General features: G+C 42.5%; 110 protein-coding genes, 6 tRNA genes, 1 other RNA gene and 1 other annotated feature. Of the genes, 102 read left to right on the forward strand and 15 right to left on the reverse strand.

The genetic code is table 11. The features are described 5' to 3' along the window. Window positions 1-291 precede the first annotated feature (291 nt). From CES82_RS08610 to CES82_RS08655, 10 genes are all read left to right on the forward strand, one after another. On the forward strand, window positions 292-606 hold the full coding sequence (locus tag CES82_RS08610; RefSeq protein WP_180245710.1) for a PTS sugar transporter subunit IIB: 315 nt from the start codon (window positions 292-294) through the stop codon (window positions 604-606). A 309-nt stretch (window positions 607-915) separates the two neighbouring features. Continuing rightward, complete coding sequence (locus CES82_RS08615) at window positions 916-2,334, forward strand: peptide MFS transporter (RefSeq protein ID WP_439959060.1); 1,419 nt, start codon at window positions 916-918, stop codon at window positions 2,332-2,334. Between the two features lie 66 nt (window positions 2,335-2,400). Further along, window positions 2,401-3,234, forward strand: a complete 834-nt coding sequence (locus CES82_RS08620) for a metallophosphoesterase (RefSeq protein ID WP_225364879.1) — start codon at window positions 2,401-2,403, stop codon at window positions 3,232-3,234. Window positions 3,235-3,329: 95 nt separating this feature from the next. Then, a tRNA-Tyr gene (locus CES82_RS08625) sits at window positions 3,330-3,412 on the forward strand. Window positions 3,413-3,420: 8 nt separating this feature from the next. Further along, window positions 3,421-3,492, forward strand: a tRNA-Gln gene (locus tag CES82_RS08630). A gap of 72 nt (window positions 3,493-3,564) precedes the next feature. Further along, window positions 3,565-3,647 (forward strand) — tRNA-Tyr (locus CES82_RS08635). Between the two features lie 10 nt (window positions 3,648-3,657). After that, window positions 3,658-3,729: transfer RNA gene (locus CES82_RS08640), tRNA-Gln, on the forward strand. A 163-nt stretch (window positions 3,730-3,892) separates the two neighbouring features. Next, window positions 3,893-4,690 (forward strand): pyrroline-5-carboxylate reductase, encoded by a 798-nt coding sequence (gene proC, locus CES82_RS08645; protein ID WP_098825448.1) that lies wholly within the window; start codon window positions 3,893-3,895, stop codon window positions 4,688-4,690. Window positions 4,691-4,834: 144 nt separating this feature from the next. Then, the gene (nagA, locus tag CES82_RS08650; protein WP_098825450.1) at window positions 4,835-5,980 is read left to right on the forward strand and encodes an N-acetylglucosamine-6-phosphate deacetylase; all 1,146 of its coding nucleotides are present in this window, start codon (window positions 4,835-4,837) and stop codon (window positions 5,978-5,980) included. Window positions 5,981-6,005: 25 nt separating this feature from the next. Beyond that, window positions 6,006-6,707, forward strand: a complete 702-nt coding sequence (locus tag CES82_RS08655) for a GntR family transcriptional regulator (protein WP_098825452.1) — start codon at window positions 6,006-6,008, stop codon at window positions 6,705-6,707. Between the two features lie 57 nt (window positions 6,708-6,764). Here CES82_RS08655 and CES82_RS08660 read toward each other — a convergent pair whose 3' ends face one another. Then, window positions 6,765-7,499, reverse strand: coding sequence for a WecB/TagA/CpsF family glycosyltransferase (locus CES82_RS08660; RefSeq protein ID WP_098825454.1), 735 nt, complete (start codon window positions 7,497-7,499; stop codon window positions 6,765-6,767). Window positions 7,500-7,619: 120 nt separating this feature from the next. On the opposite strand from CES82_RS08660, the gene CES82_RS08665 reads away from it, so the two are divergent. The 11 genes from CES82_RS08665 (at window position 7,620) to CES82_RS08715 (ending at window position 18,798) form a co-directional block, all read left to right on the forward strand. Next, window positions 7,620-9,092: a nicotinate phosphoribosyltransferase gene (locus tag CES82_RS08665; protein ID WP_098825456.1), complete on the forward strand. Its 1,473-nt coding sequence runs from the start codon at window positions 7,620-7,622 to the stop codon at window positions 9,090-9,092. Window positions 9,093-9,104: 12 nt separating this feature from the next. After that, window positions 9,105-9,929 carry an NAD(+) synthase gene (nadE, locus tag CES82_RS08670; RefSeq protein ID WP_098825457.1) on the forward strand — a complete coding sequence of 275 codons (825 nt, stop codon included), beginning with the start codon at window positions 9,105-9,107 and terminating at the stop codon, window positions 9,927-9,929. Between the two features lie 152 nt (window positions 9,930-10,081). Continuing rightward, on the forward strand, window positions 10,082-12,733 hold the full coding sequence (locus CES82_RS08675) for a cation-translocating P-type ATPase (protein WP_098825459.1): 2,652 nt from the start codon (window positions 10,082-10,084) through the stop codon (window positions 12,731-12,733). 11 nt (window positions 12,734-12,744) lie between these two features. Continuing rightward, the gene (locus tag CES82_RS08680; RefSeq protein WP_098825460.1) at window positions 12,745-13,179 is read left to right on the forward strand and encodes a hypothetical protein; all 435 of its coding nucleotides are present in this window, start codon (window positions 12,745-12,747) and stop codon (window positions 13,177-13,179) included. A gap of 116 nt (window positions 13,180-13,295) precedes the next feature. After that, window positions 13,296-15,461, forward strand: coding sequence for a Tex family protein (locus tag CES82_RS08685; RefSeq protein ID WP_098825462.1), 2,166 nt, complete (start codon window positions 13,296-13,298; stop codon window positions 15,459-15,461). Next, the gene (locus CES82_RS08690; protein ID WP_098825464.1) at window positions 15,454-15,915 is read left to right on the forward strand and encodes a SprT family protein; all 462 of its coding nucleotides are present in this window, start codon (window positions 15,454-15,456) and stop codon (window positions 15,913-15,915) included. Before CES82_RS08685 ends, CES82_RS08690 begins: the two co-directional genes overlap by 8 nt. Window positions 15,916-16,027: 112 nt before the next feature. Continuing rightward, window positions 16,028-16,909: a homoserine kinase gene (thrB, locus tag CES82_RS08695; protein WP_098825466.1), complete on the forward strand. Its 882-nt coding sequence runs from the start codon at window positions 16,028-16,030 to the stop codon at window positions 16,907-16,909. Window positions 16,910-16,975: 66 nt separating this feature from the next. Next, window positions 16,976-17,060 (forward strand) — tRNA-Leu (locus CES82_RS08700). Between the two features lie 82 nt (window positions 17,061-17,142). Further along, the gene (locus tag CES82_RS08705; protein WP_098825468.1) at window positions 17,143-17,769 is read left to right on the forward strand and encodes an HAD family hydrolase; all 627 of its coding nucleotides are present in this window, start codon (window positions 17,143-17,145) and stop codon (window positions 17,767-17,769) included. Window positions 17,770-17,878: 109 nt separating this feature from the next. Then, the gene (locus CES82_RS08710; protein WP_098825470.1) at window positions 17,879-18,289 is read left to right on the forward strand and encodes a PTS sugar transporter subunit IIA; all 411 of its coding nucleotides are present in this window, start codon (window positions 17,879-17,881) and stop codon (window positions 18,287-18,289) included. A gap of 5 nt (window positions 18,290-18,294) precedes the next feature. After that, complete coding sequence (locus CES82_RS08715; protein WP_098825472.1) at window positions 18,295-18,798, forward strand: PTS sugar transporter subunit IIB; 504 nt, start codon at window positions 18,295-18,297, stop codon at window positions 18,796-18,798. Between the two features lie 88 nt (window positions 18,799-18,886). On the opposite strand, the gene CES82_RS08720 is transcribed toward CES82_RS08715, so the two are convergent. Beyond that, window positions 18,887-19,966 carry an LCP family glycopolymer transferase gene (locus tag CES82_RS08720; protein WP_098825474.1) on the reverse strand — a complete coding sequence of 360 codons (1,080 nt, stop codon included), beginning with the start codon at window positions 19,964-19,966 and terminating at the stop codon, window positions 18,887-18,889. Between the two features lie 353 nt (window positions 19,967-20,319). Here CES82_RS08720 and CES82_RS08725 point away from each other — a divergent pair, with 353 nt between their 5' ends. Then, on the forward strand, window positions 20,320-21,273 hold the full coding sequence (locus tag CES82_RS08725) for an AEC family transporter (RefSeq protein ID WP_098825475.1): 954 nt from the start codon (window positions 20,320-20,322) through the stop codon (window positions 21,271-21,273). Between the two features lie 107 nt (window positions 21,274-21,380). Continuing rightward, window positions 21,381-22,055 carry a 2,3-bisphosphoglycerate-dependent phosphoglycerate mutase gene (locus CES82_RS08730; protein WP_098825477.1) on the forward strand — a complete coding sequence of 225 codons (675 nt, stop codon included), beginning with the start codon at window positions 21,381-21,383 and terminating at the stop codon, window positions 22,053-22,055. Window positions 22,056-22,276: 221 nt separating this feature from the next. Here the strand turns inward: CES82_RS08730 and CES82_RS08735 are convergent, their stop codons facing one another. After that, window positions 22,277-23,596: a C1 family peptidase gene (locus tag CES82_RS08735; RefSeq protein WP_263850130.1), complete on the reverse strand. Its 1,320-nt coding sequence runs from the start codon at window positions 23,594-23,596 to the stop codon at window positions 22,277-22,279. Window positions 23,597-23,765: 169 nt separating this feature from the next. On the opposite strand from CES82_RS08735, the gene CES82_RS08740 reads away from it, so the two are divergent. The 16 genes from CES82_RS08740 (at window position 23,766) to rplL (ending at window position 36,336) form a co-directional block, all read left to right on the forward strand. Further along, window positions 23,766-24,302 carry a dCTP deaminase/dUTPase family protein gene (locus CES82_RS08740; RefSeq protein WP_098825480.1) on the forward strand — a complete coding sequence of 179 codons (537 nt, stop codon included), beginning with the start codon at window positions 23,766-23,768 and terminating at the stop codon, window positions 24,300-24,302. 107 nt (window positions 24,303-24,409) lie between these two features. Then, complete coding sequence (radA, locus tag CES82_RS08745; RefSeq protein ID WP_098825482.1) at window positions 24,410-25,780, forward strand: DNA repair protein RadA; 1,371 nt, start codon at window positions 24,410-24,412, stop codon at window positions 25,778-25,780. Window positions 25,781-25,800: 20 nt separating this feature from the next. Further along, window positions 25,801-26,985, forward strand: a complete 1,185-nt coding sequence (locus tag CES82_RS08750; RefSeq protein WP_098825484.1) for a PIN/TRAM domain-containing protein — start codon at window positions 25,801-25,803, stop codon at window positions 26,983-26,985. Window positions 26,986-27,159: 174 nt separating this feature from the next. Then, entirely contained in the window at window positions 27,160-28,653 is a 1,494-nt protein-coding gene (gltX, locus tag CES82_RS08755) for a glutamate--tRNA ligase (protein ID WP_098825486.1), read from the forward strand. Between the two features lie 188 nt (window positions 28,654-28,841). Further along, entirely contained in the window at window positions 28,842-30,266 is a 1,425-nt protein-coding gene (gene cysS / locus CES82_RS08760; protein ID WP_098825487.1) for a cysteine--tRNA ligase, read from the forward strand. Continuing rightward, a complete protein-coding gene (locus tag CES82_RS08765) occupies window positions 30,263-30,685 on the forward strand; it encodes a Mini-ribonuclease 3 (RefSeq protein ID WP_098825489.1) in 423 nt (140 codons plus the stop codon). The genes cysS and CES82_RS08765 overlap by 4 nt, the downstream gene beginning before the upstream one ends. Next, the gene (rlmB, locus tag CES82_RS08770; RefSeq protein WP_098825491.1) at window positions 30,675-31,442 is read left to right on the forward strand and encodes a 23S rRNA (guanosine(2251)-2'-O)-methyltransferase RlmB; all 768 of its coding nucleotides are present in this window, start codon (window positions 30,675-30,677) and stop codon (window positions 31,440-31,442) included. The genes CES82_RS08765 and rlmB overlap by 11 nt, the downstream gene beginning before the upstream one ends. Window positions 31,443-31,460: 18 nt before the next feature. Beyond that, window positions 31,461-32,003 carry an NYN domain-containing protein gene (locus CES82_RS08775; protein WP_098825493.1) on the forward strand — a complete coding sequence of 181 codons (543 nt, stop codon included), beginning with the start codon at window positions 31,461-31,463 and terminating at the stop codon, window positions 32,001-32,003. A 193-nt stretch (window positions 32,004-32,196) separates the two neighbouring features. Further along, window positions 32,197-32,778, forward strand: coding sequence for a sigma-70 family RNA polymerase sigma factor (locus tag CES82_RS08780; RefSeq protein WP_098825495.1), 582 nt, complete (start codon window positions 32,197-32,199; stop codon window positions 32,776-32,778). 71 nt (window positions 32,779-32,849) lie between these two features. Then, window positions 32,850-32,999, forward strand: a complete 150-nt coding sequence (rpmG, locus tag CES82_RS08785; RefSeq protein WP_089088234.1) for a 50S ribosomal protein L33 — start codon at window positions 32,850-32,852, stop codon at window positions 32,997-32,999. A gap of 30 nt (window positions 33,000-33,029) precedes the next feature. Beyond that, window positions 33,030-33,206: a preprotein translocase subunit SecE gene (gene secE, locus CES82_RS08790; protein ID WP_098825496.1), complete on the forward strand. Its 177-nt coding sequence runs from the start codon at window positions 33,030-33,032 to the stop codon at window positions 33,204-33,206. Window positions 33,207-33,327: 121 nt separating this feature from the next. Continuing rightward, complete coding sequence (gene nusG / locus CES82_RS08795) at window positions 33,328-33,876, forward strand: transcription termination/antitermination protein NusG (RefSeq protein ID WP_089088232.1); 549 nt, start codon at window positions 33,328-33,330, stop codon at window positions 33,874-33,876. A 129-nt stretch (window positions 33,877-34,005) separates the two neighbouring features. Next, a complete protein-coding gene (gene rplK, locus CES82_RS08800; protein WP_089136453.1) occupies window positions 34,006-34,431 on the forward strand; it encodes a 50S ribosomal protein L11 in 426 nt (141 codons plus the stop codon). A gap of 96 nt (window positions 34,432-34,527) precedes the next feature. After that, complete coding sequence (gene rplA / locus CES82_RS08805; protein WP_098825498.1) at window positions 34,528-35,220, forward strand: 50S ribosomal protein L1; 693 nt, start codon at window positions 34,528-34,530, stop codon at window positions 35,218-35,220. A 52-nt stretch (window positions 35,221-35,272) separates the two neighbouring features. Next, window positions 35,273-35,398, forward strand: a sequence feature (ribosomal protein L10 leader region). Window positions 35,399-35,419: 21 nt separating this feature from the next. Next, entirely contained in the window at window positions 35,420-35,923 is a 504-nt protein-coding gene (gene rplJ / locus CES82_RS08810; protein WP_098825500.1) for a 50S ribosomal protein L10, read from the forward strand. A gap of 47 nt (window positions 35,924-35,970) precedes the next feature. Then, window positions 35,971-36,336 (forward strand): 50S ribosomal protein L7/L12, encoded by a 366-nt coding sequence (gene rplL, locus CES82_RS08815; protein WP_098825501.1) that lies wholly within the window; start codon window positions 35,971-35,973, stop codon window positions 36,334-36,336. 447 nt (window positions 36,337-36,783) lie between these two features. Here rplL and nrdF read toward each other — a convergent pair whose 3' ends face one another. The 3 genes from nrdF to nrdH all read right to left on the reverse strand — a co-directional run bounded on the left by nrdF (window position 36,784) and on the right by nrdH (window position 40,287). Continuing rightward, window positions 36,784-37,740: a class 1b ribonucleoside-diphosphate reductase subunit beta gene (gene nrdF, locus CES82_RS08820; protein WP_098825503.1), complete on the reverse strand. Its 957-nt coding sequence runs from the start codon at window positions 37,738-37,740 to the stop codon at window positions 36,784-36,786. A gap of 50 nt (window positions 37,741-37,790) precedes the next feature. Then, window positions 37,791-39,962: a class 1b ribonucleoside-diphosphate reductase subunit alpha gene (gene nrdE / locus CES82_RS08825; protein WP_098825505.1), complete on the reverse strand. Its 2,172-nt coding sequence runs from the start codon at window positions 39,960-39,962 to the stop codon at window positions 37,791-37,793. Between the two features lie 97 nt (window positions 39,963-40,059). Next, entirely contained in the window at window positions 40,060-40,287 is a 228-nt protein-coding gene (nrdH, locus tag CES82_RS08830) for a glutaredoxin-like protein NrdH (protein WP_098825507.1), read from the reverse strand. 200 nt (window positions 40,288-40,487) lie between these two features. Here nrdH and tadA point away from each other — a divergent pair, with 200 nt between their 5' ends. From tadA to tsaD, 16 genes are all read left to right on the forward strand, one after another. Next, window positions 40,488-40,982: a tRNA adenosine(34) deaminase TadA gene (gene tadA / locus CES82_RS08835; protein ID WP_098825508.1), complete on the forward strand. Its 495-nt coding sequence runs from the start codon at window positions 40,488-40,490 to the stop codon at window positions 40,980-40,982. A gap of 62 nt (window positions 40,983-41,044) precedes the next feature. After that, window positions 41,045-41,131: signal recognition particle sRNA small type (gene ffs, locus CES82_RS08840), an RNA gene on the forward strand. 160 nt (window positions 41,132-41,291) lie between these two features. After that, entirely contained in the window at window positions 41,292-43,034 is a 1,743-nt protein-coding gene (gene dnaX / locus CES82_RS08845; RefSeq protein WP_098825510.1) for a DNA polymerase III subunit gamma/tau, read from the forward strand. A gap of 28 nt (window positions 43,035-43,062) precedes the next feature. Beyond that, on the forward strand, window positions 43,063-43,377 hold the full coding sequence (locus tag CES82_RS08850) for a YbaB/EbfC family nucleoid-associated protein (protein ID WP_098825512.1): 315 nt from the start codon (window positions 43,063-43,065) through the stop codon (window positions 43,375-43,377). Between the two features lie 26 nt (window positions 43,378-43,403). After that, on the forward strand, window positions 43,404-44,003 hold the full coding sequence (recR, locus tag CES82_RS08855) for a recombination mediator RecR (RefSeq protein ID WP_098825514.1): 600 nt from the start codon (window positions 43,404-43,406) through the stop codon (window positions 44,001-44,003). 12 nt (window positions 44,004-44,015) lie between these two features. After that, window positions 44,016-44,258: a YaaL family protein gene (locus tag CES82_RS08860; RefSeq protein WP_098825515.1), complete on the forward strand. Its 243-nt coding sequence runs from the start codon at window positions 44,016-44,018 to the stop codon at window positions 44,256-44,258. Between the two features lie 290 nt (window positions 44,259-44,548). Continuing rightward, window positions 44,549-45,181 (forward strand): dTMP kinase, encoded by a 633-nt coding sequence (gene tmk, locus CES82_RS08865; protein ID WP_098825517.1) that lies wholly within the window; start codon window positions 44,549-44,551, stop codon window positions 45,179-45,181. 23 nt (window positions 45,182-45,204) lie between these two features. Next, entirely contained in the window at window positions 45,205-45,534 is a 330-nt protein-coding gene (darA, locus tag CES82_RS08870; RefSeq protein ID WP_098825519.1) for a cyclic di-AMP receptor DarA, read from the forward strand. A 19-nt stretch (window positions 45,535-45,553) separates the two neighbouring features. Beyond that, window positions 45,554-46,573: a DNA polymerase III subunit delta' gene (gene holB, locus CES82_RS08875; protein ID WP_098825520.1), complete on the forward strand. Its 1,020-nt coding sequence runs from the start codon at window positions 45,554-45,556 to the stop codon at window positions 46,571-46,573. Window positions 46,574-46,636: 63 nt separating this feature from the next. Next, the gene (locus CES82_RS08880) at window positions 46,637-46,975 is read left to right on the forward strand and encodes a DNA replication initiation control protein YabA (RefSeq protein WP_098825522.1); all 339 of its coding nucleotides are present in this window, start codon (window positions 46,637-46,639) and stop codon (window positions 46,973-46,975) included. A gap of 8 nt (window positions 46,976-46,983) precedes the next feature. After that, on the forward strand, window positions 46,984-47,877 hold the full coding sequence (rsmI, locus tag CES82_RS08885) for a 16S rRNA (cytidine(1402)-2'-O)-methyltransferase (protein WP_439959061.1): 894 nt from the start codon (window positions 46,984-46,986) through the stop codon (window positions 47,875-47,877). 21 nt (window positions 47,878-47,898) lie between these two features. Further along, a complete protein-coding gene (locus tag CES82_RS08890) occupies window positions 47,899-48,675 on the forward strand; it encodes an acyl-[acyl-carrier-protein] thioesterase (protein ID WP_098825526.1) in 777 nt (258 codons plus the stop codon). Window positions 48,676-48,744: 69 nt separating this feature from the next. After that, complete coding sequence (gene tsaB, locus CES82_RS08895; RefSeq protein ID WP_098825528.1) at window positions 48,745-49,467, forward strand: tRNA (adenosine(37)-N6)-threonylcarbamoyltransferase complex dimerization subunit type 1 TsaB; 723 nt, start codon at window positions 48,745-48,747, stop codon at window positions 49,465-49,467. Then, complete coding sequence (gene rimI / locus CES82_RS08900; protein ID WP_098825530.1) at window positions 49,451-50,035, forward strand: ribosomal protein S18-alanine N-acetyltransferase; 585 nt, start codon at window positions 49,451-49,453, stop codon at window positions 50,033-50,035. The genes tsaB and rimI (CES82_RS08900) overlap by 17 nt, the downstream gene beginning before the upstream one ends. Beyond that, window positions 50,022-50,477, forward strand: a complete 456-nt coding sequence (gene rimI / locus CES82_RS08905) for a ribosomal protein S18-alanine N-acetyltransferase (protein ID WP_098825532.1) — start codon at window positions 50,022-50,024, stop codon at window positions 50,475-50,477. Before rimI (CES82_RS08900) ends, rimI (CES82_RS08905) begins: the two co-directional genes overlap by 14 nt. Window positions 50,478-50,505: 28 nt before the next feature. After that, entirely contained in the window at window positions 50,506-51,528 is a 1,023-nt protein-coding gene (tsaD, locus tag CES82_RS08910) for a tRNA (adenosine(37)-N6)-threonylcarbamoyltransferase complex transferase subunit TsaD (RefSeq protein WP_098825533.1), read from the forward strand. Window positions 51,529-51,601: 73 nt separating this feature from the next. Here the strand turns inward: tsaD and CES82_RS08915 are convergent, their stop codons facing one another. After that, entirely contained in the window at window positions 51,602-53,560 is a 1,959-nt protein-coding gene (locus tag CES82_RS08915; RefSeq protein WP_098825535.1) for an ABC-F family ATP-binding cassette domain-containing protein, read from the reverse strand. 249 nt (window positions 53,561-53,809) lie between these two features. On the opposite strand from CES82_RS08915, the gene CES82_RS08920 reads away from it, so the two are divergent. The 9 genes from CES82_RS08920 (at window position 53,810) to CES82_RS08955 (ending at window position 64,004) form a co-directional block, all read left to right on the forward strand. Beyond that, window positions 53,810-54,448, forward strand: a complete 639-nt coding sequence (locus CES82_RS08920) for a redox-sensing transcriptional repressor Rex (protein ID WP_098825537.1) — start codon at window positions 53,810-53,812, stop codon at window positions 54,446-54,448. Window positions 54,449-54,732: 284 nt separating this feature from the next. After that, on the forward strand, window positions 54,733-55,017 hold the full coding sequence (groES, locus tag CES82_RS08925) for a co-chaperone GroES (protein WP_098825539.1): 285 nt from the start codon (window positions 54,733-54,735) through the stop codon (window positions 55,015-55,017). Window positions 55,018-55,077: 60 nt separating this feature from the next. After that, complete coding sequence (gene groL, locus CES82_RS08930; RefSeq protein WP_098825541.1) at window positions 55,078-56,709, forward strand: chaperonin GroEL; 1,632 nt, start codon at window positions 55,078-55,080, stop codon at window positions 56,707-56,709. Window positions 56,710-57,032: 323 nt separating this feature from the next. Further along, window positions 57,033-58,868 carry a potassium transporter KimA gene (kimA, locus tag CES82_RS08935; RefSeq protein ID WP_098825543.1) on the forward strand — a complete coding sequence of 612 codons (1,836 nt, stop codon included), beginning with the start codon at window positions 57,033-57,035 and terminating at the stop codon, window positions 58,866-58,868. Between the two features lie 394 nt (window positions 58,869-59,262). Next, window positions 59,263-61,038, forward strand: a complete 1,776-nt coding sequence (locus tag CES82_RS08940; RefSeq protein WP_098825545.1) for a CocE/NonD family hydrolase — start codon at window positions 59,263-59,265, stop codon at window positions 61,036-61,038. Window positions 61,039-61,117: 79 nt separating this feature from the next. Then, window positions 61,118-61,537, forward strand: coding sequence for a LysR family transcriptional regulator (locus CES82_RS12720; RefSeq protein ID WP_225364880.1), 420 nt, complete (start codon window positions 61,118-61,120; stop codon window positions 61,535-61,537). 25 nt (window positions 61,538-61,562) lie between these two features. After that, complete coding sequence (locus CES82_RS12725; protein ID WP_263850131.1) at window positions 61,563-62,030, forward strand: LysR substrate-binding domain-containing protein; 468 nt, start codon at window positions 61,563-61,565, stop codon at window positions 62,028-62,030. Window positions 62,031-62,273: 243 nt separating this feature from the next. Continuing rightward, on the forward strand, window positions 62,274-63,557 hold the full coding sequence (locus CES82_RS08950) for a thiolase family protein (RefSeq protein WP_098825547.1): 1,284 nt from the start codon (window positions 62,274-62,276) through the stop codon (window positions 63,555-63,557). Between the two features lie 12 nt (window positions 63,558-63,569). Then, window positions 63,570-64,004: a Zn-ribbon domain-containing OB-fold protein gene (locus tag CES82_RS08955; protein ID WP_098825549.1), complete on the forward strand. Its 435-nt coding sequence runs from the start codon at window positions 63,570-63,572 to the stop codon at window positions 64,002-64,004. A gap of 30 nt (window positions 64,005-64,034) precedes the next feature. Here the strand turns inward: CES82_RS08955 and CES82_RS08960 are convergent, their stop codons facing one another. Then, the gene (locus CES82_RS08960) at window positions 64,035-64,949 is read right to left on the reverse strand and encodes a LysR family transcriptional regulator (protein ID WP_098825551.1); all 915 of its coding nucleotides are present in this window, start codon (window positions 64,947-64,949) and stop codon (window positions 64,035-64,037) included. A gap of 118 nt (window positions 64,950-65,067) precedes the next feature. On the opposite strand from CES82_RS08960, the gene CES82_RS08965 reads away from it, so the two are divergent. Further along, complete coding sequence (locus CES82_RS08965; RefSeq protein ID WP_098825553.1) at window positions 65,068-65,814, forward strand: glucose 1-dehydrogenase; 747 nt, start codon at window positions 65,068-65,070, stop codon at window positions 65,812-65,814. A 303-nt stretch (window positions 65,815-66,117) separates the two neighbouring features. On the opposite strand, the gene lrgB is transcribed toward CES82_RS08965, so the two are convergent. Next, complete coding sequence (gene lrgB / locus CES82_RS08970) at window positions 66,118-66,882, reverse strand: antiholin-like protein LrgB (protein ID WP_098825555.1); 765 nt, start codon at window positions 66,880-66,882, stop codon at window positions 66,118-66,120. Between the two features lie 39 nt (window positions 66,883-66,921). Continuing rightward, window positions 66,922-67,365, reverse strand: a complete 444-nt coding sequence (locus CES82_RS08975; protein ID WP_098825557.1) for a CidA/LrgA family protein — start codon at window positions 67,363-67,365, stop codon at window positions 66,922-66,924. Window positions 67,366-67,642: 277 nt separating this feature from the next. Here CES82_RS08975 and CES82_RS08980 point away from each other — a divergent pair, with 277 nt between their 5' ends. Continuing rightward, window positions 67,643-68,737, forward strand: a complete 1,095-nt coding sequence (locus CES82_RS08980) for a glycosyltransferase family 4 protein (RefSeq protein ID WP_098825559.1) — start codon at window positions 67,643-67,645, stop codon at window positions 68,735-68,737. 190 nt (window positions 68,738-68,927) lie between these two features. Here CES82_RS08980 and CES82_RS08985 read toward each other — a convergent pair whose 3' ends face one another. Then, a complete protein-coding gene (locus tag CES82_RS08985) occupies window positions 68,928-69,584 on the reverse strand; it encodes a YigZ family protein (RefSeq protein ID WP_098825560.1) in 657 nt (218 codons plus the stop codon). 29 nt (window positions 69,585-69,613) lie between these two features. On the opposite strand from CES82_RS08985, the gene CES82_RS08990 reads away from it, so the two are divergent. The 23 genes from CES82_RS08990 to uvrA all read left to right on the forward strand — a co-directional run bounded on the left by CES82_RS08990 (window position 69,614) and on the right by uvrA (window position 95,563). Beyond that, window positions 69,614-70,987, forward strand: a complete 1,374-nt coding sequence (locus CES82_RS08990) for an ATP-dependent helicase ComFA (protein WP_501193750.1) — start codon at window positions 69,614-69,616, stop codon at window positions 70,985-70,987. Beyond that, window positions 70,980-71,660: a ComF family protein gene (locus tag CES82_RS08995; protein WP_098825562.1), complete on the forward strand. Its 681-nt coding sequence runs from the start codon at window positions 70,980-70,982 to the stop codon at window positions 71,658-71,660. Before CES82_RS08990 ends, CES82_RS08995 begins: the two co-directional genes overlap by 8 nt. 158 nt (window positions 71,661-71,818) lie before the next feature. Further along, complete coding sequence (hpf, locus tag CES82_RS09000; RefSeq protein WP_098825564.1) at window positions 71,819-72,373, forward strand: ribosome hibernation-promoting factor, HPF/YfiA family; 555 nt, start codon at window positions 71,819-71,821, stop codon at window positions 72,371-72,373. Window positions 72,374-72,585: 212 nt separating this feature from the next. Continuing rightward, the gene (secA, locus tag CES82_RS09005) at window positions 72,586-74,949 is read left to right on the forward strand and encodes a preprotein translocase subunit SecA (protein WP_098825566.1); all 2,364 of its coding nucleotides are present in this window, start codon (window positions 72,586-72,588) and stop codon (window positions 74,947-74,949) included. A gap of 147 nt (window positions 74,950-75,096) precedes the next feature. Beyond that, window positions 75,097-76,213, forward strand: a protein-coding gene (gene prfB, locus CES82_RS09010; RefSeq protein ID WP_180245712.1) for a peptide chain release factor 2 whose coding sequence is annotated in 2 segments (ribosomal slippage) — window positions 75,097-75,156 and window positions 75,158-76,213 — 1,116 coding nt in all. Because the reading frame shifts where the segments join, the coding sequence is not laid out codon by codon here. Window positions 76,214-76,400: 187 nt separating this feature from the next. Then, window positions 76,401-77,555, forward strand: a complete 1,155-nt coding sequence (locus tag CES82_RS09015) for a PDZ domain-containing protein (protein ID WP_180245713.1) — start codon at window positions 76,401-76,403, stop codon at window positions 77,553-77,555. A gap of 9 nt (window positions 77,556-77,564) precedes the next feature. Continuing rightward, complete coding sequence (locus tag CES82_RS09020) at window positions 77,565-78,275, forward strand: response regulator transcription factor (protein ID WP_098825570.1); 711 nt, start codon at window positions 77,565-77,567, stop codon at window positions 78,273-78,275. Further along, window positions 78,268-79,647 carry a two-component system histidine kinase PnpS gene (gene pnpS / locus CES82_RS09025; protein ID WP_098825572.1) on the forward strand — a complete coding sequence of 460 codons (1,380 nt, stop codon included), beginning with the start codon at window positions 78,268-78,270 and terminating at the stop codon, window positions 79,645-79,647. Before CES82_RS09020 ends, pnpS begins: the two co-directional genes overlap by 8 nt. 187 nt (window positions 79,648-79,834) lie before the next feature. Continuing rightward, entirely contained in the window at window positions 79,835-80,722 is an 888-nt protein-coding gene (locus tag CES82_RS09030) for a phosphate ABC transporter substrate-binding protein PstS family protein (RefSeq protein WP_098825574.1), read from the forward strand. Beyond that, entirely contained in the window at window positions 80,715-81,641 is a 927-nt protein-coding gene (pstC, locus tag CES82_RS09035; RefSeq protein ID WP_098825576.1) for a phosphate ABC transporter permease subunit PstC, read from the forward strand. Before CES82_RS09030 ends, pstC begins: the two co-directional genes overlap by 8 nt. Further along, window positions 81,638-82,522, forward strand: a complete 885-nt coding sequence (gene pstA, locus CES82_RS09040) for a phosphate ABC transporter permease PstA (RefSeq protein WP_098825577.1) — start codon at window positions 81,638-81,640, stop codon at window positions 82,520-82,522. The genes pstC and pstA overlap by 4 nt, the downstream gene beginning before the upstream one ends. Before the next feature lie 36 nt (window positions 82,523-82,558). Then, entirely contained in the window at window positions 82,559-83,389 is an 831-nt protein-coding gene (pstB, locus tag CES82_RS09045) for a phosphate ABC transporter ATP-binding protein PstB (protein ID WP_098825579.1), read from the forward strand. Between the two features lie 9 nt (window positions 83,390-83,398). Further along, on the forward strand, window positions 83,399-84,154 hold the full coding sequence (gene pstB / locus CES82_RS09050; protein ID WP_439959058.1) for a phosphate ABC transporter ATP-binding protein PstB: 756 nt from the start codon (window positions 83,399-83,401) through the stop codon (window positions 84,152-84,154). Between the two features lie 18 nt (window positions 84,155-84,172). Further along, on the forward strand, window positions 84,173-84,835 hold the full coding sequence (gene phoU / locus CES82_RS09055; protein ID WP_098825582.1) for a phosphate signaling complex protein PhoU: 663 nt from the start codon (window positions 84,173-84,175) through the stop codon (window positions 84,833-84,835). Window positions 84,836-85,036: 201 nt separating this feature from the next. Further along, window positions 85,037-85,330 (forward strand): PspC domain-containing protein, encoded by a 294-nt coding sequence (locus CES82_RS09060; RefSeq protein WP_098825584.1) that lies wholly within the window; start codon window positions 85,037-85,039, stop codon window positions 85,328-85,330. A 9-nt stretch (window positions 85,331-85,339) separates the two neighbouring features. Further along, window positions 85,340-85,699 (forward strand): phage holin family protein, encoded by a 360-nt coding sequence (locus CES82_RS09065; RefSeq protein WP_098825586.1) that lies wholly within the window; start codon window positions 85,340-85,342, stop codon window positions 85,697-85,699. Between the two features lie 214 nt (window positions 85,700-85,913). Continuing rightward, the gene (gene hprK / locus CES82_RS09070; RefSeq protein ID WP_098825588.1) at window positions 85,914-86,852 is read left to right on the forward strand and encodes an HPr(Ser) kinase/phosphatase; all 939 of its coding nucleotides are present in this window, start codon (window positions 85,914-85,916) and stop codon (window positions 86,850-86,852) included. A gap of 39 nt (window positions 86,853-86,891) precedes the next feature. Next, complete coding sequence (lgt, locus tag CES82_RS09075) at window positions 86,892-87,746, forward strand: prolipoprotein diacylglyceryl transferase (protein ID WP_098825589.1); 855 nt, start codon at window positions 86,892-86,894, stop codon at window positions 87,744-87,746. Between the two features lie 12 nt (window positions 87,747-87,758). Beyond that, on the forward strand, window positions 87,759-88,772 hold the full coding sequence (locus tag CES82_RS09080; protein ID WP_098825591.1) for an NAD(P)H-dependent glycerol-3-phosphate dehydrogenase: 1,014 nt from the start codon (window positions 87,759-87,761) through the stop codon (window positions 88,770-88,772). Window positions 88,773-88,908: 136 nt separating this feature from the next. Further along, a complete protein-coding gene (trxB, locus tag CES82_RS09085) occupies window positions 88,909-89,853 on the forward strand; it encodes a thioredoxin-disulfide reductase (protein ID WP_098825593.1) in 945 nt (314 codons plus the stop codon). 125 nt (window positions 89,854-89,978) lie between these two features. Beyond that, a complete protein-coding gene (locus CES82_RS09090; RefSeq protein ID WP_098825595.1) occupies window positions 89,979-90,503 on the forward strand; it encodes a GNAT family N-acetyltransferase in 525 nt (174 codons plus the stop codon). A 171-nt stretch (window positions 90,504-90,674) separates the two neighbouring features. After that, complete coding sequence (gene uvrB / locus CES82_RS09095; RefSeq protein ID WP_098825596.1) at window positions 90,675-92,681, forward strand: excinuclease ABC subunit UvrB; 2,007 nt, start codon at window positions 90,675-90,677, stop codon at window positions 92,679-92,681. Window positions 92,682-92,698: 17 nt separating this feature from the next. Continuing rightward, window positions 92,699-95,563, forward strand: coding sequence for an excinuclease ABC subunit UvrA (gene uvrA, locus CES82_RS09100; RefSeq protein WP_098825598.1), 2,865 nt, complete (start codon window positions 92,699-92,701; stop codon window positions 95,561-95,563). A 114-nt stretch (window positions 95,564-95,677) separates the two neighbouring features. On the opposite strand, the gene CES82_RS09105 is transcribed toward uvrA, so the two are convergent. After that, entirely contained in the window at window positions 95,678-96,682 is a 1,005-nt protein-coding gene (locus CES82_RS09105) for a YeiH family protein (protein WP_098825600.1), read from the reverse strand. A gap of 114 nt (window positions 96,683-96,796) precedes the next feature. Between CES82_RS09105 and CES82_RS09110 the strand changes: the two genes are divergently transcribed. The 5 genes from CES82_RS09110 to whiA all read left to right on the forward strand — a co-directional run bounded on the left by CES82_RS09110 (window position 96,797) and on the right by whiA (window position 101,214). After that, entirely contained in the window at window positions 96,797-97,615 is an 819-nt protein-coding gene (locus CES82_RS09110; protein ID WP_098825602.1) for a LysR family transcriptional regulator, read from the forward strand. Window positions 97,616-97,698: 83 nt separating this feature from the next. Then, entirely contained in the window at window positions 97,699-98,235 is a 537-nt protein-coding gene (locus tag CES82_RS09115; protein WP_098825603.1) for an HdeD family acid-resistance protein, read from the forward strand. Window positions 98,236-98,378: 143 nt separating this feature from the next. Then, a complete protein-coding gene (gene rapZ / locus CES82_RS09120; RefSeq protein ID WP_098825605.1) occupies window positions 98,379-99,257 on the forward strand; it encodes an RNase adapter RapZ in 879 nt (292 codons plus the stop codon). Window positions 99,258-99,259: 2 nt separating this feature from the next. Next, complete coding sequence (gene mgfK / locus CES82_RS09125; RefSeq protein ID WP_098825607.1) at window positions 99,260-100,270, forward strand: gluconeogenesis morphogenetic factor MgfK; 1,011 nt, start codon at window positions 99,260-99,262, stop codon at window positions 100,268-100,270. A gap of 5 nt (window positions 100,271-100,275) precedes the next feature. Beyond that, on the forward strand, window positions 100,276-101,214 hold the full coding sequence (whiA, locus tag CES82_RS09130; protein WP_098825609.1) for a DNA-binding protein WhiA: 939 nt from the start codon (window positions 100,276-100,278) through the stop codon (window positions 101,212-101,214). Between the two features lie 66 nt (window positions 101,215-101,280). Here whiA and CES82_RS09135 read toward each other — a convergent pair whose 3' ends face one another. Then, the gene (locus CES82_RS09135; protein ID WP_098825638.1) at window positions 101,281-102,678 is read right to left on the reverse strand and encodes an amino acid permease; all 1,398 of its coding nucleotides are present in this window, start codon (window positions 102,676-102,678) and stop codon (window positions 101,281-101,283) included. Between the two features lie 129 nt (window positions 102,679-102,807). On the opposite strand from CES82_RS09135, the gene mmuM reads away from it, so the two are divergent. Continuing rightward, entirely contained in the window at window positions 102,808-103,728 is a 921-nt protein-coding gene (gene mmuM / locus CES82_RS09140) for a homocysteine S-methyltransferase (RefSeq protein WP_098825611.1), read from the forward strand. Between the two features lie 46 nt (window positions 103,729-103,774). Here mmuM and CES82_RS09145 read toward each other — a convergent pair whose 3' ends face one another. After that, window positions 103,775-104,368 (reverse strand): ATP-dependent Clp protease proteolytic subunit, encoded by a 594-nt coding sequence (locus tag CES82_RS09145; protein WP_098825613.1) that lies wholly within the window; start codon window positions 104,366-104,368, stop codon window positions 103,775-103,777. Window positions 104,369-104,644: 276 nt separating this feature from the next. Between CES82_RS09145 and CES82_RS09150 the strand changes: the two genes are divergently transcribed. Then, a complete protein-coding gene (locus tag CES82_RS09150; protein WP_098825614.1) occupies window positions 104,645-105,361 on the forward strand; it encodes a sulfite exporter TauE/SafE family protein in 717 nt (238 codons plus the stop codon). A gap of 59 nt (window positions 105,362-105,420) precedes the next feature. Here CES82_RS09150 and CES82_RS09155 read toward each other — a convergent pair. Beyond that, window positions 105,421-105,492 (reverse strand) — tRNA-Arg (locus tag CES82_RS09155). 245 nt (window positions 105,493-105,737) lie between these two features. Here CES82_RS09155 and CES82_RS09160 point away from each other — a divergent pair. The 6 genes from CES82_RS09160 to CES82_RS12495 all read left to right on the forward strand — a co-directional run. After that, complete coding sequence (locus tag CES82_RS09160) at window positions 105,738-106,763, forward strand: sugar-binding transcriptional regulator (RefSeq protein ID WP_098825616.1); 1,026 nt, start codon at window positions 105,738-105,740, stop codon at window positions 106,761-106,763. 71 nt (window positions 106,764-106,834) lie between these two features. Beyond that, window positions 106,835-107,845, forward strand: a complete 1,011-nt coding sequence (gene gap, locus CES82_RS09165; protein ID WP_098825618.1) for a type I glyceraldehyde-3-phosphate dehydrogenase — start codon at window positions 106,835-106,837, stop codon at window positions 107,843-107,845. A 117-nt stretch (window positions 107,846-107,962) separates the two neighbouring features. Then, window positions 107,963-109,165 (forward strand): phosphoglycerate kinase, encoded by a 1,203-nt coding sequence (locus tag CES82_RS09170; RefSeq protein WP_098825620.1) that lies wholly within the window; start codon window positions 107,963-107,965, stop codon window positions 109,163-109,165. Window positions 109,166-109,320: 155 nt separating this feature from the next. Then, window positions 109,321-110,076, forward strand: coding sequence for a triose-phosphate isomerase (tpiA, locus tag CES82_RS09175; protein ID WP_098825622.1), 756 nt, complete (start codon window positions 109,321-109,323; stop codon window positions 110,074-110,076). Between the two features lie 96 nt (window positions 110,077-110,172). Continuing rightward, the gene (gene eno, locus CES82_RS09180; protein WP_098825623.1) at window positions 110,173-111,492 is read left to right on the forward strand and encodes a phosphopyruvate hydratase; all 1,320 of its coding nucleotides are present in this window, start codon (window positions 110,173-110,175) and stop codon (window positions 111,490-111,492) included. A gap of 147 nt (window positions 111,493-111,639) precedes the next feature. Further along, window positions 111,640-112,725, forward strand: a 1,086-nt coding sequence (locus tag CES82_RS12495) for a procyclic acidic repetitive family protein (RefSeq protein WP_225364881.1), incomplete at its 3' end; no start/stop codon positions are given.

Genomic DNA, 112,725 nt, shown 5'->3' on the forward strand with positions numbered 1-112,725 from the left:
ACCGCGGCCTTAGTTCCACTATCACTTTATCAAAAAAGTGATGTAATCATCTCCGTCGAGATTGATTACATCACTAATGTTAGTAAGTTTTTGTACACTTTTGTAACGATTGATGTTGACCGAAGACTAAAAAACCACAAATAATCTAGCTTATATAATTGGTATAGATGTTAAAACGGCTAAAATAAAAGGAAATCAATAACAATTTAACTTGTGGTATACATTTTTTGGTGGTAACCTATACACAATGAACGCGCTAATACATAAAGCAAAATTTGGAGGTAAATGATTATGACAACTGTATTAATTGTATGTGCTAGTGGAATTACGAGTCAATTATTGCAAGAAACTGCTCAACGATCTGCTGAGGCTTACCATGCTGATATTACGTTTGAATCAACAAGTGTTGCTGCCGCAAAAAATGATGGTTTAAAGACTGCAGATTTAATTTTAGTTGCGCCACAAGTCGGTTGTAATTACGCTGCTTTAAAGAATGTTAACTCACGATTGGAAAAAATCCCAGATGATATTTATGCTTGGGTCAATGGTGAAAGCTTGGTTAAATTTACTATGACAGAATTAGATAAGAATAAAGTCGTAGGTTAAATTAAAACACAAATAAGGTATAAAAATGAATTTTTTTTATTAGACACATTTCTCGCAAAATCAATGCTAGCTAGTGTTTTATACCCTAAATGCCATTGCGTTGAATCCCTTTCTGGCGTATAATATCCTATATGTTTCAATTAGAATACTATGAGGAGCGGGGTTCCCGCTCCTTTAATCATCACTTCGGTAAATAAATGGTATTGCTTGAGTGAGAGATGTCTGGAGGGCTTGAATTTGGATAACCAAGGAAACAAGCAATTAGACCGCTCATTCTTCGGTCAGCCACGTGGATTATCTACGTTATTCATGACTGAAATGTGGGAACGGTTCAGTTACTATGGTATGAAAGCAATTTTGATTTACTACATGTATTTCTCAATTGCAAAGGGTGGCCTTGGCATGGACAAGGGGCTTGCTGCCTCTATCATGTCGATTTACGGGTCATTGGTTTACTTATCCTCAGTGCTTGGTGGTTTTTTAAGTGACCGTATCTGGGGTAGCCGTAAGACCGTATTTTACGGCGGTGTTTTGATCATGTTTGGTCATATCTGTTTGTCATTACCAGCTGGTAAAATCGCGTTATTTATTTCGATTTGCTTAATCACCATTGGTACTGGTTTATTGAAGCCAAACGTTTCCGAAATGGTTGGGACGTTGTATTCACCAGAAGATACACGTCGTGATTCTGGTTTCACTATTTTCGTTTTCGGGATTAACTTAGGTTCCCTGATCGCGCCAATTGTTGTACCAGCAATGTGGACAGCGTTTAATTTCCATGCTGGTTTCTCACTGGCAGCTATTGGTATGTTCTTCGGATTAATTTCCTACTACTTTGGTGGTAAGAAGTATCTGAGTGCAGATTCATTGTATCCAGATGATCCGTTAGAGCCTGGCGATGCTAAGAAATTATCATTCCGTGTTACTTTGGGTGCGATTGCCTTTATTTTAGTATTGTTGATTATGTACGTCTTCGGTGCATTTAACATTGCTAACTTCATCACCTTGCTAAGTATCATCGCTGTGTTAACGCCAGTTGCTTATTTTGCAGTGATGCTGACCAGTAAGAAAGTCACAAAACACGAGCGTTCCCGTGTTTGGGCGTATGTGCCATTATTTATTGCCGCAGCTATTTTCTGGGCAATTGAGGAACAAGGTTCTGTTGTTCTGGCTCTGTTTGCACAGGATCAGACTAACAACACGATTCATCTTTTTAACTGGGTCATTCACATTAATCCAGCTAACTATCAATCACTGAACCCATTATTTATTTTAATTTACACACCAATCTTCGCCACGTTGTGGACTAAATTGGGTAAGAAACAGCCTTCATCACCAAGCAAGTTTTCAATGGGGATGCTAGTAACTGGTTTGTCTTACTTGCTGCTAGTGATTCCAATATCCATGTTTGGGGCCCATTCACTACTCAGTCCGCTATGGCTAGTTGGTAGCTGGGCAATCGTTGAAATTGGTGAATTATTAATTTCCCCAATTGGATTGTCAGTAACGACTAAGCTTGCACCAAGAGCGTTCCAGTCGTCAATGATGAGTATGTGGTTCTTAGCTGATTCAGCTGGGCAAGCCGTCAACTCACAAATCGTTAAATTCTACACACCTTCAAACGAAATTGCTTACTTCAGCATTATTGGAATTGTTTCCATTATTGCTGGTATCATTCTCTTCTTTATGATTAAGCCAATTAAGCGCTTAATGGAAGGTGTTCTATAAACGAGTCATTTTAAAGTTGTGTTACGATATTGTCGTAGCACAACTTTTTTAATTAGGAGAGAAACAATGGTTAACGTAGCAATGGTGAGTGATATCCATCTTGATATCAATAAAGTGAACGTTGAACAGACCCTGAAACAGCAAAGTGACTGGCTGAAGGAAAATCAAATAAGCGTCTATTTGATTGCGGGAGATCTTTTTAATCACTTTAAACGTTCTTTGTCATTTGCTGAAAAGTTGCAAAAGATGACCCCGCATACCGTTGTTCGGTTTATTGCGGGTAATCATGACATGGTTAATGATATTAGCTATGAGGACCTTCAAAAGCCCCTGGCTACGACCTACCTTCACCGTCAATACCTTGACGTGATGGGTACCGACTGGCGAATCATTGGTAATAATGGGTGGTATGACTATACCTTTTCAGCTGTCATGCACCGCCCCGAGGCTGATTTTTTGCACTGGAAGCGCGCCTATTGGATTGATGGGGCCATTAAACAACCAATAAGCGATCCAGAAAGAATGACTGAGGAATTACGGGTGATTGAGGAGCAATTGCAACAGGCACAGCAGGCACACAAGCGAGTGTTATTTATGACTCACTTTGTCCCACGAATTGAATATTTACGGATCACTTCTGACGATCGTTTTTGGAATATGGCTAACGCTATGTTGGGAAGTGTGCGTACAGGCAATTTATTAGCTAAATATCACGTAAAATACGTTTTGTTTGGTCATATGCATATCCATCCGATGCCACGTGAACTTGAAGGAACCGTTTATTTCAATCAATCAGTGGGGTATGGGACCGCGCGGAGACATGAATGGCTAACCAGTAATTTCCAGTCAGAGTGGTTAAAACGAGTACGGGTTATTAATTTGACCGATAAAAATGAATGAAATTCAATTTTTATGAGAAATAACGGCAAACCAGCTTGACGAGACTAACTGATTTTTGTTATTATAATTAAGTTGATTTATGGTAAATCAATTACGGATGGGTAGCGAAGTCTGGCTAAACGCGGCGGACTGTAAATCCGCTCCTTCGGGTTCGGTGGTTCGAATCCACTCCCATCCATTCTTTATTGGGCTATAGCCAAGTGGTAAGGCAACGGGTTTTGATCCCGTGATGCGCTGGTTCGAACCCAGCTAGCCCAATCAACCAATTTTGTGTTGACTGGATATACATTATGCTGTATAGTTATTGATGTTGTTTTTGTTTCTAATTATGGATGGGTAGCGAAGTCTGGCTAAACGCGGCGGACTGTAAATCCGCTCCTTCGGGTTCGGTGGTTCGAATCCACTCCCATCCATCTCTTTTATTGGGCTATAGCCAAGTGGTAAGGCAACGGGTTTTGATCCCGTGATGCGCTGGTTCGAACCCAGCTAGCCCAATTATTTATCTGAACTTTCCCATCAGTCTTTTGGCTGATGGGCTTTTTTTAAATTTTATGGTGATACATGATGGGCTTTTAGAAAGACTGTGGTACACGATAATCTCTGATATAATGTACTTAAAATCTCAACAGCAAAATCTAGACGTTTAGGAGTGATACTCATGAAAATTGGCTTCATTGGTGTCGGTGGCATGGCGCAAGCGATTATAACGGGACTTCTTAAGCAAACTAAACTTGCACCATCTGATATTTTGGTGCACAGTGCCCATGCTTCGACTTATGAGAGAGTCGCTAAGCAGACAGGTGTTACGGCAAAGGCAAGTAATGTTGAAGTTGCCAAAGATAGTGATTTTGTCGTGCTGGCCGTTACGCCTAACGTTGCAACTTCAGTCGTTCAGGAAATTCGTGACCAACTTGATCCTAAAAAGACAACGTTAATTTCCATCGTTGCAGGGTTAACACTAGAACGACTAGAAGAATTAGCGGGCTATGACTTACCGATTTTGCGGACGCTGCCTAACTTGAATGTCGCAATCGGTGCAGGTATGACAGCAGTTCATGCTAACGAAAATTTAACCGGTGAGACCAAGAAAAAGGCGGTTGGTTTGTTTGACCAGATTGGTAGTACGGTAACTTTACCTGAAAACGATTTTGCGACCTTCTCAGCTTTAGCCGGTTCAAGTCCCGCTTACGTTTATTTCTTTATCGATAGTTTAAGCCGAGCCGGTGTTAAGCACGGTTTGACTAAGACAGCTGCCACTAAGATTGCTGCACAGGCAGTGATGGGGTCTGCGGAAATGGTACTGAAATCTGATGAAAATCCCTTTGGCCTCATTGACCAAGTCTCCTCACCAGGTGGCAGTACGGTGGCAGGATTACTAGCTATGGAAGAGGCTGGTTTTATGACTGCCGTAGTTAAGGGTATTGATGCCACAATTGATCGTAATAATGCTGAATAAATTGTTGAAGCTGTAAAACAGCAATTCTCACGATTAAGCTTCAGTGAATACCAATGCAACAGGCTTGCAACATGGTCTATACCAGTATATAATAAATTCGTAAACTTAATCGAGTAGATGAGAGTTGATTAGGAGGAAGAGTTTATGAGTATCGTGTTGAAACACGCGACAATTTATACCGGTGAAGATGTTATTGCGGATGGCTACATTCGGTTCAACAAAACGATTGAGGCTGTGGGCCAGATGGGTGACTATCGTGCACAACCCGAAGATGAAGTTAAGTTTGTTAACGGTAAGGTAATCGTTCCTGGGTTTATTGATGTCCACACCCATGGTGGGTATGGTTTCGATTCCATGGATGGTGATGCTGATCAAATCAATCAAATGGTTAATCACATGATCAAAGAAGGAATCACCACCGTTTTTCCAACAACCATGACGCAATCCAACGATAATATTGCCCACGCAATGACTGGTATTAAAGAAGCAGCTAAGGTTAACCCAGTCATTAAAGGTGTTCATCTTGAGGGTCCCTTCATTGCGGCCATTTATAAAGGTGCTCAGCCTGAAAAGTACATTAAGGACCCTGACGTTTCTCTCTTAGATCACTGGAATGAACTTTCTGGTGGGTTAGTTAAACTCATTACTTATGCTCCCGAAGATCAAGGTGCTAGAGTTTTTGAAGATTACTGCTTAGCTCATCACATTGTGCCTTCAGTGGGTCACAGTAATGCTACCCGAGCACAAATGTTAGCAAGCCGTGCTACTCATGTCACTCACTTATATAACGCACAGCGTGAATTTAAGCACCGCGAACCTGGTGTTACTGGTCACGCTATGCTTGAAGATAATATGTATGCTGAATTGATCTGTGATGGTTTCCATATCGTACCAGATATGATTAAACTCGCTTACGAACAAAAGGGGCCTCACCGCATTGAACTAGTCACTGATTCAATGCGTGCTAAAGGTATGCCTGAAGGAATTAGTGAGCTTGGTGGTCAAAAGGTCATTGTTAAAGATAAGCAAGCCCGTCTTGAAACGGGAAACTTAGCCGGTTCTGTATTACGTTACGATGATGCCTTTCGAAACGTGATTTCCTTTACTGGCTGTGCAATTGAGGATGCGGTCCAAATGGCCTCGGTTAACCAAGCTGAAGAATTTGGCCTAACTCAAAAGGGTAAACTTTTGCCTGGGTTAGATGCTGATTTAAACATTTTTGATCGTGCACTTAATCTACAAACAACCTACAGTTATGGGCGCGAATTTGATGCGAGTCAAACTGATTAGTTAGGTAAGAAAGGTCGTAAATTTTATGGGATCACCTGTATATATTCAAATTCATAATGAGATCAAGAAAGCAATTGAGGCCGGCAAGTGGTCTGTTGGTGATCGTATTCCATCAGAACGTGAGCTAGCCGTTCAATTCCATGTCAGCCGAATGACACTTCGACAAGCCATTCAAACGTTAGTTGAGGAAGGAATCTTAGAGCGCTTTGTTGGATCGGGTACTTTTGTGGCTAATCAGAAAGTACAAGAAAAAATGTCAGGGGTCACTGGATTTACTGATCTAATGCTTGCCCAAGGTAAAAAACCGTCCAGTAAGACCATTTCTTACCATGTGATGAGTCCTTCTTTAAGCGAAAGTGAGAAGCTCAAGCTTAAAGATGATACGCAGGTTCTCCGAATGGAACGGGTTCGTTATGGCGATGACGTGCCAATCAGTTTTGAAGTGGCAACCATCCCGTTAGAGATTGTGGAAGGCCTCTCTAAACAAGAGGTTTCTGAATCCCTTTATCGAACTTTAGAGACCAAAAAGGGGCTAATTCCAGGACACGCTAAACAAATGGTTTCGGCCTCATCTGCGTCAGAAAGGATTGCCGAATACTTAGATATCAAACGTGGCGATGCGATTTTACGCTTACGTCAAATCTCGTATCTACAAGACGGTCGGCCGTTCGAATATGTTAGAACACAATATGTGGGTGAACGATTCGAATTTGTACTGGAAAAATAAAAAAGAACCTAGAAGCGATCAGTTTGATCAACTCCTAGGTTCTTTTCGTATACTGTTCTATTTATTAGTTCGGGCAGATTGTTTAACCGTCTTTAAGTACCTTGGAAGGACCATCATCCGTTTTAAGCGAGTTGGTTCACTAAGTAATCGATAAAACCACTCCAGGTGATGATTTTGAAAGAATTTTGGTGCTCGTTTAGTGTGACCGCTAAGAACATCAAAACTGCCACCGACTCCCATCCATAGACCGTTATTTTGATGACGATAATCGGCAATTAACTGTTCTTGTTTAGGAAAGCCAACTGCTAAGAATACCATGTCTGGCTGGGTTTTAGAAATGTCTTGCGCAATGGGTGCAAAATCATCGAAGTAGCCGTCATGTATGCCCGCAATATTGAGGTTAGGGTATCGGGTTGTTACAACATTTTTTACATCAGTGATGACTTCGGGTTTGGCACCGATTAAATAGACAGACTTGTGTTGATCGTTGCCCCATTTCAGTAAGTCGAGCATCGTATCATAGCCAGTAATACGCTCAGCCATTGGGGTTCCGAGAATTGCAGCGCCTTTTAGAATACCAATACCATCTGGAGTAATATAGTCGGCATTATTTAAAATTTGCTGATAATTAGGATTGTTTCTGGCGTACATGACAATTTCTGGATTAGCTGTGACGACAAACGTGTTTTCACGATTATTGATGTGTGATTCAATTGTGGTTAAAAAAGCTGCTTGGGTCGTGTTGATAAATGGAACGTTGAGAACACTGACCAGTGGAAATTCTTTTGACATAATAACCATCCATTCTAGAAATAATGTGTAAACTACTCGGTTTAACTGACGATAATTCGGATTAATGATAGAATAGTTCTCATAACCAGAAATATCAAACACTTAAAGGGGTTACAAACCATGGCAAAGCAGTATCCAGACGATAGCACAACGTTGCATACGGATGCGTATGAATTAAGCATGATTCAAACTTATTTTGAGGAAGGAATTCAAAATAAGCAAGCTATTTTCGAAGTTTACTTTCGCGATATGCCTTTTAAAAACGGGTTTGCCGTTTTTGCCGGATTGGAACATATCATCCATTATATCGAAAATTTACACTTTTCAAAAACAGATATCGAATACTTAAAAGAAGCAACAGATTATTCACCTGAATTAATCCAATATTTAACTGACTTCAAGTTTAAAGGAACGATTCGGTCCGTCGCAGAAGGTGAACTCGTTTATAGTAACGAACCCATGCTGCAAGTGGAAGGGCCATTGGCTGATTGCCAACTGATTGAAACTGCGGTGCTGAATATTGTCAACTACCAGACACTCATTGCCACTAAGGCTGCTAGAATTCGTTCAGTTGCCGGTAATGACGGTATCATGGAATTTGGTTCACGGCGGGCACAGGAATTTGACGCCGCCATTTGGGGAACTCGTGCAGCCTACATCGGTGGTTTTGATGCGACATCCAATGTTCGTGCCGGAAAGATATTTGGAATTCCGCTTAGTGGGACGCATGCACATTCGCTAGTACAAACCTATGGTAACGATTATGATGCCTTTCGGGCCTACGCTGAGACGCATGAAGACTGTGTGTTCTTAGTTGATACCTACGATACCATTAAAAGCGGGGTACCAAGTGCTATTCGAGTAGCTAATGAAATGGGCGATAAAATCAATTTCTTGGGTGTTCGGATTGATTCCGGTGATATGGCTTACCTGTCGAAACGGGTCCGCGAACAGTTAGATGAAGCTGGGTATCCGGATGCTAAGATTTATGCTTCCAACGATTTAGACGAAAAGACCATTATGTCGCTGAAGATGCAACGGGCCAAGATCGATGTTTGGGGTGTTGGCACGAAGTTGATCACGGCTTTTGATCAGCCAGCGCTAGGTGCCGTTTACAAAATGGTTTCCATTGAGAGAAATGGTAAGATGGAAGATACAATCAAGCTGTCTAACAATGTTGAGAAGGTTTCCACGCCTGGACCTAAACAAGTTTGGCGAATCACAAAAAAGGACAGTGGTAAGTCTGAAGGGGATTACATCGCACTTTCGAGTGAAGACCCCCGTCACCAAGACGAGCTGTACATGTTCCACCCTAACTACACGTACATTAATAAGACGGTCACTGACTTTGATGCTCGCCCAATCTTACAGACGATTTACGATCAGGGTCGATTAGTTTATCAGCAGCCAGAATTGGCCGATATTAAGAGTCGTTGTTCAGAGAACTTAGAAAACCTCTGGCCAGAATACAAGCGAGATCTGAATCCGCAAAAGTATCCCGTTGATTTGTCTCAAAAATTATGGGACAACAAGATGAATTTAATTAAAAAAGTTCACGAATATGTCAAAAAAATTGATTATGATAATAAGTAAGAGGATGAAGAGATGAGAGAATTACAGCAACAGATTATTTCAGCTTTAAAGGTGCAACCACAAATTGATCCGGAAACGGAAATCAGACGAAGCGTTGATTTTTTAAAGGCTTATCTACAAAAGACGGGTTTAAAGACATTGGTATTAGGTATCTCTGGTGGACAGGATTCAACTTTGGCGGGCAAGTTATCTGAGATGGCAGCCATGGAACTCCGTGAAGAGACGAAGAATGATCATTATCAATTCATTGCGGTTCGATTGCCATATGGTACTCAAGCGGATGAATCCGATGCAATGGATGCAATCGACTTTATGCAAGCTGACCGGGTCGACCGAGTTGATATTAAGCCTGCAACGGATGCAACAGTCGCTGCGGTTCAGGCAAATCAGGAACAAATTTCTGATTTTAATAAAGGCAATATTAAGGCGCGTCAACGGATGATCGCTCAATTTACGATTGCTGGCGCGAATCAGGGTGCCGTAGTGGGCACTGACCATGCCGCTGAAGCAGTAACGGGCTTCTACACTAAGTTTGGTGATGGTGCTGCTGATATTACCCCAATCTGGCGCTTAAATAAGCGTCAGGGTAAACAGTTACTTGAGGTGCTTCACGCACCTAAGCACCTGTATACCAAGGTTCCTACAGCGGATCTTGAAGAGAATCGACCATCATTACCCGATGAAGTCGCATTAGGTGTTCACTATGATGAGATTGATGATTATTTGGAAGGTAAAACCGTTTCAGATAAAGCTGCAGAAACGATTGAGAGCTGGTATTTAAAGACCCAGCACAAACGTCACTTACCTGTGACAGTTTTCGATACTTTTTGGAAATAAGCGACTTGTAACTGCGTGATACGATGAGGGAGTAATCGGCAGAATCTTCTGTGGTCAAACCGTCAGCAAGGGGCAACTGGCTCCCGGGAAGGCCTTAATCGATGAGACTTATAACGAAAATACAGGTTTCATAAATGACAGGAGGATTTTAGATGAAAAACAAACCCTGGTACCAGCAGACAACGGATGAATTGTTCGCAAATTTAGAGACACAAGAACAAGGACTCACTGAGGGCGTCGTTAAAGAGCGACGTGAAAAATACGGTGAAAATAAGTTAGCTGCCAAACGGCAAACAACAATTCTGCAAAAATTTATTGCTCAGTTTAAGGATTTCATGATCATTGTGCTGATTGTTGCTGCGTTAATTGCAGGCGCAACCGGCGAATTAGCTGATGCTTTAATTATTTTTGCGGTTGTCGTCCTAAACGCTGTTTTTGGTGTCTTTCAGGAAGCCAAAGCGGAAGATGCCATTAACTCGTTACGTGAAATGGCTGCACCAGTGGCACACGTGGAACGTCACGGAGAAGTCATTACCGTGAAAAGTGATGAGCTTGTTCCTGGTGATATTGTCCATCTCGAAGCTGGCGACATTGTGCCAGCCGATATTCGCTTAGTGACAGCTAACGTGATGAAAGTTGAAGAAGCAGCACTAACCGGTGAGTCCGTACCGGTGAACAAAACCAGCGATGTGCTGGATGAAGATGATCTGGCGCTAGGTGACCGTGACAACATGGTCTACATGACAGCTAATATTACTACTGGTCGAGGTACAGGAATCGTTGTGGCAACCGGTATGCAGACCGAAGTTGGTCAAATTGCTGGCATGATCGAAGAAACTAAAGAGACCAAAACACCGTTACAAGAAAACCTGAATCAGCTTGGAAAATGGCTGACAATATTAATTCTGGCAATTGCGGTGTTGGTGTTTGTGATTGGTATGGTACGTGGAGAAGAAACTCTGGTGAATATGCTGCTGACGGCCATTTCCTTGGCCGTAGCTGCAATTCCGGAGGGGATGCCAGCCATTGTGACAATCACCTTGGCGTTGGGCACACAGCGGATGGCAAAGCGTCATGCACTGATTCGTAAACTGCCAGCTGTTGAAACGCTTGGCAGCACGGATATTATTGCCTCGGATAAAACGGGTACCTTGACCCAAAATAAGATGACTGTTGAACAGTTGTATGAAAACGGTCAGCTGGTTGATGCTAAACAGCGGAAGGTTGATTTAACAGATCCTCTGGCGTTAGCGATGATGTTAAATAATGACAGTAAATTTACCGATGACGGTCTCGCAGGTGATCCAACAGAAACAGCTTTGATTCAGTATTATTTGGATCAAGATGAACCGGCTTCTGCGACTATTAGCAGCAATAAACGAGTTGCTGAGATTCCCTTTGATTCTGAACGAAAATTAATGTCGACGTTTAATGAAGATCAGGATGGCAAGGTGACGCAGTATACCAAGGGGGCTCCAGACCAGTTATTAAAGCGAGTTGATCGTATCTTATTGGATGGTAAGATTCGCAGCATTACTGATGCCGATAAGCAGCAGATCATGGCCATTAACCACCAATTAGCTACTCAAGCATTACGGGTGTTAGCTTTTGCTTACAATGAGGTTGACGAGGTTCCTTCTGACTTAACCAGTGAAACTGCTGAACAGCACTTAATTTTCATTGGTTTAATCGCCATGATTGACCCCGAGCGTCCAGAAGTAGCTCAGGCAGTTGTTGAAGCACATGAAGCCGGAATTCGGCCGATTATGATTACTGGTGACCATCGGGATACTGCCACGGCCATCGCAAAGCGGCTGGGAATTTTTGATGAAAGTAACGGTAATAATCAAGTGATTACCGGGGCCGAACTGGACAAGCTGAGTGATGATCAGTTCAATCAAACTGTTGACCAGTATTCGGTTTACGCACGAGTTGCACCAGAACATAAGGTGCGAATCGTGAATGCTTGGCAAAAGCGTGGTAAAGTGGTGGCGATGACGGGTGATGGCGTAAACGACGCGCCGGCTTTGAAGGCTGCCGACATTGGTGTTGGTATGGGAATTACTGGTACCGAAGTTTCTAAGGGTGCCAGTGACATGGTATTGGCAGATGATAACTTCTCCACCATTGTGGTTGCGGTAGAAGAGGGACGTAAGGTCTTCGCTAACATTCAAAAAGCGCTGCAGTATCTCTTATCTGCTAACATTGGTGAAGTGCTGACGCTGTTTGTGATGACACTGTTAGGCTGGCAAATTTTAGCACCAGTGCAGATTTTATGGATCAATCTGGTTACGGATACCTTTCCAGCCATTGCGCTTGGATTGGAACCAGCGGAACCTAATATTATGAAACGTAAACCGAGGGGCCGGTCATCGAATTTCTTTTCTGGCGGTGTGTTTGGCAACGTCATCTATCAAGGGTTGCTAGAAGGGCTGATTACACTTGGTGTATATGGGCTTTCCATAAAGTTCCCAGTTCATGCTAGCGCGCAGTTAGCTCATGCAGATGCGTTAACGATGGCGTTTGCGACACTTGGTATGATTCAGTTGTTCCACGCCTTTAACTCTAAGTCGATTCACGAGTCAATTTTTAAAGTTGGTCTGTTTAAGAATCGTTCACTGAACTGGGCGATTCTGACGGCGTTCTTATTATTAGCGGTCACAATTGTTGTCCCTGGTTTTAATACCATTTTCCATTTGACTGAGTTGAATGGATTGCAATGGGGAATCGTCTTGGGTGCCGGTCTTTTGATGATTGCGATTGTCGAAATCGTTAAATTGGTACAGCGGCGGTTTGGAAAATAGGAGGAATTTTTATGAAGCCAAAAACAATGGCAAGTTATTTACCTGCTTTAAGTAAAGTAATTGAAGATACTGAAAAAACTGGGTCGGAAATGAATCCGGATTTTGAAAAGTTGCGCAAAGCAATTGATGATGATGCAGTTGCTGATTTAGGAACGGAAACACTAACTTCGATTAAAGCAACCTTTCAAAAGGGAACGGATGCTTACACCGAAAACCTGAATCGGTTGCAGCAAGCTTCAGTACCGGTTAGAATTTTAGGTAAGCACAAGCAATTGGTAGCTGCCTATCGTAACTATTCACAGGCCTGCCAAGCAATGGTTGATGCCATTGACGCTGATGATCAGACGGTCAACGTTGAAGCTTTTAATGATTCTGAGCATGAACAAGAAAATATGATGGGAAAAATTACTTCAGCAGCGCAACGCATTATGTCGATGGTGATGTAATAATATGAAAATAGAGCGGGTAATCGTCAGCGGGATGGTTGCTTGCTCTATTTTTGTGCGTAGGTAAGGGTGCCTGCATGGTATAATAAACACACTACACGTAAGGATGTTGAAGAATGGAAACTGAAACCTTAACATTGATTAAACAGGCACTTCCAGCCTATAAAAGTCACCAAATTGACGTGACGTTAGATTTATTAAACGATCATAATACGGTACCGTTTATTGCGCGTTACCGTAAAGAAATGACGGGTAATCTCGATGAAGTTGAAATTCGAGAGATTCAGGATGAAGCTAATCGGATCAGTAAGTTACAGCAACGGAAGCAAGAAGTCCTGAACCAAATTTCTGAACAAGAAAAATTGACTCCCAAACTATCCGCTGCCATTAAAGCGGCTACGCAGATGCAGCAGGTTGAAGATTTGTATCTGCCTTATAAGCAAAAGCGTCGGACCAAGGCCACAATTGCCAAGGATGCCGGCTTGTATCCGCTGGCGCAGTGGGTACTGCAATTTAAACGCGACCCTATTGAGCCGGTGGCAAAGAGGTATATTAACGATCAGGTACCGGATATTAGCAGTGTACTAGAAGGCGTTAATGAGATTCTGGCAGAAGCCATTGGTGAGCGAGCTGAATTTCGCGAATGGGTTCGGCGCTATACGCAACGAAACGGTATTTTAACCAGTAAATTAAAGCGTAATGGACAGCAAAAGGATGAAGATCAAGTATATAAAATATACTATGATTTTCAATCTGCTTTAAAAAAGCTGAGTCCTTACCAGACTTTGGCCATCAATCGTGGCGAAAAAGCAAGCGTGCTGACCGTCAAGATTAACGTTGATGAACCAGCCATTGACCGCTATTTAAAATTTCAGTTGATTGGTCGTCATCAAGGACCATCGGTGACCATTGTTGAAGCAGCCTATCAAGATGCCTATAAACGGTTTATTGGCCCAGCCATTGAGCGGGAATTGAGACGATCATTGACCGAAACTGCTCAGACACACGCAATTCAGGTGTTCGGTAATAATCTGTACCACTTGTTGATGCAAGCACCACTAAAGAATCATGTTGTCATGGGGTTCGATCCAGCGTATAGAACCGGTTGTAAATTAGCTATCATGGATGGCAATGGGAAATATTTAGCTAAACAGGTCATTTATCCGCATAAACCTGCTTCAGCTACAAAGCGGCAGCAAGCAATGCCAGCTTTTATTAAATTATTGAATGACTACCAAGTTGATATGATTGCTATTGGTAACGGTACTGCAAGCCGGGAATCAGAACAGTTTGTGGCGGATGCTATTAAACAGGTTGATCGAGATGTCAGGTATACGATTGTCAATGAGGCGGGTGCTTCGGTTTATTCTGCCAGTGCAGTCGCTCGGGCGGAGTTTCCCGATTTTAATGTTGAAGAACGCTCGGCCGTTAGTATTGGCCGGCGTCTTCAGGATCCACTAGCCGAATTAGTTAAAATTGATCCTAAATCAATCGGCGTTGGTCAATATCAGCATGATGTTCCTGAAAGTGGCCTAGACGAGCAGCTTGCACGCGTGATTGAAACGGCCGTTAACCAGGTTGGTGTCGATTTAAATCGGGCTAGTATTGAGTTATTAGAGCATATTTCGGGACTTTCAAAGCAGACGGCAAGTAACATCGTTGCTTATCGGGAAGAAAATGGCAGTTTTAACAGCCGTCCAGAACTAAAGAAGGTTCCCCGTCTTGGACCCAAAGCTTACGAGCAGTCGGTTGGCTTTCTAAGAATCGTTAATGGTAAAAACGTGCTGGATAACACGGATATTCATCCTGAGAGTTACCCGATTGCCAAACGGGTGTTAACGCATTTAGGCTTAAAATTGAACCAGGTTGGTACACCAGCGGTTGCTGCTGCACTGGAAAATAGTGATGCCAATACTTTAAGTGATCAGCTAGGTGTGGGCAAAGAGACACTTCAGGATATTTTAAAAAGCTTGCAGCAGCCGGGACGGGATCGGCGTGATGAGATGCCAGCACCGATTTTGAGGACGGATGTTTTGCAAATGAGTGATTTAAAACCGGGTATGAAGCTGGAAGGTACCGTTAGAAATGTGGTGGATTTTGGTGTTTTTGTTGATATTGGCGTCAAACAAGATGGCTTGGTACACGTTTCACATCTGTCAAAATCCTATGTCAGCAGTCCAGCGAACGTTGCGTCCGTTGGGGATATTGTGACTGTTTGGGTATTAGAGGTTGATGAACAGCGACACCGGATTCAGCTAAGTATGGTGGCACCGAATGACTGATCAGGAATTGCAGCAGCTGGTTGAACGGATTTCGCTTCAATCATTTGGCAAACCATTTAGGCATCAGGCCGTTTTTAATCAGCGTCTAAAAACGACGGGTGGCCGGTATCATTTGCAGGATCATCACATTGATATCAATCCACGGATGCTGACGGTGTTCGGTGAAGCTACACTAGAGGGTGTTATCAAACATGAATTAGTGCATTATCATCTTCATTTGGCCGGTCAATCTGGTCAACATCGCACCAAAGCGTTTAAACAATTATTACAGGCGGTTGGTGGTTTACGTTATGCGCCTCGTCAACCACGCCAGAGTAAACCCACTAAATACCTTGTTTACCGTTGTGAAAAATGCGGTCAGCTCTATCAACGAAAACGGCGGATCAATACGCAAAAATTTGTTTGCGGTAAGTGTCGTGGTAGATTGATTTTTCAAAAGAGTGTGCTGCAATAGCCACCGGAAAATTATTAACAGGATTGAAATTTAAATTGATGTACTTGATAATAGTGAATGAGAACTGAAAGTGTTCTAATCGCGTTACATTTCAGCATTGGAGGATGAGTTTATGGGTAAAATTGTGATTCGGGTACCAGCGACATCGGCCAATTTAGGACCAGGATTTGATTCTATTGGGGTTGCACTGCATTTATACCTCACGGTGATCGTGGAAGAAAAAACTGAGCAGTGGCGGGTAAACCACGCTTTAGGTCCTGATGTCCCAACGGATGATCAAAATTTGATCGTTCAATCTGCGTTGAAGGTGAACCCCAACCTTCAACCGCATCAACTGACAGTGATGTCTGACATTCCAGTGGCTCGTGGCTTAGGCAGTTCTTCTACCGCAGTGGTTGCGGGAGTTAAAATTGCGAACGAATTAGGCAAAATGGATCTTTCACTAGCTGATCAAGTGACGATAGCTGCTAAAATAGAGGGACATCCAGACAATGCTGCACCAGCTTTATTAGGTGACGTAACCATTTCTGATTTTGACGGCGAAAGCGCAACTAGCGTTAAACTGGCAATGCCAGAGGGATTAAAAATGCTGGCCTTTATCAAAAACCAGCCGTTATTGACTTCTGACAGCCGAAATGTCTTATCGGATCAGTTACCTCGTAAACAGGCGGTAATCGGAAGTAGCGTTGCTAATGTGATGGTTGCTGGTTTAGCAACTAAAAATTGGGAATTAGTTAGTCACATGATGGAACGTGATCAATTTCATGAAGCTGCCCGGACCAAACTCGTCCCTGAACTACCAATGATTCGTGAAACGGCACACCAACTTGGTATTTACGGTACCTACTTAAGTGGCGCTGGGCCAACGATTGGGACCTTTGCTAAGGAACCGCAATTAATTGTTTTACGCCAAAAATTAATGGATAAAGATGTCAGGGGAAGTCTCCGTATTTTTGATATTGATCGTCAAGGCGCGACGGTAAATGCGGAGTAAATATAACTATTTTGCAAATAACCATTGAAAACAAGTTATAATTCTGGTATATTATTTCTTGTTGATGCGGCCATGGCGGAACTGGCAGACGCGCAAGATTAAGGATCTTGTCGGGGTTTTCCCGGTGGAGGTTCGAGTCCTCTTGGCCGCATACGTAAACTCGGAATGTTTGACCAGCTTTGGTTAAATATTTCGAGTTTTTTTGATTGAAATTTTTTCGGAGGTTAGGGTTAATGAAAAACTTTATTTTTGACGTAGATGGTACCTTGCTTGATACTGAAGCGATGTACATGAAGGCACTGGACAAGGTCCTTCGTCAGCACCAAATTAAGCACCCGTACAGTGAGTTAACACAAACGTTTGGAATTACTAGTCTAGACGCTTTAAAGCACCTTAAAGTGCCAGCAGACTTGATACAGCCAATCCTAAACGAATGGGCACAAGCCATTCCAGAATTTCAGCCACTGGTCCACGTCTATGATGGGATTGAGAAAATGCTGTCAGATTTGAACGAACAGCCCACGACGCAACTGGCAATTATGACTTCCAAACAAACATTTGAATTTAAGCGGGACGTCACACCGCTGGAATTAGACAAATATTTTAGTCAGTTTGTTTTCTTTGAAGATGCTAAACGGGGTAAACCGGCGCCAGATCCAATTTTAGTGGCGATGGATCGACTAAATGCCAATCCTGAAGAAACTATCTACATTGGTGATACCAAGTTTGATGGGCAAGCTGCCCACGCAGCCGGAATTAAGTTTGGTTTAGTGGCTTGGGGGAATGGTGGGGCATCAAAGGTTGAAGGTGCCGATTATACGTTTGCGACTCCCGAAGATTTACTTGCCCTGGTTCGTTAATTTGCCAATGTGTCGGGGCATGAATCGGGTCAGTGTGCTATGATAATAGCAACTGTAAGTAGTAATGGATGTAGGAATTAATTTTGTTTAATGATGAGGAGGCAATGTCGTGATTGCCATTGTGATTGCTAGCCACGGTAATTTGGCCAAGGGACTTTTACAGTCTGCAACGATGATTTTTGGAAAGCAGACTAACATTGCAACCGTGACTTTTGAGGAAAAAGAAACGCCAGATGACTTGATCATCAAATTTCAAACCGCGCTAAGTAAGTTTGACTCTGCCGATGCTGTGTTGTTTCTAGTTGATTTGTGGGGTGGCTCGCCATTCACTGTTGCCTCTCATTTCGTGAGTCAGCAGCCTGAACAGATGGCGATGATCACGGGGGTTAATCTGCCAATCGTGATGGATGCGTTTACCATTCGGGATCAACCGTTAGATAAAGTGGTTGACCATCTAGAGAAGAGCGGTCAGAAAGGTATTCGGCATTTTGAACCGGAGACAGGTCACAAAGGGGCTTAACCACTATGACAATGGACATCAAGTTTGCACGCATCGGTAGCCGTCTGTTACCTAGTCAGGTCGCAAGTGGCTGGGTGAAGGCCACCGCGCCTAACCGAATCTTAGTTGTCTCGAACCGGGTGGCTCAAAACCATTTACGACAGACGCTGATTTTACAGTCTGTGCCAGCAGGGGTTGAAGCTAATGTGCTGACGTTAAAAAAGATGCTGACCATTTATCAAGATTCTCGATTCAACGATTTTCGGCCAATACTCCTGACGGAAACTGCTAAGGACATGGCTAAGCTGGTTAAGGGCGGTATTGATCTAAGCGGGATTGGGATTAACTTAGGGATACTTGCCTATCAAGATGGTATGAAAATGCTAATGGATGGCGTGGCGGTCGATAAAAACGAGGCAAAGGCATTACGCTATTTAACCGATCACGCAAAGTTGAAAGTGGTCGTGCAGCAAAAACCCGATGATAACCCAATAGATATCAAGCCATTTTTAGATAAATTGACCTTTTAAGAATTGAACGGATTCCACACAAAAAAGCACTATTCAGTCGAATAGCGCTTTTTTGTGAATTCAATTTTAAAATCTAATCTAATTAGGCTTAATATCCGGAGCTACTGGTTGACGAGGTATAACTGCTGTCATCGCCTGTACCCGTAGAACTAGGCGTTAACTTAGTTGATTCGCTAAGACCCAAAGTATGTCTAATATTGTTAGAGACCTTTTGTAATTCTGAAAGTGGGGCCACTTGATAAGAAATACCGTTAATCATGGCGTCCTGACCTTGCAGTGTTTGAGATTTAATGTGGTGACTAGCATCGCCGTACTTGGTTCGAATTGCTAACATATCATTAAAAGTCATATCGGTTTTCATATTGCCGTTCAAAGAGGTCAAAATCTGTTTATATCGTGGAAGTGAGGTGATGCCCACACCCTTGACAACAAGCTTTTGAAGGACTTGTCGTTGCCGTTTTTGACGTCCGTAATCGCCTAATGGATCTTCTTCACGCATTCGTGAATAATCCAAGGCTGCTTTGCCGTCCAAGTGGATCTTTTGTCCCTTCACCACGTTAGCATTGCCATAGTGGAACGTCATTGGTGGGACAACATCGACACCGCCAACGGCATTGACCATCTTCTCCAAACCACCCATATTAACGATGGCGTAGAAGTCGATCGGAATATCGAGTAGGTTTTCGACGGTGGAAACAGAGCCGGCAGCGCCGCCAATCGTGTAAGCAGCGTTGATCTTTTCGTACGGCTGCGAATCACCCTTCACTTGAACGCGGGTATCACGAGGAATACTAGTCAGATAGGCGGTTTCCTTTTTAGGATTGATCGTTGCAACAATCAGGGTATCTGTTCGCCCAACATCGTTTCTACCAAGGGCACCGGTATCAGTTCCCATCAAAAGAATTGAGAAGGGTTTCCCTTGTTTAATCACGTTGTCCACGTTCCGTAGCTTATCTGTTTGTCCCGCTTGAAACGTGTTGTCGAAAGTTTGCTTCGCTTGGTTATAAGCATGATAACCATAGGCAATCCCACCAGTAATCAGAATTAAGACAATGATTAGGATGCTCCAAAGTAAGCCATGGTGTTTTTTATGTGATTTGAAGTGTGAATAATCACTTCGCCGTGTTGATTGATTATTTTGATCTGGATCGAAATTATTTGATGCCATAAGTTTCCCTCGCCTCTGTAAAATCTCTTTGCATTATAGGTCTATTTTCTCAGATAGTGTGGTTCTTTCATGAAGCTTAAGTCGATTTTAAGAAAAATATTAGACGCTTCTTCCCCTGCCTAACTGTACTATTACATCACAAATTGCGGGTCACGTAAACCGTTCAATGAGTAGAAGTTACATTGAATGACAGAATGTGAAGGGTTAAATTGGGTAACGAGGGCTTAAATAACGGTAATTGAACTCGTCTTTGAAGTTCTTCAAGTAGATATTTGTGAGGTTGTAAAGTCAACGTTATTGAATTATGCTATAATGAATATTAATTTTTGATGTGAAAGAAGGTATAACAAACAATGTTACTATTATTCGCCCGGAGTGTTGCGGGCGTGGTTGAGATTCTTCTAATGATTGCGCTAGGTTACCTTCTGACTAATCTAGGCTGGTTTAATGAATCAGCCAGCAAGTTGATTGCTCGGTTGGTTACTCAGGTGGCCTTACCCGCATATATGGCATATACCATTACCAGCAAGTTTACGTTTAAGCGATTAGTGGAGACGTTACCTGACTTGCGTTTCCCCGTGGTATCAATGATGATCCTGTTTGGTATTTCAATCATCGTTGCCAAAGTTCTACATATTAGGAAAAGTCATCGCGGACTTTTCGAATCCATGTTTTTTAATTCAAATACGGTGTTTGTCGGCCTGCCTGTTAACGTTGCGCTATTTGGTGCGGCTAAAAGTTTGCCTTACGTCTTGGTCTACTACATGGCCAACACGACGATTTTCTGGACTTTAGGCGTTTATCTGATCCAACGTGACGGCGAGGGCGATTATCACTTTAGTCTGGGTCAAACACTTAAAAAGGTTTTTTCACCGCCTTTGCTTGGTTTTATGGTTGGGGTCGTTTTGGTTTTGCTGAAAATTCAACTGCCGAACTTTATCATGGCGGATCTGAATTATATTGGTGGCTTAACGGTTCCACTCTCCATGATCTTTATTGGTATTGCAATTGCTAATGTTGATCTTCATGATTTGACGATCAATCGTGGCAGTCTGGGAATCCTGTTTGGTCGATTTATTTTAGCACCAGCGTTAATGGCGCTTTTGGTATTACCAACTGGGATGCCGATGATGATGAAACAAGTTTTCATCATCCAATCCGCAATGCCCGTTATGACCAATGCGCCCGTTGTATCGAAACTCTACGGTGCAGATTCTAGTTTTGCAGCGGTAATGGTGACTGAATCCACATTACTTAGCTTGCTGGTCATTCCAATTTTGATGTTACTATTAAATGCTTCTCATTAAATTCATTAAGGGGACTTCGACTTCATGCCGAGGTCCCTTTATTGAATTTAAAGCCGGTGATATACTGTTATGTGAATGAAAGAGCATGAGAAGAGAGGGTCAGTTTTATGGTTAAATTAGTCGTTTTGCGTCATGGTGAAAGTCAGGCTAATCGAGATGGTGTGTTTACTGGTTGGAGTGATGTACCACTGACGAAAAAGGGCATTGCACAAGCCCACCAGGCTGGAAAAGCCATTAAACAGGCGGGACTGCAGTTTGAACATTTGCATACGTCCATGTTAAAACGGGCAATTATGACAGCTAACATTGTGCTGGATGAGATCGATCAACTTTATCTGCCAGTGACGAAATCTTGGCGTCTCAATGAGCGTCATTATGGCGCGTTGCGGGGGAAGAAGAAAGCAGCGGTGAAAGCCGAAGTGGGTGAGAAACAGTTTAAGCTTTGGCGGCGTAGTTATCATGTAGTACCGCCACTGTTAGATCAGCCTGATCAAGACCCACGATATGAGCCGTTAGGGGTAACTGAACCTAGGGGTGAAAGCCTTGAAATGGCTTATGACCGTTTAATGCCATATTGGCAGGATGAAATCGCACCGCGGTTGCTGGATGGACATAATCAGTTGGTGGTTGCTCATGGCAGTACGTTAAGAGCACTGATTAAGTATATTGATCAGATCAGTGATGCAGATATCGACCATTTAGAAGTTCCAAACGGGGTGCCGATTGTTTATGAATTTGATACCCAATTGAACGTGATTAGTAAAAAGGAACTGAAAGCGTAAAGGGTGATTAAAATACCTTAACGTGAGTTTATATTGATTGATAGGGGCGTTATCTGGATTTTCGATAAGGTAGTATATGGTTTAAGATATTCTAAAACGTGTTCAGGTAGGCAAAGACTTGCACGTAAGCCCAAAAGGAACGGTGATCAGGCAAAAATCGCCTGACCACCGTTCCTTTTGGGTTTACGCTCCAGTCTCTAAGCGCCTACCTTCACACTCTATTATGCTAAAGCACCCATTGGATCCCAAGGGGCTAAAACAGTTGGTTCTGCTTCTTGAGCCTGACGCAGTTCAGGACTCAGGTACTTCTTGTTCACAACAACTTGGTAGCAGTACTCTGTCATCCAACTGTCACTCATCACAAAGTAGCCTTTGGTACCTACCTTGTCGCCCCAAGAATTTTCAACTTTCCACTTAGTTGGTTTACCGTCGACGAGATCAACACCGGTAATTACCATGGCGTGAGTCATTAGGCTTTCAGCGTAATCCAAACGTTCCGCCTTAGTCATGGAGAGATCCATATCCAGTAGTTCGTCTTTTTTGTAGGCGTTAGTATCCATGATGCCTTTTTGACGGTCAGAACTTTGACCAACGTCACAACCAAACCAAACACTTTGGCCATCCTTCAACTGAGCAATGGCGAGTTGTTTAAAATCATCCATAGTGACGTTTAAGTGCTTAACTTCACGGCCACCCACAACGTTACCCAACATTTCAACGGTATAAGTTTTATTATACGGTTTATCTGAAGTTGGCGAGTTGATGATGGAAACGTAATCGGCTAAGTTCCAGCCAACGTATTTGTCATAAAACGATTTTGGCGTTAAGTCACGATCAATGTGGTAGTTCTTATCGTCATCGCGATATTCAAAATCAAATTTTTGTGCTGGTTCACCTAACGTATAGCACAGCAGTCGGTAAACTTCACCTAGCATTTTGTCACGTGCAGCGGCAATTTCGTCATCACTGGCGCCCTTAGCAGTTAAGCCACGAAGAGTAACGGCATCTTTACGCAACTTTTTGTTTAACGTGCTATTTAGTTCACTGGATTTGGAACTGTTATAGGTTTCAGGCATCACTGATCTTGGTACGATACCGTATTTTTCAATGATAGCGCAAAGCATATCCCATTGGCCGCCATCCTGCTGTGGGGTTGCCATGAGAAAGGCGACCTTACGGCTGGTTAGCGGTTGGTCTGCCGTGTCCAGAACGTTTTGATAGAAGTAGTTTGCTTTTTCGAATTTATCCCAGAAATTAGTATAGTTTTGAGAAAGTTCGAAATCACTGAGGTTAAACAGGTCAGCTAAGTGATGACGCATGATGTTTAATGCCGCAAACATCCAGCAACGACCACTTTGTTTTTGATTGGCGACTTTCCCTGTATCCAACTCAATGGAAAAGACGGGTGTCATGTCAGTGTCGGAAGCAAAATCAGCACTGGTAGCCAGAATCCCTTGATGGCTAACTGCGCGTTCCACCACTTTGGCATCCTTACGGTCGTTAAATAAAGTCTGATAGCGGGTAATTTGATCACTGCTGATAGCAGCTGTTTTATCATTACTCAAATGGATCACACTCCTTCTCGTTTCATAGTCATTATTGTACAACATTTCGGTGGTAAAAGTGAGCTAAGTATAGACTGTTTTGGGGTGTTTTCCCACAACGTTATAGTGTAAGATATAAAACACATGCATGAAAGGAGTGAGAGAGATGACACGTGGATTTGAAATTGTTTCTTCCTACGCTAACGAGGGGTTACATTTGCCGTATCGCACCACAAAACGGGCAGCCGGATATGACTTTGAAAGTGCGGTTGATTTTAACGTGCCGAGTATTTGGAAACTTGATTTTTTGAAAGTGATCTGGGCAATTCGTCATGAGTCAAATGTGGATAACGAAACTTCAAAAAAGGCTAAAAAGATTCTCAAACCATTTTTAATTCCAACGGGGATCAAGGCATATATGGGTGATGACGAAGTGTTGATCTTGGCGAACCGCTCAAGCAACCCACTTAAGCGCAGCCTAGTCATTCCAAATGGGATTGGCGTGATTGATGCCGATTATTATAACAATGACAGCAACGAGGGAGAAATCTTTATGCAGGTGCTGAACTTTGGCCTGACGGATGCCAAGGTTGCCAAGGGTGATCGTATTGGGCAGGGCCTCTTTATGCACTATCTTACGGCGGATGATGAACAAAAGCCTCAGCAGGAACGCCAGGGTGGTTTTGGTTCTTCTGGTAAGTAGTTAAAAAGAAATAAAGCTTAAGAGTCTAAGCCTTCAACAGGCGGAGACTATGCTAAAATAAGTTTGGTTAGTATTAGTCAGAGTATCACCGGAAAGGATTGAAATGATTGGCGAAAGAAAAAACACAGTTTGTCTGTCAAGAATGTGGTTATCAGGCACCGAGATTTTTGGGGCGCTGTCCCAATTGCGGCAAGTGGAATACCTTCGTTGAAGAAGTGATTGCGCCAGCGACGACTGTTAAAACAGCAACTAGTTTAAGCGGTGGTACGGTGACTAAGCCGGAAAAGCTAGCCGCGGTTTCAATGCAAAAAGAACCTCGGGTCAAAACACAGCTAGGTGAACTTAACCGTGTTTTGGGTGGCGGTGTCGTTCCTGGGTCCTTGGTCTTAATTGGTGGTGATCCGGGAATTGGTAAATCCACCTTGTTGCTGCAGGTATCCGGCCAACTGAGTCAAACTGGTGGTACGGTACTCTACGTCTCTGGTGAAGAGAGTGCTAACCAAATTAAAATGCGTGCTAACCGTTTAGGCGTTGCAAGTGACAATCTTTATTTGTATCCTGAAACCGATATGAGTCGGATTCGGGCGAATATCAATGAGATGAAGCCAAATTACGTTGTGATCGATTCGGTTCAGACCATGTCAGAGCCTGAGATTACTTCAGCAATCGGGTCAGTTTCGCAAATTCGACAGGTTACTGCTGAACTCATGCGAATCGCTAAATCACAGGGTGTCACCATCTTTGTGGTGGGTCACGTGACCAAGGGCGGTGCCATTGCTGGTCCTAAAGTTTTGGAACATATGGTTGATACCGTTCTTTATTTTGAAGGGGATCTCCACCATACGTACCGTATTCTTCGAGCCGTGAAGAATCGGTTTGGATCCACTAATGAATTGGGTATTTTTGAGATGCAGGAAGACGGGTTAAAAGAAGTTAAAAATCCTTCAGAAATTTTTCTGGAGGAGCGTTTAAAAGACGCTACTGGTTCCGCAATCGTAGTTTCCATGGAAGGAACCAGGCCCATCCTCGTAGAAATTCAGGCTTTGTTAACGCCTTCTGTTTTTGGGAATGCTCAGCGGACTGCTTCCGGACTTGACCGAAACCGTGTATCATTGATCATGGCAGTGCTGGAAAAGCGGGCCAATCTCATGCTGCAAAATCAGGATGCTTATTTGAAGGCCGCTGGTGGCGTTAAGTTGGATGAACCGGCAATTGACCTGGCTCTAGCCATTAGCATTGCCAGTTCGTATCGAGATAAGGGGACTAATCCGAATGAGTGTTACGTGGGAGAAATTGGCTTAACTGGTGAAGTTCGCCGGGTCAACCGGATTGAAGACCGGGTAAAGGAAGCTTCGAAACTTGGTTTTAAACGAATCTACATTCCTAAAAATAATCTGAAGGATTGGACGGCGCCAACTGATATTGAGGTGATTGGCGTGGCTACGCTTGGGGAGGCACTGCATAAGATTTTAGCTTAACGGATTTGGAGGTGAATTAATTGAATAAAAAAAGAGCAATTATTCAAGCAATTTTTGCGTTTATTGGATTAGGACTTGGCGCTGCCTATATTCCACTTGTATGGGCAGGCTTTGGTTACTCAAACCGAACGTGGTTTAACAACGAAATCACGAATGGTATTATTGGTGCGCTAGTGTTATGGCTATTATCCCTTATTTTTTCAGGTTACATCGAGCGCCTGATCAATCGATTTGAGAAATCACTGACTTCAAAAAGCCCCGCATATTTACTGTTCGGAAGTGTTTCTACAATTGTTGGATTGATTCTGGCGATACTGATTTCGACACCGCTTTACCGGATCAATTCACCAATATTTAGCGGATTAATTCCCGTTATTTTAATGATTTTGTTTGGTTATCTTGGCTTTCGGCTCGGGACGACTAAACGAGAAGAATGGCGAAAACTATTTTCATTTCGAACCAAGAAAAGCACGGATGACGGTGAAAGCATCATTGATCGACCAATCGATGAAAACTATCATCACTATAAAATTCTGGATACCAATATTTTGATTGATGGTCGAATTTATGATTTGGTCAAAACGGGTTTCATTGAAGGTACGCTGTTAGTCCCGAATTTTGTGCTGTATGAATTACAGTACATTGCTGATTCCAGCGACAGTATTAAGCGCGTCCGTGGTCGCCGGGGACTTGATATTCTTAACAAGTTGCGTGAGGAAAATATCATTCCCGTTGAAATGTACGAAGGTGACTATGACGATATTTCAGAGGTTGACAGTAAGCTGATTCGGTTGGCAAAAGAAGTCGATGGTGTAATTGTCACCAATGACTATAACTTGAACAAGGTCATCGAATTTCAAAAGGTACAGGTACTTAACATCAATGCTTTGGCCAACGCTTTGAAGCCACGAGTGATTCCGGGTGAACACTTGGATGTCATGGTGGTTAAAAACGGAACCGAACGTCAGCAGGGGGTTGCTTACCTAGATGACGGGACCATGGTCGTGGTAGAAGATGGTCGTTACTATTTGAACGAACACTTGGACGTCATTGTGACCTCTGCCATTCAAACGGATGCTGGACGGATGATTTTTGCTAAACCGGCACATTCAACTCATGAAATTAAAGAAGAAACCGATAAAGGCGATAAATCAAACAAAAATAGCACAACTAACCAAAAAAATAATAAGAAGAAGTCGAACTAACTTTTCTTTTCGGAAGTTCCATTGTACACTTAAAAAGATGTCGATTGTTTGGTACACTGGAATACTGTATGAAGTGTGTTCGTTGACAAAAGGGATGCATCAAGCGATGTATCCCTTTGTTGGCGGACAAAGAGAGTTTCAAATCGAAATATTTTGAAAGAGGCGGAATAGATATTGGCAAATGATTCAATTCGCGTTCGGTATGCACCTAGTCCTACTGGACATCTGCATATTGGTAACGCACGGACAGCACTATTTAATTACTTGTTTGCGCGTCACTACAAGGGTAAGTTTATTATTCGAATCGAAGACACCGATACAAAACGAAACGTGGCTGACGGCGAAAAAAGCCAACTGGATAATTTACGTTGGTTAGGTCTTGATTGGGATGAAGGTCCTGACAAGCCGGGAGAATACGGTCCTTATCGTCAATCAGAACGTTTTGATATCTACAAGCCTTACATCCAACAATTGCTGGATGAAGGTAAAGCCTATAAATCTTACCGAACTGAAGAAGAACTTGAAGCTGACCGTGAAGCACAACGTGCCCGTCACGAGATGCCTCATTATGAATACGAATATGCTGGCATGTCAGATGATGAAATCAAGACTAAAATGGCTGAATCTGAAGCTAAGGGCTTGAAGCCTGTTATCCGTTTCCACGTTCCAGAACACAAGACTTATGCTTGGGATGACATGGTTAAGGGTAAGGTTTCCTTTGATTCTGACACCATTGGCGGTGACTTTGTCATTGTTAAGGCCGATGGTATTCCAACTTACAACTTTGCGGTTGTTTTGGATGATCATTTAATGAAGATCTCACACGTTTTCCGTGGTGATGATCACGTTGCCAACACGCCTAAGCAATTGATGATTTACGAAGCCTTTGGCTGGGATGCACCAAAGTTTGGCCACATGAGTCTGATCATTAGCAAGGATACTGGTAAGAAGTTGTCTAAGCGTGACGAAACTGTTTTGCAATTTATTGAACAGTACCGCAAGCTTGGCTACTTACCTGATGCGCTATTGAACTTCATCATCTTGCTTGGCTGGTCACCAGTGGGTGAAGACGAAATTTACTCATTGAAGGAATTCGTCAAGATGTACGATGAAAAGCGTTTGAGTAAATCACCAGCTACCTTCGATAAGAAGAAACTGGAATGGATCAATAACCAGTACGTTAAATCTTCTGATGAAGACGTTGTGGTGGACTTAGCTTTGCAACAATTGATTGAAGCAGGTAACGTTCCTGAAAATCCAGATGCTAAGACCCTTGAATGGGCTCGTCAGTTGATCAATTTATATAAGCAACAAATGAGTTATATGGCTCAGATCAACGACATGGCTAGCGTCTTCTTTGAAGAACCTGAAGAAGTCAGTGGTGATGCGTTAGAAGAAATTTCTAACGATACCGCACCAGTTGTTTTGAAGGAATTCTCTGAACGAATCAAGAAGTTACCAATTTTTGATAAAGTTCAGATTCTAGCAACCATCAAAGCTATTCAAAAGGACACTGGTATTAAGGGACGGAAGCTTTGGATGCCTATCCGAATTGCCGTTACCCACGAAATGCACGGACCAGAATTACCAGAATCAATTGAACTGGTTGGTCGTGACAAGACGTTGGAGCACGTTGCTCAAACCTTGGCACAACTGAATGAAAATTAGTTAAACGAGTTAGAGGGCTTGGTTGCAGGTAAGCGAATCTGCAGCTAGCCCTTTTCTTGTTTCTCATGTAAAAAAGATTATCGTAGCTCGTACAGCCTAATTAATTTGCAATGATGTCACTAAAAATGTCGGTATAGAGATTAATTATGATAAAATGTACTTACGATTAATCAGAGAGGAGCGAGTTAATGCTTAAAGTATTCAACACACTTACACGACAAAAAGAAGTGTTCACCCCGATTACTTCGGGAATCGTAAAAATGTACGTTTGTGGGCCAACTGTCTATAATTACATCCACATTGGTAACGCGCGCAGTGCCATTGCGTTTGATACCATTCGACGCTACTTCGAATATAAGGGTTACCACGTTAAATACGTTTCTAATTTTACGGATGTTGACGATAAGATGATCAAAGCTGCCAAAGAAGCTAACACTACCGTTCCTGCCATTGCAGACAAGTTTATTGCTGCGTTTATGGAAGACACTACAGCACTGAACATTGAACCTGCAACTAAACATCCCCGTGCAACTGAAAACATCAAGGACATTATTGAATTTGTTCAAGATTTGATTGCCAAGGGTTATGGGTATGAATCGGAAGGCGATGTGTATTATCGTGCCCGAAAATTTGCTCATTATGGTCAATTATCCCATCAAAACATTGATGATCTTGAGGTTGGCGCCAGTCAGCACACGGATCCCGAAGAAGTCAACCGAAAGGAAGATCCCGTGGACTTTGCACTGTGGAAAGCCGCTAAGCCGGGGGAAATCTCCTGGGATTCACCATGGGGTAAAGGCCGGCCTGGTTGGCACATTGAATGTTCTGTGATGTCGACGAAGTACTTAGGTGATACCTTTGATATTCATGGTGGTGGCCAAGATTTAACTTTTCCGCACCACGAGAACGAAATTGCGCAGAGTGAGGCTAAAACCGGGCAAAAATTTGCTAATTACTGGTTACATAACGGTTTTGTGACGGTTGGCGATGACAACGAGAAAATGAGTAAGTCACTAGGCAATTTTGTGACGGTTCATGATATCTTGAAGACTGTAAATCCACAAGTCTTGCGGTTCTTTATGGCAACTACGCAGTATCGTCGGCCAATTCAGTATACTCAAGGTAATCTGGATGATGCGGCTAACAACTTGAAGCGGCTGCAAACGGCTTTCAATAATCTCAATTACCGGCTCAAGGATGCTGAACCAGGTAATGATCCTAAGATTGAACAAGAAATTCGCCAAATTGAAGCGGATTTTGTTGATCAGATGGACGATGATTTTAACGTCCAAAATGGGATAGCTCAGGTCTATGAACTTGCTAAATTGGGTAATGTTTATGCAGAACGCCCGGTTGTCTTTAAGGATAGTTTGGCTTTCATTTTGAAAACCTTAACCGAATTAGTGAATATTTTTGGAATTGAATTTAAACAAGAAACGCTTAATGATGACGGTGTCGAGGCGCTGATCAATGAACGGTTGGACGCTCGCAAGAACCGTAATTTTGAGCGCAGTGACGAGATTCGTGAACAGTTGAAGGCTCAGGGGATTATTCTTGAGGATACACCGCAAGGGACCCGCTGGCACCGAGACGATGAGAAAGGAAACGCATGAGCGAACAAACGCAACAGGATTACCGGCAATTAAATGGGGTTGTGTTAGCCTACATGGGTGATGCTGCCTATGAAGTTTTTATCAGACGGCACTTAATTGAAATGGGACTAACCAAGCCCAATAAGTTACAACATACTGCAACAATGTACGTTTCCGCTAAGGCGCAGGCTGGATTGATCACGTTGATGGAAGAAGACGGTTTTTGGACGGAAGAAGAAGCGTATTACTTCAAACGTGGTCGCAACGCTAAGAGCTATACGCATGCCAAGAACACCAGCGTGATGACGTATCGTATTTCGACTGGGTTCGAAGCTATTTTTGGCTATTTAACTTTGAGTGACCAGAAGGATCGTTTAGCTGAAATGGCACAATGGTGCATCGAACAAGTCGAAGCAGGGAGATTACCAAATGAAAAATAACGAACAGACTCCGGAAGAACCTTCTGAATTTATTTTTGGGCGTCATCCAGCGATTAACGCTTTAAAAAGCGATCAGGAAATTAACAAGGTGTTCATTCAGGATGGCTTGAAGAACGAACTAATTGGTGAAATTATCAAACTAGCTAAAAAGCGCTCTTTGGTGATTCAGATGGTTCCAAAGTCAAAGTTAGAACGATTGGCGCCACGTGAGAATCACCAGGGTGTCGTGCTGGCTGTTTCGGCTTTTAAGTATGCTAGTATTGATGACTTGTTTGCGAAAGCGCAGGAGAAGGACGAACAGCCATTTTTCTTGATTTTGGATAACATCAATGATCCACATAATTTAGGGTCAATCATGCGAACAGCCGATGCAGTGGGTGCACATGGCATTATCATTCCCAAACGACGCTCAGTTGGATTGACTGGTGTGGTTGCGAAAACCTCTACGGGTGCAATTGAACACGTACCAGTTGCTCGTGTGACTAATTTAGTGAATACCGTAAAAGAACTGAAGGAGCGAGGCCTCTGGGTGTTTGGTACGGATATGGACGGAACTGATTACCGTCACTTTGACGCCAAAGGTCCAGTAGGCATTATCATTGGCAACGAAGGTAAAGGAATTTCACCACTATTGAAAAAAACGGTGGATGAGATGCTGACGATCCCAATGGTTGGTCATGTACAGAGCTTAAATGCCAGTGTGGCCGCTAGTCTATTGATGTACCAAGCCTTTTCTTCTCGTCACCCACTGAATTAAACGAATTGGGTGAATTTATTGAAAAAAGATATTTTAATTGTTGATGCTTATAATATGATTGGCAACTGGCCAGATTTGAACCGGTTAAAGTTAGCGGGACGGCTAGAAGAAGCGCGTGATAATTTACTGTCGATCCTATCGGAATATCATAAATACCAGCGAATCGAAATGATTGTGGTATTTGATGCGATGTACGTTCCGGGGATGTCCAAAAAATACGATCACTATGGTTTAGAGGTCGTTTGGACGGGGCAGGATCAGACTGCTGATGAATATATTGAAGCATTAACAAAGGAAAAACAGACCCGTTTTACGCAAGTTACCGTTGCAACGAGTGATCAAGCTGAGCAGTGGACTGTTTTTTCAGCTGGTGCATTGCGTATTCCGGCAGGCGAGCTTCTAACTAACATTAATCGAACCCGCAAAGAAGTTCATACTCAGGCAGTGAAGTTTGCGGATAAAGGGCAAGTTCGGCGTTCACCGTGGAGCGATGGTCAGTTATCAAAACTAGAAAAATTGCGTGATCATCTGGGTGATGACCATCATCCAGATGATCAGTAAAAATGATAATTAAAAACAACCGATTTGTATTTTGGACTAGTTCTATGAAATGTGGTGTCATTACACTTCTAGTTGAAAATTAAGAATCGGTTGTTTTTATTGTGTACAATTGGGATTTCTGTTTGGTATGCACTAGTGATGCTTCTTGTTATATTGGTTCCAATGTTGAACTAGTCATAATGGAGGAAACAAAATGCACGTCGAAAATGAAGCAGATTGGGTACTAGTTGAAAAGGCTCGTGACGGTAACGAACGTGCTTTACAGGAACTGATAGACCGTTATAAACCACTCATTTTAAGCATTCAGAACCGGTATTATTTACAGGAATTAGAATTGTCAGATTGGTTTCAAGAATCAGTGATCGTGCTCTGGGAAGTGGTGAACCGCTTTGATGTCACTCGGACACATGCATTTGGTTCCTATCTTAAGGCGGCTTTACTTAATCGTCGGCGTGATTATGCACGACGAGTCAACGCGAAGAAACGGAAAGCTACTGGTCCAGTTACTTCCATCGATGCTAATCCCACTTATTTTGCGGAAACGTTAGCAGACGAGCATTTGTTTTCATCCGAAAATCGAGTTATTTTTCAACAGCAACTAGTAGAAACGGTGAAAAAAGACATGTCAAAAATGGAAAGAGCAGTCCTAATTGCGTTGCTCTCGGGTGAAGCTGAAGAAAAAATCTGTGAACGTTTTGGACTTGATCATACTCAGTTTCATAACGCTAATGAGCGAATTAAACGAAAAATTAGACGACGTAAGCAGGCCGATTAGAAAACTAACATTGCTTGACACGTACTTAATGAAGATGCTATCATGAAGCTTGCTATAAGGAGGTGTTGAACGTGGCTCAAAAGAAGGTTGCGTTAGCATGTTCTGTCTGTGGATCTCGGAACTACACAGTTCCGGCTAGTCCTAATCGTAAGGTTCGACTTGAAGTAAAAAAATACTGTAAGTATTGTGGTAAGCATACGTTACATCGGGAGACCCGGTAACGCGCTGTTACCCGGTGTAAGGAGGAGCTCATGCGCTTTTTTAGATTTTTAGTTGCTGTTAAAGACGAAATGAAGCAGGTTTCTTGGCCCGATGCTAAACAGACGCGAAAGGATACAAGCAGTGTGATCTTTGTTGCTTTGTCCATGGCGATCTTTTTAGGAATTGTCGACTATCTGGTTCAAATGGGATTAAAGTTCTTGGCTTAATGCCACTAGACAGTAATCTATGCTATAATAGGTTTTGTTGAAAACTTCGCGCGGTCGGAGTTTTTTTATTTTGATTAAATTAAATGACTGTATTAGTCCCTTTAGGAAAGGATGGAACAAAATGGTTGAATCAGCTGAAAAGCAATGGTATGTCCTTCATACCTATTCTGGCTATGAAAATAAAGTAAAGATGAATTTGGAATCACGTGCCCAATCAATGGGAATGCAAGACTACATTTTTCGTGTAGTTGTCCCTGAGGAAGAGGAGCGTGAAGTAAAAAACGGTAAAGAAAAGATCAAGATGGACAAAACCTTCCCAGGTTACGTCTTGGTTGAAATGGTGATGACGGATGATGCCTGGTACATCGTACGTAACACACCTGGTGTTACCGGATTTATCGGTTCTCATGGTCAAGGTTCAAAGCCAACGCCATTGCTTCCTGATGAAGTTGAACTCATTTTGAAGCGTCTCGGCATGAGCAGCCGGCATGAAGATCTTGATGTAGACGTTGATGATACGGTCAAAATCGTTGATGGTGCCTTTTCAGGAATGGAAGGTAAGATTACCGAGATCGATCATGAAAAGGGCAAGCTTAAGGTTAATATTAATATGTTCGGTCGTGAAACCAGTGCTGAACTTAATTTTGATCAAGTTGATCCAGTTGCCTAAATAATCTAAAGAATTACTTGGCAAGTCGTTATAATTGTGGTAGTTTATATGAGTATGTTCTGCATACACGTGTGGGAGGAGAAATCTGCTCTCCATTTACCACAACACGGACTCAAGGAGGTATGTCTCGTGGCTAAAAAAGTAGCTAACATTGTTAAATTGCAAATTCCTGCGGGTAAAGCAACACCAGCTCCACCAGTTGGTCCAGCATTGGGCCAAGCCGGAATTAACATCATGGGCTTTACGAAGGATTTTAATGCTCGTACTGCCGATCAAGCTGGGATGATTATTCCAGTTGTTATTACGGTTTACGAAGATCGTTCATTCGATTTCGTAACTAAGACTCCGCCAGCAGCCGTTCTGTTAAAGAAGGCCGCCGGTGTTGAACACGGTTCAGGCGAACCTAACACGAAAAAGGTTGCTAAGGTAACCAAGGATCAGGTTAAGCAAATCGCTGAGACCAAAATGCAAGACCTAAACGCTGCTGACGTAGAAGCAGCTATGCGCATGGTTGAAGGTACTGCTCGTAGCATGGGCTTCACTGTAGAAGGTTAATCCCAGCTACTAACACTACGGATACTTTGTTAAAGCAAATGTATCAAGTGGGAGGCCAAGCCGTTATAACCACATTTGCAAGGAGGAATTCACAAGATGGCTCATAAAAGAGGTAAAAAGTATCAAGACGCTGTCAAGCAAGTAGAAGCTGAAAAGAACTACACACTTGATGAAGCTGTTGATTTAGTTAAGAAGATTGATTTTGCTAAGTTTGATGCAACGGTTGAAATTGCATTTAAGCTTAATGTAGATACTAAGCAAGCTGACCAACAGCTCCGTGGGGCAGTTGTTCTGCCTAACGGTACTGGTAAAGATCAGACTGTTATCGTATTTGCTAAGGGTGACAAGGCTAAGGAAGCTCAAGCCGCTGGTGCCGACTTTGTTGGTGAAGACGACTTAGTTGCCAAGATCCAAGATGGCTGGTTGGACTTTGATGTTGCAATCGCAACACCTGATATGATGGCCCAAGTTGGTCGTTTAGGTCGTGTCCTTGGACCTAAAGGCTTAATGCCTAACCCTAAGACTGGTACTGTTACCATGGACGTAACGAAGGCTGTTAACGATTCTAAGGCTGGTAAGGTTACTTATCGGACTGACCGTGACGGTAACGTTGCTGTTCCTGTTGGTAAGGTATCATTCGATGCTGACAAGTTAGTTGAAAACTTGAAGACAATTGCGAACGTGGTTGTTTCAGCCCGTCCTGCAGCTGTTAAAGGGACTTACGTACAACACGTATCAATCTCATCAACCTTTGGCCCAAGTGTCAATGTTGATGTTGCATCCCTTTAATTAAATAGAAAATCCCGTGTTGACTTTTACTCTAGCATTCTGTATGCTTAGTAAGTTGATATTTGTTCTGCCCAAGACTCAGGTGGCGAAAGCCTTAATTTACCTGCCGAGGAAGATGTGAATTTAGTTTTGCATTTCTCTCTATGCCTGGCGGACATAGGGATTTTTTATTCCTAAAAGAATTCAGGAGGTGAAACTAATGAGTAAGGAAAATGTTGCAATTAAAGCTAAGGCAGTTGAAGAAGCGACTGAACGTTTTAAAAACGCCCAATCAGCTATCGTCGTTGACTACCGTGGTTTAACGGTTGCTGAAGTCACTGACTTACGTAAGCAATTACGTGAAGCTGGTGTTTCAATGAGTGTTATCAAGAACAAGATTTTGACTCGTGCTGCTGAAAAAGCTGGCTACGAAGACCTAAACGACACGTTTGTTGGTCCTACTGCCGTTGCCTTTTCTGACGAAGATGCAATCGCACCTGCTAAAATCTTGAAGAAGTTTGCTGATAGCCATGATGCCCTGAGCCTTAAGGGTGGTATGGTTGAAGGTAAGGTTGCTTCTCTTGATGAAATCAACGAATATGCTACGATGCCAAGTCGTGAAGACTTGTTATCAATGCTTGCTAGTGCATTGTCTGATCCTATGCGTAAAATTGCGCGTGCGGTTAAGGCTATCGCTGACAAGGGTGAAGGCGAAGCTGCCTAACCCAGTAACTCAACTCACTATTTCAATATAAAATGGAGGAAACAAAAATGGCTTTTGATAAAGATGCTATCATCGCTTCATTAAAGGAAGCGTCAATCTCAGATTTAAACGACCTTGTTAAGGCAATCGAAGACGAATTCGATGTTTCAGCTGCTGCTCCTGTTGCTGTAGCTGCTGGCGGTGCCGATGCTGGTGCTACTAAGGATTCATACGATGTTGAATTAACTGAATCAGGTGACCAAAAGGTTAAGGCTATCAAGGCTGTCCGTGAGATCACTGGTCTTGGTTTAAAGGATGCTAAGGGTCTTGTTGACAACGTACCTTCAGTTATCAAGGAAGGCGTTACAGAAGACGAAGCTAACGATCTTAAAGCTAAGCTTGAAGAAGTTGGTGGCGTGGTTACCCTTAAGTAATTTAAGGTACCCGTTAAAAAAGCACTGTGCAATTTTGCACAGTGCTTTTTTGTATTCTCTAGGCGAAGTCGGCAAACCTCCAGATTTGACTGGTAATGGATGTTGTGTAAGATGCAATCATTTACCCAGAAGTAACGTTAAGTTAGCTAAACGAGTGGTTTTGGGGGTAGTAGCGTTTAACTGGTATAATTGTTCAAAAAACAGAGACTGTGCATAAGTCGGTATTGATAAGTATTGCAATCAATTATTAGCCATAAATAGTGATCACTGTCCTTTAGTTCTGTACGTCAATTGACCCTAATTACGCGCTAAAACTCAGGTTCCGGCCATTTAACGCAAAATAATGCCTACTCCGTAAAAAAAAAGCGGAATAGGCATTATTCATGTTAAATTCTGGCATCTACCAAGTTTAGTCGCAGCTTGTTTTTAAAGATAAAATTTTAGAAGCTAAATATCGTAATCGTCATCCTGCATCGCCTCCACGTTTCCTAAGAGATACCCGTTTCCAACCTGAGAGAAGAAATCATGGTTAGCAGTGGTGGTTGAAATACCGTTCATCACGATGGGATTCACATCATCAGCGGTATCTGGGAACAGCGGATCTTGACCAAGATTCATCAACGCTTTGTTGGCGTTATAGCGGATAAACGTCAAAACTTGATCAGTCCAGCCGACTTGATCATAGACTAAGTGGGTGTATTTTTCTTCATTCTCGTACAGTTCGTACAAAAAGTTAAACATCCAGTCTTTCAATTCTTGCTGTTCGTTCTCACCTAATTGATTGTAGCCAATTTGGAATTTATAACCAATATAAGTGCCATGGACAGATTCATCACGGAGAATGAGCTTAATAATTTCCGCCACGTTAGCTAGTTTATTATGACCAAGATAGTAAAGCGGGGTGAAGAAGCCAGAGTAGAAGAGGAAAGTTTCCAAGAAAACGTTAGCAATCTTTTTCTTCAATGGGTGGCCGTCATCGTGATACAAGTCGCGAATGCGTAACGCCTTATTTTGCAAAAATTCTTCGGTATCACTCCAATTAAAAATCTCATCGATTTCATCTGGCGTATTTAAGGTTGTAAAGATCGATGAATAACTCTTGGCATGGACGGATTCCATGAATTGGATGTTGTTCAAAACAGCCATTTCATGTTGGGTCTGAGTGTCTTTTCTGAGGGACGCCATTCCATCTTGTGACTGCAGAGTATCTAGAAGGGTCAGTCCGCCAAAGACGTGTCCAACGACCCATTTATGCTTGTCATCCAGTCCACGCCAATCATCTAAGTCATTTGAAAGTGGGATTCGGGTGTCTAGCCAGAACTGTTCTGTTAATTTTTCCCAAGTTGCTTTATCAATTTGATCATCCACTGCATTCCAGTTTATTGCATGATATGCTTCTGTCATTTGTTTCTCCTTTAACGTCTATTTGCAACGATTGTCATGAACAAGGTTCTTTAAATAACACAGCTTTCACATTGATTAGCACCGATTTCACCTTCATCGTCCGTAAACGTCCGGACGTAGTAAATCGATTTGAGCCCCTTTTTGTGGGCGTAATTACGTAAGATGCTGAGATCACGTGTGGTCATCTTATTGGTTCGACCGTTTTTCCATTCATACAGCCCTTCTGGAATGGTTGAACGCATGAAAAGAGTCATACTCATACCTTGATCGACGTGTTGCTGAGCAGCCGCATAAACGTCAATGACTTTTCGCATATCAGTATCGTAGGCGGATTTATAATAAGGCAACGTTTCGTTAGACAGATAAGGAGCAGGGTAGTAGATATTACCAATCTTCTTTTCTTGACGTTCCTCAATCCGGTTAATAATAGGGTGTAAACTGGCAGTTGTATCATTAATGTAAGAAATTGAGCCATTTGGAGCAACGGCTAAACGGTTTTGGTGATACAAACCATCCTTCATGACAGCTTGTTTAAGCTCATCCCAATCAGCTGCCGTTGGGATGAAGATGTCCTTGAACAGGGCCTTAACTTTATCAGATTGTGGCGTGAATTCGCCCTTTTGGGTAGTGTATTTATCAAAGTAGCTGCCATCTGCATAGGCGCTCTTTTCAAAGTTGTAGAAAGTCGTGTGACGTTCCCTGGCAATCTGATTAGAGGCAACTAGGGTCCAGTAATTAAGCAGCATGAAGTAGATATTGGTGAACTCTACGGTTTCAGGGTCGCCATACATCATTTGGTTTTTGGCAAAGAAACTATGAAGTCCCATGCCACCAAGACCAATAGTATGAGCGAGCTTATTACCGTTTTGGATAGAAGGGACAACGTCAATGTCAGAATGATCAGTAATGAAAGTGAGTGCTCGGACCATTGTTTCAACTGAGTGGCCGAAGTCAGGACTGGCCATTAAATTAACGATGTTGGTTGAACCTAAATTGCATGAAATATCACGGCCTAGTTGTTCGTAAGTCTGAGTATTATCGACCGTTGAAGGAGTTTGAACCTGAAGAATCTCAGAACAGAGGTTGCTCATAACGATGCGGCCATCAATAGGATTATCCCGGTTAGCCGTATCAATATTAATAATGTAGGGATAACCAGACTCTTGCTGTAGCTTGCCAATTTCAGTTTCTAGTTCACGGGCAGGCAGTTTCTTCTTACGGATCGAATCGTTAGCGACCATCTTGTCGTATTCTTTGGTAATATCAACGTAACTGAAAGGTACGCCGTATTCGCGTTCAACGTCATAGGGGCTGAAGAGGTACATATCCTGGTTATCGCGACAAAGTTCGTAAAACTTGTCAGGGACAGTAATACCTAACGAAAGTGTTTTAAGCCGAATTTTTTCATCTGCGTTTTCTTTTTTAGCCGAAAGAAATGCGATAATGTCAGGGTGAAAGACGCTAAGATAAACGACGCCGGCACCTTGTCGCTGGCCCAACTGATTGGAATATGAAAAACTGTCTTCCAACAATTTCATGACAGGAACGACACCACTGGCCGCACCTTCAATGTTTTTAATGGGGTCGCCAGCGCCACGTAAATTAGATAAATTAATCCCAACGCCGCCCCCAATTCTGGATAATTGTAGGGCTGAATTAATAGTACGGCCGATGGTGTTCATATCGTCGGTGGTTTGGATTAAGAAACAAGAAACTAATTCACCACGCTGTTTACGGCCAGCATTTAGAAAACTAGGAGTAGCGGGTTGATAACGCTGGTGGATCATTTCATCAGCTAAGTCCATAGCCAACCGCTCATCGCCATCAGCGAAATACAACGCGTTTAAGGCTACTCGATCAAGATAGTTTTCCAAATAATAGTCGTTATCGTTAGTCCTCAGGGCGTACTGAGCGTAAAATTTATAAGCAGCCATAAATGATTTGAAGTGGAAATTTTGAGATTTTAAATAGTCGTATAATGATTGAATAAAATCAAAGTTGTACTTATTATAGAAGTTAGATTCAATGTAATTGTTGTCCAGTAAGTAAGTGAAGCGGTCTTGCAACGAAGCAAATTTTTTGGTGTTTGGTTCAACGTTTTGTGTTAAAAATGCTTGCAGTGCTTCTTGATCTTTGTTCAGTGGAATTTGACCGTTTACCGGAATATTAATCTCATTGTTGAGATCGTAATACGTGACATCTTTAAGCTCTTTTAAACTCATTTTTTAAACTCACTCTTTTCTCTTAGGGCTAAATTAAGTAAAATAAAAGATGGCGTTTTCTGGTATCCAGAATACGCCATCCTAACGCTTGCGTACATTAAATGGCCAGCTTTTGTAATTGATCTGGTCGAAAGCCGCTAAACTTGGTATCAGCGGTTTCAATGACGGGTAGGGATTGAAAACCCTGGTCCTTGAGATAATCAACGTACTGCGGATCGTCATTAATATTGTGTTCAATAAAATCAACGTGATGTTCAGTTAAAAAACGCTTAGTCATTTTGCATTGCATACAATTGTTCCGTGAATAAACCGTTACTTTTGTCATATGAACCACACTCCTATGTAATCTCGATAAATAGAGTTTACACCGTTCAGCTAAAATTTCAACCGTCGAGGCCTATATTTTGTGTACGTTAAAAAGGGTAAACACTAAATATGGTGTAACTACGGCAATTACAGTTACTTTTAGTCAGTAAAAAATATTTTTGGGGATTAGAGATTGTCGTTGAAGAAAGGTAGACGTGCATGATAGAAAATGATGAGCGTTACATGCAAGAAGCACTATTAGAGGCGCATAAATCGGCTTTAATTGGTGAAGTTCCCATAGGAGCGGTGATTGTTCATAATAATGAAATTATTGGCAGAGGCCATAATTTACGGGAACACAGTCAGTTGGCAGCTGATCATGCCGAAGTTATGGCTATCAGTGAAGCCAACCAGAAACTGCATAGCTGGCGATTGGTTGACTGTACCATGTACGTTACATTGGAACCGTGCATCATGTGTAGCGGTGCAATCATTAATTCACGTATTGATCGCGTTGTTTTTGGCGCTCGTGATCCGAAAGCTGGCGCAGTGGCAACACTATATAGTCTGCTGAATGATCCCCGATTAAACCACCAAGTTGAAGTTAAAGAAGGCGTTTTAGCAACCCAGGCAGGCAAGGTATTGAAAGATTTTTTTAAAGCTGCTCGAAAGCGCAATAAACTAAAGAAACAGCACCAAATCGATAAACTGTGATTATAACCAGATTTTGGGTGGCATTCAGATTTTAAATATGTTAAAGTAGAAGTTGCCGCAAGGCCTTGGGGCAAGGGTGACCTTACGAATCGTGTCAGGTCCGGAAGGAAGCAGCACTAAGTATGAGTGACTTTGTGCTCCAAGTTGATATGATCTTAATGAGGGCGGGACAAAACGTTGAGTTTTGTTACCGTCCTCTTCTTATACAATTTTTAACGGTTTGTATGTATAGTATTTGGTGAATAAACACTATATAATGTTTATCAGTGAGTCTTAAGAGATAACCCAAAAGAATCGAGGAAAATAGTCATGAGTTACCAAGCCTTGTACCGGGTGTGGCGGCCACAGCGGTTTGATGAAGTGATTGGGCAGACACTGATTACCCAAACTTTGAAAAACGCCGTTAAAACTAAACAAATTAGTCATGCCTATCTGTTTGCTGGACCACGGGGAACGGGAAAAACCTCGATGGCTAAAATCTTCGCTAAGGCAGTAAATTGTCAGCATCAAGAAGATGGTGAACCTTGTAATCAATGTGAGACCTGTAAGGCAATTACTAAGGGCACACTGAATGACGTGATTGAGATTGATGCTGCTTCTAACAATGGTGTTGAAGAGATTCGTGACATTCGTGATAAAGTTAAGTACGCGCCCACTGAGGCCGACTATAAAGTCTATATCATTGATGAAGTTCATATGCTGTCAACGGGAGCCTTCAATGCGTTATTGAAAACGTTGGAGGAACCACCGGCGAACGTGATTTTTATTCTTGCCACGACGGAACCGCATAAGATTCCAGCCACGATTATTTCGCGAACCCAACGATTTGATTTTAAGCAAATTCAAGCTAAGGACAGCCTTTCACGAATGGCCTACATTCTGAAAGAAAAAAACCTTTCCTATGATGATGAAGCACTAAAGGTAATTGCGAAGGCTTCTGAAGGTGGAATGCGTGATGCACTCAGTATTTTGGATCAGGTCATTTCGTTTGGTGATGACAAAGTCACACTGGATAATGCACTGCTGGTCACGGGTGCGGTACGTAAACAGCTATTAGTTACCTATCTTACCCAGGTGACTCATCAGGAAACTCAAAAAGCGCTGATGACCATTCAAGAGATTTTAGACGAAGGCAAAGATCCTGAACGATTTACAGAAGATCTGGTGAATTTGACCCGAGACTTGTTGCTTTATCAGCAATCTCCAGAATTGGTAACTCAGATCGAAATGGATCAGGTAGATTCGGATTTTAAACAACTGGCAACGGAAATAAAACCACAGCAGTTATATGATATTATTGATGATTTAAATGATATTCAACAGCAAATGCGGTTTACGACTCACGAAGACGTTTACCTGGAAGTATTAACGGTACGCTTAGCAGGTCATCAAAACCAGGGCACTCAGACAGTATCGTCTGCTCCAGTCGATAATACGGCAATTGACCGGTTAGAGGCCGAGGTAAGCAGTCTTAAAAAGACGGTAGCTGATTTACAAAAAGCGCCCGCAACCGTAAAAACGGTTCAAAAGCGACCTGCTGCTATGAAGACTGTCAAACCAAAACGTACTCAGGTTAACCTTAGCCTAGTTTACCCGATTTTAGGTGCGGCAACCCGACAGGACCTGTCAGCACTACAAGAAGTCTGGCCCGATTTGATGAATATTTTGTCGATACCGCAACGCTCGATTATGGGGGTTTCCAAGCCAGTGGCTGCCAGTCCTGATGGTGCAATCATTGCGTTTGATTATGCGTTTCTTCAGCAGCGCGCCAACGCAGATCAAGAGTTAAATGATGCGTTGGAAAATGGATTAGATCGGTTAACACATAAGGTACCTAAATTAGTGTTTGTCCCTACTGACCAGTGGCCAGAAATTCGTAAAACTTATTTGGAACAGCATCAGGTAGGCAATCAAAATGGTCAAGAACCCGAAATTACTGCTCAGGATGACGGTCAATCCAAGGACGAGTCATCCCGAACAAAAGCCGAACCCGTGGTGGATAAGGCCAAGGAACTTTTTGGCGATGATGTCATTGATGTTAAATCAGATTAATAATAACTATAGAGGATGGTAACGAACTATGATGCGTGGAAATCGTAATATGGGCAACATGATGAAACAAATGAAAAAGATGGAAAAACAGCTCGCCGAGGAACAAAAGGCGATGGAAGCCAAGACGTACGTTGGTGTTTCACCTGACGAAATGGTGAAAGCAACTTTCACTGGCAAACGTGAAATGACCGATTTGTCAATTGATCCCAAAGCGATTGATCCTGATGACCCAGATATGCTGAGTGATTTAATCTTAGCCGCAGTTAACTCAGCACTAAAACAAATCGATGAAGATGGTAAGCAAACCTTAGGCAAGTATACGAACAACATGCCCGGTATGTAATTGAGTTAAAGGAGTGAATGGCAGTCATGCAATATCCAGAACCAATTGCACAACTAATTGATAGTTATATGAAGCTGCCAGGTATTGGGCAAAAAACGGCCACGCGATTGGCGTTTTATACCATTGATATGGACAATGATGACGTGACCCGCTTTGCTAAGTCGTTAATTTCGGCTAAGCGAGATCTGCATTTTTGTTCGATCTGCGGTAATATAACTGAAAACGATCCGTGTGATATTTGTCGGGATAAGTCCCGCGACCAGAGTCAAATCTTAGTCGTAGAGCAAGCTAAAGATATCATGACCATGGAAAAGATGAAGGAATATCACGGCTTATATCACGTTTTAAACGGGGTTTTATCTCCAATCGAAGGTAAGGGTCCAGAAGATTTGAATATGTCTAGTCTACTGAAACGCTTGCAAACCAATAAGAGCGTTAAAGAAGTGATCGTGGCGACTAATGCTACGCCAGAAGGTGAGGCAACGGCAATGTACCTTTCACGGCTGATCAAACCAGCTGGTATCAAAGTGACACGGCTCGCCCATGGGCTTTCAGTTGGATCAGACATTGAATACGCCGATGAAATGACATTATATAAGGCAGTTGAAGGCCGAACCGAAATGTAAGGAAGTGACAACGTGTTTGGTGTGCGCAAGCAACACATTAGATATCAGTTTGATGAAAAGTTATTAGCAACGATTGAGCGTGCTAAAGAAGAATGGGATCAGGCTAAGCAAACTGAAATTGCCATCGCGGATGTAGATGAAGAGATTACAGCGCAAACAGCATTAGCTCGGCAAAAGTACCTCTTTTTATACCGTGAAGCGCGGTTGCGCAACGTGCGTGGCGACCATATTCAAGCGTCTGTTTTTGATCATTAAATCAAATAGATTGTGAATCAGTTCAATAGATTCCAGAAGTTAACATCAACAAGCGCTGTCCCGAAGATTTGTCGGGATGGCGCTTTGTTTGCGTTAAATTCTAGAATCTACCGAGTTGTATCACACTCTCTAAATATTGCGGCTTTTGCTAGTCATTTAAGAAACCGTTCAGGCCTTGCCAAGCGCTTGATTCCGTAGTCTTAATCAAGTACAATTGCAAGTGTCGTACATCATAAAAGGTGGCTTAAATTTATTAGCTACCATCATTAATTGTAAGCGAGGTAACCGATTTGGCAGGATTATTTATTTCATTTGAAGGACCTGATGGCGCTGGAAAAACAACCGTCTTAAGTGCGATTGCAGAACAGCTTGATACAGCAAACAGGACTGACATTCTGGTTACCCGTGAACCAGGCGGTAATCAAATTTCGGAAGCCATTCGAAAAATCATTTTAGACCCACAAAATACACAAATGGATGTGCGAACTGAGGCTTTACTGTACGCGGCTTCACGACGTCAGCTTATTCAAGAAACGATTCGCCCTGCTTTAGGGGCAGGCAAAGTTGTTTTATGTGACCGGTTTGTTGATAGCTCAGTTGCCTATCAGGGCGCGGGTCGGCAAATTGGTGAAGAAGCGGTTTATCAAATGAATCAGTTTGCAACTGAAGGTTTAACACCTGATTTGACCATTTACGTCGATGTCCCCTCTGAAGTAGGGTTGGCACGGATTAAAGCGCATCGGCAGAATGTTGATCGATTGGATGCAGAGGCGCTGAGCTTTCATAAACGTGTCCGTGCAGCATATCTCAGACTAGCAAAGAAGTTTCCCGAACGAATTATTACCGTAGACGCCACACAACCGGTGGCTGACGTGATCAGTCAAGCCATGACGCTGATTACGGATAGAATGCGGCAACGATAAATTGGTAGAAAGAAGGGTCAAGTATGAAATTAGTGATTGCAATCGTGCAGGATAAAGATGCTAACCGTTTGCGCAGTGAATTTGTTAAAGCTGACATTGGCGTAACACGATTATCAACAACTGGTGGTTTCTTAAAGTCCGGTAACACGACTTATATGATTGGTATTGAAGATAAGCGTGTTCAAGAAGTGCTTGATTTGATTCATGAAACTTCCCGAACCCGGCAGCAATTCATGACACCGCCCGTCAATATTGATGCCCAGATGGAAAGTACGTCGGGTTATCCAGTTGAAGTTCAGGTGGGTGGTGCGACCGTCTTCGTCTTACCAATTGAACAATTTCATCAATTTTAACTTAGTGGAGGAGTAGGTCTTGGCAGAACAAACTTTAATTGAACAAGCTGAAAGCAAACAGTCACAGTTAATGCGGCACTTTATTCACCTTGTGCTGACTAACCGACTTAGCCATGCCTACCTATTCTCTGGCTTGCCAGGTTGTGGTAAGCGAGCAGTTGCGCAAGTTGTTGCCATGCGGCTCTTTTGTCAAAATCCGAATGCGGATGGTATGCCTTGTGGTCAATGTCCAGAATGTGGGCGAATTTTAGCTGGCGATAATCCTGACGTGGTCACAGTGGAACCTGATGGGCAGCGAATTAAAGTTGATCAGGTCCGTTACATTAAGGACGAATTCGCTAAGAGTCCTGTTGAAGGGTCGACTAAGGTATTCATTATTGAAGGGGCCGAAACGCTGACGACTAATGCAGCTAACGGACTATTAAAATTCATTGAGGAACCCGTTGCCAACCGGGTCATTTTTTTATTGACTACTAATAAAAGTATGATGTTAGCAACTATTTTATCTCGAACTCAAATCGTTGAATTCCCACCGTTATCATCAAAAGCGTTTGCTGAAAGTTTGCGGCAGCACCAGATTTCCGAGAATCAGATTCCGTTATTAAGTGGGCTGACAAATAGTATGGATGCAGCTGATGAATTAGTGGCCGATGATTGGCTGGCTAAATGTCAGCATGAACTCAGTCGTTGGTTTAACCAACTTGTAAAACATGACGATATGGCGTTTGTAACGGTTCAGACGGGTTTGATGCCGTTAGCTCATGACCGGGACCATCAAGCCGTGATTTTAGATGCCATTGTGTTACTTTGGCAAAGCACGTTGCAAGCAAAGTATCTGTCGGATGAAACACAGTCAGCATTTCCGGAACTTCAAACAACCATGTTAGAAATGGCTCAGGCTTTGACTCGGGAACAATTACTCCAGATTTTAACGGCTGTGCTGGACACTAAAAAGGCACTTGCGGGAAATATGAATATTCAGAGTATCTTAGAAACCTTGACGTTGCGGATTTTAGCTGATATGAAGCAACATGTTTAGCGGTTACGGATGTTCTCATAGTGGAGCATTCATTACATAATGAATAATTAAAGAGGTGCAATCTTGGCAAAGCGGGATGTTTATGAAGAGTTGAAAGACTTACAGGCCGAAATGGTAAAAATGATCTCGAAATTTGAACAGGTTCAAGACGAAGTAACCCAAACATTGGAACAGAATGCTGAACTGGAAATTGAAAACCAGCATCTACGCGAAGTTTTGCGTTCTGATCGCAATGAGGGTATTAGTGGCAATAATACTGAGCCACCGCTGTCGAAGTCGCGTAAAAATTTAGAAAAACTGTATGAAGAAGGGTTTCACGTCTGCAACTTTGAGTATGGTAAGCGACGGGAAAACGATGAACCCTGTGCTTTTTGTTTAGATGTTATCTACGGTGAACGGTAATTAGGAGGATCAGCGTGCAATCGCAATTAAGCTTTTCAAAACAGAATCAAACGGGCACACTTTATTTAGTACCGACCCCAATTGGTAATTTAGGTGATATGACTTTTCGTAGTGTCGAGGTGTTAAAACAAGTCGATTTGATTGCGGCAGAAGATACCAGAAATACGCAAAAGTTACTGAATCACTTTGAAATTGAAACACCGCAAATTAGTTTTCATGAACATAATACCCAAGAGCGTATTCCACAATTGATTACCAAACTGCAAGCGGGAGAAAACCTTGCTCAAGTCAGTGATGCAGGAATGCCATCAATTAGCGATCCCGGACACGAATTAGTCGTTGCCTGTATCGAAGTCGATATTCCAGTAGTGCCATTGCCCGGTGCTAATGCAGGACTCACAGCTTTGATTGCTTCTGGTCTTGACCCACAGCCGTTTTATTTTTACGGCTTTTTAGACCGTAAACCCAAACTTCAGGTTGCAGAATTAGAGAAACTCAAGGATCGTTCGGAGAGTCAAATTTTTTATGAAGCGCCTCACCGGTTAGCGAAAACACTTCAACATTTAGTTGATGTTTACGGTGGTGATCGCCAAGCTTCTCTTTGTCGAGAACTGACCAAAAAACACGAGCAATTTTTACGAGGATCTTTGGCCGAGCTTTTAGAGTGGGCGAATGAATCAGACCGAGTACGTGGCGAATTTGTTGTGATCGTTAGTGGCAGTTCAAAAGGAGACCAAGATGACGAGGAGCCCGATTATAGCGGACTAAGTATTGAAGATCACGTTGATCATCTCATTGAGACAGGATTAAGGCCAAATGACGCTATCAAACAGGTAGCTCATTTGCGTCAACTAAAGAAACAGGAAGTTTATCAGATTTATCATCATCTTAACCAGAATTAAATAGAATTAGAGGAAAACCGAATGGGCGCGAAAATTTTTTCAGAAAAGCATCAAATTACTTTCTACGAAACAGATGTTACGAATACCGTAACACCAGCCATGCTAGTTAATATGATTATTTTGGCTTCAGAAGACCAAACGGATTCATTAGGCGTCGGTGCAAAGGCAGTTGCTGACCTCGGCATTGGTTGGGTTGTTACTCAATATAAGATGGACATTACCCGTTTACCAAAACAGGGAGAAACTATCGAAGTATCAACCCAAGCTACCTGTTATAACCGTTATTTTGCGTTCCGAGAATTTTGGGTTCATGACAGTGAAGGCCACGAGTGTGTTCACGTTGAGAGTATTTGGGTCACGATGAACCATGAGACGCGTAAAATCGTTACGATTCCGGAGCGCATTATTGCACCATCCCACTCTGAAAAAGTTAAAATGATTCCCCGTCTGTCTCGACCAAAAAAGCTGACTGAAGCAGATCAATTAATGACGAAACAATATCGGGTACGCTATTTTGATATTGATGGCAATGGTCATGTTAACAACTCACGTTACTTTGATTGGTTATTAGATGCGCTACCAATGAGTTTTCTCACGCGCCATAATTTAACCAGTATCAATATTCGTTTTGAAAATGAGGTTCAGTATCATCATATCGTCACTAGTGAAGCGACCTTAATGACCGATATCCCTGATTCCATTGTGACTAAGCACCGGATTACTATGGAAAATGGTGACGTGGCTACTGAAGCAGAATGTCACTGGGAACCTATCATTAATCATTCAGCTCAAGCTTAGTTGTCAGATAATTGGGCTTAGGTGTATGATGATGGCTGAAGAATCAGGAAAAAGGGGTATGAAAACGATATGAAAGTATTGGCGTTAGATACGTCTAATCAAACACTCAGTGTCGCGGTGATGTCAGATGATCAGGTTCTAGCAACAACGACAGTGACGACGACCAAAAAACATGGCGCACATTTGCTACCTATTATTCAGGATTTGATGCAGACGGCTAAGTTAAAGCCAGCTGAGCTGAATCGAGTCATTGTTGCCGACGGTCCTGGTTCATATACAGGACTGAGAATCGGTGTTACAACGGCCAAAACGCTTGCTGACACGTTAAAGATTGAACTCGTTGGTGTTTCCAGTTTAGCAACCATTGCAGCCAATATCGTCAACGAGACCCAGTTGGTTGCGGTCCTATTTGACGGTCGTAACGATAATGTTTTTGCTGGTGTTTATCGGATCCAAAATGGGAAACCAGTATCTGTTATTGAAGATCAGCATATTCCATTTGAAAAATTATTACCTCAGCTGAAGGCATTGGCCGAACCAATTGTTGTGTTAGGTGATCTTGATGCGTTTACGGAGCGGTTAAAAACGGCTCTTGAAGCAAATTACATTCATTATCCGCTAGAGCTGAGTCTTCCAAGCGCAGTGCAGTTAGGCCGGCTTGGTCAACGGCAAGCGCCTGTCAGTGATATCAATAGTTTTGTGCCACGATACCTGCGTTTGACTAAGGCAGAGGCTGACTGGCAGAAACAACACCCAGAAGAGGATAGTAGCGATTATGTTGAGAAAGTTTAAGGATTGGTATCAGCAACTGTTTCAAATCCGAGATACCAAATATCAGGATGTTTTGGACATCAAAAATCACGAAGTTCATATCCAAAATGTTGCGTATTTTTTAGCTAAGGCACAATTTACTGATATTCCCGAAATGCTTGGCATCGAACGGGCAGTTTATGGAGGGAAAACACCGTGGGATTCTGCAGCGTTTGCTAGTGAACTGCGTCATGATACGGACCGTTTATATCTTGTTTTGCGACGCCACGATCGCTTGCTGGCCTTCATTGGCTGTACGTTTAACGATGTTAAAAGCGATGCGCATATTACCAATATTGCCGTGGTACCAGACTATCAAAACCGTGGCCTTGGTCATTTTTTAATTGCTGTGATGATTAAAAAAGCGCGTCAGTTAGAACTCAAACAAGTTTCTCTTGAAGTTCGGCTAAGTAATGTGCGCGCACAGGCGTTATATCAGGATTTAGGCTTCGAAAAATCTGGTATCAAAAGGGGTTACTATTTCGGCGACCACGAGGATGCAGTAGACATGGTGATTACTATTGGAGATTCTGAAAATGCAGAATCTTAGAGTCCAAATGGCAACCGAAGCAGAACTAATACCCTTGGTTAAGGCTTGTGCGCGAATTGCGACACGAGCTTATTCAAGCGGAACGGGCTGGACACTAAAAGATTTCCAGGCCGATATGGGAGCAGCACATCGGGTCTATACCGTAATTTACAATGGCAATCAGCTGGTGGGCTACGTTGGCGCCGTTAAAGTATTGGATCAGGTTGATATTACCGGTGTGGCAGTGGATCCGGCTTACCAGCGAAAGGGCTGGGCGTTTAAAATGATTAGTCGTTTGATTACGTCCTTAGAAGCTAATACGCAGGTATTTCTGGAAGTCAGAAAATCCAATTTAGCTGCTAGGCACCTTTATCAACGGGTCGGTTTTACCGCCATTAATGTGCGTAAAGCGTACTACACCCATCCGGATGAGGACGCAATTTTAATGAAACTCAGCATATAAAGAGAGGCACAAAGGGAGCGAATTAAACGTGGAACGTAATTTAATCTTGGCTTTTGAGTCAAGTTGTGATGAAACCAGTGTAGCGGTGATTGAAAATGGTGAAAAAATTCTTTCTAATATCGTTGCTACTCAAATTAAAAGTCACCAGCGGTTTGGCGGTGTGGTTCCCGAAGTTGCTAGTCGGCATCATATCGAGCAAATTACGGACTGCATTGATTTAGCGATGTCGGAAGCTTCAGTGACTTATGATGATTTGTCAGCAGTTGCCGTGACGTATGGTCCAGGTTTAGTTGGTGCATTGTTAATCGGTGTTACTGCAGCTAAAACAGTGGCTTATGCCCATGATTTGCCGTTGATTCCGGTCAATCATATGGCTGGTCATATTTATGCTGCTCGTTATGTCAAGCCAATTGAATTTCCTGCATTAGCACTGTTAGTATCAGGTGGTCATACTGAATTAGTATATTTAGCTGGGCCAGGACAGTTTGAAATTATTGGTGAAACACGCGATGATGCAGCTGGCGAAGCTTATGATAAAATTGGTCGGGTACTAGGCATCAACTATCCGGCAGGTAAGGAAGTAGACCGTCTCGCTCATTTAGGTAAGGATACGTTTAACTTTCCGCGGGCAATGGATGACTCCGAATCGTTTGACTTTAGTTTTAGCGGTTTGAAGAGTGCCTTTATCAATACGGTTCACCATGCGGATCAAATTGGTGAAACGCTAAAGCGGGAAGATTTAGCAGCTAGTTTCCAACAAGCAGTAGTGGATGTTTTAGCCGATAAAACCGTTCGGGCACTTGATGCCTATTCAGTAAAACAGTTGATTTTAGCGGGTGGCGTTGCTGCTAATCAAGGGCTGCGTGAGCGGTTAGATTCAGAACTAGAAGCATTTGAAAACGTTGATTTTATTAAAGCACCTCTTAAACTTTGTGGGGATAACGCAGCGATGATTGGAGCAGCGGGCTATGTTAGTTATCAACTGAAACAGTTTGGTGATATGACTTTAAATGCTGATCCTAGTCTAGAGTTTGATTGGATGGCTTCATAACAGTATTAACTATAAAAACACTAAAAAACAGATTTCCCATTTTCGGAAATCTGTTTTTTAGTGTTTCTAGAGGTTAATCAGATAAGTCTTCTAAGGTTAGAGAAGCTTCTTCCCAATCATTTTCGGTTGCTTCTATTTGCTTAGTAATCTCTTCGAGCTGTTTTTGCAGGTCTGCCATTTTGGCTTGGTCAGAAAAAATTTCTGGCTGAGTCATTGTGGTTTCCACCTGGCTTTTTTTCTCGGTGAGGTCGTTAAGCTGCTGTTCTAGCGTCTCAACTTGACGCGCTAACTTTCGTTCTTGTTTTTGACGTTCTTTTGACTGTTGATAACTTTGCTTTTTTTGACTAACAGGTTTAACTGCAAGACTGGGATCTTTTTCCAGAGCCTCTTCTTGCTTTTTTTCTGCAACGGCAGCTTGTTCTTGTTTCTTTTCGATAAAGTAATCGTAGTCCCCAAGGAAAAGTTCAGAGCCCTTGGCTGACAGTTCAACAACTGAAGTTGCCACTTGGTTAATAAAGTAACGGTCATGGGAAACAAACAAAATCGTGCCGTCAAAGTCGTTCAGTGTGTTTTCAAGCACTTGACGGCTATCAATGTCCAAGTGGTTGGTAGGTTCATCCAAAATCAGAAAGTTGTCGTGCTTCATTGCTAGTTTTGTTAACAGTAGCCGTGCTTTTTCGCCACCGCTAAGACTATGAACTAACTTATCCACATCTTCTCCGGTAAATAAGAAACTGCCGAGAATCGTGCGAATATCTTTTTCCGGTGTGGTAGGGTGGTCGTCCCAAAGCTCAGCTAGAACGGTTTTATTGCCGTGTAACGATTTTTGCTCTTGATCGTAGTAACCAGTATCGACACCAGTTCCAAAGGTCACACTGCCGGCTAATGCAGGAATTTTTCCCAAAATGGTTTTGAGAAGAGTTGATTTACCAACCCCATTAGGGCCGACAATGGCAATTGCTTGGTGCTTTTTAATGTCAATATTAACTGGTTGGGCCAATATCTTACTAGGATCATAACCCACTGCCAGATCCTTTACAGTCAAAATGATGTTGCCGCTTTGACGACGAGGGGTGAACGCAAAATGAGCCACCTTATCATCAGCTTCTGGCCGTTGTATACGATCTATTTTCTGAAGTTGCTTACGTCTAGCTTGTGCGCGTTTGGTTGTTGAAGCTCTCACAATATTACGGTTAACAAAGTCTTCTAGTTGAGATATCTTATGTTGCTGTTTGTCGTATTCTTTCCATTGACGCTGCAACTGCGCTGCTTTTTGTGTGACGTAGGCTGAATAGTTACCGTGAAAGTGCGTGACAGTTCCCATAGACATTTCGTAGACCTCGGTTACTAAGCGGTCCAAAAAATAACGGTCATGAGACACAATCAGTAATGCACCCTTATAAGATTGAATGTAGCCTTCAAGCCAAGTTAAAGTCTCAACATCCAAGTGGTTAGTAGGTTCATCCAAAACTAACAGGTCGCGTTTTTCCAGTAGTAATTTAGCTAATGCTAGTTGTGTTTTTTGTCCGCCAGACAATTCGTTGATCGAGCGGCCATAATCTTCTTCACCGAATTCAAAACCGTGTAAAACACCACGAATCTCGGCACGATAACCATAACCATTATTGTTTTTGAAGGAGGTTTGTCGTTGATCATAAGTTTTTGAAAGCTGTTCAAATTGTTCTTTATTATTGATCACGTCTGGGTCGCTCATCCGTTCTTCCAAACGGTGTAATTCTTCTTCCTGATCCTGAAGTTCTTGGAAGACGCTGGCCATTTCTTCCCAGATTGATTTATTAGAATCAAGGCCGGTATCTTGGGCTAAATACCCAATGGTCATGCCTTTTTTATAGATGATCTGTCCCTCGTCTGGAGCGTCAATGCCCGTAATCATGCGGACCAGAGTTGACTTACCAGCACCGTTTCGGCCAACGAGTGCTACCCGACCGTGTTCAGGTACATCTAGGTTGACATTATCAAAAAGAGTATCCGCGCCGAACCGGCGTGTTACTTGCTGGACCTGTAATAACATGTCGTATCAGCTGCCTTTCTATTGTGAAACTATTCTACCATTAATTAGTGAGATTCTGATAGGTTTGATAAAATGTTCATGGTTTTTTTATTGAAAATTATTTCACAAATCGTCCCAATATGCTACAATTAACTAGAATGATGTTTTCACAAACTTATTTATTTTAGAAATTCGCAATTATTTTGATGATTAAAAGATTCGTTTTCTAAGGTATTTTTAATCAGGTAAATTCACAAGGAGGAAAAGAAATTGGCAGAAACAAAGATTCCGAAAGCCACTGCAAAACGATTACCGATTTACTATCGCTATCTGAATATTTTGCATGATTCTGATAAAAATCGGGTATCATCAACAGAACTTTCAGAGGCCGTTAAGGTTGATTCAGCCACGATTCGTCGTGACTTTTCGTACTTTGGTGCGCTTGGAAAACGAGGATATGGGTACGATGTTGACAGTTTGTTAAAGTTCTTCAAGAAGATTTTAAATCAGGACAAGCTGACTAACGCAGCCCTTATTGGTGTGGGTAACTTAGGGAACGCACTGTTAAACTTTAACTTTCATCAGAACAGTAATGTGCGGATCAGCGCAGCGTTTGATGTTCGTCCAGACCTCGCAAACACTGTTCAGAGCGGTGTACCCATCTATCCCATGTCAGAACTACGTAAGCAACTAGAAGATCAGCAAATCAAGATTGTGATTTTGACGGTCCCTGAATCAGTTGCTCAAAACGTTACGGATGATGCCATTGCGGGTGGCGTCCGCGGGATTCTTAACTTCACACCGCTACGGGTATCTGTACCAACCAATGTGCGGGTTCAAAACGTTGATTTAACTAATGAACTGCAAACACTGATCTACTTTTTAGATCATTATAATGAAGAAGAGTAGTTTTCTGCAAATGTGGTGAATAGTAAACTGCTGTTTTCACAGATAAGTAATTTAACACTTAATGACATGAAGTGGCTTAATTATCAGCTGATGTGCTGGTAGTTGAGCCACTTTTATTTTCAGTAAGGAGTCCAACACATTGTAAAAGATTTAGTAAATCGTGCTTTTTTTGGGTAAATCTCTTGCATTTGGTTGGGAATAATTTTATAGTATTAATTGTGATTAGCACTTATGTTAGATGAGTGCTAATAGTGCTAAACTTTATATTTATTGGAGGGATTCAAGTGTTAAAACCATTAGGAGACCGTGTAATTTTACAAGCACAAGAAGAAGAAGAACAAACTGTTGGTGGAATCGTACTAGCAAGTAATGCTCAGGAAAAGCCACAAACTGGCAAGGTTATTGCTGTAGGTAGTGGCCGTGTGCTTGACAATGGTGAAAAGGTTGCGCCAAGTGTTAAAGAAGGCGACACTGTCTTATTTGATAAATACGCAGGTACTGAAGTTAAGTATAACGGCGATTCATATCTCGTTGTCCATGAAAAGGACTTAGTCGCAATTGTCGATTAATTAAGAATCAACTGGACTAAAATTTTCAAACTAAATTATTTTATGAGGTGAAGAAAAACTATGGCTAAAGAACTTAAGTTTTCTGAAGACGCTCGGTCAGCAATGCTTGCCGGTGTTGATAAATTAGCAGATACAGTTAAAACAACGATTGGTCCCAAGGGTCGTAACGTGGTTTTGGAACAATCATACGGTAACCCAACGATTACTAACGATGGGGTTACTATTGCAAAGGCGATTGAATTATCAGACCACTTTGAAAACCTCGGTGCTAAGTTAGTTGCTGAAGTTGCTTCAAAGACTAACGACATCGCTGGTGATGGTACCACTACTGCAACTGTTTTGACTCAAGCAATCGTTAATGAAGGTATGAAGAACGTAACTGCCGGTGCTAACCCAGTTGGTATCCGTCGCGGTATTGAAAAAGCTACTGACGCCGCTGTTAAGGCTTTACATGAGATGAGCCACAAGGTTGCCACTAAGAGTGATATTGCTCAAATCGCTTCTATTTCTTCAGCTGACCAACAAGTCGGTGATTTAATTGCTGACGCAATGGAAAAGGTTGGTAACGACGGCGTTATTACGATTGAAGAATCCCGTGGTGTTGATACCAGCTTAGACGTTGTTGAAGGGATGCAGTTTGATCGTGGCTACATGTCACAATACATGGTTACTGATAACGACAAGATGGAAGCTAACTTGGACAACCCATACATCTTGATCACTGATAAGAAGATTTCTAACATCCAAGATATCTTACCATTGCTGCAATCGGTTGTTGAACAAAGCCGTTCATTGTTGATCATCGCTGATGATATTACTGGTGAAGCATTACCAACACTTGTTTTGAACAAGATGCGTGGGACCTTCAACGTTGTTGCCGTTAAGGCTCCTGGTTTTGGTGACCGTCGTAAGGCTCAACTTCAAGATATTGCCGTATTGACCGGTGGTACTGTTATTACCGATGATTTAGGCTTGAACTTGAAGGATGCTACGCTTGAACAACTTGGCCAAGCTAACAAGGTTAACGTCACAAAAGATGACACAACCATTGTTGAAGGTGCTGGTGCTAAGGAACAAATCCAAGAACGTGTCGCAGAAATCAAGACTCAAATCGATGCCACTACCTCAGACTTTGACCGTGATAAGTTAAAGGAACGTTTGGCTAAGATGGCCGGCGGTGTTGCTGTTATCCGTGTGGGTGCTGCAACTGAAACCGAATTGAAAGAACGTAAGTACCGTATCGAAGATGCTTTGAACGCTACTCGTGCTGCCGTTGAAGAAGGCTTCGTTTCCGGTGGTGGTACTGCCTTGATCAACGTGATTCCAGAAGTTGAAAAGGTTGAAAAAGATACGGAAGGCGATGAAGCAACCGGTGTTGCTATCGTTCGTCGTGCTTTGGAAGAACCAGTTCGTCAAATCGCTGAAAATGCCGGTGTTGAAGGCTCTGTAATCGTTGAACACATGAAGACATTGAAGCCTGGCGAAGGTTACAACGCTGCTACTGACAAATACGAAAACATGGTAGATGCTGGTATTGTTGACCCAACCAAAGTTACTCGTTCAGCACTTCAAAACGCTGCATCAGTTTCAGCATTGCTGTTAACTACTGAAGCTGTCGTTGCCGATGAACCAAAGGATGATTCTGCTGCTCCAGCTGCACCTGCTCAACCAGGTATGGGCGGTATGATGTAAACTTGGCTTAACGGCTAGTATTACTATTACTAACTGAAACTAAAGAAGCATCCGCAATTGATGGAAATTGCGGATGCTTCTTTAGTTTCAAATAAACCAGTAATTGGTTCGAAAAACTAGTACACTAGAGATTGTTCGTGAACCTTTTTAGATTGCCCGATATCAGCTTGCTTTCATCTGATAGTTTGTTGTACAATACCTATTGATTTTGCATACCCATTTGCGGCATCCATTCATTTTAGATATTAATTTTCGAAAGTAGCTATCAGTCACTATGAGGTTGTGATTGATAGCTGTTATTCGTCGATAAAGGAGTAAAAATCATGTGGCGTTATTTGAAACGGTTACTCATTGGTAAACCGTTGAAGACAACGGACGAGGGTGGACAGGCCTTAACCAAGTTTAAGGCACTGGCACTACTTTCTTCTGATGCGTTATCTTCAGTCGCATATGGGACTGAACAAATTACAACGGTTTTAATCACACTTTCAGCAGCAGCATTGATGTATCAACTTTGGGTCGCTGCCTTGGTTTTGGTTTTACTATTCGCAATCACGTTGTCATACCAACAGATCATTCACGCTTACCCATCCGGTGGGGGTGCATACGTTGTTGCAACAACTAACTGGGGACAACCAGCTGGGTTAGTTGCTGGTGGGTCACTGTTAGTTGATTATATGCTGACCGTGGCGGTTTCTGTCACTTCTGGTACTGACGCTATTATTTCTGCGATACCTGCTATTAGCGCTCATCAAGTCGGTATTTCAATTATTTTAGTTTTGCTGATCATGGGACTCAATCTTAGAGGAATGCGTGAATCAGCTTCCATGCTGACCTTACCCGTTTATTTCTTTATTCTCATGATTTTCGTAATGATTGGCTGGGGTATCTTTGAGATTGTCACCGGACACGTTGCATATCACGCTTCTGCGGCCGTTGGGGCGCCTGTCCAAGGGATGACACTAGTGTTGTTCTTCCGGGCGTTTTCAAGCGGTTCTTCCTCTCTGACAGGGGTTGAAGCGATTAGTAACGCGGTACCTAACTTCCGTAAGCCTAAGAGTCATAATGCCAGTGCAACATTAGCTATTATGGCGTCGATATTGGCCTTCTTCTTTGGTGGTATTACGTTCTTAAGCTACTACCTTGGCATCAAGCCAATGGCCGACAATACTGTTTTGTCACAAATTGGCCAAGCTGTTTTTGGGCACGGCTTGATTTATTACCTACTACAACTCGCAACGGCTGCTATTTTGGCTGTCGCTGCTAATACCGGTTTTTCGGCCTTCCCAATTTTGGCTTATAACCTAGCTAAGGATAAGTTCCTGCCACATGCTTACTTGGATCGTGGTGATCGGTTAGGGTATTCAAATGGGATCATTTCCCTTGCGGTAGGGGCAATCTTCTTGATCATTATCTTCCATGGTAAGACGAGTCTATTGATTCCACTGTATGCTGTTGGGGTGTTTGTACCATTTACCTTATCTCAATCTGGTATGATCCGTCACTGGTTTAGAGTTCGTGAAGGTAAATGGGGATTAAAGGCCTGCATTAACTTCCTTGGTGCGTTCATTTCATTGTCACTGGTAATTTGCTTGTTCTTACTTCACTTTGGTAATGTATGGCCATATTTAATCGTCATGCCCGCACTGATTTATATGTTCTACCGAATCCATCGGCATTACATGAACGTTGCACGGCAGTTACGGATTAGCGAAAACAGCGATACGGTCAATCACCACTATGATGGTGCAACCGTGATCGTCCTTGTGAGTGATGTGACGCAGGTAACGGCTCATGCGATTGATTATGCCCGTTCGGTTGGTGATTACGTCATTGCGATGCACGTGTCATTTGACGAGAATCCGCGTAAGGAACACAAAACCGCTCAGAAGTTTAAAGTTGAGTTCCCTGATGTCCGGTTTGTTGATATTCATTCTTCTTACCGGTCAATCATCACACCCACCTTACGATTCTGTGATGTGATCGCCAAGCGGGCAGCGGAACGGAACTTCACCACTACGGTGCTCGTTCCTCAATTCGTACCGCGACGGCCATGGCAGAATGTTTTGCATAACCAAACGGCGTTGAGACTGCGGTCGGCTTTAAACACACGTCAAAATATCATTGTTTCAACTTATAGTTATCATTTAAAGAGATAGTTAGCCAAGAGTGTGTGACAAAACTTGGTAGATTCCAGAATTTAATGTAAATAATGCCTATTCCGCGATTTGTGCGGAGTAGGCATTATTTGCGTTAAATGGCAGAAATCTGAGTTTTGACGCATGATTAGGCTATATTGACGTATTGAACCAAAGGACAGGCATCACTAATTTTTGCTGAAAAATTGATTGAAATGCTTGCCAATATAGACTTATGACACAACCTTTTTTGTTATACATAAGGATCCAAAGTTTCACGAGTGTTATTCATAAACTGGATAACAGACGTATTTCCTTCATAAGTATCCAAATTTGCAATTGTACATCCCGTCTATGCTTCCCGTATACTCAAGTTGCTTAAACGAATAAGCATAGACAATTGGAGGTAATACAAATGACCGTAAAGATTACTGAAGACATGAAATTTAGTCCCGCTTTTGATTACATCGATAATGGTGTTGAACATGGTGTTCTTAGTCCATTTGAAACGAAAGAAGTGATCCTCAAGAAGGGGCAGCAAATCGCCGATGGATTTAAACCACTTTCAGGTGATATTAAGATGCTAAAAGACGTCCCCGTAAAACTTCGTGACGGTGTGACGATTTATACTGATATTTATATGCCAACAACCGATGATAAGTTTCCAACGTTAATTGCTTGGAGCCCTTATGGAAAGAGCGCTGGTACTGCACCGCGATACAAGAATTTATTTAACATGCTGGGTATGGGTAACCAGTGGAACTCTGGTTTAACCAAGTTTGAAGCGCCAGATCCAGATTACTGGGTTGCTCATGGTTACGCAGTCTGCAACCCAGATATGCGTGGTATTGCCCACAGTGAAGGGAATACGACCATGATTGGCTCACAGGAAGCAGAAGATGGCTATGATTTGATCGAATGGTTAGCTTCTCAGTCATGGTCAAACGGTAAAACTGCTTTGACCGGAACGTCTTATCTGACTTTCTCACAATGGTATATTGCTGCAGAGATGCCACCTCATTTAACTTGTATCAACCCAACTGAAGGGTTATCAGATGGTTATCGTGATTTAGCTTTCATTGGTGGTATTCCTGATAAGAACTTTATTGAACGACTAGCGGTTAACCACGTTAGTGCCACAGGAGCGAAGCGTGAGGACTGGATCAAGGAAATGGACGCTTATCCATTGGCAGACGCACCAATCTGGCAGGACAAAGTTGCTGATCCAAGCAAAATCAAAATGCCGGCCTTTGTGGTAGCTAGTTACTCTAGTACATTACACACCATGGGGACCTTCCGAGCATGGCGTGAATTAGGTTCGAAAGACAAATGGCTGCGAATCCATGATCGTCAAGAATGGCCTTACTACTACGATAAAGACAATATCGAGGAACTTCGTCGGTTCTTTGACCATTACTTATTAGGTAAGGATAACGACTGGTTGGAGACGCTTAAAGTCCGTTATTCGTTAATTGACTTTGAGGGTCATGACAAGACTGATATTCCAGCTGAATCCTTCCCACCAGCCGGCAGTGAAAATAAGCGCTATTACTTCAATGGCAAAACTCGAGCATTGCAAGCTGAGCCAGAGACAGCTGATGTACCCGTTAAGTATCAAGCCGGTGGTCTGCCTGGCCGTGCTTCATTCATGAAGACGTTTGATAAAGATACCCAGTTTGTCGGTTATCCTAAAGCCAAATTGTACATGGAAGTTGATGGCTACGATGACATGGATATCTTCGTCTGGGTTCAAAAACTTGATAAGATGGGTAATGTTCTTAGCGAATTCGTGATTCCTAACCACGGTGCTGCCATGCAAGACTTTAGCCAAGAAGGAGCCTCTGCACTTCGCTATAAGGGCTCATGGGGTCGTTTACGTGCCTCTATGCGTCATTTGGATAGCAAGACTTCTACTGAGGACATTCCAGCGTACAGTTTCGACCGGGTCGAGAAATTGAAAAAGGGTGAAATTGTTTCCTTGGATGTTGTCTTAAGTCCAGTGGGTCTGTCTTACAAGGCTGGCGAAACGCTTCGCATCGTGGTCAGTTCAAAGGATGAGCTTGGTGCCGTTATGCCAGGTACCCCAGGCTGTACACCGGATAATCAGGGTGTTCACATTCTTCATACTGGTGGCCAATATGCGTCATATTTACAAATGCCATTAATGACAACGCCAATTATTAAACAATAATTGACTTGTGAGATAAAAGTGTTTGTAGTAACTTTGTCATAAAGTTACTACAAACACTTTTTTGAAATGAGGTTTTCTTTTGAAACTAGCAACCTTGAAGTACTTTGTTGAAGTCGCCACTGAAAGAAGCTTTACTAAGGCCTCTGAAAAACTGTACATTTCTCAGCCAACACTCAGCCGGCATATTCAAGAATTGGAAAGGGAACTTGGCGTGACACTGTTTAAACGCCACAGTCATTCCCTAGAACTTACGAATGAAGGGCAAAAAGTCGTTATTGAAGCAACGGCTATTTTAAAACGTGTGGATCATTTATCCCACTTGTTTGACGCTCAAAAAAACGTTGCTTCGATGACGACTATCCTAAAAATTGGTTATTTGGCTAACTTTAAATGGAGTGGCATGTACCGGCTGTTAAATCAGTTTAGAGCTAGCCACCCAAGTACCCAGTTCATGATGTATCAAGGGACGCCTATGGGCCTTAGCAGACGGTCTTGCTAACGGTAGCTATGACCTAGTCTTTAGTCTGGCCTCTTATTTTCAAAATAAGTCGGCTATCAAACAGTCACTGTTTATGGAAAATCATCTGCAAATTGCGTTACCCAGGAATCACAGACTTAGTCAAAAGAAAGAGCTGCATTTTGCCGATTTAAAAAAAGAAACTTTTATCCTTTTGGAACGGCAGCAGTCACCAGTGATTGTCGATTACGTTATTGCTCAGGGGCTGAAGAATGGATTTAACTTGAAGGCTAACTATTATGTCAATAATTTAGACGAAGGTTTATCAATGGTTGCTGTTGGAAAAGGGCTGGCTTTTCTGTATTCCGGCATGAACGACGATACCTTGGAAGAAAAATATCAAATTAAAATTGCCGATTTAGAGGATAATAGTCTGAACCAAAATATTGTTGTGGCTATTAACGAGCATCATGAGAATCAAATCTTGCATGAATTATATCAATTTATTGAAAATGATAATGATAGAAACAATTAGTATAAAGTAATGGGGAAAGACGATTTGTGAAATTACATACAAAAAATTCATGAGAACTGTCTTGACCGATTTACATACGGAATAACAATTATACAAACCCTATCCCGCAGGTTATGATAAACGTGTACCAAAGGTAATCGCAGAAATTGTTCATAGCTTTTCCGGTATGAACTTTGGCGATAAATAAAAATGTATGCGCATACATTCCTTGATAATATGACCTGAATGAAAGGGGAAAGTAATATGTTAAAACAAAAATTCGCTCGACCTGTTTCAATCATTGGCACTAGCAGCTTACCTCAAAGATCTTTTGATGATCCGGAATACAAGGACTTATCAATTTATGAATTATGGGCAGCTGCTTGTAATCAAGCTATGCAAGATGCGGGAATTAAACCAAAAGATGTCGATAAGTTAGTCTATTCACAAATGGCAAATTTTGTTACGATGGGCAATGTCATGTCACCTGTCGGCTCGCTGGAAGAATGGGCAGGATTAGCTGGTAAACCCGTTACTCATATTGAACAGGCGTGTGCTGGTGGCTATTTGGCTTTTAACGAAGCGGTTAACTCTGTTGCTTCTGGCAAGTACGACATTGTGATGTGTGCTGGTTTGGAAACACCAAAACACTTTAATGCCCGGAATCAACCTGCTTATATGTTACAGCCAATCCAGAAATACGACGGCTGGTGGTCACCAGGACGTGCACTGTTTGACACGGCATATAACCGCTTTGATGGTGTTAGTGATAACTTACTGACTGAGGAACAAGGCAAGTACTACATTAAGCACTATGGTATCGATGAAAAGACGCTGGATGATACCTATAACGCAATGGCCATTAACCTACGTTACAATGCGTCACATAACCCACGTGCTCTAGAACGGACACCGTATAGTGAAATCGCTAAAAAAGCTGGTTATGATGACGTCATGGCATACATGCGTTCAGATAATAACCCCAAGATTACGCAATATATCCGTAAGAGCGGCAGTGTGCTGCACAACGTTGAAGCAGGTGCCATCATCGTTTGTTCTGCTGATATTGCTAAGAAGTATCAAGACCATCCAATTACGGTTATTGATCATGCTTCAGTTTCCAACACGCAGCGCTATCCATTCTGCTTCCACCAGATGAACGTTGATGTTCGTGATGCCCTTTATGGAGGTCAGGATAACTTCAACCCAGATGATTTGGATCTCATGATCACCACGGTTATGACTTCTGGTGAACAGCTTGACAGCGCCGAAGTCTTTGGCTACTTACCAGAGGGTAAAGGTTATAAGTATGAACTCGAAGGCCGTACTCGTTTCGATGCTGACCGGCCAATTAATCCACATGGCGGTGATCTTAGTTTTGGCCATGGTTTCGGCTGCGCGGGGATCAACATGTTAAGTGAAGCGATTATGCAAATGCGTGGTACTGCTGGTGGCAGTCAGGTTCCTAAGCCAGTTAATGATGTTCTCGTCCGTGGTATGGGCGGTGGTCACACGACCGTTGGTATTTTACTAGAAAACCAAGACTAGGAGGAAACCAGTATGTATAAATTACGACCAATTTTAAAACCGTATTACGATAATCTTGAAAAAGGTAAGATTATGGGTATGAAGTGTCAAGATTGTGGCGACGTTGTTTGGCCACCACTACCAACTTGCCAAAAGTGCGGGAGTACGAACTTAGACTGGATTGATTTGGGAACCGAAGCTGTGATTGATGAGATTCGCTTTGAAGATTCCAGTGTTGGTGGCGACTATACCTTTAGAAAGGCCGATGAGTTCTTTGTCAGCAAGGAACCATACTGTGTTTGCGTTGGTCATTTTCCAGCTGGAACTCATCAATTCCACGCAGCTCTTTATGGTGTGACTGAAGAAAACAAAGATGAATTAACCAGTCAGTTACCATTTAAAGCGGATGCTGAGTTTATTCAGCTGGATGGCGGCTTTAAGTCAGTTGGATTTAGAGTTAGAAAATAAACCAAAAAGGCTTGAAAGTTCATCGAGCTTTCAAGCCTTTTGCTGGTTTTTAGTAATGAAGTTACTGACTTCTGACATAAAAGTCGTTAACTGCGGATTGTGATTAGTTTCTTTGTAAGCCAAAACGAAATCAAAGTCATTAACCTGACCTTCGATATTGAGTAATTTAACATCAAAGCTGTCGATGGGATTGCTAACTTTATTCATGCTGTGCAGGAATGTAATGCCTTTGCCAGCACCAGTAAACATTAAGGCCTTCTCAGCGTTATCAACGTAGTGAGACGCGTTGGGAGAGAAACCATTTTGCATACACAGGCTGATAGCATAATCCACAATGTAAGGGGAGACTTTCCGGTCGAGCATGACAAAGTTTTCGTTAGCTAGGTCCTTTAAATTAACGGAATTTTGATGGGCTAATCGATGGTTTAAGGGCACTGCAATTTTTAACTTGTTTTCTTGGAGATCGATGTAGTCAATTTGGGGTAGTCCCTGAATACAAGGTGACAAGGCGAAAACAACATCGCAGTTATCATTCAATAATTGATTGCGTAGCTCTGAAGGGGTACCGCGAAAAAGCGGTAAATCAATTTGAGGGAATTTTTGGCTGACCTGTTTCAGAATCTGATACATCAGGTTGGTGTCCAGAAAGCTTTGATAACCAATTCGAATTGTCCCTGCCTGGCTACTTTCACCGGGATTGACGACCTCTTTAAGATGGTCAAGTTGATTCACAATGCGAATGGCTTCCTTTAAAAAACGGTTGCCCGCACTGGTGAGCTTGAGGGAATGGTGACTGCGGATGAATAGTGGTGTATCCATTTCATCTTCAAGATCGCTAATTTGTCGGCTCAGCGTGGGCTGGGTCACAAATAAGTGTTCAGCTGCCTTAGTAAAACTGGCATAATCAGCAACAGTAATGAAGTAGCGTAATCCTAATAGATTCAATTTGAAAACTCCTTTGGTCAGTGAGCTTTTGATCAGGAAAACTATTTTAACAACTCAATTGTATGCCTAATAACACAAGTAAGTAAATCACATTTCATTTGAAAGGGGTTCTATAATTATGGGACGTTTAGATAATAAAGTTGCAATTATCACTGGTGGCGCCAACGGGATTGGTTTAACCACTGCAAAGCGATTTGCCAGTGAGGGTGCAAAGGTTGCTGTGACAGACGTAAATGATGCTCAAAGTGATGAAGTTGTGAAAGAAATCGGTCATGGCGCTATTTTTGTTAAGCATGATGTTTCTAAAGAAGAAGATTGGCAAAACGTATTCAAAACGGTTATTGAGAAGTTCGGTGGCGTTGATGTTATGTTCAATAACGCCGGTATTGCAGCGTTTAATGATGCTGAACACGTAACTTTGGATGAATGGCATAAAGTTATGGCCATTGATTTAGACGGCGAAATGTTAGGCGTTAAGTATGGCATTTTGAATATGAAAGATCATGGTGGTTCCATCATTAATATGTCCTCAATCGAAGGATTGATTGGCTATCCTAACTTATTTGCCTTCACTGCTGCAAAAGGGGCTGTACGAATGATGACAAAATCTGCAGCTCTTTACTGTGCTAAACAGAAGTATGGTATTCGTGTTAATTCGATTCATCCAGGACCAATTCACAAACCAGAACTTGATAATGATCCTAAAGAACAGAAGTTGATTGGTGCTCATCTGGCTTCGTTGCCACTGGGACGATTTGGTGAAAAGGATGAGGTTGCCGGTTTGGCCTTATATTTGGCATCGGATGAGTCTACGTTCTCAACTGGTAGTGAGTTTGTCATTGATGGTGGTTACACGGCTCAGTAAGATGAGACGCGGTAGATTCCAGAATTTAATATAGATAAGGAAATAAGACCTATTCCGCGATCATTGTTGGGGAATAGGTCTTATTTATGTTAAGAAACAGTTAGTCAGTCGAAGCACAATTAGAACTAATTCTGGCTAAAAGATGGTTGAAATGCTGAATCCGGCACAGTCCTAGATTTACATTAGTACAAGAAAAGCCGTCAGAACTTGATCTGACAGCTTTCTTGTTAAGTTAGGATATGGCATCCTAATGCTTATTTAGTTTGTTTGTAGTTGAGAAAAATTTTTTATTTAATTACCTGTTTAGAACAAGCCCATCATGTGTGCAAATGGTGGTACAACGATGTCGACAACGATTGAGATGACAACAACGGCGATAGAAGCCATAGCACCTTGAATGGAACCGAGTTGAACGGCTTTAGCTGAACCAACCGTGTGTCCGGCAGTACCTAAACCTAAACCAGCACCAACTGGGTCGCTGTTTAAGCGGAACACTTTGATCAAGACATCAGCTAAGGCGTAAATCAAGACGGCGTTGATGATACATGCCATCGCAGTAACGGCTGGAATACCACCAGTGGCGCCAGAAATAGGCATCGCAATAGCAGTAGTTGCAGCTTGTGGCAACATAGAAGCAATCATCTTGTTGTTGAGACCTAAGCCCTTTGATACGTAGTAGATGACGAATAATGAAATCACCATACCAACGATCAATGACAAAACAATCTCTAACCAGAACTTCTTAACAACATCATTCCGACGATACAGCGGAATGGCAAAAGCAATAGTGGCAGGGTTCAAGAACCAGAACAGGATGTCACCACCTGGTTTGTATGCTGACATGTAGAAGGTTGGCAGTGAAACACCAAACCATTTAGCCAACAGCCAAAGAATAAAAATACCTAGAACCATACCAACGAATAATGGCTGGAATAAGAAGAAACCATTTGAAATTTTAAATAAATATTGGCCAATGAGAAACACTGCTAATGATAAGAAAATACCAAAGAATGCAATCCCACCGACTTTCGGATCTAATGCATTACCGAAAAAGTTCACCCAGGTCATTTAACTCAATCCTTTCTATAGTTGGGGAGAGTCGCCGAATTACTGAACATCAGTTGATTTGTGGAATACTTTACGACTGATGGCCATAAATCCTGCGGTCGTGTATGAAATTACAACTAACAGAATAATAGTAGCTAAGATGATAGTCACAATCAGCATAACACCGGTCAAAGCACCATCGTCAGTGAAGACGTTCAGTGAGTTGGCCATTTGGATACCAGATGGGACGAACAAGAAAGCAATTAAGCTAATCAAAAAGTCAGCCATCTTCTCCACTTGATATAATTTAATGATGTGTGATGCTAAAAGTACATACATCAAAGCCAGACCAATAACCGGAGTTGGAACTGGGAACGACTTTGGGAATAATGGTGAAATTAATGATGAAACGAATAAGACCGATGCGAAGATGCACATTTGTTGCAAAATTGGTGCCGCTTCGTGTTCAGTTCCCTCTGTCTTGGTAGCTTGGTTACTTGCCATAATTAAACACTCCTTTCAGAAATTATAAAAAATTTTTCACAAACTAGTAAAGCGCTTTCGCTTCACAATGTAAGTATAATCATTTTTCCAAAAAAACGCAAGGTTATAGTCATAACTGTAAACGCTTACTGAAAAATGGCTTGTGTAATTGGACTCTAAATTAATCAGTTTGCTCAATTTGTTCAATTAATGACAGAAAAATTTAGGGTGAGTGATTGTGTTTACTGAAAGCCATTTGTATAATAGGACTAATGTGTCATGAAGAGAGGAAACTACTATGAAATTTGAAATCATTGTTAGTTTAGTTGCGACTATGATTTTATCCGCTATCCTGACACCGTTTATCCGAAAACTGGCCTTTAAAGTTGGTGCAATCGATAATCCTAATGCAAGAAGGGTGAATAAAGTGCCGATGCCCACGATGGGTGGTTTGGCAATTTTTCTTTCCTATTCCTTTGCAACTATCTTCCTATTAAGATTTCAAATTCCAACGCGTCAGTTATGGGGAGTTTTCGCTGGTGAGTGTGTGATTATTGCCACCGGCATTATTGATGATATTTTCGAACTTAAACCCCGTCAAAAGGTAATCGGTATTTCCATTGCAGCTTTAGTGGTTTACTTTGCTGCTGGAGTTAAAATGAGTCATATTACGATTCCGTTTGTCGGTATGATATCACTGGGTTGGTTAAGCTTACCCATTACATGGATCTGGATATTAGCCATTACAAATGCCGTTAACTTGATTGATGGCTTGGATGGTCTTGCCACTGGTGTGGGGATTATTGCGTTATCAACTATGGGAATAACTGGTCTGTTCTTTTTGAACGTTGCAAATACTTTCGTAGGCATCAGCATTTTTGCGTTAGTGGCCGCAATGATTGGTTTTTTACCCTATAATTTCTTTCCAGCTCGGATTTATCTAGGTGATACTGGTTCACTGTTTATCGGTTTTATGATGTCGGTTTTCTCACTGTATGGGTTAAAGAACGTCACGTTTATTTCCGTCATCATCCCAGTGATCATTATGGGGGTTCCAATTACCGATACGGTTTATGCGATACTGCGGCGTTTACTGAATCGGCAACCAATTTCACACGCTGATAAGCACCATTTACACCACCGATTGATGCAAATTGGTCTGACACATCGGCAAACGGTGTTAGTGATTTACGGAATTGCGTTGATTTTTGCGTTCATTTCGTTGATGTACCCAATCTCGCCTACTTGGGGGACGATTTGTTTGACCGTTGCCAGTTTGGTTGGCTTAGAGTTATTTGTTGAGGCAATTGGGCTAGTTGGTGTAAATCGACAGCCTTTATTAAACTGGATCAAGCGGCTGGTAAAGGGAACGACTTCTAAAAATTCACATTGAGTGTGTGATTAAACTTGGTAGATTTCAGAATTTAACGTGAATAAAAACCCATTCCGATGTACTTGTCGGGATGGGTTTTATTTGCGCTAAAGGGCAGGCATCACTAATTTTGCTGAAAAATTGATTGAAATGCTTGCCAATATAGACTTATGGCAGATGGATTATATAGCAGCAAAGTTATGGCAGTATCTTAATCCTGAGAGTCCGGATAAACCGGAACGTCAACTTCATGATAATGTTCGTCTCCAGCTTTAATCGTGACCTGACCGGAAAGTAAATTTGTAATTTGGGTTTGAACTTCGGCGACAGAATCAAGATCCACCGCAATGGTCACTACAACGTCACTACCGTAAGTCGTATCAATCAGGTTGATCTGTTCTTGTTTGAGATGATAAGTTAACTTTTCGTAATTAGCGTATGAGACGGTCAAAATGAGATCTCGTTGCAGGACCTTTTGAACTAAACCAACCTGCTCTATGGCACGGGAGGTGGCGTTACTGTAAGCACGAATAAGACCGCCAGCTCCCAATTTAGTACCACCAAAATAGCGGGTAACAACGGCAACAACATTATGAATTTTCAGTTGCTTTAAAACTTCCAGAATAGGTACGCCGGCGGTTCCAGAAGGTTCACCGTCGTCGCTTTCACGTTGAATTTCATCGTGTTCACCTAGCATGTAGGCGAAGCAGTTGTGATTAGCTTTTGGGTTGTCCTGGCGAACGGATGCGATGAAGGCATCAGCCACTTCTTTTGTTTCAACTCGTTGTACGCTGCAAATAAAACGAGATTTTTTAATTTCCAGTTCGTGAGATCCAGCGACTTTAATGGTTAAATAATTTTCTGACATTGGTTGAATGACTCCATTTCTGCGTATGTATGGTTAATGAGGTGGTAAAAGTGATGAAGGAAAAACAGCTTTTTGGTCGACAGGTGTTGGCGGATACGATGTCGGTTGAAACTAATCAGCAATCACGGTTAATCCGTCGGCCAGCAATGATTGAGACTAGTCAGTGGGTAATTTGTCAACGTTGCAGCCAGAAAACGACCAAGCAAGAGGTTCGGTTACCAAACAGCCACTATTATTGTCCGCACTGTTTTCAGTTGGGACGAGTAACGTCAAATCTATGGCTTTGGTCGTTGCCTGAACCTAATCAATTTGTACAATGTGCAGCATCACCACTCACTTGGACGGGTGAGTTAACACCTGCTCAGGACGCCTGCAGTCGGCAGATCAGCGACATTTTTGCTGCTGGTAAAACCCATCTGCTCTGGGCAGTTACTGGCGCTGGTAAAACTGAAATGTTATTTCATGGTATTGCAGAAGCATTAATGAAAGGATTACGCGTCGGCATTGCGTCACCAAGAATTGATGTTTGCTTAGAGCTTGCACCACGTTTTCAAGCCGCATTTAGCGGTATTTCACAGATTGTGCTGTATGGTGAGATGGAAAGACCTTACGACTACTGCCAGCTCACGATATGTACAACACATCAGCTTCTTCGATTTTACCATGCTTTTGATGTTCTGGTGATTGATGAAGTGGACGCATTCCCGTTTGCTGCTGATCCTGGGTTGAACTATGCTGCCGAACAGGCTAAAAAAGAGTCCGGGGCGTTACTTTATCTTACTGCGACGCCTAGTAAGAAACTGCAGCGACAAGAACGCCAGAAAAAACTTTCAGTTAGTTATTTACCCGCAAGGTATCATGGACATCCGCTGCCTGAGATCAGGTTAAAGTTAACGAGTAGGTGGCGTCAATCCCTGGTCAAAAAGCGTTTACCTAGTCCAGTGAAAACCATACTTAGAAAAATCACTTCAAACCAACGTCACTTTCTACTCTTTGTCCCGCATGTAAAGGATTTAGAGGGGGTTCAATCAGCACTAAAATATCAATTTCCAGATATGGAAGTAGCAACAGTTCATGCAGGGGATGAGAACCGGCATGAAAAAGTTCAGCAGATGAGAAATGGTGAATTGGATTGTTTGGTCACGACTACCATTCTAGAGCGTGGTGTAACGTTTGCCAATATTGACGTGATTGTACTGGGGGCGGATGATGCCGTATTTTCAACCGCTGCCCTAGTCCAAATTGCGGGGAGAGCTGGACGTAAAGCGGCCTATCCTACGGGACTGGTGAATTTTTTTGCTGATCGTCAAACGAAAGCAATCAAAGAAGCACGGCGTCAAATCAGATTTGTTAACCGAAAAGCCCAAAAAGAAGGTTTAATAGGAGGTCAATCGCGTGGCTGAATGTTTGCTATGTCACCGTAATAGTCAAGAACAGCTAACACTATGGCAGTTATTAAATTTTCAGCCAGTTGAACATTCGTTGCTCTGTCGGACATGTCTTGGTAGTTTGGAAGCCATTTCTCCTGAACAGGCGTGCGCGGGTTGCGGTCGTGCGTGGTCAGATCAGCTATGCACAGATTGTGTACAGTGGCGAGAACCGTCAAATTTTAAGAACCGGGCAATGTTTCAATATAATGATCTGCTCAAACAATATATGTCACAGTATAAATTTTATGGTGATTATCGGTTACGAAAAGTTTTTCAAACTAGAATAGTTCATGAAGTCAATCGATTTAAGGCTGATTTAGTGGTCCCAATTCCAATTGATGCCGCAACTCAGCAACGTCGGGGGTTCAACCAAGTTGCTGGCCTATTGGAACCTGTTAAAACGGTTGAAGGTCTCATGACGCTTGAGTCTGATAAACAGCAACCCCAGTCAGCAAAAAATCGACAGGAACGACTCAAATCCAAACAACCTTTTAAGCTAAATTTAAAGGCTGAAAAATTTAATAAAAAGCGGGTCTTGATCGTAGATGATATTTATACCACTGGTAGGACGATTCGCCACGCTGCAACATTGCTCTTAGACGCTGGTGCTAGTGAGGTTATGGGCCTTACGTTAGCGCACGGATAATGTGAATAAATTCAGAATAATGCTGTTTGAAGCCTTAAACTATTGTGTATTGTAGCGCTTTCTATTATAATTAAGCTATAAACAAAACAAACATTTAAGCCGTAGACTTAGGTATGCTTAAATTAACTTTTGTTTGTTGTGGAAGGGAGAGAAGTTCTATGCTCACATTCAATATTCGTGGTGAAAACATTGAGGTCACTCAAGCAATCCGGGATTACGTGCAAAAGCGGATCAGTAAGCTTGAGAAGTATTTTGAGCAAAGCGTGGATTCAACTGCTCATGTTAATTTGAAGGTGTATCAAAACAAGGATTCTAAGGTGGAAGTTACCATTCCGCTCCCTTATTTAACCCTTCGAGCAGAAGAAACGTCTCCAGATCTATATGCAAGTATCGATTTGGTTACGGATAAGCTAGAGCGTCAGATCCGCAAGTACAAGACAAAGGTCAACCGTAAGTCTCGTGAAAAAGGTTTCAAAAATCTTGAATTTACACCTGAAACTGCCGACAACGAAGACTCTGATGAAAGTGCAAAGTTAGAAGTTGTTCGGACGAAGCGAGTTTCCTTAAAGCCAATGGACAACGAAGAAGCAATTCTGCAAATGGATATGCTGGGGCATGACTTCTTTATCTATGAAGACGCTGAAACCGATGCTGTCAATATCGTCTACCGTCGTAATGACGGCCGTTACGGTTTGATTGAAGCCGGCGATTAATTATTTAAGAAGGTAGTTATGAGGGGATCGAAGTTTTTTAATTAAAGCTTCGGTCCCTTTGTAGTCGTTCTGTAATGTTTTTATCACAGTCTTTTAAAAATTATACTTATCAGATGAGTTTTAAAAACTGCGTATAAATGTTAGACTAGTTGATGGTATGCAATCAAATGAATGATAATAATTGAGAACACATTAACAGAAGGGAATCAAGAATGGCTAACTTTTTAAAACGCTGGGTCGAAAGTGATAAACGAGAACTTCGACGAATCAGCAAAATTGCAGATCAGGTTAATAGCTACTCAAAAGAGTACGAAGCTTTATCTGATGATGATTTAAAAGCAAAAACTCCAGAATTTCAAAAACGTTATCAAGATGGTGAAACCCTAGATGACTTATTGCCAGAAGCCTTTGCCGTTGCGCGTGAAGGTGCTAAGCGGGTACTTGGCTTATACCCATTCCACGTTCAAATTATGGGTGGTATTGTGCTTCATGAGGGTAATATTGCCGAGATGAAAACTGGTGAAGGTAAGACGTTGACCGCAACAATGCCAGTTTACCTGAACGCATTGTCAGGTAAAGGGGTTCACGTTGTGACGGTTAACGAGTATTTGTCATCTCGTGATGCTGAAGAAATGGGTGAATTGTACAACTGGTTAGGGTTGAGCGTTGGTTTGAACCTGACTGAGAAATCACCTGAAGAAAAACGTGCTGCTTATAACTGTGATATCACCTATTCAACTAACTCAGAAATTGGGTTTGATTATCTGCGTGATAACATGGTTGTTTATAAGGAAGACATGGTACAGCGACCACTGAACTTTGCCATTGTCGATGAAGTGGATTCAATCCTGATTGATGAAGCTCGGACACCTTTAATCATTTCTGGTCAATCAGAAGGTACTTCACAGTTGTATCAGCGGACTGATCGGTTTGCGAAAACTTTACATGAAGATACCGATTACAAGATCGATTTGGAATCTAAGAGTGTGTCATTAACTGAAGAAGGGATCGCAAAGGCTGAAAAATACTTCAACCTGAAGAACCTCTTTGATACTGATAACACTGCTTTGACCCACCATTTGGATCAAGCTTTACGAGCTAATTTCATTATGCTTCGTGATAAGGATTACGTGGTTTCCGATGGTGAAGTCCTGATCGTTGATTCATTTACCGGTCGTGTTATGGAAGGCCGTCGTTATTCTGACGGTTTGCACCAAGCGATTGAAGCCAAAGAAGGCGTGGATATTCAAGAAGAATCCAAGACCATGGCTAATATCACTTATCAAAACATGTTCCGGATGTATGATAAATTAGCTGGTATGACGGGTACTGCCCGGACTGAAATTGAAGAATTCCGTGAGATTTACAGCATGGAAGTTATTTCAGTGCCAACTAACAAGCCCGTTATTCGGATTGATGAACCAGATGTTTTGTACCCAACTTTGGAAGCTAAATTTAACGCGGTTGCCGACCGGATTAAAGAATTGCATGAAAAAGGCCAGCCAATCTTGGTTGGTACTGTGGCGGTTGAAACTTCTGAATACATTTCTCAATTGCTGGATAAGGAAAACATTCCTCACGTTGTTTTGAACGCTAAAAACCACGCTAAGGAAGCTGATATCATTATGAATGCCGGTCAACGTGGTGCAGTTACCATTGCCACCAACATGGCTGGTCGTGGTACCGATATTAAGCTTGGACCCGGTGTCCGTGAATTAGGCGGTTTAGTTGTTCTCGGTACTGAACGACACGAATCACGACGGATCGATAATCAACTTCGTGGCCGTTCTGGACGTCAAGGTGACCCAGGCTTGACACAGTTCTACCTGTCACTTGAAGATGACTTGTTACGCCGTTTTGGTACTGATCGAGTTAAAGCCTTCCTTGAACGGATGAACGTTGAGGGTGACGATGCGGTCATTAAGAGTCGGATGATCAGTCGCCAAGTAGAATCTGCTCAGAAGCGGGTTGAAGGTAACAACTATGATTCACGTAAAAATGTCCTGCAATATGATGATGTGATGCGTGCGCAACGTGAGGTTATCTATAACCAGCGTAATGAAGTGATCAATGAAGATAAATCCTTACGTTGGGTTATCAAGCCAATGTTTGACCGAACCATTGATCGGGTTGTTAATCTCCATACGCAAGGCGAGCAGAAGGATTGGGATTTAAGCACGATTTTGGACTTTGCGATTTCTGCAATTGTTAGTCCGGATCAGATTAAGTTGGATGATCTCAAGAACAAGAGTGCTGATCAAATCAAAGAACTGCTTAAGGGCTTAGCGGATGATGTTTATCAGGCCAAACAAAAGCAACTTTATGATCCAGCACAAATGCTAGAATTTGAAAAAGTGGTCATTTTACGTGTGGTCGACTCTCATTGGACTGATCACATTGATGTCATGGATCAACTGCGGACTTCTATTGGCTTACGTGGTTATGGTCAATTGAACCCGTTAGTTGAATATCAACAAGATGGCTACCGGATGTTTGAAGAAATGATTGCTGACATTGATTACGATGCTACTCGTTTGTTCATGAAGTCAGAAATTCGTCAAAATATTAAGCGTTAAAGACCTTAGTCGGTGTGATTACCGACCAAATGAAAATCTGTATGACTTTGGTCATGCGGATTTTTCGTATCTAGAGGAAATAATCACATACGCGGTATTGTTAAGGCTGATTTTAAGTTAAGAGCATTAATCTGGAGGTAAGAGGTAATGGAACTCAGTGATATTAAACGTGATATAAAAGCCATGACTAGTGAAATCAATGGCTTTGGGAGGTCTCTTTGACTTAGATGCCCTGAATGAAAGTATTTCAATCAATGAATCAAAAATGGCTGAACCCGGGTTTTGGGATAACCAGTCTAAGGCACAAAAGTTAATTGATGAGACTAATCAGCTAAAAGCGAAATCAGAATCGTACCAAGATTTAAAAAATCAATTGGATGATATTTCTGTGGCAGTTGAGTTGTTGGAAGAAGGACCGGATGCAGAAGTTCAAGGCGAATTGGAAGATAACCTGGCTAAACTCAAGAAGGATTTGCAACAATATCGACTCACCCTTCTTTTAAATGAACCTTATGATGCTAATAACGCTATTTTGGAAATTCATCCAGGAGCAGGTGGCACTGAGTCTCAAGATTGGGGTTCGATGCTGTTAAGAATGTATACGCGTTGGGCCGAACAGCATGATTTTACTGTGGAGACCCTAGACTACCAAGCAGGTGAAGTGGCAGGAATCAGTTCAGTTACCATTCTGATTTCTGGACATAACGCTTATGGTTATTTACGGTCAGAAAAAGGGGTTCATCGACTAGTTCGAATCTCACCGTTTGATTCCGCTGGTCGACGACATACCTCGTTTGCATCAGTAGACGTTTTACCCGAATTGGATGATTCCGTTAATGTCGAAATTAATCCAGCAGATTTGAAGGTTGATGTTTATCGTGCTAGTGGTGCTGGTGGCCAACACGTTAACAAAACCTCTTCAGCGGTTCGAATTACACATGAGCCAACGGGAATCGTGGTTGCTAGTCAGGCCCAACGTTCACAGCTTCAAAACCGTCAAACGGCGATGAATATGCTGAAAGCTAAGCTATATGAACGAGAAGAAGAAAAGAAAGCGAAGCAAAAGGCAGCAATTGAAGGTGAACAGTTGGATATCGGCTGGGGCTCTCAGATTCGCTCTTACGTTTTCCACCCCTATACCATGGTAAAAGATCACCGGACTAACTACGAAACCGGGAATGGTCAAGCGGTCATGGACGGTGATTTAGATCCCTTTATTAATGCGTACCTGCAATATCAGTTGGAGCAAGCAAACCCTGACTGATGATGAACAACGTCTAACATATTTTTTAATTGAAAAGTTAGACGTTTTTTAATACTGTTCAATTGGTTAACGCCATATATCAAATACGCTATTATTGATAAAGAGTATCTTAAAGCAAGAAAGCGGGTGTAATAGGTTTATGCTATACTTCTTTTAGAAACTGATAATGAAAATGCAGGTGTTAATGATGACAATAGGATTATTAATATTAAGTTTGGTAGCTCAACCGGTTTGGTGGTTTGGGTTGATTTACGAATGGTGGACAGCTGATCGCCGGATTAAACGGGAACGACGAGCTTTCGGTAGCGCAGTTTATTCTGACAAATTTGAAGTGCGGCATTTTGTATTATTAAGTCTTTTCTGGGGGCTAGTAATGTCAGTCGTTTCATTTGCTGTTGGGATGACGGTGCCTATTGGCTGGTGGGTTTGTTACTCAGTTTTTGCACTAATTGCAATTATTTTTGGCCTGGGTTCACGACTTCCAATCACCATTTTTGTGGGAACCGTGGTATTGTATGACTGGTTCGATAAAGCTAGTTTTAGCCACCCAGTGATGGCACTGTTGCGACAGTTGGGATTCTCCCGTCAACCAGTAAAGATTGCTGTCTTAATAATGCTACTGTCGGCCGTCTTATTCTTGCTGAGTCGTTGGCTAAAAAAAACGGGTGGTCGGTTTGCTTCGCCCAAAATTTTTGCCCAAAAACGGGGTAAACTTATCGCAGGCTATCCCTTTAACGAACTGTTAGTTGTGCCAACCTTAGTCTTGATTCCGGGAGATTTTATCAGCGCCCATTTGGCTTTTTGGCCTGTATTATCACTTGGTGGCACACACGTCACACCGTTGTTTTTGCCAATACTTTTAGGTTTACACCTGACAATTTTTAAGCAAAATCCTAGGATGGCTTTTAAACGGTTGGCAAAGTCATTTCTGGTTCTTAGTATTTTAGTTCTGATAGGCGGAATCGTTGCGTTATTGAGTCAACCTGCTGCTTGGATTATTTTGGGGCTAGCCTATGTGGGCTATATCGGCTGTCTACTAAAAACACGGTGGCATGATCGACGACAGTCATTTTGGTACTCTAAAGTTGATCATGGTGTGCGAGTATTAGGAATTAAACCGGAAACACCTGCTGCAAAAATGGACATCCAGGTTGGTGATATTATCACTACTTGCAATCAGCAACCGGTACATTCAGAAACTAGTTTTTACGAAGCATTATTGTCTGACCCAACCTATTGTCACCTTAAAATTCAGACGCCTGAAGGTGATTTGAAAGTAACTGAAACTGCAATTTTTGACGGTTCACCGCATGAGATTGGTATTGTGATGTTTAAAGATTAGGAGGGCCCTATGCAAAGAGTCTTAGTTGTTGATGACGAACCAGCAATTGTAACGCTGCTAACCTACAATTTGGAAAAAGCTAATTTTGAAGTGGATACTGCTACTAATGGTCCTGATGCAGTTGAGATGGCTAAAAAAAAGCATTTCGATGCAATTTTATTGGATCTGATGTTACCAGGGTTAGATGGTGTGGAAGTCACCAAAAAACTGCGTCAAGAAAAAGTTGATACACCAATTTTGATGATAACAGCGAAGACGGATGAATTTGATAAGGTATTTGGACTGGAACTGGGTGCAGATGATTACATTACCAAGCCGTTTAGTCCCAGAGAAGTATTAGCACGATTAAAAGCGGTTCTACGACGGACACAGGGAAAGACTGACAGAGAAACTCGTTTTGATGAGAGTCAGCAATTGCGTGTCGGTAACATTGTCATTGATCAGTCAACGGTCACCGTTACCGTCGATGGTCGTAAGGTTAAACTGACGCCAAAAGAATTTGAGCTGTTAATTTACCTAGTTAAGCGACCCAATCAAGTTTTGAAACGTGATCAAATGCTTGAAGGGGTATGGGGGTTTGATTATGCTGGTCAGACGCGAATGGTGGATATTCATATTTCACATTTACGAGACAAGATTGAAACTGATCCCAAACACCCTGTTTATTTAAAGACTGTGCGTGGTTTTGGGTATCGTTTTGAGGTACCGCAGCATGGTTAAACGGATTAGTTTAGAGTATTTGGGCGTGCTGGTGATCAATATGCTGGTCTTTATCTTAGTTGCCCAGTTACTTATAGATCAGCAAATCGTTGCACATGTGTATACTCAGTTAGCGATGCTAGATTTGATCGTTTCGGCGATTGAAGTGGCTCTCTTTAACTGGCTTTTTCGGTATCGCCAGCAGCCAGTGGTTGCAATGACACATAAAGTTGAAGGCATGTTGAAAGACGAAGAGCCAGCTCATATTCTGTTACGTCAAGATAGCGATTATTACGATTTGGCAATGGCAATCAATCACTTGCAGACCCATCAGCAGAAGGTTCTGCGTGACAAGGCTCAGCAGGGAGAGGAACTGCGATTGTTGCTATCCTACCTTCCCATTGGCGTGATGGTGATTGATCGGTATAGAAAAGTTGAAATGGCTAATTCGGCAATGGCGGAATTTTTGCAAACGGATATTAGTAGTAGACGGCATCCGTATACGCAAGATATCCATCAGTTTGAGCTGGTTTCTTTGATTGGCCAAGTTTTTACTAATAAGCAATCCAAACGAAAAGTCATCACGCTGCCAGGGATGCCAACTGAAAAACGGGTGGAGGCATCGGTCATCTATACGTCAACTTCGGAAGATTTCTTTCAAATTTTAGTTTTACTGTATGATGTAACCGAAATTTACGCGGTTGAAAAGATGCAAATGGACTTCCTATCCAACGCTTCTCATGAACTAAAAACACCTGTAACTGCGATTTCTGGTTTTGCTGAGACGTTACAGGCCGGTGCAAAGAATGATCCCGAAACCTTGGATCAATTTTTGGACATTATCCAAAGGGAAAGTAAGCGGCTAACTGAATTGATTCAAGATGTTTTGTCGATTTCCAGAATTGAATCGCAATCGATTTCCCAACAAAAAATAACTGATGTTGATGTTTCTAATTTAGTCGATGAACAGTTAAGCACGTTGCAGCAAATGACTTCAGTAAAGCACGTTACGTTGATTAATCAGGTGCCGCTTGGTACCGTGCAACGTAGCGATGAAGGCAAGTTAGTTGAAATTATCAAGAATTTAGTGTCTAATGCCATTAAGTATAATCGTGAAGATGGTTCGGTAACCATCGATTATGCAGTTGACGAGCAACAATGGACGTTGAAGGTAACGGATACAGGTATTGGCATTGCTCAAAACGAGCAGTCAAGAATCTTTGAACGGTTTTATCGGGTCGATGCTTCGCGTACGAAACAAGTTGTTAACGGTACAGGATTAGGGTTAGCAATTGTGTTGGAATTGGTCCAGTCTCTACAAGGCCAGATTTCAGTTGAAAGTCAACGTGGCGTCGGTAGTGCTTTCTCCGTTTCGTTTCCTGTTAAACAGTAATAATAAAATGATTTTTGGTGGATTCTAGATATTCAGATTATTGAATATTTAGGATCCTTTTTGTCTAACCGAAGATTGGTATAGTAGTAAATCAAGAATGTTTACATAACCTTTACAAAGAAATGTACATTACATTTACATTGTCTCGATATACTAATTTTTGAAAGATAAAATGGGAGGCTTGAACATGCGAAAAAAGCGGTGGATTGAGTGCCTACTCGTAGTTGGCCTGATCGTTCTAGGCGGCTGGGCGTATCAAACTAGGCAAGTCAATAAGGCAAACATGACCATTACAGCAGTGGGATCCACTGCTTTACAGCCATTAGTAGAGGCTGCTGGTGAAGACTATTCGACCCATCACTTGGGTACGTTTATTAATGTACAGGGTGGCGGTTCAGGAACAGGGCTTAGTCAGGTTCAAGAAGGCGCAGTGGATATTGGTAATGCGGACATTTTCGCTGAAGAGCAAAAAGGCATTAAAGCGAACCGACTTCAAGATCACAGGGTGGCGGTTGTGGGCATCACGCCAATCGTTAATCAATCAGTAGGTGTCCATCAGTTAACCACGACGCAGTTGATTAATATTTTTACTGGGAAAGTACGCAACTGGTCTCAGGTTGGTGGCAATAATCAAAAAATCGTCATTTTAAACCGTGCGCAGGGGAGCGGTACCCGTACCACCTTTGAACGGTTTGGCCTTAAGAATCATCGCAGCATCGCAGCTCAAGAACAAGATTCATCTGGAATGGTTCGACAAATTGTCTCAACCACTCCAGGTGCAATTAGTTATGTTGGTTTTTCCTACGTTGATAAGTCGGTGCAAGCTGTCAGCCTAAATGGTGTGGCACCAACCAATCAAAACGTGGCCAGTAATGAGTGGCCAATCTGGTCATATGAACATATGTATACGAGTAAAACGCCTCAACCATTGGCTCAACGATTCATTAAATACGTTCAATCTCGACAAATTCAAAATTCACTGGTTCGGCGTTTAGTCTATATCAGCATGGCAGATATGAACGTTACTCGAGATGGACAGGGAAGAGTGCATAAAGTGGAGGCAAGTCATGAATAATAAATTACAAAAACAACTGCTCAAACGTTCGAAAGCTGCCAAGCTGGAACGGTTGGGGAAAACGGTTAGCTTTCTGGCTTTAATGCTCATCACGGTGACCGTTTTTGCGATTATCATTTTTGTCGCTTCTAAGGGGCTCGCTACTTTTTTCTCGAATCACGTTAATATCATAGATTTTTTAACTGGCAAGGATTGGAACCCTAACGTGACGAATGCAAAGGGACAGCCAGAAGTTGGTGCCCTGCCCATGATTAGTGGTTCCTTTGTAGTGACGATCTTATCGGCATTACTAGCCACACCATTTGCTATTGGCACCGCCATTTTTATGAATGAGATTTCACCGCATCGGGGAGCTAAACTTTTGCAGCCAGTGATTGAATTGCTGGTTGGTATTCCCTCAGTAGTTTATGGCTTTATTGGCTTAACCGTTGTTGTGCCAGCCATTCGGAATATTTTTGGGGGCAGTGGTTTTGGTATCTTAGCAGGTACTTTTGTGCTGTTCGTGATGATTTTACCAACGGTGACTTCAATGAGCGTAGACGCTTTGAGATCCGTACCACGATATTATCGCGAAGCGGCGTTGGCCTTAGGCGCCACGCAATGGCAAACAATTTATAAAGTGGTTTTAAGGGCAGCAACTCCTGGAATGCTAACTGCGGTTGTGTTTGGCATGGCTCGAGCTTTTGGTGAAGCACTAGCTGTTCAGATGGTCATTGGGAACGCTGCTTTGCTACCAACCAATCTAGTTTCACCGGCCTCCACACTGACGTCAGTCTTGACTACGGGTATTGGTAATACGGTCATGGGATCGCTGCAAAATAACGCGTTATGGTCGCTGGCACTGGTTCTGCTCATGATGTCGTTGATTTTTAACCTTGTGATCAGAATGATTGGCCGAAAGGGGGCAATGTCCAAATGAATTCCAAAGTCAGTAATCAAATTGCCATTGCAACACTTTACGTCATCGCTAGCACTATAGTAGTAATCTTAGCTGCGTTGTTAGGGTACATCATTATTAGTGGCTTGCCCGCATTAAGCTGGCATTTTCTGACGTCTCCCGCTAAAGCATTTACCGCTGGCGGCGGCATCGGCATTCAACTATTTAATTCGTTCTATCTGCTAATTTTAACGATGATCATTTCTTTCCCGATTGCGCTAGGTGCGGGTATTTACTTAAACGAGTATGCTAAACAAAACTGGTTGACGTCCCTGGTTCGAACTGCCATTGAGATTTTGAGTTCGTTACCTTCAGTGGTGGTTGGGTTGTTTGGCTTCCTGGTCTTTGTCGTTCAGTTCGGTTTTGGTTTTTCAATACTTTCTGGTGCATTTGCCCTAACATTCTTTAACTTGCCGCTACTAACTCGCAGCATTGAAGAAGCCTTAGCTGCAGTGCCAGATGAGCAGCGTGAGGGTGGTCTGGCTCTGGGATTGTCCAAATGGGAAACGGTCCTTCACATCATTGTGCCAGCCGCGCTACCAACCATTTTAACCGGTGTGATTTTAAGTGCTGGTCGAATCTTCGGTGAAGCTGCTGCTTTAATTTTCACTGCTGGTCAAAGCGCACCGGCATTAAATTTTACAGACTGGAATCCGTTTAATATTTCCAGTCCCTTAAATCCAATGCGGCCTGCTGAAACCTTAGCCGTTCACATTTGGAAGATTAACTCGGAAGGTATTATGCCGGATGCCAAGGCAATTTCTTCTGGTGCTTCTGCAGTGCTTGTCATTTCAGTTCTAGGCTTTAATTTACTCGCTCGGTTTGTTGGTCATCGGTTGTTTAAACGACTAACAGCGGGGTAGTCAGTTTGTTGAAAGTCATTATCGGGAGGAATAAAAATGCTGATTAATCCCTCAAGCCCGCGTTTAGATGACGGGTGGCTGGAACGAAATATCGTGGATCCCAGCCTCAAAAGTCAACAACCAATCGTATTGGAAACACAGCAGCTTCACGTTTATTACGGTGATAATGAAGCTATCCATGAAGGTGATTTAAAGTTTCCTGAACACCAGATTTCAGCGCTGATTGGACCGTCTGGCTCAGGTAAATCAACTTATCTCAGGTCATTGAACCGGATGAATGACGGCATTGCTCGCGTCAGTGGTGAAATCCTGTACCGCGGTGTGGACGTGAATCGACCAGAAATCGATGTTTACGAAATGCGACGACGAATCGGCATGGTCTTTCAACGGCCCAACCCCTTTTCAAAATCGATCTACGACAATATCACCTTCGCATTAAAACGTCGGGGTGTGACTGACAAGAAGGAACTGGATGAAGTTGTTGAAACTAGTCTTAAGCAAGCTGCCATTTGGGATGAAGTTAAAGATAAGTTGACTAAAAGTGCGCTTGCGCTATCAGGTGGTCAGCAGCAGCGACTTTGTATTGCACGCGCCATTGCTGTCAAACCAGATATCTTATTGCTGGATGAACCGGCAAGTGCCCTGGATCCGGTTTCCACCAGTAAATTGGAAGAAACGTTGCTGAAACTCAAAGAAGATTACACGATTATTATTGTGACCCATAATATGCAACAGGCCGCTAGAATCAGTGATTATACCGCATTCTTTAATATGGGGCGGGCACTGGAATACGATGAAACGTCACAGATTTTTACCAGTCCCAAGGTGCAATTGACTAATGACTATGTTGCCGGGGACTTTGGCTAGGAGGACATTATGACTAACCTGTTAGAAACGCACGATCTTCACGTTTATTATGGTCAAAATGAAGCCTTAAAAGGGATTGATTTGACCTTTGAAGAAGGTGGCATTACAGCCTTAATTGGTCCTTCAGGTTCAAGCAAGTCGACCTACTTGAGAACCCTTAACCGGATGAATGATTTAATTCCCAACGTGACGATCACTGGTACCATTAAGTTTCGTGACCAAGATATTTATGCGCCTCAGACTGATTTAGTGACGTTACGAAAGGAAATTGGGATGGTGTTTCAGCAACCCAATCCGTTTCCCTTTTCAATCTATGATAATGTTGCCTTTGGTCTAAAGTTAGCAGGGGAGAAAAATCGCGAGTATTTAGATCAAGTGGTTGAAACGAGTTTGAAACAAGCCGCTGTTTGGGACGAGGTCAAGGATCATTTACATGAAAGTGCATTATCTTTGTCGGGCGGTCAGCAGCAACGGGTCTGCATTGCGAGGGTGTTAGCGGTTTCTCCGCAAATTATCTTACTGGACGAGCCGACTAGTGCCCTAGACCCAATTTCCAGTAGCCAAATTGAATCGACTTTGTTAAAATTAAGAACCGATTATACAATCATTACCGTGACCCATAACTTACAGCAGGCATCAAGAATATCTGATCGCACGGCCTTCTTTATGAATGGTGAAGTGATAGAAGTTGACGACACTAAGAAAATCTTCATGAATCCAGCACGTAAGGAAACCGAAGATTATATTAGTGGCCGTTTTGGATAAAACCTGAGGAGGGTATCAATGAGACGCTTATTTGATGAAGAACTAGATGAACTTGACAACGGTTTTACTGAAATGGGTATCTTAGTCAGTAATGTGGTGCAGCAATCAGTTGATGCGTTTATTAACCATGATCGTCAATCAGCACAGGCAATCATTGACCACGATCATGATATTAACGAACGTGAGATTCAATTGGAGTCCAAATCCTTTGAAATTATTGCACTCTATCAGCCGGTGACATCGGATTTACGGGAAGTGGTCACTATTTTAAAGGCGGTTTCTGATTTGGAGCGAGCTGGAGACCATGCCCGAAATATTGCTCACGCAACGATTGAAGTCAAAGGTAACACCCGAGTAGCTGAGATTGAGACACAGCTTGCCGAAATGGGCCATTTGACCACTGACATGGTGAAACAGGCCATTCAAGCCTATGTTGATAAGGACGAAGAAGCTGCCAAAGCATTGGTAACGGTTAATGATCAGTTAATTGAATACCGGGATCAGATTATGCGTGCCAGCTATAACGAGATTGCCTCGGATGCAGATGTTTTAGTTGCCGCCATGAATTACAATAACGTGGCAGCAGATCTGGTTCGGATTGCCGATTATTTAACCAACGTTGGTGAGTGGATCGTTTATCTGAAAACTGGTCAAATCGTGGAATTAAAATTAATGAAATAAGCTATTTTAAGGCTAGTAGTTGTCGACTGATAACTGCTGGCCTTTTGTGGAATTCAACATAGGGACACGATTGAATTGTCTATCTCCATCTGAGTGGGTATAATGATTCTAGTAGCAAAATTCAAGTTACTTTTGGATTCAGTTAGGTTTAAACAGCTCACTGACTTTGTAATTGGTAGCTAGAAATGAGGTGATTTTTTGATGAATAGCAAACGCCGACTAACACGGTCGTCAAAGCGGATATTAACCGGGGTGCTAGGAGGAATCGCAGCGTATTTTGGGATTAGTGCAACGCTGGTTCGTGTTATTTTTGTTATCCTGACGATTTATCCGGGCCATATTTTGTTTGGTCTATTAGTTTATTTGCTGCTCACTGTATTGATTCCAGAAGATTCTGGAACAATGCATCACTCGACATTTTGGGGAGCGGGGCAGCAATCACGTTCTCGAAAAGAACTCCATGATGTTACTGAAGAAGACACAGATAAAAAGTGAGTTGTCGATATGAAATTTTGGGTTCGAATTTTAATCAACACAGTGTTATTTATGGCACTGGCTGGTTTTTTAAGGTCAAGTTTTTACGTTGCTAGTCCGTGGGTTGCGTTATTGGCGAGTGTGGTGCTGTCGCTTTTAAATGCACTGGTAAAACCGTTTTTAGTGGTGTTATCGTTACCAATCACGGTGGTTACGCTAGGATTGTTTAGTATTGTGATCAATGGGGTGATGCTGCAGCTAACATCAATGCTGGTTGGCAATGATTTTCACTTTAATTCGTTTGGTACCGCGCTGTTGGTTGCCATTTTAATGTCGCTTTGCAACGCAGTGATTTCTAACTATGTGGGTCATGGACGTAGAAGCAATTAAGATATTTGATGTAAAATTTTCACCTTCACAGTTCTCATTAAGACCGGATTCGGAAAGAAGGGCGAGCCGCTACTGGCTGGTGTTAGCTAAACAGGTTTTAGATGAGGATGGTAGTTAAGTGGAGCATCATAAAATACCCGATAGCTAACCGGGAAACTAAAGTGATAGCGCTTTAGTGAGCATGCATTTTGATGTACCAGTAGTGGTCAATAATTTGGCAGATAGTGTAACGGTTGCTGATTTAGTTAAAAATATTCGGCTTGATGTCCTTTACGGTGATGATCTTTTGGAAGACCGAAAAATTTCCACCAGTGATATTTCACGCCCAGGTCTTGAGTTAACGGGGTATTTTAATTACTATCCAGCTAAGCGGATTCAGTTACTGGGAATTACTGAGACTTCTTTTGCAAAGGGAATGAGTCATGAAGATCTGTTATCAGTGATGAGGCAGATGTGTCAGCCTGAAACGCCTGCCTTTGTAATTTCAACCCAACTTGAACCGCCAGAAGAATTGCTTCAGGCGGCAAAAGAAACGGGTATTCCAATCCTTGGGACTAAGATGACGACTTCCAGAGTTTTGAGTAATATGACTAACTATCTGGAAGGTAAGTTAGCTGAGCGACAGTCACTTCATGGTGTTTTGGTTGATATCTATGGTGTTGGGGTTCTGATTACTGGGGACTCTGGTGTTGGTAAGAGTGAAACTGCTTTGGAGCTTGTTAAACGTGGTCACCGTTTAATTGCGGATGATCGGGTAGAAGTTTACCAACAAGACGAGCAGACATTAGTTGGTGCAGCACCAGCTATTTTATCTCATTTGCTGGAAATTCGTGGTATTGGGATCATTGACGTCATGAATTTATTTGGCGCTGGAGCCGTTCGAAGTGAGACTGATATTGAACTGATTGTTCACCTTGAAGCTTGGACGCCGGATAAAAAATTTGACCGGTTAGGCAGTGGTTCCGAAACTCAAAAGATTTTTGACGTTGAAATCCCTAAGATTTCGGTTCCAGTTAAAACTGGGCGTAATTTAGCCATTATTATTGAAGCAGCAGCCATGAACTTCCGGGCACGCTCAATGGGCTATGACGCAACAAAAGTCTTTGATCAAAACTTAAATCGCTTGATTAAGAAAAATTCAAAGCATGAATAAATTAAAATAAATATAGCTGAAAGTTAAGAGGTGGCACTTTTGCGAGGAATCCTTGCAGCACTAAACCCCATTGCGTTTCATCTGGGGCCGATACAGGTTCACTGGTACGGCATTATTATTGCCAGTGCAGTTATTATTGCGGTCACTTTGGCCGTTCGCGAAGGGAGTCGCCGAAACGTTGATTCCGATGATATATATGATATGATTTTGTGGGCATTACCCGCTGCTATTATTGCAGCTCGGATTTATTACGTGGCCTTTGAGTGGCCTTACTATGCGCAACATCCAGCAGAAATTATACGCGTTTGGGATGGTGGCATTGCTGTTTATGGCTCACTGATTGGCGCTGGTATCGTCGTATTCTTTTTCTGTCGCTCACGGTTTATTCCGGTATGGTTAATGCTCGATATTGCCGCACCAACAGTCATTATGGCACAGGGGATTGGACGTTGGGGTAATTTTATGAACCAAGAAGCTTTTGGTCAAATTACCAGTTTGAGTTTCCTTCAAGGTTTACACTTACCGCATTTCATTATTTCTCAAATGCTGATCAACGGTGCTTATCGGCAGCCCACGTTTTTGTATGAATCTACTTGGGATATCCTAGGGTTTATTGTTTTGATGAGCCTGCGCCATCGGCCGGGATTATTTAAACAGGGTGAAGTATTCTTAAGCTACGTGATCTGGTATTCGTTTGGTAGGTTCTTTGTCGAAGGTATGCGGACAGATAGTTTAATGCTGTTTAACGCCATTCGAGTTTCGCAGCTGTTATCCGTGGTATTGTTTATTGGTGCAATTGGCCTCATTATTTATCGTCGGCGACTTGGTTCTCAGGTCTCAATGTATTTGGATGGTAATCCGTATTCAAAAAAAGCCCAGCAGGCTAAAAATTAAGGAGAATTTACTATGTCTGAAAAAATTGCAGTGTTAGGCGCAGGTTCTTGGGGTAGTATTTTGGCAAACTTATTGGATGAAAATGGCAATGAAGTTTCACTTTGGTCATATAATCCTGATCAGGTTAAAGAACTCAATGAAAAGCACACTAACACGCATTATATAAAGGATTTTACGTATTCTGAAACCCTTAAAGCCTACTCAGATTTGAAGCAGGCGCTGGCAGGTGCAACCACCGTACTGTTTGTTGTTCCTACTAAGGCTGTGCGTTCGGTTGCCGGTGAAGCTAAAGCGGTCCTTGAAGAGTTGCACACTAAACCGCAAATTATTCACGCCAGCAAAGGGATTGAACAAGGCACTTACAAGCGGGTTTCTGAAATTCTGGCTGAAGAAATACCTGCTGATCTTCGGGCAGCCATCACAGTTCTTTCAGGACCAAGCCATGCGGAAGACGTTGCCAAGCGGGATATTACCCTTGTCACTGCTGCTAGTACTGACCAAGATGCTGCCAAGCATACCCAGAAATTATTTATGAATCGCTATTTCCGGGTGTACACCAACAGTGACGTGATCGGTGTGGAAATTGCTGCGGCCTTGAAAAATATCATTGCGCTGGGTACCGGTGCATTAAACGGTCTTGGCTATGGCGACAACGCTAAAGCGGCTTTAATGACCCGTGGCCTGGCTGAAATTTCACGGCTAGGTGCCTCGTTTGGGGCTAACCCACAGACTTTCACCGGATTAGCTGGTGTTGGCGATATCATTGTGACTGGAACTAGTCAAAACTCCCGTAATTATCGTGCGGGTGACGAACTTGGAAAAGGTCAAACACTAGAAGAAGTCATCGATACTATGGGAATGGTTATTGAAGGGGTTGCTACTACTAAGGCAGCCTACGAATTATCCAAACAGCGTGGCGTTGAAATGCCAATCACGGAAGCTATCTACCAAGTTCTTTACGAAGGCAAGGATATTCGTAAAGCAATTTCGGACTTAATGATGCGTGAAGGTCGTTCAGAGTTTTAATGACAGGTTGCTTGTGTGCAATCTTATTTCTCGACAAACTTACAAAAAGATAGTAGACTAGGTTTCGTCTTTGAAACTATTAATATTTAAATAAACACTCAGTGTCGCACTTGTTGCGCTTGAAAGGGGAAGCAGTATGGCTAAACAGTATGATGTAATTGTAATTGGTGCAGGTCCTGGCGGGATGACTGCTGCGCTTTATGCATCCCGTGCCAACTTATCCGTCCTCATGTTAGATCGCGGAATCTATGGCGGTCAGATGAACAACACTGCGGCCATTGAAAACTACCCTGGTTTTTCATCGGTCATGGGACCCGATTTAGCAGAGGATATGTACAAAGGTGCCACTCAGTTTGGTGCCGAGTACGCTTATGGTAGTGTAGAATCCGTTGAAGATCATGGTGCTACCAAAGTAGTGACAACGGATTCGGATACCTATGAAACTAAAGCTGTGATTATTGCAACCGGCTCAGAGTACCGTAAGTTAGGTGTTCCGGGTGAGGATACTTACGGTGGACGTGGTGTTTCGTACTGTGCCGTTTGTGATGGTGCTTTCTTTAAGGGTCGTGAAGTCATCGTAGTCGGCGGGGGTGATTCCGCTGTTGAAGAGGGACTTTACTTAACTCAATTAGCCTCTAAAGTGACCGTCATTCACCGTCGTGATCAGTTACGGGCACAAAAGATCCTCCAAGATCGTGCCTTTGCAAACGAAAAGATGAACTTTGTCTGGAACAGTAACGTTAAGGAAATCCTTGGGGACGACCAAAAAGTTACTGGCGTTAAAGTTCTGAACAACAAGACTGGTGAAGAAACCACTATCGATGCTAGCGGTGTCTTCATTTACGTTGGTATCTTACCTAAGACTGAGCAGTTTACTAATCTTGGGATTACTGACGAGATGGGCTGGATCGAAACGAATGATCACATGGAAACTAAGGTTCCCGGGATCTTCGCAATCGGTGACGTCCGGGTTAAAGATCTGCGTCAAATTACGACCGCTGTCGGTGACGGTGGTATGGCTGGCCAACAGGTGTTTAAGTACATTGAATCATTGGCTGACAGTAGTGCAGTCGTTAAATAATTAGGATTTTTTAAGGGAATGGTCGCTGGCCATTCCCTTTTTTGAGTTTAGTTAAATAAAGTCGTAATTCCGGTAAGTTACTATATAATGAAGTAGAACTGTTAACTAAAAAGGGGACATCAAACATGCAAACACTTGCTAAGCAATTATCCAACCAGCTCGACTATGACGTTCGGGACCTGACTCATGACGATGACAATCAAATTTACCAGTTGCAAAAGCAGCACCAAAAATTCTTTGATTTGTTCTTAGATCACAAATTAACGAAGCGTGAAGCAGTTTCTGATTTAGATGAAATTGCCGGTGAGGCAACAGCTAGTCAGAAGCATTATTTAGGTTTATTCAATGATGATCAGCTGGTGGCAACTCTCGATTTGACGATTGATTATCCGTTGCCTCAGTTAGTCTGGCTCGGCCAGTATTTTGTTGATGAGAGCCAAGTGTCAACTAGTGAGCGGGCTAAGATTCTAGATCAAATTCTGAATGTTTTAAAGCAATTAACGGCGGTACAAGTTCAATTACTGGTTTTAAAAGCTGATCAGGCTAACCGTGATTTTTACGAAAATGCCCAATTTGAAACAGTGAGTGAAACGCGAACACAGGTCGGTCAGACATTTATGGATGCCCTGATTTATCAAAAAACGTTATAGACTGAATAGCCTTTGGAATCCCGTTAAACCAGGCTTTAGGTGAATTTTATTTGATGTTGATTCTTTCGTTGGCGAAAATACGTTCGCTATGTTAGAATAGACAAACATATGTGGGAAGGCAGCTGCTTTCCTGCTTTTATCGTGTACTGAAATTAAGGGGGTAAGCCATTTATGATTGAACGGCAGGAAAATCGTCAGTTTGACCTCGTTTCAAAGTATCAGCCCACAGGGGATCAACCCGAAGCAATCAAAGAATTGACAGCGGGTATCGAACAGGGTAAAAAGGCTCAAGTACTGTTGGGTGCGACTGGAACTGGGAAAACGTTTACCATTTCCAACGTGATCAAAAATGTGAATAAGCCAACACTAATTCTTTCCCATAACAAAACGTTGGCTGGACAGTTGTATGGTGAGTTTAAGGAATTTTTCCCCAATAATGCCGTTGAGTTTTTTGTCAGTTATTATGATTACTATCAACCCGAAGCTTATGTACCATCAAGTGATACGTATATTGAGAAGGATTCTTCCATTAATGATGAAATTGATAAGTTGCGACACTCTGCAACCAGTTCACTGCTTGAACGTAATGATGTGATCGTGGTGGCTTCGGTTTCCTCTATTTTTGGTTTAGGGGATCCAACTGAATATAAGAACCACACGGTAACACTTAGAGTTGGTGAGCAAATTGAGCGAAATGATCTCATGCGTAAACTAGTAGATATTCAATTTGAACGTAACGATATTGATTTTCAACGTGGTCGTTTCCGTGTTCATGGTGATGTGCTGGAGATTTTTCCCGCTTCTCACGATGAACACGCGTTGCGGGTCGAGTTTTTTGGCGATGAAATCGATCGTATTCGAGAAGTTGATGCATTAACGGGTGAAATTATTGGTGATCGTGATCACGTTGCCATTTTCCCTGCAACTCATTTTATGACGAATGATGATATTATGGACCGCGCGATTACGGGGATCGAAGCCGAATTGAAAGACCGCTTGGCATACTTTGAAAAAGAAGGTAAGTTGCTGGAAGCACAACGGCTTAAGCAACGAACTACCTACGATATTGAAATGTTGCGGGAAATGGGTTACACCAACGGTATTGAGAACTATTCGCGCTTTATGGATGGCCGTAAACCTGGTGAACCGCCGTATACGTTGCTGGATTTCTTCCCTAAAGATTTTCTGCTGGTTGTAGACGAATCTCACGTTACCATGCCACAAGTTCGTGGAATGTATAACGGTGACCGCTCACGGAAGCAGCAATTGATCGATTATGGTTTCCGGTTACCAAGTGCGCTGGATAATCGGCCGTTAAAGCTTGCTGAATTCGAAAAACACATTAATCAAGTTGTCTATATGTCTGCTACACCTGGAGACTACGAATTGGATCAGACAAATACTGTTGTTCAGCAAATTATTCGACCAACTGGGTTATTGGATCCAACGGTAGAAGTTCGTCCAATCATGGGTCAAATGGATGATTTAGTCGGTGAGATCAATAAACGGATCGATGCGAACGAACGGGTCTTTGTCACCACTTTAACTAAGAAGATGGCGGAAGATTTAAGTGATTATCTAAAGGACTTAGGGATTAAGGTTGCTTATCTGCATAGTGATATTAAGACACTGGAACGGACCCAAATCATCCGTGATCTACGACTTGGTAAGTACGATGTGCTGGTTGGGATTAATCTGCTACGTGAAGGGATCGACGTGCCTGAAGTTTCACTAGTGGCTATTTTAGATGCTGATAAGGAAGGCTTCCTGCGTAATGAACGGTCATTGATTCAAACTATGGGCCGTGCCGCTCGTAACGAACATGGTGCGGTTATTATGTATGCCGATACCGTGACGGATTCTATGAAACGGGCGATGGATGAAACGGCTCGACGGCGTGAAGTCCAAATTGCCTATAATAAAAAGCATGGCATCACACCTAAAACAATTAAAAAAGATATTCGTGATTTGATCAGCGTCACCAAACCGGATGAAAACGCCGGTAAGAAGGATGACTTTGTTGAAACTGACTTTGAATCGATGACGTCTGAAGAACAGCAAGGCATGATCAAACGCCTAGAAGATGAAATGCGCAGCGCAGCGAAGAAACTGGATTTCGAACATGCTGCAACGTTACGTGATACCATCTTAGAATTAAAGACTGAACTAGACGGGTAATAAGGGGGACATGGTTTTTGGCAAACGATTATATTGATATTCATGGGGCAAGGGCCCACAACTTAAAGAACATTAACGTGAAGATTCCCAAGAATAAATTGGTGGTTGTTACTGGATTGTCAGGCTCTGGGAAAAGTTCGTTGGCGTTTGATACCTTATACGCTGAAGGACAGCGACGTTATGTTCAAAGCTTGTCTGCTTATGCCCGCCAATTTTTAGGTCAAATGGATAAGCCGGATGTCGATTCCATTGATGGACTTTCGCCGGCCATTTCAATCGACCAAAAAACAACTTCAAAAAATCCTCGTTCGACAGTGGGGACCGTTACTGAAATCAATGACTACCTGAGGTTATTATGGGCTCGAGTTGGTACGCCAATTTGTCCCAATGACGGTACTGAAATTTCCAGTCAATCCGTTGAACAGATGGTTGATCGCGTACTCTCGCTACCTGAACGAACTAAATTACAAATTTTGTCGCCAATTGTGCGGGAGAAGAAAGGCCAGCATAAAAAGATCTTCGAGAAAATCAAGCGTGAAGGTTTTGTTCGTGTTCGTATCGATGGTGAAGTTCACGATGTCGATGAAGAGCTTGATTTGAATAAGAATCAAATGCATTCAATTGATATCGTTGTTGACCGAATTGTCGTCAAAGACGGGATTCGTTCCCGCTTATTCGATTCCTTCGAAGCAGCACTGCGCTTAAGCGGCGGTTACGCTGTTGCTGACTTAATTGATGGTGAACCCATCATGTTCTCTGAACACTATGCTTGCCCAGTTTGCGGGTTCACTGTTGGTGAACTTGAACCACGCCTATTCTCATTCAATGCACCGTTTGGGGCTTGCCCAGACTGTGACGGTCTGGGAATGAAGTTAGAAGTGGATCCAGATTTGATTGTTCCCGACACGACCAAAACGTTGCGTGAGGGTGCAGTTGCGCCTTGGGATTCCAGTTCTAAGTACTATCCAGAAATGTTGCGTCAAGCTTGTGAACAGGCCGGTATTGATATGGACACCCCTTGGGAGAAATTAGCCGATAAAGACCGGCAATTTGTCCTATATGGTTCAAAGGGAAAGAGCTACCACTTTGTTTTGGACAGTGATTTCGGTGGTGTTCGCGAAACGGATGCGCCATTTGAAGGAGTTATCAATAATGTGGAACGTCGTTATCATAACGGTTCAGACTTTACCCAAGGTCAGATGCAGCAGTATTTCCGTGAATTAACTTGCCAAACTTGTCACGGTTATCGACTGAATCGTAAGGCACTGGCCGTTAAAATTGATGGTCATCACATTGGTGAAGTTTCTGATTTGGCAATTAGTAAAGAGTTGCCGTTCTTCGAGAAGTTACACTTTAGTGAACAAAACGAAACGATTGCTAAACCAATCCTAAAGGAAATTCGTGACCGGTTAACCTTCTTGGAAAACGTCGGGTTAGATTATTTGACGTTAAGTCGTTCTGCTCGAACGCTATCTGGTGGGGAAGCTCAGCGAATTCGGTTAGCAACACAAATCGGTTCTAATTTATCCGGTGTTTTGTACATCTTGGATGAGCCTTCCATTGGGTTGCATCAGCGTGATAACGATCGGTTGATTGCTTCTTTAAAGAAGATGCGTGATTTAGGTAACACGCTGATTGTCGTTGAGCATGATGAAGATACCATGTTAGCGGCTGACTACCTCATCGATATTGGTCCAGGAGCTGGTGCTAATGGTGGTGAAGTTATGGCTGCTGGGACGCCAAAACAGGTGACGCGGGTCAAGAAATCTTTGACTGGGCAGTATCTAGCGGGTAAAAAATTTGTACCAGTACCAACTGAACGCAGCAAGGGTAACGGTAAGAAAATCCGAATTACTGGAGCTGCCGAAAATAACCTTAAGGACATTACCGTCGATTTTCCTCTAGGCGAATTTGTGGTGGTAACTGGTGTTTCTGGTTCTGGTAAATCGACACTGGTTAACACGATTTTAAAGCGAGTGTTAGCCCAGAAGATTAACCATAATTCGGAAAAACCCGGAAAATACAAGTCAGTTAGCGGTATTAAAAACATTGAAAAAATCATCAACATTGATCAAAGCCCCATTGGCCGGACACCACGAAGCAACCCGGCAACTTATACGGGTGTGTTTGATGATATTCGGGGGTTGTTTGCTCAAACCACCGAAGCTAAGCTACGTGGCTATCAAAAGGGCCGCTTTAGTTTTAACATCAAGGGCGGTCGCTGCGAAGCATGTCATGGTGACGGTATTTTAAAGATTGAGATGAACTTTCTACCAGACGTCTACGTGCCTTGTGAAGTTTGTCATGGCAGCCGATATAATTCAGAAACCCTTGAAGTTGAGTACAAGGGTAAGAATATTGCGGATGTACTGAACATGACGGTAGATCAAGCATTAGATTTCTTCAGTGCGATTCCTAAGATTACTCGTAAATTACAAACGATTCACGATGTTGGCTTAGGGTATGTCACATTAGGTCAGTCAGCAACCACGTTATCAGGTGGGGAAGCTCAACGGATGAAGCTTGCTGCTGAATTACAGAAAAAAGCAGATGGTAAGAACTTCTACATTCTTGACGAACCGACTACCGGTTTACACACAGATGATATCAAGCGTCTGTTAGATGTGTTGCACCGGTTAGTTGATAATGGTAATACGGTTTTGATTATTGAACATAACTTGGACGTGATTAAAACTGCTGATTATCTGATTGATTTAGGACCTGAAGGTGGCGAGGGTGGCGGCCAAGTGGTTGCTACTGGAACGCCTGAAGAAATTGCTCAGGTAAAGGAAAGCTACACTGGGCAATACTTAGGCCCAATCCTCCAGCGGGACAAAAAACGGATGGCGGAAGCACAACAGGCTAAAACCGTTAAAAATTAATAAAAAGATTTTGGAAAGCTGTTCGCGTTGTGATTCAGTTTCCGATTAAAATAAGCGGTATCCCGATTAAATTCAGGATATCGCTTATTTTGTATCATACGTTTGTTTGGCTCATTAAAGCAGAACTGTAATTAAAATCAGTGCACTGGTAACTTGAATAACTAACAGACCGCCACCATATAGGGCGAGTTTTTTACCAGCTTTAACGAACGCAGCAAAGTTTAAACGAAGACCGATGGCAGCCAGTGCGGTGACTTCGCACCAACCAGAAAGGCCATGAGCTAAGCCTGAAACTGCTGGATTAAAGTGAAACCAAGAGTTAAGCGCACATAATACCACAAAACCCACTACGTACCAGGGCAAGGCACGACGCCAACTATTTTGGACGGTGGATTCAACTCCTTGAGCAGACTGGTTGTGCTGATGAATCCGACTAAAAATCACAACCACGGCTACTAACATAATGATACGTAAAATTTTAAAGAGTGTAGCGTAGGTGGTAGTTGGTTCATTGACCATGGTTGCACTGGCAATGACTTGACCAACGGATTGAACGGTGCCGCCAATCAACGCACCTCGTAAAAAGTTATCGTGATGGAAGGCTAGTAAACCGATGACTGGCAAAGTGAGCATTAGAATGGTTCCCATGAGGTTGACCAGTGTGACAGCTAGACGTTTTTCTTCATCTTTTGCTTCAATGGCTGGCGTGATCGCCGCAATCGCTGAAGAGCCGCAGACCGCGTTACCACCCGCCATGAGTAAGGTCATCCCTTCGGAAAAGTGCAGCAACTTACCAAGTAAAAGTGCACCGCAAATCGTGATGGTCATTTGAAGTAAAATAAAAGCGACTCCTGTTAGATGTAATTCACGAATCGTCTGAAAGGTGATGGTGGCGCCTAGCAGCAGTACGGAATATTCTAACAGCCGTTTTTCGGACCAAGCAGTCCCACTCTGCCAAACAGGTTGGCGAATAATGGTGTTTCCCAGTAGAATGCCAATTAATAAGGCAACTGTTGGTGCGCCAATGCCTTTAAGCAAAAATGAATTGATCAATTGGCTAATAATGGCAATGACAAAACTAAGGCTAAGTCCAGGCAAAACTGCACGTTCAGGTTTCATAAATATTGACTCCTCCCTCTTTATACTTGTTGAAGTATACAGAAATTGGTATCATTAATAAAATATCAAATTATAATAGATTCTATTAATATTTTTAATAGTTGGAGGCAAACCGTGGATAAACTCTTAATAACTTTTATGGCCGTATATGAAACCCGGAATTTTTCATTAGCCGCAAAGCAATTATTTATTTCTCAACCGAGTGTTTCTGTGCAAATTAATCAATTAGAAAAGCAACTGGGTCTAAGCCTGTTCGACCGTAGTGGTCATCGACAGGTACAGCCAACGCCAGCAGCAGTTAAACTTTATGCTACGGCTGAACAGTTGCAGCGCACTTGGAAGCAGGGGTACGAGCAACTTAAACAAACGGCAGAGCAGTCAAAGATAAAAGTTGTTTTAGGGTTTTCACAAACCACCTCGGTGGAATTGATGCCCCGGGTAATTGAATCACTGTTAGCCGACTCGCGGTTTCAATTTGAAATCCAAACAATGAATTCAGAGAGTATCCTAAAGGCTGTTGTTGATCGTAAAGTTGCCTATGGCATCATTGAAAAACCGATTGTTGCCGATTATGTTCAGCAAACCGAGGTACCTGGCGATCAGCTTGTATTGGCAGGTCACCCGGATGAAAAACTGTGGCTGTTACGAGAACCTGGGTCTGGTGTGCGTCATTACACGGAGGCGTACTTGCATGAGCAGGGAATTGTACCGCAACAGACATTAGTTGTGGACAGTAATCAAAGTATCATTGGTTTATTAACGCAGGGTATCGGCAAAACGCTCATGTCAGAGGGTGTCCTTCCTCCTGAGGTCGTTCGTCAGTCACTGGGGCAACAGTATCACCGTCATTTTTATCTCATTGGATTGGATCGTCAACCTAATGTGCAATTAGCGGACCTAAGAAACGTTCTCAGCAGAGTAATGCTGCATTAGTTTTTTGGGTGTGGGTTGTTCTCAATGCTTACAATCGCTATGATGGATTTATATCAACCGTATATAAGATTGGAGTGAGCAATATGTTTAGTATGCAACCTCGGTGGGGATTCGATTGGCATGAGCTGATCACGGGTGTCTTAAGCTTGATAGCTGCCTATGTAGTAATTGGTATGCCACGTGTTAGCTTAACCGCCATGTCAGTCATTTTTGGCTTTTTAGCAATTCTTAGTGGGCTCACTACATTATCAGGTGTTAGTAAACTGCGAGATTTTGTTGGCAATTGGGCAGTTGGGGCCTTCATTTTAGCCATTATTGATTTACTGATTGGGCTGTTCTTTATTATTAAACCTAGTAGCGGTATCGTTGTTTTAGGTTATGTGGTAGCGTTCTGGTTCATCATTGATGCGATTGAACGGCTAATCGTTGTCGCACATTTGCGTGACTTTGGCACTGGCTATTTTATCGCGTCTATCATTCTGGACGTTTTGTCACTGATGCTGGGTGTTTTACTGCTGATTAACCCAGTGATTGCAATGATGTCGGTTACTTGGCTGATTGGGTTTTACCTCATTGTTTTTGGCATTAATGCGATCATGTTGGCGTTTGCAAGACGGTGAGAACGGAAAATATCAATTTTAAGTGCTGCCAGTTTATGAATAGGAATTGGCAGTTTTTTTGTCAAAACACCCGGTGGAAATTAGTAATGACACGCCTGGTGTGTTAGAATGTTTAAATGATTGATTTGATTGGAGATAGAACTATGAACAATGATGTGCAACTAGTCATTATTTCTGGCATGAGCGGTGCTGGTAAGACCGTTGGCATGCAGGCCTTTGAAGACCTTGGATATTTTTGTATCGATAACATGCCGCCGTCGTTAATGAATAAGTTCTGGGAGCTAGTTCGAGAAACTGGCAAAATCAAAAAAGTCGCCGTTGTCATCGATTTACGTGCCAAAGCGTTTTATGATGAAATCATGCAAATGACCACGGATATTTCGGATTTAAACCGGTCAGATACGACTCAGATCGTCTTTTTGGACGCAGATGATGAGACACTGGTTTCACGTTACAAGGAAACACGACGGTCACACCCGTTGGCGCGTAATGGTCGGGTGATCGAGGGTATTAAGGCTGAACGAAAGCTCTTGGCACCACTTAAACAGGCTGCACAGTTAGTCATCAATACGTCAGAATTATCCCCACGTCAATTGCGTGAAGAAATTTTTCATAACTTTGAAGCTGGTGATATTGAAAAATTCCACATTGAATTGATGTCGTTTGGGTTTAAGTATGGGTTACCCATTGATGCTGATATTGTGATGGATGTTCGGTTCTTACCTAATCCATACTATCGGCCGGAACTGAAAAATCTAACCGGTTTGGATCAGCCTGTCTATGATTATGTGATGAAGCAGCCTGAGACTGAATCGTTTTACAAGCAGTTTTTGGGGTTACTGGAATCAATCATGCCCGGCTATAAACGGGAAGGAAAGAATAATTTAACGGTAGCCATTGGCTGCACTGGTGGTCAGCACCGGTCAGTTGCATTGGCTGAACGATTGGGCAATACGCTTGGAGAAAAGTATCCAGTGCATATTACTCACCGTGATATTTCAAAGCGAAAGGAATCAAACTAACTATGATGGAAGAACGACGTCGGCCCAAGATCGTTGTGATGGGCGGGGGCACAGGTTTGCCAGTCATCCTTCGTAATTTAAAGGGTCACGATGTAGATATTACGGCCGTAGTGACTGTGGCTGATGATGGCGGATCATCTGGCATTATTCGCAATTATGTGAACGTGGTGCCACCTGGAGACATTCGAAACGTAGTGGTATCACTGTCTCAATTGTCACCACTCGTACTGCAGTTGTTCCAGTATCGATTCGACAGTAAGGATCAGTTCTTTGCTGGACACGCCCTGGGTAACTTGGTGATTGCAGCACTGTCAGAAATGAAAAACGGTATTTTTGATGCCGTGCAGGAGCTTTGCGATATCATGCAGGTTGACGGGCATATTTATCCAGCTGCTAATGAACCGCTAGAGCTCAATGCCGAATTTTCTGATGGGACTACTATGACCGGGGAATCAGAAATCACCGCTGCACACAAACTGATTAAACATGTGTGGGTCACATCAAGTAACCATAAAGATGTGGCACCGCGAGCAGTTGATGAAGTGATTAATGCAATCATGGATGCTGACCAAATTGTGCTGGGTCCAGGTAGTTTATTTACCAGTATTTTGCCTAATTTGATGATTAGTAACGTGGGGGATGCTTTGCGGAAAACGCAGGCTGAAGTCGTTTATATTTGTAACATTATGACTCAAAAGGGTGAAACTGAAAAGTTCACTGATGCGGATCACGTTCGCGTGTTGAATCGGCATTTAAAGCAAAATGTCATCAATACGGTTTTAGTTAACACTCAAAAGGTTCCAGATGAATACATTGATTATCAGCGCTGGAACGAAATGTCACGTCAAGTTGAGCATGACTTCCATGGTCTGCGAGAACAAGGCTGTCGAGTAGTTTCTGCTGATTTTCTGGAATTGCGGGATAACGGTGCGTTTCATAATGGCGAACTAGTGGTTAACGAACTAATGAACCTGCTGGGACAGGTTACATCGAGGTTTGCTGAGGGGAGGTAGTGCCAATGTCATATGCCAGTGAAGTTAAAAAAGAACTGACAACACTTGAAGTTCACCGCGATAACGCTAAAGCTGAATTGATTGCGCTCATTCGGATGAACGGCTCTATTGCAATTTCCAATCACCATTTTGTTCTTAATATTCAAACGGAAAACCCGGCAATTTCGCGCCGAATTTACCAGCTGTTGAAGCAATTTTACGATGTGGAAAGTGAACTCATGGTTCGGCGTAAGATGAAATTGAAGAAAAATAATTTATACATTGTTCGGGTCAATGAAGGGACTGAAAGAGTCCTTGCTGATCTTGGTATTTTTAAAGATGGCCAGCTGACCGAGAAGGTTTCACCTGAGCTGTTAAAAAATGACGGTCAGGTTCGCTCGTATTTACGGGGCGCTTTTTTAGCTGGTGGATCGGTCAACAATCCAGAAACGTCGCGGTATCATTTGGAAATCTACTCCGTATATGAGGATCATAATCAAATGATTGCGGAAATGATCAATCATTATGATTTAAATGCCCGGACAACTGCTCGCCGTGGTGGGTTTATTACCTACCTCAAAGAGGGTGAACGAATCGCTGATTTTCTTTCGCTGATTGGTGCTTCTAGTGCCATGCTGAAGTTCGAGGATGTCCGGATCATGCGGGATATGCGAAATTCGGTTAACCGGCTTGTGAACTGTGAAAACGCCAATATGGATAAAGTTGCTAATGCATCCAGTAAACAAATTGCTAACATTGAGTTTATTCAGTCCACCGTTGGCTTAGACCAACTACCGCCCAAATTACGGGAAGTGGCCGAAATTCGTTTAGCTAATCGTGAAGTCAGTTTGAAAGAACTGGGTGCCATGCTGCCAAGTGGTGCAATTTCGAAGTCGGGAATTAATCACCGATTACGTAAAATCAGTGATTACGCTGATAGTCTTCGGACAGCAAAAGCTGTGTAAAGTGTGAACATATATAAAAACAGAGTTTCAAGGAATCTGATGATTTCCTGAAACTCTGCTTTTTTGTTAAAGATTATCTTCATGGCTCTTATCAGGGTTAACATACTGGTTCTTTGTACTACCATGATGCTTGCTCCAAGCTTCTTTACCATAATAAACGGCATAGCAAAGAATCAAGAACGGCACCATGTAGAACAGTGCGGGACGCTGTGTTGGATCGAATACGATCAGAACGCATGATAATAAGCACATAATGAATGCGACCCACGGAACAACCGGATACCAAGGTGTTTTGAACTTTAATTCTGAAACGGTGTGCCCGGTTTTAAGCCATTGTTTCCGGAAATTAATTTCAGATATTGCAATCGCCATCCAAACGATAACAACGGCTAAACCAGAAATGGAAACTAAAACCAGGTAGACAGTTGATGCGGCAACCACACTGGAAATGAGCGCTAAAATACCGCCAACCATGCTTAAACATAGCGCCAGCATTGGAACGCCGCGACGGTTAGTCTGAGCCACCTTCAACGGAATCGTACCTTCGTTTGCCAAAGACCACAGCATTCTTGTCGAAGCGTACAGACCTGAGTTGGCAGCCGATAAAATGGCAGTTAAAACCACGAAGTTCATGAGATCACCCGCAAAGGGCAGTCCGATGCTGTTGAAAACCAAGACGAAGGGACTTTGATTGACGCCAGCTTTTTGCCATGGAATCAATGCAGACATCACGGTAATACTACCGATAAAGAAGATGATCAGTCGAAACAGCGTGGTGTGAATTGCTTTCGGCAGTGTGACCTCAGGATCTTTAGTTTCACCGGCCGTAACACCGATTAATTCTGTCCCGGAGAAAGCGAAGTTAACGGTGAGCATAGTTGTAAAGACGGCTTTAAAACCATTGGGGAAGAGGCCGTCTTTAAACAGGTTGGAAAAGTAAGGTGCATGCTGATAACCCTTAATATGAATAGCGCCAAAGATGGCTAATCCACCCAAGATGATAAAGAGAATAATCGCGATCACTTTAATACTAGAGAACCAAAATTCAGTATTGGCAAAGAATTTAACCGACATGGCGTTGGAAACAAAAATAACGACCATGAACAAAGCACTCCAGATCCATGTGGGTGAGTGAGGGAACCACTTGCTCATAATGAGACCAGCGGCTGTGAACTCGGAGCCTAACGCTACCGTCCATGTGAGCCAGTAAAGAATAGCAACGGTAAATCCCGTACCGTGGCCAATAAAGCGGTCAGCGTAAACGTGGAAGGAGCCGGTTTGCGGCATAGCAACTGATAGTTCGCCTAGGCACAGCATGACGAGGTAAACCACGACTGCGCCAATACCATATGCGAGAATCGTGCCAATTGGGCCTGCTTCGTGGATCGTGTAACCGGAACTTAAGAAGAGCCCTGTGCCAATGACACCGCCTAGAGAAATCATAAATAAATGGCGTGCTGTCATCTTACGTTCAAGGGTAGTATGTGTTTTTTTCTCCAAATTTTCATTCCTCCATAATTGCAAACCAACGAGAATTAGAATAACATTAAAAAATATGGATACGCAAGTCTAAATATGAGAGGATTATCATAAATGAGTAGAATTAACTTTGATCAGCCACTTGTTATTGATGGTGCAATGGCAACTGAACTTGAAAAAAGGGGTGTTGAAACGAATAATGCCCTGTGGTCAGCGATGGCACTGATTCATAATCCGGATGCCGTTGTTGCGGTACATAAAAGTTATTTTGAAGCTGGGGCTAACGTAGCAATTACTGATAGCTACCAAGCAAACCTGCCCGCGTTTGAAGCGGCTGGACTATCGGTTACTGAAAGTCGTCGGCTAATTTCCGAGTCGGTCCGGCTAGCACAGCGGGCACGGGATGAATACCGGAAAGAAGAAGGTTCAAAACGTCCTTTATTGATTGCTGGCAGTGTCGGGCCTTACGGTGCCTATTTGGCTGATGGTAGTGAATATACTGGCAACTACCAATTAACGAAGCAGCAGTATCAGGATTTTCATCGAGAACGGATGCAGATACTGGCAGCAGCTGGCGCGGACTTATTCGCGTTTGAGACTCAGCCTAACTTCGAGGAAACTCAGGCGTTGGTTGACTTGTTAGAAAATGAATTTCCGGAAATGTCAGCATGGGTATCGTTTAGCGTGAACCAAAAGGGCCAGCTTTGCGACGGGACTTCATTAAGCCAAGCCGTGGCGTATTTTGAAAGCCATCCGCAAGTGGCCGCTATTGGTATCAACTGCACGGCAATGACAAATATTGAAAAATTGGTTAAAAAGGTAGCAGGGGCAACCAACAAACCGATTATTGTTTACCCTAATAATGGTGACGTCTATGATCCAGTGACCAAAACTTGGCAAACGGTACCGGATGCACCCGCATTCAGTGATTTAGTACCAAAATGGCGGGCGGCAGGTGCCAGTTTGATTGGTGGCTGCTGTCGAACGACGCCGGCAGATATTTCGCAAATCGCGTCGACAATGGCTAGCAACTAAAAAAGACGAGCTCAATTGAGTTCGCCTTTTTGGTACTAATTAAATATTATTTACGGTCTTTTGTACTGGTCATGATTGAATCAATCAAGCCATAATCAACAGCTTCTTGAGCCGTTAAATAATGGTCACGTTCAGTATCAGCATTAACTCGTTCAATTGGTTGACCTGAGTTATCTGATAAGATCTGGTTGATCATTTTACGAGCCTTCAAAATTTCTTCGGCCGCAATTTCGATTTCAGTTTGTTGACCTTGTGCACCACCTGATGGTTGGTGAATCAAGACTTGTGAGTGTGGCAATGCGAAACGCTTGCCTTTGGTACCAGAAGATGCCAAGACACTAGCCATTGAAGCAGCCATACCAGTAACGATGGTTTGAACGTCAGACTGGATAAAGTTCATGGTATCGTAAATCGCCATACCTGAAGTAATCACACCACCTGGAGAGTTGATGTAAAGGTAAATATCCTTTGTTGAATCTTGCGCATCCAAGAACAAAAGTTGAGCGATGATTGCGTTAGCCATATCGTCTTCAATTGCGCCGGAAAGCATGATGATTCTGTCCTTTAATAGGCGAGAGTAAATATCATAAGCACGTTCGCCACGGGAAGATTGTTCAATAACCGTTGGGACTAAGTTCATAGCTTTGCAGCCTCCTTATGATCTATTGTTTATTAGTCTGTTTGACTAACTGATTTGTAGTTTAACCTAAAGGTCAAAAAAGGTCAAACAAAATCACTTGGTTTATGGCAGTCTTGCTTTTGGCCTTATACCAAAACTTAGGATAACATATTTTGAATACCCATACTGACTAACTCGTCTTTCGTATGATGCAGTTAATTGTATAAATCTTGTTGACACTGGTTTAAGAGATTATCATACTTAATGGTAAATTTGCTATTTACAGGGGGGAAGTTTATGACGTGGCTGCTGGTGATTTTGCCAGCTTTACTTGCTGGTTTGATTCAAGGCCTGACAGGGTTTGGTGCCGTTATTATTATGATGATCTTTTTTCCGTCAATTTTACCAATGGCACAGGCTGCTGGTATTGGCGGTATTATTATGTTACTAAGTGAAATTTCCTTAGTTATTCACTATCGGCATCATTTTAAATTAAAGCGTGTTTTGTCCGCGTTTATCGTTTATGCCGCTGTGGCAACTTGGTCCGTGCGTTTGGGTCTAGTACTAAATACGCACATTTTGCGTATCATGTTAGGCATATTATTGATTGCGCTAAGTATTTATTTTCTCACTTCTAAGAAGGCGGGTAGTCGACGATATCCCTGGTACGTTGCACTGTTATTTATGATTATTTCAGGTTTCTTCAACGGCTTATTTGGTATTGGCGGCCCACTCATGGCACTTTATTTTTTGTCTCGTTCTAAATCCGTGCCTGAATATATTGCCAATATTCAAGGCTTTTTCCTCATTGATGGTTTCTATATTACTAGCGTTCGAGTTGTCAGTGGTATCTTGGGAGCACATGTTATTCCATACATATTAGTCGGAATGGTGGGAGCGACTGTTGGTACGATGATTGCGTCTCGGCTATCGACTAAGTGGGATTTGGCAACCATTAAGCCATGGATCTACCGATTCATTGGTCTGGCTGGCTTTTACTACTTGCTATTTTAATGCGAATACAAAAACAGGATACCGATTTAACGGTATCCTGTTTGTTTTATGTTGCATTATGCGCCCGGGGGGAATCGAACCCTCATTTCAAGAACCGGAATCTTACGTGCGATCCATTACACTACGGGCGCATGCCAATTACATTTCAACACTAGAATACTATACCTGAATTTGCATATAAATACAAGGGGTAATCTCGGAATGAATTTAGCCTGTTTGAAAAAATATGTGAGTGTGTTTGCAATTGGATAGGGTCCCTGCTATAATCTGAAATGTGGGTAAAGATAAGTACCCATTAATTTTTGACCTAAATGGGTCACATTACGTCACTATGGGACATAACTTGTCCCATAGTTGGTAGAGAGTTGGTTAAGACATGGACCTTGAGTGGAGATGGGTGAACGCAGTTGTTCCTAAAATGTCCCAGAAACTGCTCAGACGTTATTCGTTGTTGCTGACAGTCAGACAGATGCAACCAGTTGGGCGTCGTTCATTGGCAGAAAAGATGAACCTCACTGAACGGACTGTCAGGACTGATTTGGATAGCTTAGTCGATACAGGTTTGGTTTCAATGCAGACTAACGGTGCCTGGTTAACAGACGATGGTCAAAAAGCAATCCTCAATCTACAACCCTTGGTGGCCGATTTAACCGGCTTACGAAAAAAGGAGACGTTGCTTAAAGAACGTCTCAGCTTGCAGGACTGTTTAATTGTTTCTGGTGATTCAGATGAACGTCCAGATGTTAAACAGGCCATGGGTAAAGCAGCTAATGATCTGCTCAGACAGCAATTGCCGGTTGGTGAAAGTATTGTGGCTGTTATGGGCGGCACAACGATGGCTGCTGTAGCGGAGACTTTATCAGCCACATTGGCTGAAAACCGGCAATTAACTTTTGTGCCGGCTCGAGGTGGGATGGGCGAATCGCCTAACATTCAAGCAAATACAATTTGTGCAAGAATGGCTGAAGCAACCAAAGGCCATTTTCAAGCGTTGTATTTGCCCGAACTAAGCTCTGAGTCAACATCAACATCATTACGTCACGAGCCTGCTATTGCTAAAACTCTTGAATTGATTGACCGCGCAAACGTCGCGATTCATTGCGTGGGTGATGCAATGGCAATGGCCAAACGGCGTCAAATGTCCGACAAAGTAACAGCAACGTTAGTAAAACGGCATGCAGTTGGGGAGGCTTTTGGTGACTTTTTTGACCAAGATGGTCAGATTGTTTACCGGGTTCCCAAACTAGGTTTGTCGATTTCAGATCTTGAACGAATGGATCTGGTCGTTGCAGTTGCTGGTGGCCATAGTAAGGCTGCCGCAGTTGAGGCATATTTCAAAATTCCTCCGGCCAAAACATTTTTGATTACGGACGAAGGATTAGCTGACATGATTTTAAAGTAGTGATACTATGTATTAGTGTCGCTGTTTAAAATAATTATTTTTTTAACTTCCTAAAGGAGGAAAACACAGTTATGACTGTAAAAATTGGTATTAACGGTTTTGGCCGTATTGGACGTTTAGCATTCAAGCGGATCCACGAACTTCATTCTGACGACATCGAAGTGGCAGCAATCAATGATTTGACTACCCCTTCAATGCTTGCATACCTATTAAAGTATGATTCAACACATGGTCGTTTCCCAGGCGAAGTTTCAGCAACAGATAAAGGTATCGTTGTTGATGGCAAGGAAATCCCTGTATATGCAGAACCAAAGGCACAAAACATTCCTTGGGTTAAGAACGATGGGGTTGACTTTGTTCTCGAATGTACTGGTTTTTACACTTCAGAAGAAAAGTCACAAGCTCACTTGGACGCTGGCGCAAAGCGGGTCTTAGTTTCAGCTCCTGCAGGTGCCGTTCGTACTGTTGTTCCAGGTGTTAACTTGGATACTTTACAAGCTAGCGACAAGATCGTTTCAGCTGGTTCATGCACGACCAACTGTTTAGCACCATTAGCATACTTCATGAACGAAGAATTTGGCATCAAGGCTGGTACTATGACTACTATTCACGCCTTCACTGCTACTCAACAAATTCTTGATGGTCCTCGCGGCAAGAAGATGCGTAACAACCGTACTGCAAGCATTAACACCATTCCTCATTCAACTGGTGCAGCTAAGGCTATTGGCTTAGTTATCCCAGAATTGAATGGTAAGCTTCAGGGTCACGCACAACGTGTTGCTGTTGTTGATGGTTCATTAACTGAATTAGTTGCTGTCCTTGACAAGAAGGTTACAGCTGACGAAGTTAACGAAGCAATCAAGAAGCACACTGTTAACAACGATGCCTTCGGTTACAACGATGACGAAATCGTTTCAACTGACATCATTGATGACCCTCATGGTTCAGTATTTGACCCAACTCAAACTGAAGTTACTACTGCTGGCGACACTCAGATCGTTAAGACTGTTGCTTGGTACGATAACGAATGGGGCTTCACTTGCAACATGGTTCGTACATTGTTGCACTTTGCTTCACTTTAATCATTAATGAGTAAAAACTAGAAGGCGGAGGAGGGAGACTTTCTCCGCCTTTTACAACAATTGACTTGTACCAGAGGTCACAATGATCAACTTGATATAAATCAGGAGGACTTTAAATTGGCTAAATTAACTGTTTCAGATTTAGATTTAAAGAGCAAAAAAGTCTTAATGCGTGTGGACTTTAATGTTCCGATTAAAGACGGTGTTATTGGTAATGACAACCGTATCGTTGCTGCATTACCAACCATTAAGTACGTTATTGAACACGGTGGCAAAGCTATTTTGCTATCTCACTTAGGTCGGATCAAGTCAGAAGACGACAAGCCTGGCTTATCAATGCGTCCAGTTGCAGAACGTCTTTCAAACTTGTTGAACAAGCCTGTGACTTTTGTTCCCGTAACAGAAGGACCACAATTGGAAGATGCCATCAACAAGATGAATGATGGTGACGTATTAGTAATGGAAAACACTCGTTACGAAGACGTTAAAGATGGTGAACAAGTTAAGCGCGAATCAAAGAACGATCCTGCTTTAGGTAAATACTGGGCATCACTTGGTGACGTCTTTATTAATGACGCGTTCGGTACTGCTCACCGTCAACATGCTTCTAACGTTGGTATCGCTTCTAATATGCCACAAACTGCTGCTGGTTTCTTAATGGAAAAGGAAATCAAGTTTATCGGTGGTGCGGTTTCAAATCCAGCTCACCCATTTGTTGCCATTTTAGGTGGTGCCAAAGTTTCTGATAAGATTGGCGTTATTGACAACTTGTTAGACAAAGCCGACAAAGTGATTATCGGTGGTGGTATGACTTATACTTTCTATGCTGCAAAGGGCATGAAGATCGGTAACTCATTAGTTGAAAAAGACAAGATTGATCTAGCTAAAGAAATCATGGACAAGGCTGGCGACAAGTTAGTATTGCCTATTGATTCAGTTGTTGCTGAAAAGTTTGACAACGATGCAGATCACAAGACCGTTGACGGTGATATTCCTGATGGCTACATGGCTTTGGATATTGGACCTAAATCAGTTGCTGCCTTTGAAGATGTTTTAAAGTCAGCTAAGTTAGTTGTTTGGAATGGCCCAATGGGTGTGTTCGAAATGAGTAATTACGCTGAAGGAACACTTGAAATCGGTAAGTTCTTGGGTACTTTGAGCGATGCTACAACCATTGTCGGTGGTGGTGATTCAACTGCTGCTGTTCAACAACTTGGTGTTGGCGACAAGTTAACCCACATTTCTACCGGTGGCGGCGCTTCATTGGAATACCTTGAAGGTAAGACTTTACCTGGTATTGCTGCTATCAGCGAAAAGTAGTCTTTTAAAGAAGCTGGGATCATGTCCTGGCTTCTTTGCGCATTCTTAGTAAGATAACCTTTTTTAATTGATAGTGGGCTTCACTGGCTAAAACGTTTTCATTCCGATAGAATAGTATTGTGATTTTAAATGACTGAACAAAAGGAGCGTTTACCGTGCGGATACCACTTATTGCGGGTAATTGGAAGATGAACAAGTCTGTCGATGATGCCCGTTCGTTTATGCAAATTGTTTCAGATCAACTGCCTGAGCCTGATCAAGTTGAGACGGCGATTGCAGCACCTGCTATTTTGTTGGAAACGATGATTGAAGCTAATGGCGCTGATCGTTTAAAAATTGGTGCTGAGAATTGTTATTACGAGGATGCCGGGGCATTTACCGGCGAAACATCGCCGCAAGCCTTATCAGAAATGGGCATTCCATATGTCATCGTTGGTCATTCTGAACGGCGAAGTTACTTTAACGAAACCGATGACATCATTAACCGAAAAGTACACGCGGTCTATCGAAATCATATGACACCAATTCTGTGCTGTGATGAAACGATGGGACGACTGGAAGCTGGCGAAAAGATTCACTGGGTGGTTAGTCAAGTTACTGGTGCCTTAAAAGGCGTCAGTGAAGATTTGGCGCGTCAACTAGTGATTGCCTACGAACCCAGTTGGGCAATTGGTAGCGGTAAGTCGGCTTCGGCTGACCAAGCCGAAGAAGGATGTTACCTGATTCGTCAGACGGTTGCCGATTTATATGGTGATGATGTGGCTAACGAGATGCGTGTGTTATATGGTGGCAGTGTCAATCCAGAAAATATTTCTCAGATTATGGCTAAGCAAAATATCGACGGTGTTTTAGCTGGTGGTGCCAGTCTTGATCCGGAAACCTTTTTACAATTGGTACACTATCAAAAATAAACTCAAATAGTAATTGCAAGTTCAAAGCTAAACTAATAAAATAGACTGCGGGGAAAAGTTTCCCGCTAGGTTAAACATTCATAAGGAGAGAATACAATGTCAATTATTTCTGATATTTACGCCCGCGAAGTCTTAGACTCACGTGGTAACCCAACTGTTGAAGTTGAAGTTTACACAGAAGCCGGTGCAGTTGGCCGTGGAATCGTGCCTTCAGGTGCCTCTACTGGTGAACACGAAGCCGTTGAATTACGTGATGGTGACAAGAGCCGTTTCGGTGGCAAGGGTGTTACTAAAGCCGTTGACAACGTTAACAACATTATCGCTAAGGAAATTGTTGGTTACGATGTAACTGACCAAATTTCAATCGATAAGGCTATGATCAAGTTAGATGGTACTCCTAACAAGGGTAAGCTGGGCGCAAACGCCATTTTAGGTGTTTCATTAGCTGCTGCTCGTGCTGCTGCTGACGAACTTGAAGTTCCGCTATACAACTACTTAGGCGGCTTCAATGCTCACGTACTTCCTACTCCAATGATGAACGTTATCAACGGTGGGAAGCATGCTAACAACAAGGTTGATTTCCAAGAATTCATGATCATGCCTGTTGGTGCTCCAAGTGTTAAGGAAGCTATCCGTATGGGTTCAGAAACATTCCATGCCTTGAAAGCTATCTTAAACGACCGCGGTTACTCTACTGCCGTTGGTGACGAAGGTGGATTTGCACCTGACTTGAAGAACAACGAAGAACCATTCGAAATCTTAGTTGAAGCTATCAAGAAGGCTGGTTACAAGCCTGGCAAAGACGTCGCAATTGCCTTTGACTGTGCCTCATCAGAATTCTACAACACTGAAACTAAGACTTACGACCTTAAGGGTGACGGCAAGTCATACACTGCTGAAGAATTTGTCAGCTTACTTGAAAGCATCGTTGACAAGTACCCAGTTGTTTCAATCGAAGACCCATTGGACGAAAACGAATGGGAAGACTGGCAAATGGCTACTTCTCGCTTAGGCAAGAAGGTCCAAATCGTTGGTGATGACTTATTCGTTACTAACACTGATTACCTTGCAAAGGGTATCAAGATGGGCGTTGCTAACTCTATCTTAATCAAGTTGAACCAAATCGGTACTTTGACTGAAACTGTTGAAGCCGTTGAAATGGCTAAAGAAGCAGGTTACACTGCTATCATTTCACACCGTTCAGGTGAAACTGAAGATACTACCATTGCTGACTTAGTTGTCGCATTGAACGCTGGTCAAATTAAGACTGGTTCAATGAGCCGTGGCGAACGGATTGCTAAGTACAACCAATTGATGCGTATCGAAGATCAACTTGGCGAAGTTTCAGACTACAAGGGTATTCACTCATTCTACAACTTGAGCGAACAAGCTCGCGAAGCTATCCAAAACAAGTAAAAATATCTCGGGACTATTAGTCTCGGTGTAAATTTAAAGATCTCAGCTGATGAATTTTCATTGGTTGAGGTCTTTTTTTTGATTCTCGATTTTAATTGGTCTGTCTTGCGTAGTTAACTTCTATACAAGAGAGGAGATTAGTTACTAATGAAGTATAACCGATTAATATTGGGAATAACTGTGGCTATGGGATTCGGTTTAACGACGACTCATGCTAGTGCCAAGGTGTCTCACCCAGAATTTTCGCCGTATGAACTTACGTTTGAGGTGGTTAGGAAGGTTAGAGATGCTGGTTCAAGTACCCTAAAAGCATTGCCTAAAGAGTCCAAAACAGTCTCTGTGACAAAACCAATCGCAGGAGTAACGGATTTTAATGATGCGGGGTTAAGAACTTATAATTTGAAGTCACTCTACCCTAATTATTCTAATTTGGAGCCTAACTTGATCACGCCTATTGTAATCCCTAAGGGTGTATCAAAGTTTAAATTTGAATCTGCATTGATCCTACATGCAATCAAAGAAAGACCAAAATTAAGGTATGTTCTTGAAAATCCGGATACGACTAGAAGTACAAAGCATTTTACCGATTATCAATATTCTTCAGGTACGGTTGACGGGATTTGTCGGCCTCTTTTGGTGGAACCACTCAAATTAGATTATGAGTTAGTGGAAAATCAAGAGACTGTGATAACCAGAAACATGGCTCCGGTCGAGACAGTGATACACCGTAAACAAATTAATTACCAAATTACTTATCAGGCTTCGAATGGAGAAACAGTGGCCAATGATGGGTTAACCACTGGATTTACATCGGCGTATGACCAAGTAACGGATAAAGTAGAAACACTTTTAAAAAATGTGAGCACGCAGGGGTATCAGGTTCTATCACATGAAGTCGTGTATGACCAAGACGGTAATGGGAGTATCCAATTAAAAGTTCGAAAAGACGATACTAATAAACCGGAGCCTAATCCGGAACCATTGCCTGTCCCTGAACCAAAGCCACAACCGGCACCCGAGCCAGAACCAAATCCAGCACCGGGACCTAATCCTGAACCAGTACCAGCACCGCAACCTGAACCAGCACCGGTACCTAATCCAGAACCAAATCCAGCGCCAGGACCTGATCCTGAACCAGTACCAGCACCGCAACCTGAACCAGCACCGGTACCTAATCCAGAACCAAATCCAGTGCCAGGACCTGAGCCAGAACCAGTACCCGAACCACAACCT

Source organism: Secundilactobacillus silagincola (assembly GCF_002583405.1).
In the GTDB taxonomy this organism is placed as follows: Bacteria; Bacillota; Bacilli; order Lactobacillales; family Lactobacillaceae; genus Secundilactobacillus; species Secundilactobacillus silagincola.

Excerpts from the sequence above, each read along its gene's own strand:
- CES82_RS08610 (WP_180245710.1), top strand. The coding sequence starts at position 292 with ATGACAACTGTATTAATTGTATGTGCTAGTGGAATTACGAGTCAATTA.
- CES82_RS08615 (WP_439959060.1), top strand. The coding sequence starts at position 916 with ATGACTGAAATGTGGGAACGGTTCAGTTACTATGGTATGAAAGCAATT.
- CES82_RS08620 (WP_225364879.1), top strand. The coding sequence starts at position 2,401 with ATGGTTAACGTAGCAATGGTGAGTGATATCCATCTTGATATCAATAAA.
- proC (WP_098825448.1), top strand. The coding sequence starts at position 3,893 with ATGAAAATTGGCTTCATTGGTGTCGGTGGCATGGCGCAAGCGATTATA.
- nagA (WP_098825450.1), top strand. The coding sequence starts at position 4,835 with ATGAGTATCGTGTTGAAACACGCGACAATTTATACCGGTGAAGATGTT.
- CES82_RS08655 (WP_098825452.1), top strand. The coding sequence starts at position 6,006 with ATGGGATCACCTGTATATATTCAAATTCATAATGAGATCAAGAAAGCA.
- CES82_RS08660 (WP_098825454.1), bottom strand. The coding sequence starts at position 7,499 with ATGTCAAAAGAATTTCCACTGGTCAGTGTTCTCAACGTTCCATTTATC.
- CES82_RS08665 (WP_098825456.1), top strand. The coding sequence starts at position 7,620 with ATGGCAAAGCAGTATCCAGACGATAGCACAACGTTGCATACGGATGCG.
- nadE (WP_098825457.1), top strand. The coding sequence starts at position 9,105 with ATGAGAGAATTACAGCAACAGATTATTTCAGCTTTAAAGGTGCAACCA.
- CES82_RS08675 (WP_098825459.1), top strand. The coding sequence starts at position 10,082 with ATGAAAAACAAACCCTGGTACCAGCAGACAACGGATGAATTGTTCGCA.
- CES82_RS08680 (WP_098825460.1), top strand. The coding sequence starts at position 12,745 with ATGAAGCCAAAAACAATGGCAAGTTATTTACCTGCTTTAAGTAAAGTA.
- CES82_RS08685 (WP_098825462.1), top strand. The coding sequence starts at position 13,296 with ATGGAAACTGAAACCTTAACATTGATTAAACAGGCACTTCCAGCCTAT.
- CES82_RS08690 (WP_098825464.1), top strand. The coding sequence starts at position 15,454 with ATGACTGATCAGGAATTGCAGCAGCTGGTTGAACGGATTTCGCTTCAA.
- thrB (WP_098825466.1), top strand. The coding sequence starts at position 16,028 with ATGGGTAAAATTGTGATTCGGGTACCAGCGACATCGGCCAATTTAGGA.
- CES82_RS08705 (WP_098825468.1), top strand. The coding sequence starts at position 17,143 with ATGAAAAACTTTATTTTTGACGTAGATGGTACCTTGCTTGATACTGAA.
- CES82_RS08715 (WP_098825472.1), top strand. The coding sequence starts at position 18,295 with ATGACAATGGACATCAAGTTTGCACGCATCGGTAGCCGTCTGTTACCT.
- CES82_RS08720 (WP_098825474.1), bottom strand. The coding sequence starts at position 19,966 with ATGGCATCAAATAATTTCGATCCAGATCAAAATAATCAATCAACACGG.
- CES82_RS08725 (WP_098825475.1), top strand. The coding sequence starts at position 20,320 with ATGTTACTATTATTCGCCCGGAGTGTTGCGGGCGTGGTTGAGATTCTT.
- CES82_RS08730 (WP_098825477.1), top strand. The coding sequence starts at position 21,381 with ATGGTTAAATTAGTCGTTTTGCGTCATGGTGAAAGTCAGGCTAATCGA.
- CES82_RS08740 (WP_098825480.1), top strand. The coding sequence starts at position 23,766 with ATGACACGTGGATTTGAAATTGTTTCTTCCTACGCTAACGAGGGGTTA.
- cysS (WP_098825487.1), top strand. The coding sequence starts at position 28,842 with ATGCTTAAAGTATTCAACACACTTACACGACAAAAAGAAGTGTTCACC.
- CES82_RS08765 (WP_098825489.1), top strand. The coding sequence starts at position 30,263 with ATGAGCGAACAAACGCAACAGGATTACCGGCAATTAAATGGGGTTGTG.
- rlmB (WP_098825491.1), top strand. The coding sequence starts at position 30,675 with ATGAAAAATAACGAACAGACTCCGGAAGAACCTTCTGAATTTATTTTT.
- CES82_RS08780 (WP_098825495.1), top strand. The coding sequence starts at position 32,197 with ATGCACGTCGAAAATGAAGCAGATTGGGTACTAGTTGAAAAGGCTCGT.
- secE (WP_098825496.1), top strand. The coding sequence starts at position 33,030 with ATGCGCTTTTTTAGATTTTTAGTTGCTGTTAAAGACGAAATGAAGCAG.
- nusG (WP_089088232.1), top strand. The coding sequence starts at position 33,328 with ATGGTTGAATCAGCTGAAAAGCAATGGTATGTCCTTCATACCTATTCT.
- rplA (WP_098825498.1), top strand. The coding sequence starts at position 34,528 with ATGGCTCATAAAAGAGGTAAAAAGTATCAAGACGCTGTCAAGCAAGTA.
- rplJ (WP_098825500.1), top strand. The coding sequence starts at position 35,420 with ATGAGTAAGGAAAATGTTGCAATTAAAGCTAAGGCAGTTGAAGAAGCG.
- rplL (WP_098825501.1), top strand. The coding sequence starts at position 35,971 with ATGGCTTTTGATAAAGATGCTATCATCGCTTCATTAAAGGAAGCGTCA.
- nrdF (WP_098825503.1), bottom strand. The coding sequence starts at position 37,740 with ATGACAGAAGCATATCATGCAATAAACTGGAATGCAGTGGATGATCAA.
- nrdE (WP_098825505.1), bottom strand. The coding sequence starts at position 39,962 with ATGAGTTTAAAAGAGCTTAAAGATGTCACGTATTACGATCTCAACAAT.
- nrdH (WP_098825507.1), bottom strand. The coding sequence starts at position 40,287 with ATGACAAAAGTAACGGTTTATTCACGGAACAATTGTATGCAATGCAAA.
- tadA (WP_098825508.1), top strand. The coding sequence starts at position 40,488 with ATGATAGAAAATGATGAGCGTTACATGCAAGAAGCACTATTAGAGGCG.
- dnaX (WP_098825510.1), top strand. The coding sequence starts at position 41,292 with ATGAGTTACCAAGCCTTGTACCGGGTGTGGCGGCCACAGCGGTTTGAT.
- CES82_RS08850 (WP_098825512.1), top strand. The coding sequence starts at position 43,063 with ATGATGCGTGGAAATCGTAATATGGGCAACATGATGAAACAAATGAAA.
- recR (WP_098825514.1), top strand. The coding sequence starts at position 43,404 with ATGCAATATCCAGAACCAATTGCACAACTAATTGATAGTTATATGAAG.
- darA (WP_098825519.1), top strand. The coding sequence starts at position 45,205 with ATGAAATTAGTGATTGCAATCGTGCAGGATAAAGATGCTAACCGTTTG.
- CES82_RS08890 (WP_098825526.1), top strand. The coding sequence starts at position 47,899 with ATGGGCGCGAAAATTTTTTCAGAAAAGCATCAAATTACTTTCTACGAA.
- tsaB (WP_098825528.1), top strand. The coding sequence starts at position 48,745 with ATGAAAGTATTGGCGTTAGATACGTCTAATCAAACACTCAGTGTCGCG.
- rimI (WP_098825530.1), top strand. The coding sequence starts at position 49,451 with ATGTTGAGAAAGTTTAAGGATTGGTATCAGCAACTGTTTCAAATCCGA.
- rimI (WP_098825532.1), top strand. The coding sequence starts at position 50,022 with ATGCAGAATCTTAGAGTCCAAATGGCAACCGAAGCAGAACTAATACCC.
- CES82_RS08915 (WP_098825535.1), bottom strand. The coding sequence starts at position 53,560 with ATGTTATTACAGGTCCAGCAAGTAACACGCCGGTTCGGCGCGGATACT.
- groL (WP_098825541.1), top strand. The coding sequence starts at position 55,078 with ATGGCTAAAGAACTTAAGTTTTCTGAAGACGCTCGGTCAGCAATGCTT.
- kimA (WP_098825543.1), top strand. The coding sequence starts at position 57,033 with ATGTGGCGTTATTTGAAACGGTTACTCATTGGTAAACCGTTGAAGACA.
- CES82_RS08940 (WP_098825545.1), top strand. The coding sequence starts at position 59,263 with ATGACCGTAAAGATTACTGAAGACATGAAATTTAGTCCCGCTTTTGAT.
- CES82_RS08950 (WP_098825547.1), top strand. The coding sequence starts at position 62,274 with ATGTTAAAACAAAAATTCGCTCGACCTGTTTCAATCATTGGCACTAGC.
- CES82_RS08955 (WP_098825549.1), top strand. The coding sequence starts at position 63,570 with ATGTATAAATTACGACCAATTTTAAAACCGTATTACGATAATCTTGAA.
- CES82_RS08965 (WP_098825553.1), top strand. The coding sequence starts at position 65,068 with ATGGGACGTTTAGATAATAAAGTTGCAATTATCACTGGTGGCGCCAAC.
- lrgB (WP_098825555.1), bottom strand. The coding sequence starts at position 66,882 with ATGACCTGGGTGAACTTTTTCGGTAATGCATTAGATCCGAAAGTCGGT.
- CES82_RS08975 (WP_098825557.1), bottom strand. The coding sequence starts at position 67,365 with ATGGCAAGTAACCAAGCTACCAAGACAGAGGGAACTGAACACGAAGCG.
- CES82_RS08980 (WP_098825559.1), top strand. The coding sequence starts at position 67,643 with ATGAAATTTGAAATCATTGTTAGTTTAGTTGCGACTATGATTTTATCC.
- CES82_RS08985 (WP_098825560.1), bottom strand. The coding sequence starts at position 69,584 with ATGTCAGAAAATTATTTAACCATTAAAGTCGCTGGATCTCACGAACTG.
- CES82_RS08990 (WP_501193750.1), top strand. The coding sequence starts at position 69,614 with ATGGTTAATGAGGTGGTAAAAGTGATGAAGGAAAAACAGCTTTTTGGT.
- hpf (WP_098825564.1), top strand. The coding sequence starts at position 71,819 with ATGCTCACATTCAATATTCGTGGTGAAAACATTGAGGTCACTCAAGCA.
- secA (WP_098825566.1), top strand. The coding sequence starts at position 72,586 with ATGGCTAACTTTTTAAAACGCTGGGTCGAAAGTGATAAACGAGAACTT.
- CES82_RS09015 (WP_180245713.1), top strand. The coding sequence starts at position 76,401 with ATGACAATAGGATTATTAATATTAAGTTTGGTAGCTCAACCGGTTTGG.
- CES82_RS09020 (WP_098825570.1), top strand. The coding sequence starts at position 77,565 with ATGCAAAGAGTCTTAGTTGTTGATGACGAACCAGCAATTGTAACGCTG.
- pnpS (WP_098825572.1), top strand. The coding sequence starts at position 78,268 with ATGGTTAAACGGATTAGTTTAGAGTATTTGGGCGTGCTGGTGATCAAT.
- CES82_RS09030 (WP_098825574.1), top strand. The coding sequence starts at position 79,835 with ATGCGAAAAAAGCGGTGGATTGAGTGCCTACTCGTAGTTGGCCTGATC.
- pstC (WP_098825576.1), top strand. The coding sequence starts at position 80,715 with ATGAATAATAAATTACAAAAACAACTGCTCAAACGTTCGAAAGCTGCC.
- pstA (WP_098825577.1), top strand. The coding sequence starts at position 81,638 with ATGAATTCCAAAGTCAGTAATCAAATTGCCATTGCAACACTTTACGTC.
- pstB (WP_098825579.1), top strand. The coding sequence starts at position 82,559 with ATGCTGATTAATCCCTCAAGCCCGCGTTTAGATGACGGGTGGCTGGAA.
- pstB (WP_439959058.1), top strand. The coding sequence starts at position 83,399 with ATGACTAACCTGTTAGAAACGCACGATCTTCACGTTTATTATGGTCAA.
- phoU (WP_098825582.1), top strand. The coding sequence starts at position 84,173 with ATGAGACGCTTATTTGATGAAGAACTAGATGAACTTGACAACGGTTTT.
- CES82_RS09060 (WP_098825584.1), top strand. The coding sequence starts at position 85,037 with ATGAATAGCAAACGCCGACTAACACGGTCGTCAAAGCGGATATTAACC.
- CES82_RS09065 (WP_098825586.1), top strand. The coding sequence starts at position 85,340 with ATGAAATTTTGGGTTCGAATTTTAATCAACACAGTGTTATTTATGGCA.
- CES82_RS09080 (WP_098825591.1), top strand. The coding sequence starts at position 87,759 with ATGTCTGAAAAAATTGCAGTGTTAGGCGCAGGTTCTTGGGGTAGTATT.
- trxB (WP_098825593.1), top strand. The coding sequence starts at position 88,909 with ATGGCTAAACAGTATGATGTAATTGTAATTGGTGCAGGTCCTGGCGGG.
- CES82_RS09090 (WP_098825595.1), top strand. The coding sequence starts at position 89,979 with ATGCAAACACTTGCTAAGCAATTATCCAACCAGCTCGACTATGACGTT.
- uvrB (WP_098825596.1), top strand. The coding sequence starts at position 90,675 with ATGATTGAACGGCAGGAAAATCGTCAGTTTGACCTCGTTTCAAAGTAT.
- CES82_RS09105 (WP_098825600.1), bottom strand. The coding sequence starts at position 96,682 with ATGAAACCTGAACGTGCAGTTTTGCCTGGACTTAGCCTTAGTTTTGTC.
- CES82_RS09115 (WP_098825603.1), top strand. The coding sequence starts at position 97,699 with ATGTTTAGTATGCAACCTCGGTGGGGATTCGATTGGCATGAGCTGATC.
- rapZ (WP_098825605.1), top strand. The coding sequence starts at position 98,379 with ATGAACAATGATGTGCAACTAGTCATTATTTCTGGCATGAGCGGTGCT.
- mgfK (WP_098825607.1), top strand. The coding sequence starts at position 99,260 with ATGATGGAAGAACGACGTCGGCCCAAGATCGTTGTGATGGGCGGGGGC.
- whiA (WP_098825609.1), top strand. The coding sequence starts at position 100,276 with ATGTCATATGCCAGTGAAGTTAAAAAAGAACTGACAACACTTGAAGTT.
- CES82_RS09135 (WP_098825638.1), bottom strand. The coding sequence starts at position 102,678 with ATGACAGCACGCCATTTATTTATGATTTCTCTAGGCGGTGTCATTGGC.
- mmuM (WP_098825611.1), top strand. The coding sequence starts at position 102,808 with ATGAGTAGAATTAACTTTGATCAGCCACTTGTTATTGATGGTGCAATG.
- CES82_RS09145 (WP_098825613.1), bottom strand. The coding sequence starts at position 104,368 with ATGAACTTAGTCCCAACGGTTATTGAACAATCTTCCCGTGGCGAACGT.
- CES82_RS09150 (WP_098825614.1), top strand. The coding sequence starts at position 104,645 with ATGACGTGGCTGCTGGTGATTTTGCCAGCTTTACTTGCTGGTTTGATT.
- CES82_RS09160 (WP_098825616.1), top strand. The coding sequence starts at position 105,738 with ATGGACCTTGAGTGGAGATGGGTGAACGCAGTTGTTCCTAAAATGTCC.
- gap (WP_098825618.1), top strand. The coding sequence starts at position 106,835 with ATGACTGTAAAAATTGGTATTAACGGTTTTGGCCGTATTGGACGTTTA.
- eno (WP_098825623.1), top strand. The coding sequence starts at position 110,173 with ATGTCAATTATTTCTGATATTTACGCCCGCGAAGTCTTAGACTCACGT.